Genomic DNA, 115,343 nt, shown 5'->3' on the forward strand with positions numbered 1-115,343 from the left:
TCACGTATTGCCCTGGGGGCAGAGCACTGGATGGGCTAGGGGACCCAAAGTCTTACCAAACCTAACCAAACTCCGAATACCGAGGAGTATGAGCGTGGCAGACAGACAGTGGGTGCTAAGGTCCATTGTCGAGAGGGAAACAGCCCAGACCACCAGCTAAGGCCCCCAAATCGTGGCTAAGTGGGAAAGGATGTGGGGATTCCAAAACAACCAGGAGGTTGGCTTAGAAGCAGCCATCCTTTAAAGAAAGCGTAATAGCTCACTGGTCTAATAGAAACCCTGCGCCGAAAATGTAACGGGGCTCAAGCCACGTGCCGAAGCTGTGGGTGCATATCTTTGATATGCGCGGTAGCGGAGCGTTCCGTAGGTCTGCGAAGGAGACGGGGTGACCCTCTCTGGAGATATCGGAAGTGCGAATGCTGACATGAGTAGCGACAAACAGTGCGAGAAACACTGTCGCCGAAAGTCCAAGGGTTCCTGCGCAAGGTTAATCCACGCAGGGTGAGCCGGCCCCTAAGGCGAGGGCGAAAGCCGTAGTCGATGGGAACCAGTTGAATATTACTGGGCCTGCCAGAAGTGACGAATGCGATATGTTGTCTGGTCTTATTGGATTGACCAGGCTTTTGGAGCATTCCAGGAAATAGCTCTGGCGTATAGACCGTACCCGAAACCGACACAGGTGGACTGGTAGAGAATACCAAGGCGCTTGAGAGAACGATGCTGAAGGAACTAGGCAAATTGCTCGTGTAACTTCGGGATAAGCGAGACCCGTCCGTGGGCAACCACAGGCGGGTGGCACAGACCAGGGGGTAGCGACTGTTTAGTAAAAACACAGGGCTGTGCGAAGTCGAGAGACGACGTATACGGCCTGACGCCTGCCCGGTGCCGGAAGGTTAAGAGGAGATGTGCAAGCATTGAATTGAAGCCCCGGTAAACGGCGGCCGTAACTATAACGGTCCTAAGGTAGCGAAATTCCTTGTCGGGTAAGTTCCGACCTGCACGAATGGCGTAACGACTTCCCACTGTCTCCAGCATCGACTCAGCGAAATTGAATTCCCCGTGAAGATGCGGGGTACCCGCGGTCAGACGGAAAGACCCTATGAACCTTTACTGCAGCTTTGCAGTGGCATCAGAGACATCCTGTGTAGGATAGGTGGGAGGCTACGAACCCGGGACGCCAGTACCGGTGGAGCCGTCCTTGAAATACCACCCTGAATTTTTCTGATGTCTAACCGAGACCAGTCTAGCCTGGTCCGGGACCTGCATGGTGGGCAGTTTGACTGGGGCGGTCGCCTCCCAAAGTGTAACGGAGGCGCGCGATGGTGGGCTCAGGTCGGTCGGAAACCGACTGTCGAGTGCAATGGCATAAGCCCGCCTGACTGTGAGAGTGACAGCTCGAACAGAGACGAAAGTCGGCCATAGTGATCCGGTGGTCCCACGTGGACGGGCCATCGCTCAACGGATAAAAGGTACTCTAGGGATAACAGGCTGATCTCCCCCAAGAGTCCACATCGACGGGGAGGTTTGGCACCTCGATGTCGGCTCATCACATCCTGGGGCTGGAGCAGGTCCCAAGGGTTCGGCTGTTCGCCGATTAAAGTGGTACGTGAGCTGGGTTTAGAACGTCGTGAGACAGTTCGGTCCCTATCTGCCGTGGGTGTATGAGACTTGAGAGGATTTGTCCCTAGTACGAGAGGACCGGGATGAACATACCTCTGGTGTACCGGTTGTCGCGCCAGCGGCACAGCCGGGTAGCTAAGTATGGACGGGATAACCGCTGAAAGCATCTAAGCGGGAAACCCACCTCAAAACTAGGTCTCACAGGGCCGTGAAAGACCATCACGTCAATAGGCCGGGTGTGGAAGCGTGGTAACACGTGAAGCTAACCGGTCCTAATCGCCCATATCGCTCACACAACGCTCTCACAAGAGAGCATACACATGCATAGCAATCATCCACGCAATCACACTCATCATACACAAAACACCAACCTCCACACCGACACACAGTTGTCGGGTGGATCAGAAGACCTGGTGGCTATGGCGGGAGACTTCCACCCGATCCCATCCCGAACTCGGCCGTGAAACGCCCCAGCGCCTATGATACTGCATCTCAAGATGCGGAAAAGTCGGTCGCCGCCAGGTCCCCTGATCCACCCCACAAAACACACCACCACCCCCGCGGGGTGGAGCAGCCCGGTAGCTCGTCAGGCTCATAACCTGAAGGCCGCAGGTTCAAATCCTGCCCCCGCAACCAAAATACCCCCCATACAAATACACCGACATAGCGCAGCTCTCTCACAGAGAACAGGCGTCTATACGCGCGCGTGTGAACCTCAGGCAGGGCACAAAAGCCTATCACTCAGCTCGGGACAGCCTTGCGCCAGTTGCCAAGCCGTGTCTTCTTGTAGTTCATATCAATCACATCAAAAGCTTCTGCAATTGCGTTGTGATGCCTGAACGCAAGCCCACCATGATCATCAGAGACAGACTGATCATTTACAATCCGCGACAGCCAACGCATCGAAGCGATCGTCGTGACGCCGGGCCCCGTTTCAACCCAGATATTCTCGAAATCGCCGACATGGCAGTAGCGTGTAAGGTTTGCGAAGATCCCTTCCAGAATGGCGCCGATCACGGGATGGTTCGGTTGGGTCATGATGAAGTCGTTATCGACACACCAGGGTGATCCAAACGAATAGGTCAGCAGGCAGGAAAAATCTGCCCCTGCCGCAATGCGTGTAACCGGTGCATGCGAACCTGTGTCGACATCCATGTAGATGCCCCCATGTTTGTACAAAGCAGCAATACGCCAGAAATCGGCACGCATGGCTGGATGAAAGCAGCAATCGAAAAGTCTGAGGCCCTCATTGCCATGTTCCTGATACATGAAGGCACGTGCTGAGGCATCGCAAACCAGTTCGTGCTGGCACTCAGGGTTCATGGCAATGGTTGTTGCGATGCTGCGCCGCACATCCTCGGGTGGGTTTGCAGCATGCCAATACTGGATAATCCGGTACGGGATGGATGAAGGTAACCCGTTATCCTGCCCTGGTGGAACGACCTTGAACCAGTGACTGTTGACCCCCTCTGCCAGAAGGTCGAAACAGGCCATACGATCCCCTTTGCTAACGCGACGCAAGGCGGCAGGCGCAGAAATTGCATTACCCGCTTTCATGTCCTGAGCTGTCATCAGCCCCCTGTGCAAGGCATATGGTCCAACCCTGTCTTGCTTCTCGAAACCATGATCGGGGTTACGAACACCCGATTACTTTCATCGTTCTGCTTGCATATAAGGCCGAGTTCAAATCTCTTTTCCGCGCCTTGGTCGGTGGACTTGCATGGTGTGGTCTTGTGAGAGGCCAATCAGATAGTGCTGGTCAGACTATCGGCGGTTTGAAGATCCGTGTGAACGACGCCATCCGTTGTCACCACCAGTAGATGATCGCCAACCCACTCTGCCAGGAAGATCTTTTCGAGATCACCCAGTCCGCGGCGGGAAAGTATTGCCATAAGCCATTCTTTCGAGTGCTTGAGCGCTTCCAGTTCCTTCTCCAGAATTTCACCGCGATGAACCAGGAACTGTGCGGGCTTCTTGCTTTCCTCCTTCATGATGACGCTGACATGGCCTGTCGTCTCGATCTGGGCAAAATCGATATCATCGAAGCTGAAGATGTTCTGCATCCGCAGAGCCGTTGCGACATCCTTGAGGTCGATACGGCTCGCGTTCTCATTGAAGTTCTCGATGAGGAAGACACCATTACGGATCAGGGTGATCGGCTCGCCTATCGTGCGCTTTCTCAGGTCAGGGATTTTGCGTGAGAGGTAGTTGAAAAGCGCCATGAGCAGGATGCACAGGATGAGCAGGGCGATATAATGGAGGATGGGTAGCTTGTCGTTGTAGAGAATACCTCCGACAACGCCGCCCAGTATGAAGTTGCCGACCAGATCGACCGCCGACATCATGGCAATCTGATTGCGCCCGGTGACATTCAGATAGGTGATGATAAGGGAAAACCCGATCACGAGCTTGAGGATAACCCAGAGGTAGACGGTGATCACGTAAGAACTGTCCTCTAGGAAAATATCTCGGTTGCGAGGTTTTCTGATTGCCACACTGTTGCTTCAACAGCGCTCAATTGTATGCATCAACGGTCCGACCGTAATTGAGTTTGACGAAAAGAGTTTTTCCTAGGGAAATACGATAGTCCTATCTTAAGATATAACCAATACCTTAAGATAGGGTTTTTACGCTTCTACCATAGTCTTCTGTGTCTGGCGCATGTCTGCGCCACCCACAAAGGTTGCGGCAATCGCGAACGCAGTCGCATAGTCAGCAACATCTTTTCTCAGAAATGAACTTATTCTCTACATCCGTGTGAATGCAGAATTTTATGTAGTAATTTTGAAAGCTGAGGGCGATTAATTTTGATTGCGAAAGCTTCGAGATCCCCTATCACATTTTCCAACATGGAAGGGTGATCACTTAGATAGGCTGCCATGTCCCATGCGGCTTCATCACCGAAGCCTATATCGGCGAGCGCATTGGAACACATGAAGAGTTCATGCATATTTTCCGGCACCCTGTCACGAAAGCATCGCCGGAAAAGCCGCTCAGCATCATGGAGCTTGTGCATACGAGCTATGTCGAGGATGCGTGTCATGGCCCAGTCACTAGTGCCACGAAGCCAATCCCTGTCGACTTCCTCAGCAATAATTTGAAGGCCTTTCTGTATGTTCCCTTCTTTGCAATCCATCAGCGCACGGATCAAACGGCCCTCTTGATTGGGAAAAACTAGTGAGGCGTTCCGCAAGCTGCGTGCGCTCGCATCTTGTCGTTGTGCCATGCGGTACGACAGGCAGAAAAATCGCGTTTCTGCGTAATGTACACTGTCAGGACGACTTTCACGAAGCAGACGTCGGAATTGAGCTATATCGACGTGCTCTCTTTGGCGTGCCAATTCAAGCAAGCGTCGTGAATAGCGGCTGCCAGCAGAAATAAGCTGAAAAACCGTTCCGTGCCACGTGAAGGGAGCAAGAACACGCTCACAAATTGTATGTGGAGCCTTTTCTGCAGCGTTCATAATTTTGGCTGCGTGATGAATGTCTGGTATTTCATAAGGATCTAGAAAAATTATGCAGCGTCCGTATAGATCATCAGCAATTATTGCCTCCCCACCTTTGAGTATTGGATCGTAATGTTCTGTGTACTGATGAGTATACGTGCCGCACTCATCTGCTTTAATTGACCATTGTGGTGAAAAAGCGAGAGTTGCATGGGCCCGAAGCTTTTTAGAAAACTTGAGAGCTCCATAACCGCCCATACTGCTTCCATAGGTGATGACGCGACGGTCTCCGATGAGATTTCGTATAGCTTGGATGGCCCGATCCATGTCCTCGGGGGGGAACCAATTAGCTGAGGTTGCACAAATCCCGATCGCTGAAATACCAGATTTTTCGAAAAATACGTCTCCCCAAAAACGGTCTCCACCGCACAGATCACCCCTATTGTTGAAGGTGACCACAACGTCATCGCCATCGAATAACTGCGAGATGACATAGAGGGACGGACAAGAGAAAATTACCTTCTTCCCAACTTGCGACGACATTGCATGACCTTATTGAGTGGAGAATATTTTTCCGTTTGATATCTCATATCTTCTAGTAATTGAAAGTCATTCGTCGATTATAATGTGGAAAATAAGGTTTCAAATCATATATCTATCATGCGTATGATTGCGCAAAATCTTGTAGCGGTATGATGGGTAAAAACTCGTAATATTTATTAACAATATTATGTGATTAATTTAGCTTTGTCTTCATTCTAGCGGTGGGATGATGAATTTTAAACAATAAATCTATACGCGCATCGATTTTTTTCAAAATATCTGTGGATGGCAGGCGAACCCAATCATTATTGGAGTTCTCAACCCGAGTAATGTGTCTTTCTTTTTGTTGCACAATGACAGCGCGCTCACTGATTTGTTGTTCATGTTTTGTTCTTATGATATTGCTGCCGTGAAAGGAGGTCTTTCATGGCGAGTATGGCTATGTTGCGCGACAGCATCGTGCAGATTGAGCAGCGTTATCAGCGCGGTTTTGCAGCGCTTTACCTACAGACGGGCATGGCTGCCGTTGACGAGGCGCTCAAGGGTGGGCTGCGTCGAGGGGCTGTGCATGAGTTTCTGGGGGAGGGGCATGATCAGGGGCTTTGCGCCCGCCCGACGCGTTTCATAGCGCAGATTCTGGCGCGAAGTGCGGGGCCTGTCATCTGGCTTGTGCCTGCCCTCTCCGAGAAACATCCCATCGAGCCTCGCGGAGCAGCGCAGGGAAGGGGCGGCAGTTCCGGCTTTACCTCCGTGCCGGTCCTGGCGGGACTGCGTGATGCCGGGCTGGATGGCGCGCGGCTGCTTTGTGTTGAGGTCGAAGCCGCCCGCCTGGTCGGTACGATGGAAGATGTGCTGCGCACCAGAGGGGTAACAGCCGTTGTGGCTGATCTGCCTGAACCATTATCCCTTACAGCCTCGCGTCGCCTCCATCTGGCGGCAGAAAAGACGATGGTCACCGGGTTTGTCGTGCATCGCCACACACAGCCTCTCTCGCCCAATTCCTGCTGGACGCGCTGGCGTATTGGCCCTGCGCGTGCTGATGCGGTCAGGGTGGGGCTGCGCTCTTTTCCCTCTGCTTCGGGGGGGCTGTCCCTTTCCCTTTTGCGACGTCGTGGGGGTGATGCCCTGTTCTGGAGGGTCGGTACAGACCATGATGCGTCGGTTTCTTTCCCTGTGGCTGCCCCACTGGCACACGACACTCTGGCACAAGGGGCATCCCGAAGCCGACCCCGCCAGACCTCTGGCCCTTTATGGTCGTGAGGGCCAGAGCCGGAAGATCATGGCGGTCAATCAACCGGCCCGGGATTGCGGGGTGGAGAAAGGCCAGTTTCTGGCCATGGCACGCAGTCTTGTGCCGGATCTGGCCGCGCATCCCATTACGCCCGCAGCCGATGCGCGCGCCTTGCACAGGCTGGCATCATGGTGCCGGTGCTTCTCCCCCCTTGTCGCGGTCGATCCGCCAGATGGTCTGTGGATCGACAGCACGGGATGCGCCCATCTTTTCGGAGGTGAGGTCGCCATGCTGGAAACCGTAAGGGACAGGCTCATGGCGCAGGGGCATGCCGTTCGTGCGGCCTTGGCGGATACGGCTGGAGCGGCTCATGCTCTGGCACGCTTTGGTGCAAAAGATCTGCTTTGTATCCCCTCTGGCAGCGTGGCTGCAGCACTCGACTCCCTGCCCGTCGCTGCCTTGCGGCTTGATGACGAGGAACAGTCGCGGCTTGGTCTCCTGGGAATTGGTCGTGTGGCGGATCTGCGTGCCGTGCCACGTGCTGCGCTGACGCGCCGCTTCGGCAAGGCGGTGCTGTGTCGTCTTGATCAGGCGCTTGGACACCAGAAAGAAGCTCTGGATTTCGAGCAGCCTGCAACAGCCCTGAGCGTGAAGCGCCATCTGATGGAACCAATCGGCACGGCCGAAAGCATCGCGCAGGTTATGGACGTCCTGTGTCAGGATATCGCGACCCTTTTGCAGAAGAGAGGCCTTGGCGCGCGTCGGGTCGATCTGCTTTGCCATCGCGTGGATGACGTGGTTCAGGCAGTGCGTGTGGGAACGGCCGAGCCTGTTAACGAGGCCATGCGCCTGTCCCGCCTGCTTCAGGAGCGTATCGAGACAATCGATCCAGGGTTTGGCATCGAAGTCATGAGCCTGCATGTCGGTCACGCCCAGCCCCGCCCTCCGGTGACAGAGGGAGCCATGTTACCGGAGTCCTCCACAGGAGCGGGCGGGCTTCTTCAGGCAGGTCGTCCCCCGACAGGAGAGTCGCTGGTGGTTCTGGCAGAACGACTGCGCAACAAGCCGGGTTTGCGGGCGATCTATCATCTGGCGGAAACCGACTCACCCTTCCCCGAGATGGCCCAGACACAGGGCCTTGCGCCTGTTTCATCGTTGGAAGGCGCTTCGCGGCGCTCACATTGGCCGCGACCAACCCGGCTTTTTGCACCGCCACGCGCTATCGCCGCGCCAGAATTGACGGACCACGACGCGCCTCAGGGCTTTGTCTGGCAAGGGCAGAAACTGCGTGTTTGCGGGGCTGATGGGCCGGAGCGGCTACACGGTGCCTGGTGGCAGCATCCCGCACAGGCAGGGGCCATACGCGATTACTGGATTGTGGAAACCGAGCAAGGCGATCGCTTCTGGCTGTTTCGTCGGGGTGACGGTCAGCATCCCTGGTCGGGTGACGGGGCGTGGTTCGTCCACGGGCTGTTCTGATGACACAGGATTTTGCCTCTCCTCCGGTCATGCGTCCTGCCGAGCCCCGCGAGATTGCGGAGGCTCTGACCCATGCCCTGCGTTTTGACGGGCGTCGGCGTGTTCATGATGCTGATGAACTGATGGCGACCCTCGTGGCTGAGCGGCTGGTGGCGCATCTGGCACGCTGCGGTTTCGTGCTCATGAAACGTGCCGATGCCGTGGCGCATGATACGAGCGGGCATCATCATCCCAATGACAGGGCAAGAGGCGAGGGGGCATGACCACGCCGCTTCATGTCACGTCCTATTATTCCTTTCTGCATGGCGTAAGTGCGCCGCATGACCTGTTTTCTGTCGCCCAGGCCCAGGGGCACAGGGCGCTCGCGCTGACCGACCGCCATTCGGTGGCCGGCATGGTGCGTGCCCATGATGCCGCGCGTCAGAGCGGTGTAAGGCTATTGCCCGGCTGTCGGTTTGATCTGCTCGATGGCTCGACCCTTCTGGCCTATCCTGTTGATCGTGCGGGGTGGGGCGCGCTTTGCCGCCTGTTGACGCTTGGGCACCGCCGGGGTGCGCGCGAAGTCTTTTCGCTCGACTGGGGAGATCTGCTTCAGGGGGCACGGGGGCTTGTTCTGGTTCTGCTGCCCGATCAGCCCGATGCTCAGGCTCAGCAGCAGTTTCAGCATCTGGCCCGGATCGGTGCAGCCAATAGCCAGCCAGTTTATTGCGGGCTTTCGCATCGCAATGCGCCGGGTGACCTGCTGCGCCTGCGGGCGCTGGAGGCACTGGCCGCCTCCTGTGGCGTAGCCGCCGTGGTGACGGGCGATGTGCTCTATCACGAGGCACGCTGCCATGTTTTGCAGGATGTCGTGACTGCCATTCGTGAGAACTGCACGCTCGATACGCTGGGGGAGCGGCGTGAAAATCATGGTGACAGGGCCCTCAAGACGCCCGGTGCTGTGGCGCAGCTTTATGAGGCTTTTCCCGAAGCACTGGCTCGCGTGGCCGAGATCGAAGCGCATTGCCGCTTTTCGATGGATGATCTTTGCTACCAGTATCCGCAGGAGACTGACCGGCCGGATGAAACGCCGCAGCAGACCCTTACCCGTCTGGTGCAGGAGGCCCTGCCAAGGCGTTATCCTGCCGGGGTGACGGACGCGGTCAGACAGCAGATCGCCCATGAACTCGCCTTGATCGGCTCGCTTGATTACGCGCCCTATTTTCTGACCGTTCACAGCATCGTGCATCAGGCGCGTGCGCTCGATATTGTCTGTCAGGGGCGCGGCTCTGCCGCCAATTCCGCCATCTGCTATGTGCTGGGTATCACGGCGATCGACCCCGTGCGTTCCGGCCTGCTGTTCGAGCGGTTCATTTCCGCAGAGCGTCGCGAGCCCCCCGATATCGATGTGGATTTCGAAAGCGACCGGCGCGAGGAAATCATTCAGTGGATCTATCGCCGCTACGGCCGTAGCCATGCGGCGCTGTGTGCCACCCTCATGCGCTATCGCCCCAAGGGGGCCTTGCGCGAGACGGGCAAGGTGCTGGGGTTGAGCGAGGATCTGCTGGGTCTGCTCTCGAAATATCTTGCCTCGTCGCTGGGGGATCCGGAACAGCTCAAGGCGCGTGCGGCGGAGCTGAACCTCAATTTGTCAGATCGACGCCTGGCGCTGACCCTGCGTGTGGCTGCCGAGCTGGTGGGCATACCACGCCAGCTTGGCACCCATCCGGGGGGCTTTGTGCTGACTCGCGACCGGTTGGATGAACTCGTACCCATTCAGCCTGCGGCAATGGAGGATCGGCAGATCATCGTCTGGGACAAGGACGATATCGACATTCTCAAATTCATGAAGGTCGATGTATTGGGCCTGGGCATGCTGGGATGTCTGCGCCGGGGGTTCGAGCTTCTGGCTGAGCATCGCATCCGCCAGCTCGATATGGGCTCGGTACCGCCTGAAGATGACGCGACCTATGCCATGATCCGCCGTGCCGACACGCTGGGCACATTCCAGATCGAGAGCCGCGCCCAGATGTCCATGCTGCCGCGCCTCAAGCCCAGGACGTTCTATGATCTGGTCATTCAGGTGGCCATTGTGCGCCCGGGTCCCATCCAGGGTGATATGGTCCATCCCTATCTGCGACGGCGTGAGGGAATCGAACTGCCGGATTACCCGCAGCCGGAACTCAGACAGATTCTTGGCAAGACCCTGGGTGTCCCCCTGTTTCAGGAGCAGGCCATGCAGGTGGCCATCAAATGCGCTGGCTTCACGCCCGGTGAGGCCGATCAGCTGCGCCGCTCCATGGCGACGTTCAAGTTCACTGGTGGGGTCTCGCATTTCAGAACGAAGCTGATCGAGGGCATGGTTGCCAATCATTATGATCGCGCATTTGCCGAACGCACCTTCCGCCAGCTTGAAGGCTTTGGGTCCTATGGCTTTCCCGAAAGCCATGCGGCGAGTTTTGCTCTTGTGGCTTATGTCTCGAATTATCTGAAATGCCACCATCCCGATGTGTTTTGCGCGGCCCTGCTCAATTCACAGCCTATGGGATTTTATGCCCCGGCTCAGGTGGTGCGTGACGCGCGCGAGCATGGCGTGACCGTGCACGCTATCGATATCAATGCCTCGCGTTGGGATTGTGTGCTTGAGCCTGACCGGGGCAAGCGGACACTGGCCGTGCGTCTTGGTTTCCGCTTTGTGAAGGGCCTGTCGAACGATCACGCGGCCAAACTGATCGCCCATCGCTTTCCGGCCTATGAGTCGCTCGATGATGTCTGGCGTCGTGCTACCATTCCTGTCTCGGCGCTTGAGGCGCTGGCGGCTGCAGATGTCTTTCGCAGCCTCGATCTTGATCGGCGTGCAGCACTCTGGGCCATCAAGGGGCTGGCGGATACGGTTCTGCCGCTTTTTGCCGCGGCCGATCGCAAGCTCAATCGCCCCGGCCCCGAAGTGATCGAGCCCGATTACGCCCCCCGCCCCATGAGTGAGGGCCGCGAGGTCGTGGAAGATTACAACACGCTCGGCCTGACCTTGCGCCAGCACCCGCTGGCGTTTCTGCGTCCGCAACTGGCTGAGCGAGGCATGGTGACCTGTGCCGATCTGCGCCGGTTACGCGATGGCAGCCGCGTGGTGGTACCGGGGCTCGTTCTGATGCGTCAGCGCCCGGGCACGGCCCATGGCGTGATGTTCATGACGCTGGAGGATGAAACCGGCACAGCCAATATCATCATCTGGAAAGACCGCGCCGAAGCCCAGCGTCGTATTGTGATTGGTGTCAACGCTGTGGCCTGCCATGGAACGCTCCAGCGTGAAGGAGAGGTCATTCACGTGGTGATGCAGCGTCTGGAGGATATTACGAATATGATGCGTTCTATTGCCGTGTCCGAGGAAGAAGAGGGGTCGGTGGCACCAAGATTGAAGGCGCGGGATTTTCATTGAGATACAGACTTGTTTCTTCCTTTTGGAAAAAACTAAGCAATATTTTGGTATTTCTGTTATCTTCAAGCATAGATTTAGGGACAGGATAAGATAATGAATTATGATCCTGCTGTTTTGCAGAAAATACTGACAATACCGGAGCTGGCGGAATTTGATTTGTCCTTTAAGCCCATGTTCGGCGGTATCATGGGATATGCCGGCGGCAAGGTCTTTGCTTCCCTCTCCAATGTCGGCCTGGCCCTGAAGATGAGCGGCAAGGATCGTGAGGCTCTTCTGGCACTCCCCGGTGCCTGTGCATTGCGTTATGAACCGGAAAGTACGCCCAGCAAGACCTATGTCGTTGTGCCGGAGTCTCTGCATACGCGTCCGGATGAGCTGAAAATCTGGGTAGCGCGCTGTGTTGCGGCGCTTCCTGCAGCAAAGCCACGCCGTTAAGAGAGGCAGGGCGTTCGTGCTGTTGCCGTGAGAGCGGGTGATGCCGTGTCCGGCTCGAGGTAAAAGTTGCTGCTTTTCCGCAGGGGGGGCGAGCCTCTTGGCTGACGGTCGATCACGCTGGGAGGTTGTAGGGCTTACCTATGCTCGCCATGATTATGAACTCTCTGACGCAGCCTTACATCTGGTCCTTGCAGAGTGTGTGTCAGCATTGCAGAAAAGACTGTGCAAGATCGTAACGGATGGGCACTCTTGTCTGATGCGCTGTTTCTTGCCTCTGATTGCTCTTCTTTTCTCCTCTTCGACGATGGCGGCTACTGCGCCCTCCTCTGCGCCGAGTCCTGCTGAGATTGTCGATGCCGCGCCCGCCACAGCGTGGCGTGATGTCGCACCAGAGCGTTTGCTCATCATGAAGCTGGCCGATGGGGACCGCGTGGTGATCGAACTCGCGCCTGAATTTGCCCCTGTGCATGTGGCCAATGTCGTGCGTCTTGCCCGGTCCCATCAGTGGGATGGCGGCGCGATTACCCGAGTGCAGGATAATTATGTCGTACAATGGCGTGTGCATGACGAGGCGTCCCCCTTACCCGAAGGGTTTATGGCTCATCCGCCTGCCGAATATGACCGGCTTCTTGAGGGGCTGGACTACACACCACTCCCTTACCCTGACCCCTATGCAGCAGAGTCCGGCATAGCATCGGGCTGGCTCGTTGGGCGCGAGGGCGCGCAGATCTGGCCAGCGCAATGCTATGGTGTGGTCGGTGTTGGGCGGGACATGCCGCCCGATACGGGGGACGGGCGTGAACTCTATGTAGTGAATGGCGAGGCACCGCGTCAGCTTGATCGCAATCTGGCTGTTGTCGGGCGCGTGCTGGAAGGCATAGAGCATCTGAGCGCCTTGCCACGAGGCCCCGGGAAGCTCGGTTTTCACACAGATCCAAGGCAGGATGTGCTGATTGCGAGCATGACGCTTGCTGCAGATCTTCCTGCGGCCCTGCGTCCTGCCATGCAGGTCATGCGCACCGACAGCCAGAGTTTTCACGATTATCTGGCAGCCCGTGCAGCACGGCGCGATCCTTTTTTCGTGCACCCTGCAGGAGGAGTCTCGCTCTGTAACGTGCCCGTCCCGTCACGTGAGAAAAAGACGAAACACGACTAGCGACAGCGAAAACGCGGGCGGGCTTGCCCATATGCTCTTTCCGCGATGGCGCTGTAACAGGTGACCACCACCCCCGAGAGGCCAGCAAGGTCGTTGCACGCAGTGGCTCAAGCTTAAGAGAATTGGCGGTGTCCGTACGTGTCGTATTGGCCCACAGAGGCAGATTCTCCCGATGAGCTGCGCGGGAACGGCTTTTTCAGGCTGATATACGGATACGGACCGTGGCGGCGACTATCCGCCGAGGAAACCAACCAGGCCGCCTCGCCTGAGGATAACATGCGGTACGATAAATGAATTGTGCCTGATGATCGCATCATGGCTCTCACGTATGGTCAGCCCCGAGAAACGTTTCCCGACAATCCAGGCGCCGATCGAGGCATGAACGCCGCTGATGCGGTGATCGGCATAGGTCTGATAGATTTTCGGGTAGTGGCCATAAGTACCGCTCTCGGCACAAAGCGCGCCATGGGCATTCAGGATGCGGATATTTTCTCCGCCACGCGCATGGATGGGTTTCTCGACAAAGCACCCCTTCGGACCGATGCTCAGCTCTTCCGGGCTGAAGGCGGCCTCGAGCAGGAGAGGATGATCCGGAAAACGCCGCCACAGGGCTGGAAGAAGTGCCTTGTTTGAAAGAAGGGCCGTCCAGGGCGGGTTCAGGAACTGGCATCCGCAGCCACCAAGATGGCGCACCCCGCTATCCCTGAACATCAACTCCCAGGGATACATACGGATCATGCTGCGGATGATTACACCCCGGTGCAGGAGTTCGCCTGCAGTCGTGATGTCGAGGTCTTTGAGATCACAATGGATCGCCTCCAGCCCTGCCTTCCGCGCCCAATGCTCATAGAAACGCGCATGGACCGTGTCTTCAAGATTATCGGGATAGGGCACGATATGAAGCCTCCGGCCGATATGACCCGCCCTGCGCAGGGATTTCAGCCTGCTGACGATGGCGCTGGCCTTCAGCGGGGCGTGACCATGGGGGCCGCCGCATTGCCTGTGCCACAGGTCCTGCATGGCTGTGCTTTCAGGCAGCGTGGCGGGGGTGTCGGCGTTATATTCAATCAGTTTGAGTCGGGAGCCGTTCCAGGCAAGATCGAAGCGCCCGAGCAGAAACGGATCGCCCCGGTGCCACGACTGTCTCACCACATCCTGGGCACTGCGCGGAATGTGAAAATCATCCAGCCCCGAGGGGCGGCGCATGACATCGGTAATCAGATCAAGACACAGCGCATGCAGGGTCTCTGCAGCCTCTGACACAAGGCGCAGCGCAGAACGGGTGATCTCATATCGCACATCCTCACGCCAGGCATAGGTGCCGTCGTCATTGCGATAATAAGTATAGCCAAGTTTGGCAGCCTGCTGCGTCCAGTCTGGACGCGGGCGTGTTTCAACCCGGCCAATGTGCGGCATCCGGGTTATTCGCCGCCCGATGCATGAGCACTGGCACTCTCGCCAAAACCGGCATGACCAGCGGATTCCGTATCCTCGGAGGCGCGCCACCAATGCCCTGACCTGCCGCTGGCGGTAACGGTGCTACCGTGGCTACCCGTTGCGGTATCGTCATCGTCGCAACGCTGCTGGCCAGTCATGGCGCGCCGGCCCGGAGGACAGGGCTTGCTAGCAGGGGAGGAAAAACCTGTTGTGCCAAGACGGGGGAGGATGACCGCCGCGCCCAGAGCAGCCAGTAACAGTCCGACTCCGAAGCGCTTCGTCATTCTGCGTTTCATGATCGGCCTTCACAAGCAAGGATAGGGAGGCATTGTAACGCAGTTGGGGCTGGCAGGGGAAGAACAGTGGATCAGGCACGTTAAAAAGCGGCAGATCTGTGTTTTCGTGCACCCCCCCTGCCTTATTGCGGGGCCGGTCATCCAGGCAGTGGCAGGGGGCGGAGCGGGTGCGTCAATACAGGGCTTGTCATGCCCTGCGCTGGTTATAGACATCGACGCAGACGGCACCCAGAAGCACCAGTCCCTTGAGCACCTGCTGATAATCGATGCCGATACCCAGGATCGACATGCCGTTATTCATGAGACCCATGATCATGGCACCGATCACGGCGCCTCCAACGCGCCCGACACCACCATAAGCCGAGGCCCCGCCGATGAAGCAGGCGGCAATCACGTCAAGCTCGAAGCCAAGTCCGGCCTTGGGTGTGGCGGTGTTCAGCCTTGCAGCAAAAATCAGGCCGCCAAGGGCAGCCAGTACGCCCATATTCACGAAGGTGAGGAAGGTGAGGCGCTCGGTGCGTATGCCCGAAAGCGCTGCGGCGCGTACATTGCCACCCACCGCGTAGATCTGCCGCCCCAGCGTGGTGCGGCTGGTCATGAAGCTGTAGAGCGCAATCAGCATGGCCATGATGATCAGAACATTGGGCAGGCCACGATAGCTGGAAATCAGGGTGGCGAGATAGACAATGATCCCGAAAACGGCGATGTTCTTGCCGATGAAAAGTGGCATGGGCTCGACATCAATGTCGTTGCGCTGATATCGCGCCCGCGCCCGGACCGAGCCAAACACCATGGCCGCCGCCACGATCACGCCCAGAATGAGCGAGGTCGGATTGTAATGCCCGATTTTGGGCAGAAACTCGGGAATGAAGCCGGAAGAAAGCTTCTGGAAAACGGTCGAGAAAGGCCCGAGGGACTGGCCGCCCAGCAGGGCCAGAGCCAGTCCCTTGAACACCAGCATCCCTGCCAGCGTCACGATGAAGGATGGGATCTTGAAATACGCAATCCAGTAGCCCTGTGCCGCGCCAATCAGCGCGCCAGTGGCAAGGCAGGTCAGTGTCGTCACGACGACGTTGCAGTGCCATTGCACCATCAACACCGCTGCCACGGCCCCTGTGAAGCCGGCCACCGAGCCGACCGACAAATCGATATGGCCCGAGATGATCACCAGCAACATGCCCAGCGCCATGATGACGATGTAACTGTTCTGGAGCACCAGATTGGTCAGGTTCAGCGGACGAAGCAGTGTCCCGTTGGTCACGATCTCGAAAAACAGTCCGATCGCGACCAGCGAGATGAACATGCCGTATTCGCGCAGATTATTGCGGATGAACCGCCCCATCGCGCTATTGCCCAGCTTGTGGCCGCCCGGTGCACCACCGGTGGGGCCGGTATCGCCAGCAGGAGAGAGCGGATTGCCGGGGAGGAGAATATGTTCGCTCATGGTTGTTACGTTCCCGCAGCGAGAGAGGAAACAGCGAGATTGGCTGTCTCGCCTGGAATGGTGGCAATCGGCATGGATTCAGATGTGCTGCGCACAATGGCGCGCATGATCTTTTCCTGACTGGCTTCCTCGCGGGTGAACTCACCCACGAAACGCCCTTCATTCATCACGCAGATACGGTCGCATATGCCGAGCAATTCAGGCATTTCGGATGAAATGACCACGCAGCCCCGGCCGCTATCGGCCATCTGCTGGATCAGGGCATAAATTTCGTATTTGGCCCCGACATCGATGCCACGCGTGGGTTCATCCAGAATGAGCACATCAGGATTGGTGAACAGCCATTTGGACAGCACCACTTTCTGCTGATTGCCGCCCGAAAGCTTGCCCGCCATCTGCTGCACATCGGGCGAGCGTATGCGCATCTTGTTGCGATAATCCTGTGCGATACGCAGTTCGGCAATGTCATCAATGACGCCGTGATGAGCGATGCCGCGCAGTTCGGCCAGGGAGATGTTGTGGCGTATCTCGTTGCTCAGATGCAGCCCCAGTTCCTTGCGATCCTCGGTGACATAGGCGAGCCCGGCCGCAATGGCGCGGCTGACAGTAGAAACATCGACCGCCTTGCCGCGCATGGTGACATCGCCCGATATGCGCGTGCCGAAGGAGCGTCCGAACAGGCTCATGGCAAATTCCGTGCGCCCCGCACCCATGAGGCCTGCAATGCCCACAATCTCGCCTGCGCGAACGTGGAAATCGACATGGCGTATCACCTGACGGTCGGGGTGGAGGGGGTGCCAGGCCGACCAGTCGTGAACCTCCATCAGCATTTCGCCAATACGCGGCGTATGCGGTGGGTAGCGATGCTCCAGATCGCGATTGACCATGAGACGGATGATCTCGTCTTCATCTGCAGGGCCGTTGCGGCAGTCGATTGTGCCGACACTGCGCCCGTCGCGCAGCACGGTGATACGATCAGCCACACGTGAGATCTCATTCAGCTTGTGCGAAATGAGAATGGACGACAGCCCCTCTGCCTTGAAGGCAAGGAGCAGATCGAGCAGGGCAGCACTGTCACGTTCGTTCAGGCTGGCTGTTGGCTCATCCAGAATGAGCAGGCGCACCTTTTTCGAGAGCGCCTTGGCAATCTCGACGAGTTGCTGCTTGGCCACGCCCAGATGCGTGACGAGTGTTTCGGGTGCATCCGTCAGCCCGACCTGACGCATCAGATCACGCGCCCGCACACGCGCTACGTCGCGGTCGATCACGCCAAAGCGCCCCGGCGGATGGGTAATGAAGATGTTTTCCTGCACCGAAAGCAGCGGGATAAGCGCCAGTTCCTGATGGATGATGATAATGCCAAGCGCCTCGGAGCCGTTGATATCGGCAAAGCGGCGCTCTTCACCATCGAACATGATCTGCCCGTCATAGCTCCCGGCGGGGTATACCCCGCTCAGGATTTTCATCAGGGTCGATTTGCCTGCGCCATTTTCGCCGCAGAGTGCATGAATCTCGCCAGGCTCGACCGAAAAACTGACATCGCTCAGGGCCTTTACGGGACCGAAACGCTTGGCGATGTTCCGCATTTCAAGAATGGGGCTCATGGCGCTACTCGATCTGGCTTGCGGTGTAATAGCCGCTGTCAATCAGGGTCGGGCGAATATTGGCTTTGGTGACCACGACGGGCGTCAGCAGATAGGCGGGCACGATCTTGACACCGTTGTTATAGCTCTTGGTGTCGTTCACAGGCACAGTCTTGCCGGCCAGCATGGCATCGACCATATCGGCCGTTACGCCGGCGAGCTTGCGCGTATCCTTGAAAATTGAGGAATACTGGTCACCCGCGAGGATGGATTTGACGGAGGGAATTTCGCAATCCTGCCCGCTGACATAGGCGATCTTGGTGTCGCCACTGCCATAGCCTACGCCCTTGAGCGAGGAGATAATGCCGATGGAAATGCCGTCATAGGGCGAGAGCACGGCGTCGAGATGACGGTCGGTGTAATAGGCGCTCAGCAGGTTATCCATGCGCGATTGCGCTGTAGCGCCATCCCAGCGCAGGGTTGAAACCTTGTCCATGGTTTTCTGGCCGGACGGAATGACCAGTTTGCCGCTATCCAGATAGGGCTTGAGCACCGACATGGCGCCATTGAAGAAGAAATAGGCGTTGTTATCGTCCGGTGAGCCGCCGAAGAGTTCGATATTGAACGGTCCCTTGGCGTCGGGCAGCCCGAGGGCCTTTACCAGCGAACTCGCCTGAAGCACGCCTACCTGAAAATTATCAAAAGTGGCGTAGTTGCTCACATCGGGTGAATTACGGATCAGGCGGTCATAGGCAATGACCTTCACACCACGCTGTGCGGCCTTGTGCAGTGTGTCGGATAATGTGGTGCCGTCGATGGCAGCGATCACCAGAACCTTGTCACCCTTGGCGACCATGTTCTCGATCTGCGAGACCTGGTTGGGCACGTCATCATCGGCATATTGCAGATCGGTATGATAGCCGCGCGATTGCAGGGTTTTGACGATGTTGTTGCCATCCGCAATCCAGCGCGCGGACGACTTGGTAGGCATGGCGATGCCGACAGTGGGCTTGTCGTCGGCGTTGGCGCTCCCCAGACCGGCCGGGCCAAAAAGCGCGGTGGTAACGAGGGCAAGAGAGGCAAGACCGGTACTGATTCTGCTCATGACGTGACGTCCAAAATTCCGGTCACAAGCCGCGCTGGGCATGATGCGGGCTGCGACAGAGACAACGGCGGGAGAGAGGTCGAAGCTTGATGAAAGGGTGCGTCGGAAAGCTCCTGAACGGCCCGAAGGCAGATCGAGAGACAGACCGACGCTTGAGAGAAAATCCGGCAGGGAGGGCGATCCCTGTATGCAAAAAGCTTTCTGCAAAGATGGTCATGTCACGCCTCACGAAACGAAAGGTCGTAACATGCAACAAGTTAAACATATCATTTTGACGTTATAAATAACATAATTAACGTTTCACGGTAACGTGACAATGCTGCTGTTTTCTCGGCACAGGGCTGTTTCGATGAGGCGGGGCATGAGCCTGGCAAGATCGGCGCAGGGCATGACAGTTATTTACGTGTCCCGTGCTCACCGACCGTGCTCTCGTGGTATTTCACGATCAAAAGAGATGTTGGTTCAGGGTTATAGTAGAAATATTGCTCAATTAATATAATGAGTATTGGATTTATAGTTGTGAAAATATAAACAAACGAGCGTGTTTATCATAATAAACAATATATATTATAAATAATTCAGAATATAGTATATATTATTTCTGTTTATATTGTTACTTTATGAAAATAAGGAGTCCATTCCTGGTCATCCAATCGACGGCAAGAGCGAGAGATATCCAATTCATGCAGACACCTACCGACAGCCGGTTTGACGGCAGTTCTCACTATGCAATTGACGGGGGTATCTTCTCAATCAGGGCCTCCGACCTGCCGCGCAGCCAGTCTTTTTACCAGTATGAGCTGGATATCGGGGCGAGAGGGGGAACAGTCGATGTGGACATCAACGCTCTTACTGCGCCCGGACAGTACTGGATTATCTACGTCAATCTGCCGTCTGGTAGCACGGGGGTCGATTTCTATTTTCGCGTGATCAACAACGCCAGTGACTCCATCTGGGTCTCGACGAGCTATGACCGTCAGGCGAATACGACGAGCATGTATTTCAGTACCAAGAACATGTCAGGCGAGCCTTCCTACATCGAGCTCGTCCTGCCCGGACGGCCCTTCAGCAACTCCTATGGACCCAATGGCTTTCTGCCTCCCGGCACGGAAATGTATAGTGCGGGCCCGGCCTATTGCTTCCTTGAAGGCGCGCTGATCGAGACCGAGTGCGGTGAAGTCCGTGTTGAAGAACTTGCCCCAGGCCAGAGCGTGATGACCTATGACGCGCAGGGTGCACGGATGGGTTTGCGTGAAATCACATGGGCAGGGCGCGATACGGGCCAGGTCGGGCATACCGGGCATGATGACATTGATCACAGGCCAATATGCATTCTCGAAAATGCGTTTGGCGGGGGCCTGCCGCATAAGACCCTGTCTGTGACACCCGAACATTGTTTCCTGATCGATGGCGTGCTGCTTCCGGCCAGAATGCTGGTCAATCACCGGTCTATTTTCTATCTGACCGATCTGACGCGCTATCCCTATTTTCATTTCAAGACCGAAGGTCATGCCATTGTCAGGGCGAATGGTATCCTGACCGAAACCTTGCGTGATGACGTGCGCCAGTTTGTGCGTCGCAGTGCCGGGGGGAATGCCGAGGGGGCAGGGCTGAACGCTTCGGCCGAGGCGGCGTTTGCGGCACCTCTCTGCACGGATCACGGGTTGGCCCGTACCATTCATACCCGCCTGAATGAGCAGGCTACGGCTATGGGTTTGCAGGCGCAGACCCATATGAGAGTGCTTGAGCATGATGCCGGCCTTCATCTGGTTCTGGCGGATGGACGTCGCCTGAACCCGATCCGCCTCAATCAGCGCTGGGCGGTGTTCTCCCTGCCCGCGGGGCAGAATGCCGTGCAGATCGTTTCACGTCATGCGCGCCCTTGTGACACACATGGCCCCTACCTGGATGACAGACGCGACCTTGGGGTGCGCGTGGGCGAGGTCACCCTGTTCGGGTCTGACGTAACGCGCTCTGTCACAGCCCATCTCGACGGTCATGCTGTTGCAGGCTGGCATGATGAGGGTGCAGTCGCACAGTCGCGCTGGACGAATGGCCGGGCTTTGCTGCCCCTCGGTGAGGCGCTGGGAACACAGGCTCTTATGACGATCGAAGTGCTGGAGACGGCACTGTATTTCCAGGATTATTCGACAGGGACGGTCGCCAGCGAACAGGTCGCAGCCTGACGTGAATCCGGATGGGGCAGAAGGCAGAATCTCCTGCCTTTTGCCTGCCTGTCCTGCACGACATGGGCGACATCAGGTATCATGTTCTCGTGCCGCGTGATCTCGGTGTAAAAGGCAGTCCATCTGTTGCTTCAGGGAGGCTGATCGTTCCCTGTTTCGCCATGGGGCAGAAAGCCGACAGGGCGATCGAGACAGGCGGGATGGCCAGACTGGGCCCCGCGGGACACCATTGAAAATGGCCGACAGGATATGCTCGGTCAGGGTGAGCACGTCCCGGTTGATGATAAGGCCGAGCAGGGGCCAGTGTCGCCTGACGGCAAGGCGTAATGGGTGCATGAGAAAACACTCCTCGTCTCATCGGGACATATGATGGGGGGATGAGGGTGCGCGGGTCTCAATGCCGAACCGCCTCCCCTGCGCTCTGGACGATGGACTTGTGGAAGGCATCGGCAATCAGCCGGAGAGCGGTCGGGTGATGAGGCCCGATCTGTGCATCTCCTCATCCATCAGATTCGCTGCGAGATGGAAGGCGCGCCGGGCATGGGCGTAGGGCAGCCATTGCCCCATCATGTTCCACGGCATGCCGTTATTATAGGTCGCGATGGCCATAAGCGTGCTGCCGTTGCTTGCATCGATGGCCAGAAGTTCCTCGCTGGCGCCCCCTGGGGCTGGCGGGGGAATGGGGGGCAAGCCGCCTCCTGCCGCGCCAGCCGCAAATCCGGCGATGATGGGCAAGGCATTGTAGTACCATTGGCTGCGCCGCAGATTGGTGATGGCCGCTCTGATGCGGATTGTTCCGGGGGGCAGGGTGGCGACGCTGGTCTCGTTCAGGATCACCAAATCCTTGCCCAGTGTCTTGTGCAACTCATCCTCGAAGGCGCGTATCACGCGTTGCTGGGCTTGCGGGGAGAGATGGGCGGCCTTGTTCGTCGGGCGCCATTGCACTGGCTCGATCACTGCATAACGGTAGACGATTCCGGCCGGTGCCTTAGGAGCAAAAACCAGATCATCACCGTGATTGTCAGGATGGGCCATGAGCCCATAGGTCTCAGGCGCAATGAAGCCGGTCTTCGTGGTTCCCTGTCCGGCACAGGCGCTCAGCGCCATCATGCCGGTTATCAGGACGGGATACAGAAATCCGGGGTTGATCCGCCGTGGTGAGGCGGGTTTGCGGGCCAGAGAACGGGTGAGGGAACGAATGGCGTAAGGCAGGCGAAACATGGTCAGGCGCGTCTCCCGGGCAGGAAAGGCGGCGCAATCTCCTGACAGACAGGGGACGGGCCGGGTGATTTCCCTCTTTCTGCCGGTCGCGTCTTTCTGCGTTATGTCCCGTCTGTGGCCATGTGGAAATATTGGCGTCTTTCAGTCGGAAGCTGGCAACAGGACAAGCACACGCAATCCGCCTTCCGCCCGGTTCTCGATGATGATATCGCCGCCCAGACCGCGCATGACGGTGCGGGCCGATGTGAGGCCAAGCCCAACCCCGCCAGTCTGCCGGTTGCGCGATTTGTCCAGCCGGAAATACGGCTCGAACACGGCATCGAGCGCGTCGGGTGGAATACCTGGACCGTGATCGAGAATAGTGACAACCCAGCCCGTTGCCCGAATCCCTGCAGGTGGTGCGTCTGTCATATCGGCTGGCGCGAGGATAATCTGCGGTGGCGTTGCATATTTGATCGCGTTCTCGACCAGATTGGTAAAAACGCGCTTCATGGCATTGACCGGACCGCGATATCCCACCCGACCCGGATTGTCGTACCGCACATCATGACCCTGATCGCAGAAATCATAGGCGACGGTTTCAAGCAGCCCTGAAAGATCGAAAGCCGTCTGTGTTTCATGGGAGGCATCGTCGCGGAAGAACGACAAGGCGCCATCGATCATGGCCTGCATCTCGTCAACATCGCGAAACAGCAGTTTCTGTTGCGTCGGGCAGTCAATGAACTCTCCGCGTAGCCTGATACGCGTGAGCGGCGTGCGCAGATCATGCGAAATGGCAGCGAGCATCGTGGTGCGATCAAGGATGAATTTCGTAATACGCGCCTGCATGGCGTTGATCGTCACCGCCACCTGACGGATCTCTCTGGGCCCCGCTTCACTGACGCGTGCGTAATTTGGCTGCGCGTCGAGCCGGCGGACTTCATGGGCCAGATATTCGATCGGGCGTGACAGCTGGCGCGAGGCGATGAGTGACACCGCGATGATCCAGACAAACAGCATCATGCCTTCCAGCATGAGGCGCTGAAAGGCGTAAAGCCCCCAGAAACGCTGGAGGGCAACGCAAAGCACCCAACTGCCGTCATCGAGCTGGATCCCGACGAAATACGCGTCGTGATACAGCGAACGGTCATAGGGCAGGCCGGGTAGGGTAGAGACAGGGTTATCTTCCTGGAACACTGCGATGGCAGGAGGCCTTTGCCCCAGAAACGGGCTCAGGAAATGCCAGCTCTCCTCAATCTCGCTGCGACGGTAATGCCCCGCGGCCAGAGCCTTCGCGAGCGGCGACGTTTCCGGGTACCACCCGAAATGGATCTGTCTGGTCTGTGCCGCCGCCAGCAGTGTTTCCCTGTCCGTGGCGGGGGCGACCCGCACCATGCGAAGCACAGCCCCAACCTCTCTCACCATACCGGTGGCCTCGATATCAGGCTTGCTCCACTGGCCGCCAAATTCGACAAAGATCGCGAGCAACAGCAGCGTTATCCCGGCGGCAAGGGCCACTGTGACAATCAGGCGGCGGGAGATGGTGTCCTGTGTGAAAGCGCGATCGGGGGGGAGCCTCGCCCATCTCATCGTTTCACCGCAGCGGTGAACATATAGCCGCCATTGCGCACGGTGCGTATCAGGGTTGGATTTCTGGGATCGTCCTCCAGCTTGGCGCGCAGGCGACTGACCTGCACGTCGATACTGCGATCGAAGGCAGCATGATCGGGACCACGAGCCATGTCCATCAGCTGGTCCCGCGTAAGGACGCGCTGCGGATGTTCGACAAAAGTCAGCAGCAGATCGAATTCCCCCCCGAGAGCGGGACGAGTGACTGGTCCTGCGCGCGCAACTCGCGACGGGCAACATCCAGAACCCAGCGACCGAAACGAAGGACAGGGCGCAGCGACGGGGGTGTCTCGCCCGGCGTGGCGGCACGACGCAGCACCGCCTTGACCCGGGCCAGAAGCTCGCGCTGGTCGAATGGCTTTGTCAGGTAATCATCGGCCCCGATCTCGAGCCCCACAATACGGTCAGTCAGATCGGCCATGGCAGAGAGCATGATGACCGGGATGCGGGATCGGGCACGCAGGCGCTGGCACAGGCTGAATCCGTCCTCATTGCGGAGCATGATATCGAGAATCACCAGATCGACCGGCTGCCTGTCCAGAATGGCAAACATGGTCTCGCCCGTTTCGGCCGTGGAGACCTGATAGTGATGCTTTTGCAGAAAACTGCCGAGAAGGGTCAGGATATCCTGGTCGTCATCGACAACAAGAAGATGAGGCATTGGGGTCATCCCTCGGTCGTATCACGCAGGCTCGTCCGTATGATGTCAGCAACGGACATGATGTTTCAAGTTGCAAACAATCGGATGGAGCGATGCTCCGGGTCACAGGGTGAAGGCGCGCGTCGCCCTGTCCTCTCCGGGCTTTGCATCTCCTTTGGCAAAGCTGCTAGGAAATAAGCGACGGTGCCTCGCAAGGGGTGAAAAGGGAAGCAGGTGCGTGCCATGTGCATCAGTCCTGCGCTGCCCCCGCAACTGTAGGTGGTATGTCATTGCCGTCGCAGCCCACTGGTGACCATGCCGGGAAGGGGGCGGCAATGCCGGGCAACCGGGACCATGAGCCAGGAGACCTGCCGTCGCGTCACCGATTTCACGATCCGGCGGGGTGCCCGGAGCGCGACAGACCATGAACCCGCACCCGTCATCGAGGGGCGGCTCATGGCAGGCCGGGATATCCCGGCAATCATCCTTGTGCCCTGTTGCGCCCGTTTTGCGGGCCTGGTCCGGGATTGTTCATGGCCGAACCGATAACATCTTGCGATACGCCTCCCGTCATTCATGTCTGCCTCACCTGCAGGGACGGGGGTGAGGCGCTGCACGAGGCACTCTTGCAGCAGGCGACCACCGCCGGTGTACGTGTCGAGGGGGTCAAATGCCTTGCGGCGTGCCAGCGGGGCTGCACCGCCACCCTGTCCATGCCCGGCAAATGGTCCTGGCTTCTGGGAGGGTTGAGGCCAGAACTGGCGGAGGATCTGATGGTCTATGCCAAGGCCTATGAACACTCGCGCTCAGGAACGGTCATGCCCTCAAAGCGTCCTGAAAGCCTGCGCGATATCATTCTGGGGCGTTTTCCTGGCCAGTTGTCGCCGTCAGGCGAACCTCTTCAACCCGCTGCACCCGCCCAACCTGCCGCATCTGAAAGACTGTCATGAGCAAGATTCCTGTTACCATCATCACCGGCTTCCTTGGTGCGGGTAAAACCACCCTGCTGCGTCACCTGATCGAGAAATCGGATGGCCGCCGCATCGCGATCGTGGTCAATGAATTCGGGTCTCTTGGCATCGATGGCGAGACCCTGCGCGGGTGCAGTATTCCGAACTGCCCTGAGGAAGATATCGTCGAACTGACCAATGGCTGCCTGTGCTGCACCGTGGCGGATGATTTCATCCCCACCATGGAAGCCCTACTCGATCGCCCGACCCCGCCCGATCACATTGTCATCGAGACCTCGGGTCTTGCCTTGCCCAAGCCGCTGCTCAAGGCGTTCGGCTGGCCGAGCGTGCGCACGCGCATGACGGTGGATGGCGTGATTACCGTGGTGGATGCCCCGGCAGTGGCCGATGGCCGCTTTGCCGATGACCCGGAGGCCGTGGCGAAACAGCGCGAGGAAGATGAGTCGCTCGACCATGATAACCCGCTCGAAGAGGTTTACGAGGATCAGCTGGATTCAGCGGATCTGGTCATTCTCAACAAGACGGATCTGCTGGATGACGCCGCCCTCACTGCGGTCGAGGCTGGTCTTGCTGCACGCAAGCGCCGGGTGCGCGTGATTCGTGCCCGTGAAGGGCGTGTCGATCCGGCTGTGCTGCTCGGCCTTGCCGCTGCGGCAGAGGACGATCTGGCAGCACGCCCCTCGCATCATGACGGGGCAGATGAGCATGAGCATGACGATTTTACGAGTTTCGTGCTGAGCCTGCCCGAACAGGCCAGTGCCGAGGCCTTTATCGCCAGACTTGAGAAGGTGGTGCGTGAGCATGATGTGCTGCGTATGAAAGGCTTTGCCCGCGTGGCAGGCAAGAGCCTTCGTCTGGGCGTGCAGGCGGTGGGCGCGCGTATCCGACATGCCTATGAGCAGGGCGAGGCGCCAGAGGGCAGGCTGGTTGTGATCGGTTTGCATGGGCTTGACCCCAAGGCTGTGCAGCGCAGCTTCGACGCAGGCTGAGCCGTGCATATTCTCTTTCGGGAAACGCATGATCTGGATGGGCAGGCCGTGGCCGAGGACCTCGCCCACGCGCCAGCCGATCTTGTCCTGCTGTCGTTTTCCGAAAGTGACCTGCTGGGCCTGCGCGATGTGCACAGGGCTTCAGACCCCAGTTTGCAGGTCGCCACCCTGTCGCGCCTGCGTCATCCCCTGTCGGTCGATCTTTATCTGGAGCAGACGATTACCCATGCACGTTGTGTGGTGGTGCGCTTGCTCGGGGGTACCGAATACTGGCGTTACGGCGTGGATGAACTCAGGCTTGTCTGCCGGGGAAAGGCCATTCCACTGGCCTTCATCACCGGCGAGGCCACGCCGAATACCGCACTCGAAAGCCTTTCGAGCATCGCGCCCGCCCAGTGGGCCCGGCTTGACAGCCTGTTTCGCGAGGGCGGAACACGCAATCTGCGCTGTGCGCTCACCCTCATGGGAGCCATTGCCGGATTAAATGCGGATGACGGGGCAGAGGCCGAAAAGCTGCCTGACGCCGGAATTTACCGTCGCCTGAACACGGACGTCTCCAGTCGGGCTCTGGTCGTGTTCTACCGCGCCCACCTCCTTTCTGCCGATCTCGATGGCATCGATGCGCTGGCAGAGGCGATCGCAGCCGCCGGATGCGGGGTCGATCTGGTGTATGTCTCGTCCCTTCGCGCGGCCAAAGTCGCGCCTTTTCTCGACCGGTGGCTAGTGGACGAGCCTCCCGACATCATTCTGAATGCCACGTTCTTCGCCTCTCGTGGGGATGATGGCGCGGCATCGGTCCTTGAGGCAGCGGGTGTGCCCATCGTCCAGCTGCTCCAGCCGGGCACGACGCTTGAAGGATGGCGCAAGGCCGCCCGGGGGCTGTCACCGTCCGATCTTGCCATGCAGATCGTCCTGCCCGAATTTGACGGTCGTCTTTCAGGGGCACCCATATCGTTTCGCGATGAGGCACCGCCCGGCCTGCCAGCCCGGCGCGTGGCTTATGCCCCCGGTATCGCGCAAATTGTGCGCCAGATGCAGGGCTGGTTGCGTCTGGCAGCCGAAACCCCGGGCGAGCGGCGTCTGGCGCTGGTTCTCTCCGATTATCCCGGCGCTGAAGGGCAGGCTGCCCATGCTGTGGGTCTGGACAGTTTTGCCAGTGTCGAGGCCATCGCCACCATGCTGGCCAGTGCAGGATACGACGTGCCACCTCTCGTCGCGTCAGAACTGCCAGACAGATTGTGCCGCGCCGAACCCACTCTCATCATGAGTGCCGACGCTTATCGGGCGGCTTTCGACACCCTGCCTGAGTCGTTCCGGCAAAAAGTCATTGCGACATGGGGGATGACCTCGCAGCCGGTCAGTGTGCGCTTTCTGCGCGTCGGCGCTCTTATTCTCGCCATTCAGCCCGGTCGGGGTCAGGAGTCTGACCGCAAGGCGCAGTATCACGACCCCGATATTGCACCCTGCCATGCCTATATCGGCTTCTATCTATGGCTGCGTCGCATCGGCAATATCAGTGCGATGGTGCATCTGGGCACGCATGGCACGCTGGAATGGTTACCCGGCAAGGCTGTGGCGCTCTCACCAGAATGTGCCCCCGCTGTGCTGCTGGACGGGGTGCCGGTCATCTACCCTTTCATTGTCAACAACCCCGGTGAAGCCGCTGCGGCCAAGAGGCGCCTCGGTGCGGTGATGATCGGTCACATGACCCCGCCCGTGCAGCGTGCAGGGCTCGACAGCGCCATGGAGTCCCTCGAACGCCTGATCGACGAATATGCCGAGGCAGACGGGCTGGACAAGCGACGCGGCACCATGCTGCGCCGTCAGATTCTCGATCGGGCTGCCGATCTGGGAGTGCTGGCCGAAAGCCATTCATGCGCTACCGGCCAGGAAGGGGCCGACGGGCGCAGTGCACGCGTTAGGACGCCCAGGGATGATCCGGCGGATGAGGCCGAGGCGCTGGCGCGGCTCGATGCCTATCTGTGCGACGTCAAGGACCTCCAGATACGTGATGGCCTGCATGTTTTCGGCTGTACGCCGCCCCGCCATGATGCGCTGGTCGCCATGCTGTCCGAGACAGCCCATGTCCCCCCCGAGGCGGTGAGGGCGCGTCTTGATGCCTGTCCCGAGGCCGAGCGTCTGGCTCTTCTGGCGGCGCTCGATGGTCGTTTCATCTCCCCCGGCCCCTCGGGCGCACCCACACGCGGGCGTCTGGATGTGCTGCCGACGGGTCGCAACCTGACAACGACCGACCCGCGTATGGTGCCCACGCGGGCCGCCCTGCTTCTGGCCCATCGCACGGTCGAGCTTCTGCTGGCACGGCATATCCAGGAGGAAGGCGAAAACCTGCGTCATCTCGTGCTCGATCTGTGGGGCAGCGCCACGCTGCGCACGGGGGGAGAAGATATGGCGCTGGCTTTTCTGCTCATGGGCGTTCAGCCCCGGTGGGATGCCACGAGCGGCAGGCTTTGCGGCTTCGAGATCGTGCCGCTCACCGTGCTTGACCGGCCCCGTGTGGATGTCACCTTGCGTATATCGGGGCTGTTTCGCGATGCCTTTCCGGGGCTGATCGATCTGTTCGACCAGGCCTCACGTGCCGTGGCCGCGCGTGCAGAAGACGCGGAGTGGAACCCGCTCACTCTCGACCCTGACAGTTCGCGCATATTCGGTGCGGCACCGGGGGCCTATGGCACAGGACTCGAGGCGTCACTGAGCAAGGGGGGCTGGAAGGATAGGGACGAGCTTGGCCGTCGCTATCTTGAAGGCTCACAATGGAGCTATGGCGGCGGTCGGGAAGGCGTCAGGGCCGGGTCGGAGCTTGCCAGTCGTCTGGGCCGAGCAGAGGTCGTGCTGCACATGCAGGACCATGCCGAGACGGATCTGCTCGAAAGTGTCGATATGGCAGCGCATGAAGGCGGGCTTGGTGCCGCAGCGTCCAGCCTTGGGAATTCACCGATCCTGCTTCATGGCGATACCAGCCAGCCCGATACGCCCCGGCTGCGCGATGTGGCGCAGGAAGTGGCGCGTGTGACGCGGGGCAGACTGGCCAATCCCCGCTGGATTGCGGGCATGATGCGCCATGGCTATCGGGGTGCTTCGGAAATGGCGCGTGGTGTTGCAGCGCTCCAGGGCTGGGCGGCGACCCTGCCCACACGGCTGGATCGACAGATCGATCTCGCCTTCTCGGCGCTGTTGGAAAACGAGGAATGTGCCGCGTTTCTGGAGGCCCATAACCCGGAGGCGCTGTCAGACATGAAGCATCGTTTTGCTGATCTGCTCGATCGCGATCTGTGGCGACCGCGCAGCAATGCCGTCGCGAGAGTGCTGGCGAGCGACGATGAGCCGGTTTGATCTGCGAAGAGGGCAACCCCGGTCCAGCACGCCCACGGTTCTGAGGCGCAAGACTAGGCCCGTGAATGCATCCATCATGAGAGAGAGTCCATGACCCGTATGCTGATGGTGGCAGCCCCGCGCTCCGGTTCGGGCAAGACCACGCTCACCTTGTCACTCATTGCCGCCTTCCGCCGCAGGGGGCTGAAGGTGCGGGCGCTCAAGACAGGCCCCGACTATATTGATCCCGCGTTTCATCAGGAGGCATCAGGGGCACCCTGCGCCAATCTCGATAGCTGGGCGATGACCCGTGATCAGATGGCCGCAGGGCTGGCTCAGGCGGCGGAAGAGGCGGATCTGGTCATCGTGGAGTCGTCCATGGGGCTGTTCGATGGTCTTCCCCTTGAGGACGGCGCGCGTGGGGCCGCTTCCGATATCGCCTCGCTTTTCGCCATGCCGGTTCTGCTGGTGCTCGATGCGAGCGGGCAGGGACAGACCGTGGGTGCCATTGTACAGGGTATGACGGGGTGGATGCCTGATGTGCGTATTGCTGGCACCGTTCTGAACAATATTGCTTCGGACCGTCATGAGAGGCTCTGTCGCGCCGCCTTGCGGCATCCTCCTATGGGCGTGTTCCGGCGCGACAGGGGTATCGTGCTGCCAGAGCGTCATCTGGGTCTGGTGCAGGCGCGCGAGCGTGGCGATCTGGCTGGTTTTTTCGCCGCTCTGGCAGACAAGGCCGAGGCCGAGCTCGATCTTGACGCCATATTGGCCATGGCAGCGGTGTATCGCCCGGCTGCCCCGCAGGACAGGGCTACGCTCAGGCCCCCGGGGCAGGTTATCGCTCTGGCTGATGATGCTGCCTTTTCCTTCCTTTACGCCCATCACACCCGGACATGGCGTGAGGCCGGGGCGGAAATCCTGACCTTTTCACCCCTGGCTGACGAAGCACCACCGGAGCATGCGAATTGCTGCTGGCTGCCCGGTGGTTATCCGGAATTGCATGCGGCGGCACTGGCAGCAGCCAGCCGCTTCAGGGCAGGCATGACGCGTTTTGCGGAGACACGACCGGTCCATGGCGAGTGCGGCGGGTATATGGTGCTGGGCGCGGGTCTCGAGGATGCATCGGGCGCGACCCATCCCATGCTGGGGCTGTTATCCCACCGGACCTCCTTCGCACGCCGCAGGATGGTGCTCGGCTATCGTGAAGCGCGGCTGTGCCATGACGGCTTGCTCGGCGCGGCCGGACAGGTGCTGCGTGGGCATGAATTCCATTATGCAAGCGTTACGGATCGTGGCTCGGACGAGGCTCTCGTGACGCTGCGTGATGGTGAGGGGCAGGATCTGGGTGAGGCGGGCAGCCGACGTGGTCTGGTTTCAGGCACGTTCTTTCACATGCTGTCTGGTCCCAGACCGTCGTCAGACACGTGACACCGGCTTTTTCCATGCTGCTGGCGCGCCACCCTGCGGTGCAGGTGGTGGCGGGGCTATGCTACGGGCGTCTGGACGTTGATCTGGCCGCGGGTTGGCAGGACTGTGTTGCCGGTTGGCAGCGTATCTGGTGCGAAGGAATGGTCGCGCGATCCTCAGGCACGACGGGGCCTCTCGTGTCCCCTGAAATCCGGGTGTTTCATGCGCCCGCATCACGTTGCGCTCTCTCTGCTCAGTTGCTGGTCGAGGTATCCGGACAGGGTGCTCAGGCAGGACAAAGGCCGATGGCGTGTGAGAGCGATTCCCGTCTGGCCGAGCTGGATTTTGGCACCTGGGAAAACCGTCTCTGGTCACACGTGTCGCGCGCTGCGCTGGATGAATGGGCGGCCAACCCGATGGGCTATGCGCCGGGTGGGGGCGAAACCGTGCAGGCATTGTCGCACCGTGTGACGGGTTTCTGGCAGGAGCGCATGGCAGCGGCTCAGGATTGTTGCATCGTCACACATGGTGGCCCGTTGCGCGTGATGCTGGCGCTGGCGGAGCGCCGCCCTTTCGAGGTGTCAGACCCGGCCCCTGCACAGGGTGCGGCAATTCTGTTGCATTTTTTCAACAATCCCGGTGGGTTTGTTGCGCAAAAGTCGCCGATCCGTTGACAAACTGCAACAGACGAATGAGGAGTGGGGCAATCCTGAATCAACGGTAAGGTTTGTCATGCTGTTACGCTCCCATACCCTCCTGCCATCAGTCGCGCGCAAGGGGGTGTTTTTCCTCATTGCCTCGACGTGTCTGATGTCCTGCGGGGGTGAGGCGCTGGCGCAAACAGCCTCAGCAGACCCCGCAAGCAGCATTGCGGCCCCGGCTAATCCGGCGGCCAGCCATGCCGGCAAGAAAAACGCGCTGCGCACGCGCCAGTCTGCGCCGGTTCACGCTGGCGATGCCGATGGTGGCAGTGAGGCCATCGTGGTGACGGGCACGCGCGAGATCGGCAAGAAGGCGCGTGATTCCATCGCGCCGCTCGATATCGTGTCGCACAAGCAGATTGCCGCCACCGGGCAGGGCACGCTGCGCGATGCGCTCTCGCTTCTTCTGCCGTCGCTTACCACCCCGACCGCCGGTTTCGATGCGGGTGCGATGACGGACACGATCAGCCTTCGTGGTCTGAACCCGAACGAGACGCTCGTACTTGTTGATGGCAAGCGCCGTCACAACACGGCCAATATCTATTCCAACCCTGGCCCGCAGCAGGGCTCGACGGCATCTGACATCGACATGATCCCGATGTCGGCGATCGACCATGTGGAAGTGCTGCGTGATGGTGCCTCCGCCCAGTACGGCTCGGATGCCGTGGCAGGAGTGGTGAATATCATCCTGAAGAAGCAGGCACGCGGCTTTCATGCCCAGAACATTACCGGCATTACGTCAGAGGGCGATGGCTTCCAGCAGGGTGTCTATCTCGATGGCGGGGCCGGTCTGGGCTCGCGCGGCTTTGTGCATGTCAGCGGTGACTTCGTGCATCAGGATCACACCTATCGCAGCGCTGCCGATAACCGCACCGGCACGTATCAGAACAATATCCTGAGCCAGCCGGAGCAGACGCGCGAGAGCGTTTCCGTCAATGCAGGCTATGATCTGACGGACAACATCCAGCTTTACGCGCTCGGCACTTATGCCCATCGCTATGCGCAATCCTACCAGAACTACCGTCTGGCCTCATCGCTGAATGCCTATCCCGCCTACAAGGCGATCTATCCCTGGGGCTATTCGCCGGTCGAGACGCTCAATGAAAACGACTATGAACTCAAGGCCGGCATCAAGGGTGATTTCCGTGGCTGGCACTGGGACGTGTCGAGTGTCTATGGCCGCGATTACGACGATATCGGGCTGATCAACTCGGTCAATCTCTCGACTAACAAGGCGACGGGCGCCACGCCGACCTCATTCAATGTCCAAGGTTTCAACAACCAACAATGGACGAATGATTTCGATTTCAGCCGCAAATTCACGTTCAGTGGCTGGCCGCATAGCGTGAACTTCGCCGGTGGCGCGTCCTATCGCTATGAAGGCTATTCCGTAGGAACGGGATCGCCGGGGTCGCTCTATGGTAACGGCTCCGATGCTCTGGCGGGTACCAATCCGGGCAATGCGGGCAATTACAGCCGCGATGTCGCGGCGGGCTATCTCGATATCTCGACCTATCTCGCCAAGGGGCTGCAACTCGACCTGGCCGGGCGTTACGAGCACTATACCGATGTGGGCAACACCCAGAACGGCAAGGTCTCGCTGCGTTATGACATCACGCGCCGTATCGCCCTGCGCGGCACGATCAGCAATGGCTTTCATGCGCCCACACTGGCCCAGAAATACTACTCAGCCCTCAATATCTCGCCGACTGCAGCGCGTGGCCTGATCGGTGCGGGCTCACCCGGTGCGCTGGCCAATGGCTCGTCTGGCCTGAAGCCGGAGCGTTCGACCAATGCCGAGGGTGGGTTTATCGTCGAGCCGATCCGCAATCTGCATGTCACGACCGATATCTACCAGATCAACATGCGCGACCGGATCATGCCGGGGGGCAATATCTCTGGTGCAACGGCCATCAGCGCCATGCAGATGAACGGCTTTGCGCTGCCTGCCGATATCAGCACATGGAACCAGAGTGCGATCACGGCCAACTGGTTTGCCAATGTGGCCAGCACCCGCACGCAGGGTCTGGATATCACGGTCACCTATCTGACGAAGCTCGGCGCCTATGGTCGTATCGACTGGGATGCCGCGATCAATCTCAACCGCACGCGTCTGTCGCATCAGGCGAGCAACCCCGTCACGGGCGCGCCGCTGCTCAATGCAGCGTCGATTGCCTATCTGACGACGGCCTATCCGCGCAGCAAGATCATCTTTGGTGGCAACTGGACACACGCCAAGTGGATCGTCGGTTTGCACGAGATCCGTTGGGGCCAGACAACCAACCAGCTGACCTATTATGCACCGGGACCTTATCAGTTCAGCACGACGCATTTTCTGGAGTACCAGAACAAGCCGAAATGGACGACCAATCTGGACGTGAGCTACCGGATTACCCCTCGCTGGACGGCCACGATCGGCGGCAACAACATCTTCTCGGCCTATCCCAGCCGCGTGCCTGACGGAAACCGCTATCTTGGTGCCCCGCAATATTACATGAGCACGTCGCAGCTCGGCATTAACGGCGGCTACTACTATTTCCGCGTGAATTACGATCTCTGAATCGGCGATTAACGTGACGGCTCCCCTGCTGCGACCGGCTATGCCGGTCCAGCAATGATTTGTCATGAATACTTTGCATCAGATTTAACGGTGTTTTTTCCCCGTCAGTGGTGGTCTGCTCACGAAACCGGCATAAAATGACGACTCTCAGGGTCCAAAAAACCTGTCAGTTTTCTTAAAAGACGGTCATCTGTTCACAGGGAGCTTGAGCCAGACATTGTCTTCTACCGTCCTGCGCCTCTTTTCCGCCTGCCTTGCCGTTTCCTGCCTGACCCCCGTGGCTCACGCACAGCAGTCGACAACGGCCATAGCATCCGCACAGACCGACCCCGCCGTAGCAGCGAACGCCGTTCCTGCACCCGCCGGGCTCGGTGCGGTCAATGCAGGGCAGCAGCCCTCTGCCCTGACCCAGACATCGCTGTCGGAGTTGCACAAGGACACGACGGTCGCCCCCCTGCCCAAGCCGGAGGCAATCTTCGTCAATCCTCTGGGCATCAATGCCTGGTTGCGTGAACGCGGCATTGCGATCCTGCTCGACAATACGAATGAAATGTCAGGCATGCTCAATGCCCCGACAAAAGGCCTCGGTCTGCGTCAGGGCGCCAGCAATGCCGGTCAGTATTCGATGGAAAACGATATCGACTGGGAGCGTCTGGCAGGCTGGACCGGCTTCTCCACCCATGACGTGATTGTTGGGCGTTACGGTATTCCGGCCAGCCGCATGTTCGGGGACAATCTGAACCCCAGTCAGGAAATCTATGGCGGCGGTGGTAACGTATTCGTCCACCTTGTTTACGCCTATGGCGAAGAGACCATGTTCAACGACCGCTTCGATGTCGCAGCGGGGCGCATGTCCTTCCTGTCAGATTTCTCGGCAAACCCGCTCTACTGCAATTTCATGAACAACGCGTTCTGCGGCAATCCGAAAGCGTCGAGCGATAACACCGCCCATGCCTCTTATCCCGACGCCAACTGGGCAGCCCGCTTCCGCCTGAGACCGACCGACAACACGATCTTCCAGTTCGGTGTCTATTTCACCCAGACACAGGCCATTTACGGCAATGCCCAGATGCGCACGGGTTTCAAGTTCAACGGGGCCACCATCGATGGTGAGGCCATGCCGGTCGAGTTCATCTGGGAGCCGCGTTTCGGCCATGACCATTCCCTGCCGGGCCATTACAAGGCGGGCTTCGCCTATGACACGGCAGACCACAAGGACAATTACTACGACGGCAACGGCAATCCCTTCGCCCTGAGCGGGCTCAAGCCACGCGATGTGCATGGTGCCTGGGCCGCATGGGGGCTGGTTGACCAGATGGTCTATCATCATCCCGGTCAGGCCCCTGATGCCGGTGTGACCCTGATCGGGGCCGCCTATTTCAACAAGGCCCAGACACAGACCCGCGCCGATCAGCTTTCGTTTGGTGTGCTGGATCGCGGTTTCTGGAAGTCGCGCCCGCTCGATGCGGTCGGCGTGAATTTTTCATGGACCCATGTGTCGGACGATCTGACGCGCTCCCAGCGTCTGTACGCAGCGCAGGGCCTGCCTTTGCCCAATGGTTCGCTGTTCCCGCAGACCAGTGCGTATGTGGTGGAAGCGATGTATCAGATCCACGTGCTGCGCGGTGTCACCTTTGCGCCTGACTTCCAGTATTATTTCAATCCGGGTGCCCAGAAACAGCTGCGCGATCAGGCCATGCTGGGCTTCAAGAGCCACATAGAAATCTTCTGAAAAATACCGGGGGGCAACCTTGCCCCTCTCTCGATTGTTGCAATGGCCCGACGAGACTGCATGGCCGTCGCCACGGCCTGTGAGCTCAGCATGATCGAGAGAGAAGCGCCCATGACGCACGACCTTCCCGCACTGGCCAGGGAGCTCTCTCCCGCAGGGCCCCTCGACGGGTTCTGGCCAATCGAGGATTATGCAGCCCTTGGCGACGGCCGTTGTGTGGCGCTGCTGGCGCCGGATGGCAGTGTGGACTGGCTCTGTGTTCCCAATATCGACTCACCGCCGATGTTCGATCGTCTCCTGCATCGTGCGGGCGGCTTCTTCCAGATACGCCCTGTCGGCGCCTACAAGGCCACGCGGCGCTATCGTGAGGACAGCAACGTTCTCGAAACCCTGATCGAAACCGAGACGGGCTCGGCCAGGCTTACAGAATCGCTCAACAGTACCTTCGCCGGGCGTCTGCCCTGGACCGAATTTGCACGGCGTATCGAGGGTTTGACGGGGCGCATGACATTCATCGTGCGTTTCCGGCTCGGCACGCGCTGTGGCACTGTCGCGCCCTGGATCCAGACCACACAGAACGGCAATATCTTCCATGTGGGGTCCGTGCTCGCCCATATGGTGCACACGCCCAACATGCGCATCCTCCGCGAAGAGGATGAGGCCATCGAGGCCGAGATCGTGGTGGGTGAGAAAACCCATGCCCTCGTGGCGCTGGTCGCCACCGAAAACGAGCCTCTTGCCGTGCCGAGTGTTGAGGAGATCGACGGGCGTATCGAGACCAGCGATGAGGCTTGGCGCAGCTGGGCCAATACCCTCCATTATGACGGCCCCTATCGTGAGCAGGTTCGGCGCAGCGCGCTGGCACTTAAGCTGCTGCTTTATTCATCGAGCGGGGCTATTGCGGCGGCAGCCACAACCTCGCTGCCCGAACGGCTGAAGGACGGCAAGAACTGGGATTACCGTTACGCCTGGATACGCGATGCCGCCTATGTGGCGAATGCGTTCCTGCGGCTTGGCGCGGTGGCCGAGGTCAAGGCCGCACTGGCCTGGCTGGTGCATCACCTCGGCGAGTCAGGCCCGATGGTGATGTATGGCCTCTCGGGGCAGAGTGTCGATGACGAGATTGTCTACGACGAGGTCGAGGGCTATCGCGGTATCAAGCCTGTCGTGAGCGGCAACCGCGCGGCGGGTCAGCATCAGCATGGTATTTATGGCGATATTTTCGAGACGGCAGCCTTGTTCGTCTCGCGAGGCAATCTGCTCGACCAGAAGACCGCCGTGCTTCTGGCCGATCTCGCCGATCGCTGCGCCGATCACTGGCGCCAGAAAGACGCCGGGATCTGGGAACTGACTGAAGATCAGCACTATACCATGTCCAAGATCAGCTGCTGGCAGGCATTGGATCGCGCATGCCAGATGGCTGAGCGTGGGCATCTGGCCAAGGACCGCGCGCCGCGCTGGGCGCGTGAGAAAGACCGTATCCTGGAATGGATCGATCGTGAGTGCTGGTGCGACCGGCGCAAGGCTTATCTGTTCTACCCCGGATCGGACGGTCTCGACGCATCGATCGCGCTTGCCGTCCCCTTTGGTCTGGACAGGCGCGATCGTATGCTCTCGACCCTGCGTGCGATACGAGAGGAGCTGGGCCACGGGCCGTTTTTGTTCCGCTATACCGGCATGCGTGAGGAGGAGGGCGCCTTTCTGGCCTGTAGCTGCTGGATGGTCGAGGCGCTGTATCTTCTGGGGGAGAAAGATGAGGCCGAAAGGCTCTACGGCAGTTTCCTCGAACGCCTGCCAAGTAATACCGGCATCATGGCCGAGATGATCAACCCTGAGACGGGAATGTATCTGGGCAACACGCCGCAGGGGCTGAGCCATCTCGGCGTCATCCACGCAGCCTGTGCGCTTGCAGGCAACAGGATGAAGGCATTCGATTTGTCCTGAGGCGGGCACTTCACCGATTGGATGGGCTGTTCACGTCTCGATCAAGGCAGGACGGCTCACGCTCACGGCCTCACATCCTGTCGGTCCGTTACCAGGCATAGTGCAGGCAAATCAGGACTGACCGCGTGCAGGGGAGAATCAGCCGCGCCCCGTAAGCCTCCACGCCTCGCGAGCGAGTGTCAGTGCGTGCAGACGGGCTGCGGGGGCATAGATTGGCGCGCTGATCATCAGTTCATCGGGCGCATGGCGGGCCATGAATCGCTCCATGCCCTCAGCCACCTGCTCGCATGTGCCAATCAGGCTGGTGCCCTGCATCGTATCGAGTTGTGCACTGACCTCTCGCGGCCAGGGGAGATCTTCTGGCAGGACCGGCGGCAGGATGCGTCCGGGTTTCCCCTGACGCAGGGCTGCCACGAACAGGCGCCGTGACGTGGCAAGGTAATCGGATTCTTCTGCTGTGTCGGCGGCAATCACGTTGACCGCAAGCATTACATAGGGTGCGGCCAGGTGGGCCGAAGGCTGGAAGTCGCGACGATAAAGCGCGATCGCCTGCTCCTTCATCTGCGGTGCAAAATGCGATGCAAAGGCGAAAGGCAGCCCCAGCGCCGCCGCAAGCTGCGCCGAGAACAGCGATGACCCCAGCAGCCAGACCGGCACATTTGCTCCGGCGCCCGGCGTGGCCACCACACCATTGGCACTGCCTGCAGGTGCGAGATAGGCCATGAGCTCGAGCACATCATCAGGGAAGCGTTCGGCATGGTCGGTATGACGCCTCAGCGCACGCATGGTGCGCTGATCGGAACCCGGTGCCCGGCCAAGCCCCAGATCGATGCGTCCGGGAAAGAGCGCCTCAAGCGTGCCGAACTGCTCGGCGATGACGAGCGGCGCATGGTTGGGCAGCATGATGCCCCCCGCCCCGATGCGCATTGTCTGCGTGGCTGCGGCCAGATGGCCGATCACAACGCTTGTGGCCGCCGAGGCAATGCCGGGCATGGCGTGATGCTCGGCCACCCAGTAGCGATGAAAGCCAAGGGCCTCCGCATGAACTGCCTGATTGCGGGACTCAAGAAGAGCATCCCGAACCGTGCCGTCTTCGCGAATGAAGGAGAGATCGAGTACTGAGAGCGATGTCATGATCCCGATATGGGATGCTGCCTGGCGCTCTGAAAGCCCCCGGAGCGATCCGGGGGCGTAGCCTCGCGGCGTATCAGATCAATCGCGGGGCACGTAACCGCCGGGCTTTGGCCTCGGATCAGGCCTCGTGGGGCTTGTCGCCCGGTTTCTGGTCGCTTTCCTCGACCAGAGTCTCGATGGCAGGGCTGGGGTTGGGGCTGCTGCGCGTATAGATCGGGGCAGGGGCGGCGCTATGCGCTGCCTCCATGAAGCGGTCGGCCAGCGCGCCATAAAGCGCGTGCTTGCAGATCATGCGCGAGACACCGAAAGCGAGAAAGGACGTGGCCATCAGGGCAAGCGTCACCTGCTGGTTGTCGCACATTTCCATGACAATGACCGTCGCTGTCAGCGGGGCCTGCACCACGGCAGAGAAATAGGCCACCGTACCCAGCAGCACCACGGCGCCGGCTGTTGTATGGGGCAGATATTGCGCGATCCAGCCGCCGATTCCGGCACCAACGGAAAGGGAAGGGGCAAAGAGGCCGCCCGGAATACCCGAGCAATAGGACACGACGGTCGCGATGAATTTCAGCACGAAGAACGACGCCGGATAATGCTCCGAGCCGTCAATGATCGCGCGGGCCTGGGTATAGCCTGTGCCGTAGGTCGCGCCGTGCGATACCAGCCCAAGCAGTGCCAGAACCAGACCGCACAACGCCGCGAAGGCAACTGGTCGTGCCTTGATCAGCGCCCCGATGCGCCCTGGCAGGCCTTTGGAGAAGCGGATGAGCAGGGCCGAGAATGTTCCGCCCGCAATCCCCCCTACGATGCCGCAGGTCAGCACCGCAATCCAGGCTGTGCCAATGGGGACATCGACATCCGTATGCCCGAAATACGAGTAATTGCCGACGAGAGCGATGGCCGTCACACCGGAGAGCACGACACCGGTCAGCATGGTGCCCGATGTTTTCTGCTCGAAGGAGTGCGAGAGTTCCTCAATGGCAAAAACGATTCCGGCCAGAGGCGTATTGAAGGCAGCCGAGACGCCTGCGGCACCGCCAGCAAGAATGGCGCCGCGACGGGCTGCCACGTTCGAGATGCCAAGCAACCGCGAAAAGCCGTGCATGATCGCGGCGCCAACCTGCACCGTAGGGCCCTCGCGGCCGATGGACGCGCCAACGAGCAGGCCAAAACAGGTAAGGATGATCTTGGCGAAGGCGATGCGCAGCGAGAGAACACGATTAACGATCGAGAAATTCTCGATATGCAGTGTGGCGATGGTCTGGGGGATACCACTGCCTTGCGCACCTGCAAAAAAGCGACGGGTGAGCCAGGTTGAAAGGGCCAGACCCGCGGGTACGACCACCAGCATAACATAGGGATCCCAGTGCAGCAGGCGGCCTCGGGCGCGGGCGGCCCAGTCCGCCGTACCTGCGAAAGCGACAGCCACGACGCCGACCAGAACGGCGCCCAGCCAGTAGGTGAGGGTGCGTCGCCATTGCGTGGTGGTTCGGCGCGCAGAGCGGCGCAGATGCAGAATCCGGTTCTTTTGCCGCAAAGCGGTGCTGGGGCGCATAGGTTCTCGCCTGGCTGAGGGTCAGGAAGCCCCGACCGATGAGGAACGCTCCTGCCAGCACCCCGGGCAACTGGTCAAGAAACTCTTGTCACGAAAAAACGTAACGGGCGTCGCCTTTTCCGGTTCGCCCGTTCATCGTTTCAGGCCAGCACCGGGATGCCGGTCTGCTTGGCCTTTTCTTCAGGCTCGACATGGATATGGATAAGGGCGCGTCCGATATGACGGCGCAAGGCGTGTTCGACCCGGTCGCAGATATCATGCGAGTCCGATACCGTCATGGTGCCAGGCACCACCAGATGAAATTCGATGAAGCTGACACTGCCTGCGGTACGTACCCGGATGTCATGGGCCTCGATCGCACCGCTGGCATGTTCAGAGATGACTGCGCGGATCATCTGGAGCGTGTCCGTGTCCGGCGCTTCGTCCATCAGCCCGGCGATGGATTGTTTCATCATGTCGAATCCGACGCGCAGTACGTTCACGGCCACAAGAGCTGAGAGAATGGCATCGAGACGCGTGTAGCCGGTGAGCGGGATGAGCGCGATGCCAATCACCAGAACGACTGTGGTCCAGACATCGGAAATGACATGGCGGCCATTGGCGGTAAGGGCGGGCGAGCGGCGCATGCGGCCCTGACGCACCAGAATGAGCCCCCAGACCAGATTGACCACACCGCCAAGCGCGTTGAACACGATGCCACGCCACGGGGCGAGATCATGATTGGGCGCCCACCAGCTCTGCCACGCGACCCAGGCGATGCCTATGGCAGTGAGCACCACCAGAACAGCCTCGCTCACGGCAGAAAGATATTCGGCCTTGTCATGCCCGTAGGTATGGTTCTCATCCGCTGGACGCTGCGCCACTTTCAGTGCCCACAGAGCCCCTAGAGCGGCAGCGACATTGATGATCGTTTCAAGCGCGTCCGATAGCAGGGCAGAACTGCCACTGACGCGCCAGGCCACGTATTTCAGCCCAAGGGCAACGAGGCTGACGAGCAGCGAAAACCAGCCGAAAACGATCTTTTCCGGCTGCTTCAGCATGAAACGGCACCCTGACAGGCAGGATTGTCGCGGCATGTCGTCCCGTGATTATGAGGGCTACAGGGAAAAGGCGACCCGGCGGCCTCGATCTGGAAGGTTGCATGGCCGATCCTGAAGCGCCTGGCGAGCATGGTGGTCGCCTCCCGCAGGATACCGGCCTGCCTCGTGGCGTCGGCATTGCTGACAAGATGAACGGTCAACGCGGTTTCAGTCGTGCTGAGCGACCAGACATGCAGGTGATGGAGGCCCTCAACATCAGGCAGCTCCAGCAGGCCGGCTTCGACCTGATCCAGACGGATCTGCTCGGGCACGCCATCGAGTGCCATATCGAGTGAGGCGCGCAGAAGGGACCACGTACCGATGATGATGGACACACAGACCAGCAGGCTCACGATGGGGTCGAGAATGGTCCAGCCCGTCATCATGATGACGAAACCCGTAATGACCACAGCAAAGGACATGAGCGCATCGGCGGCCATATGCAGGAAGGCACCGCGCAGATTGAGGTCATCCTTGCCGCCCCGCATGAAAAGCAGGGCTGTCGCGCCATTGACCAGAATCCCCCCGAACGCCACCAGCATGACCACGCGCCCGGCAACCTCCCCCGGCGCGACAAGCCGCGTGATAGCCTCCCAGATAATACCGCCGGTCACCAACAGCAGCAGTACCGCATTGCCAAGGGCCGAGAGAATGGTGGAGCGCTTGAGCCCATAGGTAAAGCGCGTGGTCGGCGCACGCCGGGCCAGACTATGGGCAAGCCATGCCGCCCCGAGCCCGAGCACATCGGATAGATTGTGCCCGGCATCCGAAAGGAGCGAGAGGGAATGAGCCAATAATCCCCAGATGGTCTCGGCAACGATATAGGCAATGTTCAGCGCCATCCCCAGAAGGAATGCTCTGCCGTAACTTGCGGGCTCATGAACATGGTGGTGTCCCCCATGCCCATGCCCATGCCCATGCCCATGCCCATGCCCATGCCCATGCCCATGTGTTTCGTGATCGTCATGACCGTGTTCATGCGTATCTGCGTCATGTCCATGCGGGTCATGATCATGGTGGTGGGCATGGTCGCAGGCGTGTTCGGCCATGAAATTGCTCTCGAAAGAAATTGCCACAGGGATTGTGCTGGTCAGGGATCATATAGGGCATCGACACGATACCCGCCAAGGCGAAGCCGGACTGTGAGCGAGAAATGACGGGCGGCGCACAATATGGGCGATTCTGTCTCAAAAGTTAACGTAATTCTAAAATCGTTACTATGAAACACTTAGTCAAATTGTAATGCATCGATTGTTTAACGACATGTATGTGCCCGGTTTCTGATAAAAGAATAGAATGGAAAGTGAATGATTCGGGTGGTTATTCCGTCCAGAAAGGGTTTGTCATCGAATCATTCAATTTCGTTATTGAATTATCGGCTTTATTGGGGTGGTATGCGTGGCACGGAGTTGGGCTACTGGCCGTTAATGAGCTTTTAACGTTATTGGGTATTTTGGTGAAGGTCTCTCAGCTTTTCCGAGTTTGCGCCTCGGGTCTTCCAGCTTCCGAAAGGACAGTCCCGGCCGTGCGCGGCAAGTTCCGGTCGTCCGTCGGGCAGATGCGCCAAGGGGCTGCGGCGTCACAGTTTCCATGTCCGGCTTCAGCCGGATCTCTTCACTCCCGGAAGGGCGATGCGTCCTCTCTGGCGGAAATAAAACACAGGATCCGGAGCGGAACTGCCGCTCATCCCCCTACCACTACTGTACCGCTTTCAGCGGAACAGCGTGACCGAGACGTTATCGCGTCCCATAAAAGCAAGGAAAACATGATGCGATCGCTACGCCCTTCCGTTGCAGCCCTCATCGTCGGAACGGTTCTGGCCGGAATGCCAGCCCGTGCGGCTGAACCGCTGGTCTATGCGCCGATGGAGCCCGGCCGCATGTCGGATGTGATTCGTACGCTTGCCTCAGATCCATTCGAGGGACGGGCACCCGGCACGATGGGGGCGATCCGGACGGTCAATTACATCGTCTCCCAGTTCCAGGCGATTGGTCTGGAGCCAGCGGGGGATAACGGGAGCTGGACCCAGGAAGTCCCGATGATCCACACGCGGATCGCGCCCGACTCCCTGGTTCATTTTAAGACTGGTGGGGCGGAAGGGCTCGATTTCCATCAATCGGAACAGATTTATCTCACCACCGGGACACCGTCGTCCCAGATACGCATTACGGACGCACCGCTCGTGTTTGTCGGGTATGGCGTCACTACACCGGCCCGCGACTGGGATGATTTCAAGAATGTCGATCTCAAGGGCAAGATTGCGGTCATCCTGATCAACGATCCTGACTTCAAGGCTATGGCGGATGAGCCCGTGCATGGTCGTTTCGGCGGTCGGACCATGACCTATTACGGTCGCTGGACCTACAAATACGAGGAAGCGGCCCGCAGAGGCGCCGTTGGCGCGCTGATCATCCATGATACAGAGGCCGCTTCCTATCCCTGGAGCACAGTCATTGCGGCGGGGGGAGAGGCCTTCGATCTCGAGCGCAAGGGCAAGGCGGAATCGCTGGTCGTCAAAGGCTGGCTGGAGGGGCAGGCGGCCCATGACCTGTTTGCTCGAGCGGGTCTCGATCTGGACAAGCTGAGCGTGCAGGCACGTCGCGCCGATTTCACGCCTGTCACCCTGCCGGGTGTCACCATGACCACGACGCTGGATGTCACCACGTCGCATCTGCAAAGCCGGAATGTTCTGGCCAAGCTTCCGGGTAGCACTCATCCTGACGAGACGATCGTCTACGGGGCCCATTGGGATGCGTTCGGCAAAAGCCGTGGCCCCAATGGCGAGGCCTTGATACGGCGCGGCGCCATTGACGACGCTTCGGGCATTGCGGCGGTCTTGGAAATTGCCCGTGCCTTCAAATCCGGCCCTCAGCCGGAGCGGACGATTCTCTTCAGCGCCTGGACGGCTGAGGAGCGTGGGCTTCTGGGGTCGACCTGGTATGTCGAGCATCCCCTCATCTCTCTGCCCAAGACGGTTGCGAATTTCACGATCGACGTGCTGCAGATGGGAGGTCTCTCGCGCAATGCCTTCCTCGTAGGGGCCGGGCAGGACAGTCTGCAGGATGACTTCGCGACGATCGCTTCCGCGCAGGGGCGTGTGACCGTCAACGAAGCCCTGCCTGAACGCGGGGCTTTCTACCGCGCCGATCATCTGCCTTTTGCCCGTGCCGGTGTGCCGGTGCTGCCGATCATGGATCTGGCCGGATATCCGGACCTCGTAAACGGTGGTGTTCCAGCGGGTCGCAAATGGCTTGAGGGCTATATGGCCTGCTATCATCAGCCCTGCGATGCCTGGAGCGCCAGCTGGGATCTGCGCGGGGCGGCTGAGGACGCCGCGGCACTTTACGAAGTGGGCAGAAGTCTGGCCTTTTCGCGCATGTGGCCAAGCTGGAAGCAGGGTTCGGAATTCAAGGCGATCCGTGAACACACGGAGTCGCAGCGCCCCGCACTCTGACGGGTGTGGGGTGGAGGCCGGGAATGGCCTCAGCCCTGCCTGTCATAGGGCTATCAGCAATGCAGTGGGCACGTATCCCGATGGCGACAGCACAAGGTGACATTGTGCAGAGGAGGCCTCGTCCTGCCGGTGTAGCCTGTCAGATCGAGGCAGATCGCGCTATTCTTCTTGACAAGACACGCCTAGTTCGTGACTTGCAGCCCACATGATCCGGCTAACAGAACTCAGGCTCCCTCTCGACCATTCAGACGATGCCCTGCGCGAGGCCATTCTTCAGCGTCTCGGTGTGCCATCCGAGGCGTTGACAGCGTTCACCATCGCCCGGCGTGGCTATGATGCCCGCAAGCGCGGGCGCATCATGCTGATCTACAGCGTCGATTGCGCGGTCGAGAATGAAGCTGCCGTTCTCGCCGCCCATGAAAACACGGTCTCGGTGATGCCGACACCAGAGATCCGCTACAAGGCACCCTCGGCTGAACCGGGTCCTCTTCGTCCTGTGGTAATCGGCGCCGGGCCCTGCGGTGTGATGGCGGCGCTGGTTCTGGCGCAGGCCGGTCTCAAGCCCATCGTCATCGAGCGCGGAAAGATTGTGCGTGAGCGCACGGTGGATACGTTTGCCCTGTGGCGTCGCTCTGAACTGACACCTGAAAGCAATGTGCAGTTCGGCGAAGGTGGGGCAGGGACCTTCTCGGACGGCAAGCTCTATAGCGGCGTGAGCGATCCTCGCCATCTGGGCCGCAAGGTGATGGAAGAGTTCGTTAAGGCAGGCGCACCGGAGGAAATTCTTTACGTTTCCAAACCTCATATCGGGACATTCAGGCTGGTCTCGATGGTGGAGCATATCCGTGCCGAGATCGAGCGTCTGGGGGGTGAATATCGTTTTGGCGTGCGCGTGGATGGTCTGCGTACCGAGGGCGAGCCAAGGCGTCTGACTGGGCTCGTTCTTTCCGATGGCAGCACGCTCGATACCGACCGCGCCATCCTGGCGGTGGGTCACAGCGCGCGCGATACGTTCGAGATGCTGCGTGATGCGGGCGTGCCCATGGTGCCCAAGCCGTTCTCCATCGGGGTGCGTATCGAGCATCCGCAATCGCTGATCGATTGCGCACGCTTTGGCGACCAGGGTGGCCACCCGCTTCTGGGGGCGGCCGACTACAAGCTTGTGCATCATGCGAAAAACGGGCGGGCGGTTTATTCCTTTTGCATGTGCCCCGGTGGTACGGTTGTCGCCGCTACTTCCGAACCAGGGCAGGTCGTGACAAATGGCATGAGCCAGTATTCACGCGCCGAGCGTAACGCCAATGCCGGTATTGTGGTGGATGTCTCGCCCGAGCGTGACTATCCGGGGGATGTACTGGGCGGCGTTGCGTTCCAGCGCCACTGGGAACGGGCTGCTTTTGTCGCAGGTGGCGGGGATTATCGCGCACCCGCCCAGCGTGTTGAGGATTTTCTGGCCAATCGCCCCTCGACCCATCTGGGTGAGGTCGTACCCTCCTATAAGCCTGGCGTGACACCAACTGATCTGTCGCTCTGCCTGCCGGATTTTGCGGTCGAGGCCATTCGCGAGGCGCTGCCGGCTTTCGAGCGCAAGCTCAAGGGGTTCTCGATGGGCGATGCCGTGCTGACCGGGGTGGAAACACGTACCTCGTCGCCCATCCGGATGCCGCGTGATGAGACGGGGCAGAGCCCCGGGCTGGTCGGCCTTTTCCCGGCTGGTGAGGGCGCAGGCTATGCCGGGGGTATTCTTTCGGCGGGTATAGATGGCATTCGCGCCGCCGAATGGGTGATCGGGGATCATCGGGGCGCTAAGGCCAGTGCCGAGGGCTGAGTCTCGGCGGCGGCATATTCGCTCATACGAAGGGGTAGCATCTGTTCTGCATGGAGCGGGGTAATTTCACTGCGCCCGCGGTCCGGCCCAAGAGTTGCATGGCAGCGCGATAATAAATAGGCAGAACCGCGTCGGTTGGCCGCCGTTGCAGGCTCATCATCTTTCGAGAAGTTGAGCCATCATGACCCTTATCGATCCCCGCACGCGTTATGCCCGCCCTCCTTTCGAGGTGCAACCGCAGGAATTCCCGGGTGTCTCCGCAAGGATGAAGCCCGAGCCCGATTATGGTGATGAGAGCTATCAGGGCAGTAATCGCCTGAGCGGTCTCGTCGCCCTGATCACAGGGGGAGATTCCGGCATCGGACGCGCCGTGGCAGTCGCCTATGCAAAGGAAGGGGCAGACATCGCCCTGTCTTATCTCGAGGCCGAACAGCAGGACGCACAGGATATCGCGCGATCGGTGGAGAAGGCCGGTCGTCGTTGCCTGCTCCTGCCCGGCGATATCCGCGAAAAATCCCATTGCGAGCATCTAGTGAGCCAGACGGTTGAGGCCTTCGGTGGGCTCGATATTCTGGTCAATAACGCTGCTTTCCAGCATCCAAGAGAGAATTTTCTTGATATCGAGGATGAGGAATGGCGTCGCCATTTCGACACGAATATCCATGCGATGTTCTACATCACCAAGGCAGCCCTGCCGCACCTGAAGCCGGGGGCCTCGATCATCAATACCTCATCGGTGAACACACGCACGCCGATGCCCATTCTCATTCCCTATTCGATGACCAAGGCGGCAATTGCCAATTTCACCGTTGGGCTCGCCGGAAGTCTGGTCGAGAAGGGTATTCGCGTAAACGCAGTACTCCCTGGCCCGATCTGGACGCCGTTCATTGCAACCGGGATGCCGCCTGAACAGCATAAGGATTTCGGTTCGCAGGCCCCGATGGGGCGTCCTGGCCAGCCGGCTGAACTGGCGGGAGCCTACGTCTATCTGGCAGACCCGAATAACAGCTACACGACAGGAGCCCTGCTGCCGGTACATGGGGGCATGCCGCAACTCTGAGGCCCGGCATAAGTCCACCGAAGAACTGACACCCGATGTGGCATGATCGCTGCATCGGGTGTTTTTGCTGGTAATCAGGATCGGTCCGGCAGCTCGGACAGGCCGCCCACGCTTAGGGAGACGACCTATCTGGCTGAATACGAAGCTCTTCCCAAATAATGAGTTAATTGAGCTCGATTAACTCGAACATAATCATTCATAAATGCAAGAAATAATAATTTGACGCATTTGACATGATAACTCATACAAACTTGTTTGTCATTATGATCAATGACTGTTAAAATGCAGTCAACGCAAATTCGTTGATGTATGTATGGGGTATAATCTCTACTTCATATTTTATTTCTGCGTCATGATGTTATATACTTTATGTCTGTATTTGTGTAAGTCGTGACGTATTCTCCAATTTCTTGGTGTGGTTGCGTGCGTCATGGTTATCGCAGGCGGCACGGATGCTGAAGGAATGCGAGAGTGGCCACCAACATCACGGGAACCTGGTCCGCAGTTTTGAACGACAAGGGTGAGACGGTCTATCAAAGCGGTACGACGATCCAGGAAGGCCCGGTACAGCTTGTCGGGGGGGCAACACTCTATGTGACAAGTGGTGCAACCGCTGCCGGTGTGTCCAATTCTGGCAATATCCCCAACATCATTGTGTACTCTGGCGGCACATTGCTCAGCTCAACCATCACCAACGGTTATGTCTCCGCGCTTCAGGGGGCTACGACCAGCGGTAATGTTTTCAATTCCGACCCGGCCTATTACTTCAGTGGCGCCCAGTCGATTGGAGACTCATATTACGCTGGTGGCGGTTATGGCGCCGATACCGCTTATTTTAGTGCTGGATCGATTGTAACCAATGCCACGACATCTGCTGGTGGCCCGATGATTTTCTACTCAGGTGCTACGGTCAATGGCGTCACCGTGTCGTCCGGCGGGGTTGTCACGTTCAGTGCGGGTTCGGTGGTCTCAGGGCTGAATATTCAGCCGGGTGGCTCGGCCTTCATCAGTACAATTGTCGGTGCGCCAGTGAACTCGGCGCCTGTCATGCCCACAAGCGGGGTGACAACGGTGACAGGTGTCTGGTCGGCGGTGCTGAGTGGCGGCAAGACCATCTACAAAAACGCTGCCGGTACGGCTGTCGAGGCCCCCCTCCGTTTGAGTGGTGGCACGCTTTATATTGCCAGTGGTGCGACAGTGTCCGGGCTGCTCGTTCTGGGGGGGACGCCTGTCGTCTCGGTGCTCAACGGAGGAACCCTGCTCAATTCCCAGATCAATAACGGGTATGTCTATGTCGATGGGGGCGGGATCAAGAGTGGCAACCTGCTGAATTCGAACCCGGTGCGTTACAGCGCGGGCGCAAGTTCGGTCAATGATATCTTTCTCAACAGCGGCTACACGGCTGATACGGTTTACGCCCTCAATGGGGCGACTCTCATCAACCCGACGATTTCGGCAGGGGCACCTGTTGTTATCAGCAGTGGCGCGACGATCATTGATCCGGTGGTAACGTCCGGCGGCCAGCTCTCGATTTACGGCGGTACCGCCACAACCTGCTTTCTTGCGGGTGCCATGATCGAGACGCCGCAAGGCCCCTGCGCCGTCGAGGCCCTGAGGGCAGGACAGGAAGTCGTGGTCTATCGGGATGATGTGCGTTGTGTCGAGACAGTTTCACGCGTCTGTAAAGCGCGCGCCATCGTCGAGAACCTGCATGATGACGATATGGCCGGTTTCCCGGTCCGGATCAGCGCTCATAGTCTCGGGCAGAACATACCCGACCGGGATCTGCTGGTAACGGCAGAGCATTGCCTTTATTTCGATGGCGGATTCATACCGGCCCGGATGCTCGTCAACGGGCAGTCCACTCGCTATGCGCGCGAATACGAAAGCTATGATTATTACCATGTCGAACTGTCCCGACATGGCATCATCTGCGCCAATAACGTTCTTACCGAGAGCTATCTTGATACCGTCACGCCGCTGCATGATCGCGAAGGCAAGGGTCTGACACGCTATCGCAGCTGGGCGTCTCACGGGGCTGCGCCTTTGCGCGTGGATCGGACTTTCGTCGAGCCGATATATAACGCTGTCCTGGCGCGGTGCGGCAGTGAGCAGACAGCAAGAGATGCTTCTGACCACGATCACGGGTTGTATCTTGTGACTGACGGCGGGCGACGTATCGAGCAGCGGCGACGTGCTGGCGATCAGGTGTTGTTCGCTCTCCCGCCGGGGGTAGAGCGCGTCCGGTTTGTGTCACGCCGTGCGCGACCATTCGATACGCTGGGGCCCTTCGTCGATGACCGTCGCGAACTTGGTGTGCTGGTCGGTGATATCACGCTCTATCGCCCGGATGGCACGCATGACATCCGGACCCATCTGGAACAGGACGCCTTGCCGGGATGGGACGGGGCGCAGGGCGGGGATTGTCGCTGGACGCTGGGTCACGCCACCTTGCCGCTCGACCTGCCCGTGCAGGACGATCCTGCACTGCTCAGCGTACGCATTGTCGCCGCCGGACCGTATTGCGACCGGCAGGTCATTCGTAAGCACGGGCTGCCTGACTGGCGGCCCTAGCCCATCATATGGCGCTGGTTGCCGAGCACCCATAGCGTTCCACCCACCATCAGGATGACGATCAGCAGCGAAAACAGGATCAGCTGCAGGTCGTCACGATGGGAGCGCGACAGGTCGATATGCAGGAAGAACCGGAAATGCACCACGACCTGAGCAAGCCCCAGCAGGGCGATGATCCAGATCAGGCTCGGGCGCGGTAACAACCCCAGCATGACCCCCGCAAAAGGTATGGCGGACAGGAGTAGTGCAAGGGCCAGACCAATGATGTAACCGTGCAGTTCCTGACGGCGCTCCTGCGCATGACGATCGCTCATGACAGGGCTCCCAGCAGATAGACGATCGAAAAAATCCCGATCCAGACAATATCGAGAAAATGCCAGAACAGGGCCAGGCGCATGAAGCGTGTCTGCACCAGCGGATCAAGGCCGAATTTCGCGACCTGCGCAAACATGATCAGCATCCATATGCAGCCACTCGTGACATGCAGACCATGCGTGCCGATCAGCGCCCAGCTTGCCGAGAGCCAGCCGGATCGCGACGGAACACCGCCTTTTTGCGCCATGCTGATAAAGTCATGCAGCTCAAGCGACAGGAACACGATGCCCAGCGCCAGGGTGACTGCAAACCAGAATAATGTCTTGCCCGTCGAGCGGTCATAACGCATGGCCAGCGTCGCAAGACCGCAGGTGAAGCTGCTCAAAAGGAGGGCCACGGTCTCCCACGCTGCGGAGGAGAGATCGAACAGTTCATGCGGGCCGGGCCCACCAGCCAGAGAGTGCCCCATTGTCGCATAGGTGGCGAAGAGCATCGAAAAGATAATGAGGTCGCTCATTAGAAAGACCCAGAACCCGAACAGGGCTTCCTCGGCCTGGGAGCGCACAGCTTCCTGGTGTGATTCCGGTGCTGAATGGCTCAGACGGATACCGATATGGCTCGGCCCCTTGCCGTGAACATCCGCCGCCATCAGACAGGCTCCCTGACCAGACCGCGATTGGCGGTCGTAAACATGGCATCATTGGAAATGGCCGGGCTTTCGCGCAGGGTCAGCAGCCAGCGTTCTTCGGTCGCCCGTATCTCCGCAGCCGGGATCACATAGGACGTCTTGCGATTGAAGCTGCGTACGATAATCGCCCCGAAAAACACCGCTGCGCCAAGAAGGACTGCCCACCAGATGTGCCAGACAAGCGCAAAGCCGAACACGCCGCTGGCCACGCAGCAGACAAACCCGACCGGCGTGCTCGAAGGCAGTTCGATATCGTAATAATGCTCCGGTGCGCGCCACGCCGTGTGCTGCTTCTTCGCCTGATGAAAGGCATCGACACTGTCGATCTGGGGAATAAGCGCAAAGTTGTATTCGGGTGGCGGTGCCGCCACAGACCATTCCAGGGTGCGGCCATTCCAGGGATCGCCTGCCGGCACAGCAAGGAGCTGACGGTCGCGTATGCTGGTCCAGAGCTGAATGACCATGCTGGCCAGCGCACACAGGACGAGCAGCGCTCCACACAGAGCCACCCAGAGATAAGGGCGATAGACCACCTCGAAGAATTCCTGGCTCCGTCGCGGCATGCCAAGCGCACCAACAATATACAGCGGCATGAAAGCCAGAATGAAGCCGCCGACCCAGCAGCCGAAAATCACCCGGCCCCAGCCTTCATGCAGCCGGAACCCGAATGCCTTGGGGAACCAGTAGTGATAGGCGCTCAGCATGCCGAAAAGCAGGCCGGGAATGAGCATGTTATGAAAATGCGCCACGAGAAACAGGGTGTTGTGCACCTGATAATCGAAGCCCGGATTGGCGAGCATGACGCCGGTTGCGCCACCGACCACAAACAGCACCATAAAGGCGCAGGCATAGAGCATCGGGACGCTGGTCCGTATGCGCCCACGCACCATGGTCAGCAGCCAGTCATACACCTTCACCCCGGTGGGGATGGCGATCAGCATGGTGGCAATGCCGAACACCGCATTGACGTTCCCATCCTGCCCCATGGTGAAAAAATGGTGCAGCCACACCGTGAAGGACAGAACGGCAATGGAGATCGTGGCCCAGACCAGCGAGGTGTATCCATACAGGCGCTTGTTCGAAAACGTCGCGATGGTTTCGGAATAGACGCCAAAGGCGGGCAGAATGAGGATATAGACCTCGGGGTGACCGAACAGCCAGAACATGTTGATGTAGTTCATCATGTTGCCGCCAAGCTCGTTCGTGAAAAAATGCATGCCCAGATAGCGATCCATCGCCAGCATGAGTGTCGCAACCGTGAGCGGCGGCATGGCAAAGATCATCAGGATAGAGATGCACAGCGCCGTCCAGGCAAAGAGTGGCATACGGAACAGGGTCATGCCCGGTGCACGCTTCTTGTAGATCGTGACGGCAAAATTGATGCCGGTCATCGTATTGCCAATGGAACTGAGCGTGAGCGCCCATATCCAGTAATCAACCCCCACGCCGGGGCTGAACGACAGCTCCGTATAAGGAGGATAACCGGTCCAGCCTCCTGTTGAGAACTTGCCCACGCAGAGCGAAACCATCATCAGCACCGCACCCGCGCTGGTCAGGCCCAGACTGATGGAATTCATGGCGGGGAAGGAAACATCCCGCGCGCCGATCTGGAGCGGCATGGCGAAGTTGTACACACCAATCAGGAACGGCATGGCCATGAAGAAAATCATGATCGTGCCATGCGTGGTGAAAAGCTGGGCGAAATGTTCCGGCGGAATGAAGCCAGGGTTGTTATAGGCCACCGCCTGCTGTGAACGCATGACAGCGGCCTCGACCACTGCGCGGGCCAGCATGACGAATGAGACCACCACGTACATGATGCCGATGCGCTTGTGGTCCACGCTTGTCAGCCATTCGGTCCAGAGCGCCTTCCAGCCTTTCAGCCAGGTGACAAAAACCAGCACGGCCACAGCCCCCAGCACCACCACCGAGGCAGCAACCGTTGCGATTGCGCTATAAAATGGCAGGGCGTCATAGCCGAGCTCACCAAAAAGAAAATGGCGCAAAAGCAGGTCTCCGGTCATGGGGGCGTTGCACGGACAACGGCGGGATCACGGCAGTTCAGCCGTGATCATGGGGCATGGAGTCGTCGTAGCGGCTGACGATGTCATGAAAGAAGGTATCAGGTACGGCCGAAAAGCTGGCCATGGTGGCATTGGAATCATGCAGCAGTGTCTGCGCTGTCTTGCGGCCATTTTCCTGCTTGCGCACGGCGTCATAGGTCTGAGTATCGAGATGCAGGGTGCTCTGGCCGGCCTGCGTCAGAAACTGCTCGAACTGGTCAGGCGGCACCACATCGACGGCAAATTTCTGATCCTGGAAGCCCATGCCGTTGAACTGGGTGTTTTCGCCCAGATATCGGCCCTGTCGGTCGGCCAACAGATGAAGCCGGGTGACCATGCCCGCCATGGCATAGATCTGGCTGCCCAGAGACGGGATGAGGAACGACTGCATGGTGGCATCAGAGGTGAGGTGAAACACGATTTCGCGTCCTTTGGGCAGCACCAGATGGTCAAGGCTCGCGACATGCGCATCGGGATAGATGAATAGCCATTTCCAGTTCAGGGCCACCACATCCACGCTGAGCGGGGCGCCGTCGGTGATTGGCTGCTCCGGGCTGTAACGACGCTCTGGCCCCCATACGAGCAGGGAGAAAGCAATCACAACAACAGCGGGAAAGCCCCACACGAGAAATTCGAGGGGCAGGGTGAAATCCCAGTCCGGTCGGAAGGTCGCTCGCCTGTTTTCAGCCCGGTAGTGCCACAGGCAAAACGGTACGCCGATCAGCACGGGAAGAATGACCAGAATCAGGCCTGCAACCAGAAGCTCGAACCAGTGTCGCTGCAATGCTGCAATAGGGCCTGCGGGGGCGAGAAACGAGATGTGATCTGTCTGACATCCGCCGAGCAGGAGAAGCGGCAGCGCCATGGCTGTCAGGGCAAGGACACGTCGGCCAGGGCGCAGGGCCGACCTGTTCGGGGCGAGGCGTGGCACGTGGGGCGTGTTCCATGGCAAGGGTTCGGGCTGATAACTCTCAATCGTGATCAGTGTTTCCCTTTTTTCTCCTTAAAATGTCTTTTCATGTCTGATGTTTTTGCCTCCGGAAGCGTTGGCACGCTTACTGGCTGGGCAATAGGCAGGCCGTCCTTTCGGCGCTACACTGGGCCTCAGGCAACTGCGCGGTGGCTGAGGCGTCTGAACAGCAAGCCTGAGCGAACAAAAAAAGGAGGCGAAGGTCATGACCCCACGTTCTTTTGCGGCTTTTGCCGCGTCACTCCCTCTGTGTTTTCTCGCCACAACCGCTCATGCCTTGCCTGGTATGGCAACATCCGCCTTGCCGCAGGAGAAGACAGCCGATGCCGCGACACCTGATTCCACCATCTCCTTCAGCCTGAAGGAAGTCGGGGGTGGTCTGGGATACGAATGGGGCAAGGGATCCCTCCACCACAATGGCAGGGATTATGCCTTTGAAATCGGCGGGGGTGGGATCGCGTCTCTCGGCTATATCACCGTCAAAGGTACCGGCACGGTGAAGGATCTGGCCCGCCTTGATCAGTTCGATGGCACGTACTGGACGGTCAAGGCAGATGCCGCCATCGGCTCCGGTGTCGGGGCAGCTGTGCTCGAAAACCAGTATGGCGTCAAACTCAACCTGACCATGAGCATCAAGGGTGCCCATGTCGGGGCTTCTGTGATGCGTCTGCGTTTCAGGCTCCTGCCGGACAAGACCGAAAAGCTGGCGGCCCAATAAGAACCGCGTCAGTTGCCGAACCGGGGTAGAGGGCGGGCTACCCGGTTCGCTGGACCTGAACCGTTGTCTTGTTCCCTTTTCTTGCCCCCCTCAGCAATCGAGATTTTTGCGGATGGAAATGACCGGCTGGCGCCTGACTGGCGCAGCGTTGAGCTTCATCGTTCAGATGATCTTTATCGGGCGCGCCCTGATGCGCCCGCACCGTCAGCCTGCCTCACGAGTAGCCTGGGTCGCGATCATTGCGGCGCTGCCCATTCTGGGTACGCTCGCCTATCTGATGCTGGGCGAGACCAATATGGGCAGCAGGCTGGTGAGCCGCATCACCGAAGCCCGCAAGACACTCCGTATTCCCGGCAAGACCAGCGAAGCCCTGATCGATGCTGAAGAGAAATATCACCTGCCACCGCGCCTTGCGCCGCTCTTCAGGGTCGGCCAGTCAGCGAGCGGCTACCCGCCCGAGGGAGGAAACAAGGCGCGCCTGCTTCCAGATTCCAACAGTGCCATCGACGCGATGGTACGTGATATCGATGCGGCCCGTGATCATGTTCATATCTGCTTCTATATCTGGCTGACCGATCATAACGGTACCAAGATCATCGATGCGATCTGTCGTGCCGCCTCGCGCGGTGTGACCTGCCGTGTGATGGCTGATGATCTTGGCTCGCGTCGCCTGATCCATAACGAGGCATGGGCACGCATGAAGCAGGCCGGCGCGCATCTGGTGCGTGCCATGCCCCTTGGCAACATCGTGACCTGGCCCCTCCATGGCCGCATGGACATGCGCAATCACCGCAAGATCGTGGTGATTGATAACCGGGTCACCTATTGCGGCAGCCAGAACTGCGCTGATCCGGAATTTCGTGTGAAGGCGAAATTCGCGCCCTGGGTCGATCTGATGACGCGGTTCGAAGGTCCGGTCGTGCTGCAGAACCAGCATCTCTTTGCGACGGACTGGATGGCGCATACGGATGAGGATCTCGGTCCGCTTCTGGCCTCTGCCCCTCTTATCGAGGGTGAGGGGTTTGTGGCGCAGGTGATCGGCACGAGTGCTGCCCTGCGCTATGCGGCCATGCCTGAGATATTCGTCTCGCTCATGAATGCTGCGGCAGATGAATTGACCATCACGACGCCCTATTACGTGCCCGACGAACCCATTCAGGCCGCGCTCTGCGCTTCGGCCCGACGGGGTGTGAAGGTGACCATGACAGTACCGACGCGAAACGATTCATGGATCGTCGCCGGTGCAAGCCGCAGCTATTACAAGGAGTTGCTTGAGGCCGGGGTGCGTATTTTCGAATATCCGCTTGGTCTGCTTCATACCAAGGCCCTGACGCTCGATGGCGCTATGGCGCTCATTGGCTCAGCCAATCTCGACCGACGCAGTTTCGACCTCAATTTCGAGAATAACATCCTGCTTGCCGACCCTGATTTCACCCGCCAGATACGCGAGCGCCAGCAAAGCTATCTGGATACTGCGGTCGAAATCACGCTGGACGATGTATGTGCCTGGCCGTGGTACCGGCAGCTCTGGCACAACACTCTCGCGATGATTGGCCCGGTTCTTTAAGGGAATGCGTCAACCGGGAGGACGCCTCGCTCCGAGGCGTTTGCCCGTCAATCTGTAAATAGCGTCGCGTTAAGTCGCGCTGTCCACTCTGGTCGCAGCGGCAGTGCGTGGCCCTTGATGGATTTCACCTCACGGATGGACAGGCTGCTGACCAGCCATGCCGCTTCGGCGCCCATGAGGGATGCAGTTGTCAGGCGGAATTCGTGGCACAAGCCAGATCCTATCAGAGCCGCGCGTACCGTGCCGGGCAGGGCGCCATCCATCAGGGGCGGCGTGAGCAGGCGCTCGTCTTGCAGGACGATCAGGCTGGCCGCGCTCGCTTCGGCAATGTGCAGATTATCCGCTGACAGGAGGAGGGCATCGTCAGCGCCGGCCTCCTGCGCTTCGATCCGTGAGAGGATCTGCGGCAGGTAGTTGAGATGTTTGACACGCGAGAGCGGCGAGGCCCCGTCGCGCCGATAGCGGCTGATATGAAGGGCGCAGGGCGGCTGCGCCGCCGCACGCGGGGCCTGGGTGATCAGCAGGGTCGGTTGCGGGTTGGCAGGTGGAATGATGCCGCGTGGTCCGGCACCGCGTGTGAGGGTAAGGCGTAGGGCGCCCTCTGTTTCACCATTGGCCGTAATCAGGCTGGTCAGTGCGTGGCGAATTGCGGGTTCACCTGGCATTGGCAGATGAAGTAACGCAGCCCCTTCTGCCAGACGCGACAGATGCGCGTGCAGGCGAAGCACTCGGCCCTGATGCATGTTCATGGTTTCGAACAGCCCGTCACCCAGCGTGAAGCCCCGGTCGGCGGGATCGATCTGGAGCTGCGCCACGGGGCACAAACGCCCGTTCAGCCAGGCCTGTTTCATGCGCCAAAAAGCCCGAGCAGGGGAGCTGCCTTGAGGCAGAGCTCGTCATATTCCCGTTCCGGGTCCGACAGAGTGGTGATGCCGCATCCGGCACCGAGGCTTATGGTGTCGGGTTTGAGTATGAGGCTGCGAATGATCACGTTGCTGTCGAGCGCACCGTCGGCCCCGATGCGAAACAGCGTTCCACAATAGGCACCACGGGCAGCGTGTTCGGTCTGGTCAATCACCTTGAGCGCATGGTGCTTTGGGGCGCCCGTGACCGAACCGGGAGGAAGCGTGGCACGCAGCAGATCGAGCGCCGTCATATGCGGTGCCAGACGTGCCGTGACCGAGGAGACGAGATGATGCACATGGGCAAAGCGCTCGACCTCGCACAGCACGGGCACATCCACCGAACCGATCTGTGACACACGCCCGATATCATTACGCATCAGATCGGTGATCATCAGGTTCTCGGCATATTCCTTTTCGTCACGGGCCAGAGCGTCGGCAATGGCGGCATCTTCTGCCGCATCGCGACCGGGGGCTGCGGTACCCTTGATCGGACGGGTTTCGATATGGCCCTCACGGTCCATGCTCAGAAAGCGCTCGACCGAGGCGCTGAGCAGCGAGAAGCCGGGCAGGGAGAACAGCGCTCCGAATGGCGCGGGAGAGGCCCGCCTTAGCTTGCGATAGACAGCCCCTGCGGCAAGCGGGGAAGCGCATCGTGCGCGAAACTGCGTGGTGAGGTTGGCCTGAAAAAGCTCTCCGCGATTGATGCGCGCGATGATCTGGCGCACGCCCTCGCAATAGGTTTCGCGGTCGGCATCGGCCACGAAATCGAGTTTCGGCAAGGGCACGGGCGGTGTCGAACACTGGGGCAGGGGGATTGGCATGGCCGCATCGCAATAGCTGCTCCACCAGAGTCGTTTTTCCTGACGATCAAAGACGAATGCGCCCTCATAGAGCGCTGCGCTGACACCGGGGATGAACGGTTTATGACGCGAGACAATATTTTCGAGCGCGAGCCCGGCCTCATAGCTCGCCAGACCAACGATACCGCCTGAAAAAGGCAGGGTGCCCAGCGGCGGGACAGAAGGAAGCAGCGCATCGAGCTTCGCCCAGGCTGCGCTGTCATCTGTGGTGAGCGTTGTGACAGGCCGGCAGCAGAAAAAGCTCCAGCGGCTGCGTGCGCCTGCGGGGCCGCCGCTATCGAGCATGACCGCCCAGGCCTCATCGCCATAACGGGCGATAAATGAGTCGGGCGAGCGCCAGGGGAGTTCCTGCTCCAGCATCACACGAATCCCTGCGGATGCCGTCTCGCTGAGGGAGAAGCACCAGAGACACAGGACGGGTAGGTGAAATGCCGCATCAATCGGCCTTACCGCGCCTGAATGGTCCCGTCCAGAAATTGGGCAGAACCATACGGGTGCGGCTGGTTCCTGAAATCCGAGGCTGGCTGACGCCCCAGGCCGATCAGGTGTTTTTCGGGTCGATGGTCCTGAAACCATAGGTGACATAATCGGGGATGACGCGGCCCTTTTCGACACGCACCACCAGATAGCCTTCTGGCGTGCCAAGGCGGGTCCCGTGCCACCAGTTACCCGAGACTGCGCCGCCGGTGATATAGGGGACGCCATGCCATGTGACGGTTTCGAGCACATGGGTGTGACCCTGAAACACGCCGATCACGTTGTAATGGTCGAACAGCTCCAGCACCTGCCACGCATTCTTGACGCGTGTGCCCTGATGGGCCGGGGCTTTGCCCGGTGGCGGCGCGTAATCCTCGACGGCGGTGACGAGCGGAATATGCGTGGACACGATAACCGGCATACCCGCTGGCATGGCCGCGAGATCGCGGCTGAGCCAGTCGATCTGTGCCGGATCGATAAACCCTTCATAGGAACGATCAGCCGTGATGCCGATCGAGTCCAGCACCACAAAATGCACACCCTTGTGGTTGAAGGCGTAGTAGGGCGCGCCAAAATTATCGGTGTAGTATTTCTTGCCATAGAGCGGGTCACTCGGCTCGATGCCGCTCTTGGTATAGATGCCCATCACGTCGTGATTGCCCATCGTATTGTAAACCTGATGGCCCAGTGTGTCGGCCGTCTGCTTGTACAGATCCATCAGGCTCAGGGCGCGTGACTTGGGAACGCCAAGGGCATCGAAAACGTGGTCGCCGCCTTGCAGGGTAAAATCGGCATTGGCGCTGCGCACTTGGCGAAAACAGTCGAGACAACCCTTCGAGGCATCGAGCTCAGGCTGGATATGCGTGTCGGTCAGGAACACGAACGAGAAATCATCATGCCCGAGCATGGCCGGGCGCTGCGGTGCGAGCGCCAGTGCGCGATCTGTCAGGCCGATAGTGCCCGCTGCAAGGCCGGTCAGGGCGGCGGAACGGAGAAACCGGCGTCTGGGTAGCAGCATCGAAAGCCCCTTGCACAATCAGGATGAGGCGCGTGACAGGATGCAGCGAAGCGAAATCTGACGCGCACGGGATAACAGACCGGCAGCCATAGCCCGCCATGGAAGGGGGCAGGGTTAAGTTTTGGTGACAGTGTGGCCGATCCTTGCGTGTTGAACGGGCACGATTTCAGTCAGGTGCCCCCGTCTTTCCGGCGCGTGGCGAAACCTGGTTCGTCTGGGGCGAGGTGTCGATCTGGCGCAGGGCATAGAGCGCCGAGACGGTGCTGGTATCGACGAGTGACAGGAACAGGTTCTGGGCTGATCGGCTGTCGTTTTCGCGTCGATAGAGACGCTGCGCCTCGATGAAGGCTGTCGTCCAGCCCGTGACAAGGAGCGCCGCAGCCAGATGCAATGAAGGGTCATCGGGCGGGCAGGGCAGGGCAGCAGACAATGCCTCGCGCAGGTCATCCGTCATGATATCGCGCAGGGCGCGTGCGCGTGATTTCAGGGTTTCGCTGGCTGTCAGCGTGTCAATGAAGCCCTGGGTCTTGGGGGCAAAGCGCAGAAAAGGCGCGTTTTTAGAGACCATCTCATGAGCCAGCTGGCGCAGCACATCGAGGGGGTGGCCCGAAAGCGGCCCCGTGAGCGCATCGCGTATGATCTGCCTGATTTCGTCTTCACGATCGAAAAACAGATCTTCCTTGCGGGCGAAATGATTGAAAACCGTCATCCGGCCTACATCCGCAGCCTCGGCAATGGCATCGATCGTCACGTGATCAAAGCCATGGGTGGCGAAGAGCGCCGTGGCGATATCGGAGATGCGCTGACGCGTGGCCTGACGTTTTCGGCCTTGCCGATTGATGGATGTTGACATGCCGCTCTCATACCAGAAAAATATACCCGGTACAATTATGGATTCGGTCTATGGAACATGTCGATGTCGTCATTGTGGGCGCTGGGCCCGTCGGGTTGCTCCTGGCCATCGAGCTTTCGATAGCAGGGGTCGACTGTGTGGTGCTCGAGGCCCGTGACACTGCCGAGGACGTGCAGAAGGCCTTGTCCATTGGCCCGCTGGGCGCCGAAGCCCTGATGCGACGAGGGATGGGTCAGGCGCTCGATGCGGCGGAGGCGCAGACGAAGGCCCTGGTTGCCCCTTTCCTTGCCGAAAATCGCGGTGGCTGGGCGCAGGGCGCTTTCTCCCGCGAGGATAAAGATGCGCCTGCGGACATGCGGCCGCGGAAGAAGCGGTTTGCCGGGCATTTTGGCAGCATCCCGCTGCCTGCCCAGCCTGTCGATGCACGTCGCCCGACACGGCTGATTGACCAACGCTATCTGCAACAGGCGCTCGAAACCGAGGCGTATTCCCGCGGCATTGTCATTCGCCGTGGTTGTACAGTGTGTGATGTGCAGAATGACAGCGAGCGCGTCACTCTCGCAGTCCACGGGCGCGACGGGGAACGACCGGCACAGATCGCGGCACGCTATGCCGTTGGGTGCGACGGTGGCCGCAGTACGCTGCGCAAGAAGGGTGGTTTCACCTTCGATGGCACGCCTCCCAGTCTGAAATTCTATCAGGTTTCGGTCACGTTTGCCGCGTCTGACAGCGCGTTTCCCTCTGGCTGGCAGATGCAGCCGGGTGGCGTCACGGCCTATGGCCCCGTTCCCGGCAGGCTCTTCATGATCGATTTTTCCGGCCTTCCGGAGGCGGGACAGGAAATCCCCAACCGTGCCGATGTCGAGGCGGCTCTTGCGCGCATCTGTGGTCGGGCTGTGCCTCTGGCCGCTTATCACGGTGGGCGCTGCTGGGCCGACCATACCCGTCTGGCAGATCGCTACCGCAAGGGTCGGCTGTTTCTGGCCGGTGATGCGGCGCATATCCATGCCCCTTTTGGTGGGCAGGGCCTTGGGCTTGGGCTGGTCGACGCGGCCAATCTGGGCTGGAAACTCGCCGCAGTGGTGCGGGGAATTGTAACGGGCGTCAAGGCCGAAGCCCTGCTTGGAAGCTATGAGACAGAACGGCGCCCGGTGGCAGCATCCGTACTGGCCAACACGCTGGCGCAGGCCGCCCTCATGAGGCCCGATCCACGGTCACGCGCCTTGCGTGATGTCATGGCGACTATGCTGGCCAATGCGGATATCGCCGCTGAATTGAGCGCGGAGATGAAAGGGTTTTCCATTCGCTATGCGCTGGATGAAGACGCACCGGAGAAGGGTATGGCATGTGACGATGATACCCTCGGCGGCCTCGCGGAGGACAGGACTCTGGCCAACGGCGAGACGCTCTATGAACTGATGCAGCATGGGGCTGGGGTATTCGTGCTCTCTCCCGCCATGCGGCAGGGGGCTGATCTATCCATTCTGCCCCCCAATCTGGTCCTTGCAGATACGCCTGAGGAGTACAGCGCGTTGTACCGCCCGGATGGCTGCCTCGCCTGGCGGGGTCGCGAGGCCACCCCCGCTCTGACCCGCGCCTTGTCACGCTGGTTCGGTACGCCATCATCGGCCCAGAGGTGACGCGGGCGGCTTTTTGACAATTCGTGCGCCTGTACGCCGCGCACCCTCCAACTCTTATCGGGGCCGCCGCGCCAGAGGGCGGATGGCAGGGTATCATCTGGTCCTCCGTCGTCTCATGCGTCCGGGAGGCGTTGACGGATGCGGATGATCGGTTCGTTATGCGGGCGAACCGGTTTTTCAGGAGGCATCATGCGCAATCAGAACGGGATCTCGGCAAGGGGCAGGCTGGCCCGGCTCAAGAGTATGGCTCTTGGAAGCGTGGCCCTTGGAAGCATGGTCCTTCTGGGCGTTCCCGGCGCGGCATTGGCCGATGATATTGGTCATATTGTCCGTGATTACGATGCCTTTACCACGACGCTCGACCCTGTTTCTGCTGCCTCGCGCGGTGATCAGGCTGCCGCCGAACTCTGGCCTGATGACAGCCCGAAGGCCGAGCAGACGCGGCTTGCGCAACGTCTGGCGTTCAGGGACCGACTGGCGGCGCTCGATCAGAAGGCGCTGCATGGTGAGGATCTGCTCAATGCCCGCCTGATAATCTGGGAGAATGATCTGGCGATCGAGAGCCAGAAATTCGACCCTTCGCGCATGCCGTTCACCAGTGATGAAGGTTTTTATCAGGAAATCGGCTACGCCGCCGATAACACGCCCCTGCACAGCGAGGCAGATGCGCGCCACTGGCTGGTGCGCATGAACCGTATCCCTGATTTCAATGCGCAGCAGATTGCCAATATGCGGCGCGGCATCCGCACCGGCTTTGTTCAGCCGAGGCTGATTGCGGATATTGCCGCCCATACCGTGCAGGCCCAGGCCGATCTGCCCGAGCGTGAAAACCCGGCCCTGCGGCCTTTCGACTCACTTCCCTCCACGATGCCGGCAGCCACGCGTCACGAACTGCGTGCGCAGGGAGAGCGCATCGTCCATGAGCGTATCAAGCCTTCGGAAAAGGCCCTGGCGGTGTTTTTCGCAAAGGAATATCTGCCTGCCAGCCGATCGACTCTCGGGGCATCGTCCTTGCCTGACGGACGTGCCTATTACGTCTATCTGGTGCAACAGGAGACCACCACCACCCTGAGCCCGGACCAGATCTTTGCGCTTGGGCAATCCGAAATTGCCCGTATCCACCGCGAGATGCAGCGCCAGATGGATGCCGTCGGGTTCAAGGGTGATTTCAAGGCCTTTGTGGCTCACATGAAGGCAGACCCGCAGTTCTATGTCACGACACGGCTTGCCCTGCTGGAAAAAGCGAGTTTTCTGGCCAAGAAGATCGACAACGAACTGCCCCGTCTGATCGGCAAGCTGCCTCGGCTGACGTATGGCGTGCGTGAAGTGCCCCGCGCTATTGAAGAGGGCTATACGACAGGGCGCTACGATCCGGGCAGTCCGGCGCTTGGCATTTCGGGCGGGCTGATGATCAACACCTCCCATCTGGACCAGCGGCCTCTTTACGAATTGCCCTCACTGGTGGCGCATGAGGGGGTGCCCGGCCATCATATCCAGATCGCCCTGGCGCAGGAAATGACCGATCTGCCGGGTTTTCGTCGTGATTATGCCACGACCGCCTTCGTCGAAGGCTGGGCTTTGTATTCCGAACAGATGGTAAGCGAGATCGCGCTTTACCCGACGCCCTATGAGCGTTTTGGGCAGCTTTCCATGGAGATGTGGCGCGCCTGCCGTCTGGTCATGGATGTTGGCATACACTGGAAGAATTGGACGCGAGAGGAGGCGCTTTCCTGCCTGCGTGACAACACGGCCCTTGCCGAGAAGAATATCCAGAACGAGACCAATCGCTATATCTCATGGCCGGGTCAGGCTCTGGGCTACAAGATTGGAGAGATGACCATTCTCGATTTGCGTCATCAGGCAGAGAAGGCACTGGGTACCGGCTTCGATGAACGGCGCTTTCATGATCTGGTGCTGGATGAGGGCGCGATGCCGCTCGATCTGCTGCGCCAGCGCGTGCAGGACTGGATTGCAGAAAACCGCCACGCGAAGCCCTGAACGCGTCACATCGCCTTATCGCAACCGGCCTGACCCGGCCGCGATAAGGCCGTCAGTTCTCTGGCGCAGCACAAAGGCGTGCTGCGCCAGAAGATCCCTCAGTGCAGGCCGCCCGAGGCGAGCAGGATCTCGCCGGTCAGCCAGCGTGAATCATCCGAGGCCAGGAAAACGGCAAGCGGTGCGATATCCTGCACCTCGCCGGTGCGCCCGAGCGGTGTCTGGGCAATGATGGCCTGTTCCATTTCCGAGCCGATGACGCTGGCCGTATTCGTCCCCTCGGTCTTGACCAGACCCGGATTGATGGCGTTCACCCGGATCTGACGCGGGCCAAGTTCCTTGGCGAGCGAGCCGGTAATGGCATCCAGCGCACCCTTGGTGCCGCTATAGACAGAAGCGTGAGCCGGGGTGACGCGCGTCACGATCGAGCTGATATTGATGATGCTGGCCCCTGCCTCCAGATGCGGGCTGGCTGCCTGGGTGACGAAGAGCGGGCCGAGCACATTGATATTGAACAGGCGGTGGAAATGCGTGTCTGTGATCTCCTCGATCCCGGCAAATTCATAGACGCCGGAATTGTTGACCACGATATCGAGACGCCCGTAGCTCTCGATGGCCTTCGCGATAATGGCCGCGGCTTCTTCCTTGTGTGACACATCGCCCTGCACGGCCACGGCCTTGCCGCCCGATGCGGTGATGGCCGCAACCACCTTGTCAGCGCCTTCGCGGCTTGAAGCATAATTGACGACGACCGACGCACCTGCCTCGGCCAGTGCCTTAGCAATGCCAGCACCAATACCCTTTGAGGCGCCGGTCACAACAGCGACTTTTCCTGCAAGTTTACTCATGATCTTCTGACCTGTCCGGTTCGGTCACGGCTGCCAGTGCCCCGTTGGGGGATCGATACGGGCAGCACAGGTGACGGATAAAATGGGAGAGAGTGGAGGCGTTGAAACTTTAATTGTGGAGCAATCGCTCCAACATCATGCATATGATAGGGCGCAGCCCGGTTTCAAGGATTTATGGAGCGATGACACCAAAAAAAAGCGAAGGCCCTTGTCGACCCCGAGGCCGACCCCCTGCCTTTGACCGTGCCACGGCTCTTTCCAAGGCGGTGAAACTGTTCTGGGACCGGGGTTATGAGGGCACGAGCTTTGATGATCTGATCACAGCCATGGGGATCAGCGCGTCGAGCTTCTACAACAGCTTTGCCAGCAAAGAGGCGCTCTATGTCGAGGCGATCGAAGCCTATGCGGAAGAGCAGGGGGCCTGGTTTGTCGAGGCCCTGTCGATAAGGGGGACCAGCCGCCAGGTCTTTGCCGCCATGTTCGATGCGGCAGCGACAGCGTTTACCCGTGAAGATGCACCGGCTGGCTGCATGATTGCCGTGGCCGCGACACAATGTTCACCGGCCCAGCTTCGGCTTCGTGACCTGATGATCAACCAGCGTCATCTGGCCGAACAGGCCATCCGTGCCCGGCTGGAGCAGGGGGTGGAGGAGGGGGATTTGCCTCATTCCATCGATGCCGGTGCGATGGCGGCTTGTTTCGGGGCGGTTCTGGGGGGCATGGGGATTCAGGCCCGCGACGGGGCCTCGCGCGAGAAGCTGCGTCTGGTTGGGAGAATGGCTCTGAATATGCTGCCAAATGGCGCGACCTGAGAAAAATTCTCATCAAGATCAGTCAAGATCGGGATACGTTAAGTGTCCGATACTATTTGAAAGAGAAGAAAGCCAATCCCGCATTGAATGATTGCCTTTCGGGTTTTAAATATCGCTCTATAGCGAGCTCGATAATCTTTACAGAATGTCTCAGGCGTTAGGTTGGGGCTTGTCTTGTCTCTGTTATAGTTCATAGACTGTATTGAAAGGTGACGACGCGGCCCATGTCCACTGAGAGTTCAGCCCCAGCTCCTGACGGTGAAACCGTGCCCGTTCCCCAGCCTCAGCAGGCCTCCGCGCCCAACCCTTATATAATGCCGCCTGATGTGCCGAATAATGATGCGGGTCAGGGCATCCATTTCGATTTTAACTGGGGGGCACGCGTCCTGTTGCCCAAGAGGCCTGATGGACGTTGGCGCGCAACGCTGACGGACCTCGATAATTCGACGATCATATTCCAAGGTGAGTTGGAGGAGGGCCACCTGTCCTCCACCAAAAAATTCTTCATCCGCTTTGCGGTGGATGTGGTGCGCATCGCGACTGATGGCACCGAGACGAAAGTGCTTCGTCATGAATACGATGCGCGTGACAAGCTGATTCTGGTGCAACTGCCGGTTGGTACGCTGGGCGATACGCTGGGGTGGTTTCCCTATGTGGCACGTTTTGCCGAGCAGAGTGGCGCGAGGGTCATCTGCTGCCTGGCGAAGGTGTTTATTCCGCTCTTTGCCGACGCATATCCCAACATCCAGCTGACGACGAAAGAGGATTTCGAGGCAAGTCCGCTGCGCTCGCAGGTTTATGCAACCTATAATATCGGTCTGTTCTTTGATGATACCGACAATATATATCAACCTTGCGATTTCCGGTACGTAGGGCTGCATCGCACCGCAGGCTATATCCTGGGGGTCGATCCCACCGAGGAAGCGCCCAAACTCGTCCTCGAGGACGATACGCGTCCGATCGAAGAGCCTTATGTCTGTATCGCCACGCAGGCTTCGGCCCAGTGCAAATACTGGAACAATCCCGGGGGCTGGCTCGGCGTGATCGCTTTTCTCAAAAAGCGGGGATATCGCGTCATCTGTATTGATCAGAAGCCTTTCAGCGGGGCTGGTATCGTCTGGAATCAGATTCCGAACGGAGCCGAGGACGAGACCGGCAACAGGCCGCTCGCCGAACGGGCGCGCTGGCTCAAGCATGCCGATCTGTTCATCGGCGTGAGCTCGGGTCTGTCCTGGCTTGCCTGGGCAGCAGGGACAAAGACTCTGATGATCTCGGGCTTCACGCATCCGAACAATGAATTCTACACGCCCTGGCGCGTCATCTCATGGCATGCCTGCAACTCATGCTGGAACGACCCCCGGCATCAGTTCAATCACAACGATTTCCTGTGGTGTCCCCGTCACGCCAATACCGATCGGCAGTTCGAATGCTCCAAGCTGATATCGACTGACGTGGTGACCAAGAATATCGCGCTCGCTCTGGACGCCTGAGCATTTCACTTGAACGGGGGAAGGCGCTCCCCCTTTCTCGCCACGATGTGCAGAGGGACACGGATATCGCTGGCGCCCTCGCTGTCACGCCGCACGTCCGAACGCTGGTCGTGCTCAGAACTGTACATCGATAACGAGATTGTCGCTGTAATTCCCCGTCGCGGGGGTCGCCTGATCGGTGAGTATATGCGCTGTGTAGGCAAAACTCTGCACGGCGATGCCGTCCAGCTTGTCGGCATTGGTTTCGGCTGTCGCGCTGCTGCGACGGGCCGATCCAGTGGCACCCCAGACCTCGCTCCCTGACTTTTTGTAAATGTCGTAGCGCAGCAACGCGCCAGCGCTGCTGCTCATGGCCCGGCTTGTGCCGTCTGCGTGATTGCCGGGGCTGATACCTACCGTATAGCTCTGGCCTCTCGTGCACCCCACGCTGAGGGACTGATGCACGTCACCAAAGCTTGCGACGAACGGGCTCGGCGTGAACACCACATCGGGCGCGGTAAGGCGACAATCGGCGGTGACGGTGAACTCGACCGGTATGGTGACCGGGACAGGTGTTCGCTGGATGTCCTGCCCGATGCACAAGCCAAGTACGCCAAGTCCCCAGCAGACATCCCATGTCCAGCCGATAGTTATCGATCCGTGATAGGTACCGGCACTCACGTTATAGGGGCCAGAGGGAATGCGCAGATAGAGCGGCAGCGTTCCGCCCACGCCATTGAACAGACCAAGCAGTCCGATCAGACTGGTGGCGCGCCAGGAAATCACCTGCCCCGCCGCATAGGGGGAGGCGCAACTGGCTGAGTCACAGATCTGCAGGGGTAGGGTATCGCCCTTTTCATTGGTCAATGCCGTGATGGACTGGATACTTGCCGCGACTTCCTGGGTATAGGCCACGGAGAGTAATCCGCCCGTACAGGTAAATCCCGAGGCGACCAGTGTTGTGTTGCCCTGTGTGCTGAGCGAGAGCGATGAAAGTGCCCCCAGAGACGTTGTGCCGGGTTGTGTCACGGCGCAGGCACTTCTGGCGGCGGGGGTGATGAGTCCGCAACACAGGCCGATGGCCAGAATGGCGAGTGCTCTCATGGTTCCTACCCTCATGATTTCTGCCTGCAGAAAAGAGGGGTGGGCCGTCGCATCCCCTTTGTGACAGCAGGCGACGGACTGATCTTGACTGCACAGGTCTTGCCCGAGGCCAGAAACGCTGTCAGGCGATCCACACCCGTCAAGTCAGGCACGTAAGTCAACCCACCCCAGCCAACATAGATCACGTCATGGCCAGCCTTGACGCGCGTACCGACGGGCAAAGGCGTACCCTTTCCGTTATTGAGGCGGAACAGCGCTGCGCTTGTATGCCTGACCGGAAAATGCACCAGATAGCCGCTGCCATATTGTATGGCCACGCGCTGTTCGACCTGGCGTGCCTGCAGATCGGGCGAAAGAGAGAGGGTGTCGATCTCGTATTTGGCGGGATAATAGGAAATTGCATAAGGAACAAGAAGGTGGCCATCCTTGTCGGTCCTGCCGACGATCTGGTTCTCGTAACGCACCGGGATATTGGGCACACCGTCCGTACTGATGACCGCGAAGGCATCCGACACCCGATTGCCAGCGAAAACCGCATGATCCATGACGGCAAGCGATCCCTGCGCCTCGGCCCAGCGTGTGGTGTCGTTCAGCGGGCCATAAAGTCCCCCTTGCAATTGGGTGACGTGGTTGCGCCATGTCAGCGAGGCCTGCATGGACCCCGGTGCGGATGTCTGATTTCCCGGGCCGGCATGCTGATAATTGGCATTCCAGCCGATACCCCCGCCTGGAGAGACAGACCGGCTTGCCGAGAGCTGCGCGATACTGCCACCGCCGGGCTGTCGGCTCCAGCCGGCGCTGGCTGTTCCGTAAGTGCCGAAAGGTATGACCATCTGGGCGTAACCGGCCCATCCACCCTCGTGAGCGTCGTGACCGCCAAGATAACGATTGGCCATGAGCGAGAGACTGACGCTTCGCCAGAGTGGAAGCGTGTCACTCAGCGTAGCGAAGCGGGTACTTGCCCCTGTGGACGGGGTAACATCGAAATATCCGACGCTGAACGAGCCGAAATGTGGGAGGAGGAGGCTGGCATTGGCCTGCAGGCTTTTGCGCGGAAGACGCGTGAAGCCAGGCTCGTAGGTCGAAAGATCGGCAAAGCCCTGACTGCGCCAGATTTTCTGCGCGGAAATCGTGATATGGCCCTGTGTATATTGATACCCGGCGACGAACTGATGCCCTTCTTCAGGCAGGTGCTCTGTATTCGGGGTGTCGGTGTGGCCGGGTCTGTGACTGAGGCTTGCGGCCAGGTCGAGCACACCGAAACGTGGGCCAAGCCGTGCAAGCAGGCCAAGCCCACCCAGTGCAAGATGCGGGGCTCCCTCGATATGGGATTCGAGTGTAAGGTCAGACAGAAGGCCGCGTCGGTACGAGGCGTCGAGGTTCATGGGGCCGTAATCCATGTCGCGCAGCCCGTAGCGTTTGCGCTGGGCACCGAGTGAGACGGTGTAATCGCTGAATCCGGGCCGTAGCAGGGTGCTTGCGACATAGAACGGCACACTGGATTCCGTCTTGCGGCCCAGCGCATCGGTTGTAACGACCGTCGCCTCACCTGCGCCGTTGATATAGGGAATATTGCTCAGGCTGTAGAAGCCGGGCTGGACGTTGTTGTGCATGGTCTGCACGCCGTTGATCAGCAGATCGACGCTTGTTGGCACCGATGCCTGCCCCGAGAACTGCGGCAGGGGATAGGTGATGATATCCGGGCGTACCGCGAAATTGCGTGAGATCTGCAGACCACCCAGCCTCATCGTGTTCGACCATGCAAGCGCCTTGGTCAGAATGTCGCCCACCTGGGCTGTCAGGACATGTGTCTGATCGGAATAGCTCCATGTGGTGTCGTAACGACGATAGGTTACATCGTTGCCTGCACGAAAAAATCCGCCTGAAGCGCCGAACTGCGCCACCCCCGTATTCGACAAGGTGCCAAAATGGCCGAAAACTCTCTGTTCGCTCCGCAGCGAAAAGCTGGAGAGATGGGCAGCTTGGGACACATAGGCGTCGTAGTTGATAATGGCGCCCAGACTGGCCCGTGCCTTTGCCTCGCGTCGTTGTTGGTCTTTACGCGTCAGGATTTGCCGGGGAAGCCATTGTGGCGGCACATTGAGGATCAGGCGCTGTGTCGCGGGTTCGTAGCGGACAGCGAGAGCGCCGATTTTCAACGGATCGGCCGGGTCGGGGGCACGCTGGAGGATATGATCGCCAAGGCCGAGGCGACGCAGGGCCGCGTGGCTGATCAGATAACGCGTCTTCTGCATGGTGACAGGTATCACGAGGCCAGTATCATGCCCGTTGAGAACGGGGGCGAGATATAGAGTCATCTTCGCGGCCAGACCGACTAGATCGGCCGGCTGCGGCGGTGGGGGAAGAGCGGCTCTCGCATTTCTCGGGCACAAGGCCAGTATCAGCATGGCGCACAACCCTGGCCGAGTGGGGAAATGCCTGTCTGAAGTGCCCCTGCCCGGGTGAGCCCTGCGCAGCGAGGGCAGGGGCGGCAGGTATTGTAAAAGCCGGGTTGAAGGCAGAGCATGATGTCGTTGCGCTGGCATTTCACAGGCGAAGCGGGATGGTCTCGCTCATGCGTGAATCATTGATGAAGGCCTGCGAGGTGCCGGACGCGGCGCCCGTCGGAAGGGGCCAAGCCATTTCACAGCCCGGCAGAACATACCCCAGAAGCCCGGTGGCCATTAGGGTGTGGCCGAGCGACACCCGGCTCAGCTTGGCATGGATGCTGCCCGTATTGCTTACCACCAGCATCGTATGGCCATTACGGTGGTCAAGACGCGCGATAAGATGAGGTCTTTTCCTCAGGTCACTCGACATGGACGGGTTGGCAGCATCGGCAGGCGCGTTGGCGCCATAGACGAAAAGCGGAATCGAATACCGCAGCTGGATCGCGATCTGAGAGGCACCCGCAACCGCATTCGGCTGGGCATCCGGTGTTGGAATTTCGTCAATCAGGACACGATAGGCGGCCTCGCTGTCGTGGCCATTCCCGCCGGTGCGCATCAGCCTCATGAGTTGGCGCGTTCCGGGTTGCACCGTCGCCATCGGCGGGCTTGCAATAATGTCTGACTGCTCGTCGTAGCGGTCGTCGCCTTACGCCTGGGTCCAGCGGAACACCCGTATCTGCAGCAGTACCGGCTTGCGGTCGTTATTCTCGAGCCACAAGGCGCTGGCCTCGCTATCACGAGCAAGTACCGGATTGACCGGCCAGATGGTGACGGACGAGGCCGCGAAAGCCGGCGCCTGATGCACTATCAGGGCAGCGAGAAAGCCAAGAGCACAGGTCTTGCGCAGGAGAGTTACCATTGGATCGTTACCGTCACTATGTCCGAATACTGGCCGGGCGGCGTGGTGCCATCCGGGGTGGCGCGCCCGTAGACCGGAAAGTTCAGGGGGGCGGGGGAGTGGCTCGTATCGAGGGTGAAAGGGGTGCCGGGTAGCAGGGCAATGCTGTAGCTGCTGTCACGGTACAGGCTATACGTCACACGTTCCGTTCCGCCATTGCGCATCATGGCGCGACTGCCGTTGAGCGGGTGCTGGCCATCATCGAGACTCATCATGACCGTTATGCCGGGCGTGCAGCTCAGGCTGATGGCCGAGCCGAAATCGAGTGTGCCGAACGAACCGACCGCGCCGCCCGACGCAGGAACAGCACCATTGATGGTGCAGCCGCCGATGATCTGGGCACTGACCGACACGGAGGTTGTTGTCGCTCCGCTGGCGTACGGGATCTGCCCAATAACGATGACAGACAGGCAAAACATGCTGCGAATGCGCATGTCTGTGGGCTCAGAACGAGATGGTTACGTTGATCGTGTCAGCATAGTCACCCGCCTGCAGGGGGGATGTGGCGTCTGCGCCGAAAGCCCGCCCGAATAGTCCAACCGTAAAGGTGGAGTCGTGGGCGGTGAGGGAAAACGGGGTATTGTTCTGCACCACCGTGGCAAAACTGGAATCGGTGTACAGGTCATAGGCAATGTAGGATGAGTCGTTGGCCAACGCATGATTATGGCCGCCACTCTTCTGGGCGTCGTGGGTGCCGCTGATTACAGTGAGCATTGGTGTGATACCGGGCGAGCAGGTGACGGTAATGTCGCCGCCACTATTCGAGCCCGCAGCAAGCACCCGGTTCGCTACCTGCTTGAAAAATGTTGTTTGGGTATCGAAAGCCAAGAGCCCCATTGCGGTATTGCCTGTAGGGGTTGTCCCTCCAATCTGACAGGCAGAGTCCAGGTGAAGCGAGACGCCAATCGTACCGGTGTAGGTCTCGCTTTCTGCCCTACATGGCGATGACAGGCGGAAGCCGAACAAACCCAGAGCAAGGAGCGCGTACCGGGCGGATAATGCGACAGGCCGTGCGGACAGGCTGGAAGATGACCGTGTGGCTGTAATAACCCCGGAATTATTCTGCGTCATATCATCCTCTTTGCCAGTACAGGATGATCAGCGTTGTCACGGATGACCGTTAACAATTGTCCTGCACGTATCAATTACATGGACCTTGAGGATCGTGATTCGCTTTGGTTCAGCGCGACGCCTCAGGTAATGTGTGAGCCTTTTTCCATCTAACCTAATATTCGTCAATAAATCGTTTATCCCGTAAACACGTTATCGACAGATTTGTTAAATTCAGTAAATAAACGAATAATCGTTATTGTTCGTTATCGGCCATAGGGCGGGTGTTCAGGTGTCAATTGTCACGGTGCGTCGTGACTGTTCCGATCATTACGCTATCTGGGGCAGCTTTTTGGGAGGGGTGCGAAGCAGGATAGTGCCGCCGCCCATTTCCGGTTGTCCCGTCGCCTTATGCAGCTCTGGCCCGCTCCGCGACTATCCCTGGCGGAATCATCATGTTCGTGATTTCAGTCTGATTGGGTACGGCATGATGAATTGACGAGGCATTCGCCTGGTCCCGGCAGTAGAGCGGCGATGCGCACAGGCCGTAGCGTTTTGCCCCCACGGCAGGGGTAAACGGAAACGGCCTGTTTTGCCCGGCGACGCCACTTTCCTCGGCTGCTTGGCCTGCAATGAGGCGCGAGGAGTCAGGAAGATCGCCCGTCCCCCTGCGCGGCGTTCAGCTTTCCTTGTCGACTGGCTCAGCGGCGCGAGGGCGATGTGGCCAGGCGGATCTTGACCTCACCCCACAGGGCTTCCTGAGCTGGCAAATCGAGATCGGCCAGTGTGCTGCCTGTTTCAGCCAGTACGGACTCCATTGTCTCGATGCGACGCGTGAATTTGGCATTGCCGTGCCGGAGGCAGGCTTCCGGGTCGAGCCCGAGCTTGCGTGCCAGGCTGGCGACAGTGAACAGTACGTCACCAATCTCGTCCTCAAGGCGGGCCTTGTCACCCCCGTCGAGTTCGGCCCTGACTTCGTCGAGTTCTTCCTCGATTTTTTCGAGAACCTGTTCCGGCCTGTCCCAGTCAAAGCCGACCCGCGCTGCGCGTTTGCCCAGCTTTTCGGCGCGTATCAAAGCAGGCAGGGCAGGGGCGATGCCTGCCAGCAACCCATATTCGGCTTTGGCGGTACGCTCAGCCTGTTTGTTGCGCTCCCACAGATCGGGGTCGAGCGTCTGGTCAGCAAAGACATGGGGATGGCGACGCACCATCTTGTCGCTGATCAGCCGCGCGACATCGGCAAAATCGAAACGCCCGGCCTCCTGGGCGATGCGCGCCTGATAAACCACCTGAAGCAGCAGATCGCCCAGCTCGTCTGGCAGTGCCTCCCAGTCCTCGCGGGCGATCGTGTCCATCACTTCATAGGCTTCTTCTATGGCGAAGGGAGCAATCGTCTCATGAGTCTGGACCCTGTCCCAGGCGCAGCCGGTATGTGGATCGCGCAGCCGTTCCATGATGGCGATCAGTCGATCGAGTTCCGCTGCGGCTGTCTGGCTGGCGACCTGGTGGGGTGGAAGAGGGGTGCTCAAAGGGGAGGCTCCAGTCCGGTGAAATGGCTCACCGGATCATAGGGCCCGGCTGGCTCAGTTTCCATCACCCTTGGGCGAGGGTTTCTGAAAGATCAGCGTGACCTGATCCGTATGTCCACGGATGTTCTTGTCGAACACAGGCAGGGTGTGATCATCGGTCGGGTTGCGCAGGACAGGGCTGCTGGAGACAAGACGGAAACCGGCTGTCTCGACCTGCTTCGTGATCAGGGCGGGATCGATACGGTGCAGTGTGGTCGGCGCCACGATGCCGGTGCCAGCCAAGGCAACATGGTCGATTACGACATAATATCCGCCCGGCTTGAGCGCCAGAAAGATGGCCTGATCCATGCGCAAGGCTGTCTCGGGACCCATGCCGCCATACACATCGTGATAGTTCTGCGATGTCCAGACCAGATCGAGCGGTTGCGAAACGTGGAAATCCACGATCGGCGTAACGACGACCGAGACATTGCTGAAGGCGGGGTTGGTAGCGATGGCTTGCGCTGTTTGGGAAAGCTGGGGATGACGCGCGGCCATTTCAGCAGGGATAACCGCAAACACATGACCCGACGCGCCGATTTCGAGGCTTAGCAGGCGGGTGAAATAGCCGCTGCCGGGCATGAGGTCAGCGACGGCGGCTCCTTTGGGCAATGGCACGAGCGCCAGCAGGTCGAGCGGCTTGCGCAGTGCATCGCGTGCACGATCTGTATCGGGGCGCGCCGGTGAGGCAAGCAGCCCTGCGTCGGACTTCTGCAGGGCGACCTGTCCCCGGCCTGACGATTCAGCGACAAGGGCCATGCCACCCAGCACAGGGGCGCCCAATGACTGGGCGCCTGACGCAAGCACGCTCCCCAGGATAATGATTGATGCCCTGAAGGCACCACGTCGCAGAGGGGAAACCTTCATGGGTATAATCCTGTCAGTGAAGTCCGGGCGCGGGACAGGGGAGTGGAAAATCTGCCAAGTCCACGCCGCGGACATGAAAACCGGAGAGGGTGAAGCTTGTCTTATCTGCCCCGTCTGCACAAGGCATAGAGACCCAGGATCATCACGACACTGGCGAGGCTCGCAAGAATGGTCTGGCGTTGCGCGGCCTGCGCCATCATGGCGAGCACAACCAGCCCGATCGCGCCAAGCGTGCCGAGATTGAGGACCGAGCCGAAAGGCAGGGTGAAAGCCCTGTTGGTCGGGTCCTCAAGGCGCAGGATGCGATGCGACGAAACGATCAGCCCGTAGATAAGCAGCATGACAGCGCCCGTCGCGCCCAGCAGGAAGGCAAAGATCAGCTTGGGCGAGAGGATCGAACAGAAGGCCACGACCAGACCGATAATGCTGGAAAAGGTGACGGCACGCTGGGGAACGTGGCTTTTGGAAAGCGTGGCAAACCAAGCTGGCGCGTCATTCAGCTCCGCAAGGCCGCGCAGAGTGCGCGACGTGATGTAAATGCTTGAATTCAGGCAGGAGAGAATGGCTGTGAAAACCACGATCTGCATCAGGGTCGCCGCACCCGGAACGCCGATGTGACGCATGACAGTCACGAACGGAGAATAACCCGGCTCGATGGCTGTCCAGGGTACAAGTGTCAGGATCAGGATTACCGACAGGATATAGAAAAGGGTGACTCGCACGCCGATGGTGCGCGTTACACGGGCCAGATTTTCTTCGGCGTTTTCCGATTCCGCTGCTGCCACAGTGGCGGACTCTGAACCAATCATGGAGAAAAGCACGGTCGGAACGGTCGCCAGAATGGCGCCCCAGCCATGCGGGAAAAAGCCGTCATGGCTGAACACGTTATGCACGATGCGTGGATGCGGGCCGACAAAGTGGCTCAGGCTGAGCAAACCCAGGGCGCAGAAGGCAATGATGGTCGCGACCTTGATGAGCGAAAGCCAGAATTCGCATTCGCCAAAAACACGCACCGAGACAAGATTGATGAGATTGACCGCTATGATGAGGGCAGGTGCCAGTACCCAGACGGGGAGTGCTACCCAGTCCTGCATGGCAATGGCACCGCCAATGGCTTCGGCGCCAATGGTGACGACCCAGAACAGCCAGTAGAGCCAGCCCGAGAGGAACCCTGCCCAGTTCCCGTGGGCTGTGCGGATGCAGTCGATGAACGTACCGATGCCGGGTCTGGCAAGCAGCATCTCGCCCAGCATGCGGATGACAATGACGACGAGGAGGCCGGTGCCGATATAGGTCAGCAGGATAGCCGGACCTGCCGCTGCGATGGCGGCTGAACTGCCGATAAACAGCCCTGCACCAATCACGCCACCAAGGGCGATCATGGCAATATGTCGGTCTTTCAGCTTGCCGCCATGCAAAAGAGGCGGCTCACCCTCGCGCGAAAATCCATGGTGTGAAAGATTATCTTTTTCCATCATATGTTGGACAAAGCCATGTAAATGCTTACTTCGTCCAGATGGAATATTTTAAAGAAGGAATGAATTGATGACACGGGTCTTCATCGACGGTGAGGCTGGAACGACAGGACTGGGCATCAGGGATCGCCTGCGCGGCCTGCCTGTCGAGGTTCTCTCGATCGATCCTGCCAAACGCAAGGACCCGCAGGCACGACTGGAAATGATGCAGGGTGCCGATCTTGTGATTCTGTGCCTGCCAGATGATGCGGCCCGTGAGGCTGTGTCCCTCGCGGCGACTCTGGATACCGTACGCATCCTCGATGCCAGCACCGCGCACCGTATCGCCCCGCATTGGGAATATGGTTTCCCAGAACTCGATGCCGGGCAGACGGCGCGCATCGCTACGGCGCGTCACGTAGCGAATCCGGGATGCTATCCGACCGGTGCAATCGGATTGCTGCGCCCCCTGATCGATGCAGGCCTGATGCCGGCCGATCACCCCATCACCATCAACGCTGTCAGCGGCTATAGTGGCGGAGGACGCTCCGAGATCGAGGCCCATGAACAGAATGGCGGGCCCGCATTCGAGCTTTACGGGCTGGGACTTGCACACAAGCACGTGCCAGAGATCATGCATTATGCCGGACTGACCCGGCGACCGCTATTCGTGCCGTCCATTGGGCATTTCGCCCAAGGAATGATCGTCTCAATTCCCCTGCAACTGGCTGATTTGCCCGGTTATGTGCGCATTTCCGATATCGAGGCTTGTCTGCGCAATCACTATGCCGGGTCGCGTCAGATTAGTGTCGAATCAGCCGATGTGGCGCGCCTCGACGCCGCTGCGCTTGCTGATCAGGACACGATGGAACTGCGCGTCCATGGCAGCGAAACCTGGCGTCATGTGGTGTTGACGGCGCGTCTCGATAATCTGGGTAAGGGGGCTGCCGGAGCGGCGTTACAAAATATTTCTATCATGTGCGGGCTGGAGTGCTGAACTATCCGCTAATGATCCCAATAATAGGCGTTAAACCCTGGACCGTGGCTGCGCGTTTGATCTCGATTGAGGCATGATATCCCTATGCTCCCACCCCCCATCGAGCGCAGAAATCGTGACCGCATCGTGAGAGAACGATGCCCGGGTGCCGTTGTCCGCGCGGGGTACGTCATGCGAATGACTCTGTGCGGCATGATGGGTGGTGCATGAGCGACACAACGGCAAACACTGTAATCCAACCCGGAGGTCATGTGCTCGACTGGCTGCCGCTTCTGGCGTGTCATGTCGATCCTGATGGGCGTGTGTCCTATCTCAACAGGAACTGGTCACGGTTTTCGGGTTTTGAAGGACGTGTTGCCCCGTTTCTTTGGACCGATCTGATCGACAGTTCGGAGCAATCGCTCCCCTGTCGCTGTCCGGACAAGACGGAATACTGCGTTCAGCGCCATGTCACTCTTCGGCACCATGATGGTGCGCCCGTTCAGACGGATCTGCATTGGCAAAAGCTGGGCATGAATGAGGGAGGTGGCTGGCTTCTTTTTGGTCATCCCGAGGCAGATTTCCCTCTGCTCAATGCTTTCTCACCTCGCACCACCGCGCCGGAAACCGGGGCGGCAGAGAATCCTCGTACCCAGGTTCGTGGCGCTCACCTGCCTGCCGGTCATGCAGGTCTCGCGGCAGCGGGTCTCGCCTCTGACAGCAGTGCTGGCAGCGATCCTGGCGGGCTTACCCTGCCTCTTTCATCCCCCGATATTCTCGACGCTCAGCGGCGGGCGACGGCAACGCACCGGCTGATGCGGTCTCCATCGGATGACGCGGCTGGAGAGGATCGTTCTACTGGCACTGTGACAGGGCTTTCTGCCGAAGGTCGGCACGAGGGGGCCACGCACGATGTGCTGACGGGCCTTCCCACATGGCGTCATTTCGAGCGGGAGGCAGGCAGGCATTTCGAGCACGCGGCCGGTTCCGGAGAGAACCTCGGTTTCCTGCTGGTCGATATCGATTATCTCGGCGATCTCAACGATCTGTACGGGCGTGATATCGGTGACCTCGTTCTCAGGCTGGTCGCTGACCGCCTGACCTTGCTGACGGCTGGCGAGGGGTTGATTACCCGCAGTGGCGATGATGAGTTTTCGGTTCTTGTGACAGGTAGCGTCGATGCAGCCACACTTGCTGCTCATGCTCAGGCGCTCCTGAGTTTCGTTGATCTGCCCGTGCGTATCGGAACGCAACAGATCACCTTCGGGCTTAGCATCGGTGCCTCGCTTTACCCTCGCGACGGCGACTCGCTTGGGCGGCTTCAGCACCACGCCCTGCTGGCGGTCAATGACGTCAAGGCTCGTGGACGCGGCGGATACAGGCTTTTCGATCCATCCATGATCAGGCTTGGCGATGGCGTGACCGCCCAATCAAACCTGATCCGCGGCATGTTGCGCGATGACCTGATCTACCCCGCCTATCAGGCTAAGGTCAGTCTGATTGATGGGCATATTGTCGGGGCCGAGGCCCTGATGCGCTGGTACCGCGACGGTGTGGTGGATTGCGGGCCGGAATCCTTCCCTGAAATCTTCCGCTCCTATGATCTTGCAACGCGTGTGTCGGCCAGGGTGCAGGAGCGGGTATTTCAGGACATCGCCCTGTGGCGCAGGACAGGCCTTGAGCCACCCCATATCTCGATCAATGTCGCCCCGGTCGAGTTCATGCAGGATGACTATGCCGAGAAACTGCTTGCCCGTCTGGACAGGTTCGGTCTCTCGGCCCGGCTGATCGAGCTCGAACTGACCGAACATGTTCTCTATCAGAACAGCGAGCATTATCTGCATCGCGCCCTGACTGTGCTGCGCCGCGCAGGGATGCGCATCACGCTGGATGATTTCGGAACAGGCTATTCCTCGCTCAGTTTTCTGCGTGATTTCCCGATCTCGTCGATCAAGATCGACCGCAGCTTTGTCCGTCAGATCTGCACAGAGCCCTCAATGGAGGTCATTGTGGAAGCGATCATCCGCTTCGGCGAGGCCGTCTCGGTCGAGGTTGTGGCTGAGGGCATCGAGACTGCTGACCAGCTGGCTATTCTCCAGCGCATCGGCTGTCCCATCGGGCAGGGATATCTGTTTTCTCCACCCGTGGCATCAAGCGGCTTTGCGCGACTGCTCTCTGAGGGGCGCTCGCTGATACCGTGACCTTCCTTCGCCACGACGTGTCTTGGGGCTCTGTCGGGTAACGCATGACGAAGGAGGGTATAGATTGCCTTTTGTCCGGATACTCGCTAACAATCCGGCCATCAGGCGAGAGTGACGGAACGGTAGACGTAGTCGGCTCAAAATCGACCGCCGCAAGGCATGGGGGTTCGAATCCCCCCTCTCGTACCAGATTTTTCACCGAAAACAGGCTGAAAACAGGCTATTGACCGGGCCGTGACTTGCGCCTTGCTGTCCGGGTCCGGCATATCTCGCAAACTTTCTTTCAGTTTGCCTGCCTGCCAGTTTACCGGACCGATCATGCCCCAACGCCCTGACAGAAAACCCGCCCGCCCTTTCTTCTCATCGGGCCCCTGCGCGAAACGTCCGGGCTGGACGCTGAACGCGCTTGATGGCGCGCTGCTCGGCCGGTCCCATCGTGCGCCGGAGGGGCGTGCACGGCTCAAGGACGTCATTGATCGCTCGCATGAAGTGCTGGGTGCACCTTCAGACTGGAAGATCGGTATCGTGCCGGCTTCCGATACTGGTGCTGTGGAAATGATCCTCTGGGCGCTGGCGGGTGACAGGCCGATCGAGGTGCTGTCTTTCGAGAGCTTTTCGGGGCTTTGGGCGCAGGACCTGCGCGATGTGCTGAAACTTGATGATCTTGTCGTGCATGAGGCCCCTTACGGGGAACTGCCCGACCTGACGCGCATCGACTGGTCGCATGATGTGGTGCTGACCTGGAACGGCACGACCTCAGGCGTCTGCCTGCCGGGGGGCGAGGCTGTTCCGGCAGTGCATGAGGGGCTGGTCATCTGCGATGCTACCTCGGCGGCGTTTGCGATGGACCTGCCCTGGGATCGGCTGGATGTCGTGACATGGTCGTGGCAGAAGGCCCTTGGCGGTGAGGCCGCGCATGGCATGGTGGCCCTCAGCCCCCGTGCAGTGGCCCGCCTTGAGGCTGCAACGCCCCGTGCGCTGCCCAAGATCTTTCGCCTGACCAACAGCAAGGGGTTGATCGACGCCATTTTCTCGGGCGATACCATCAATACGCCCTCCATGCTTTGCGTCGAGGATGCGCTCGACAGCCTCAAATGGGCTCAGTCCATCGGCGGGCTGCCGGCGCTGAAGGCCCGCTCGCGTGCCAATCTCGATATTGTATCCCAATGGGTCGAGCGAACCGACTGGGTGGCGTTTCTGGCAGCTGATCCGGCGCAGCGTTCAAGCACCTCCATCTGCCTGCGTATTGTCGCGCCCTGGTTTGCCGCACAACCGGTCGAAGCCCAGCATAAGATCGTCAAGGCGCTGACGGGCCTCGTGGCTGAAGCCGGTGCAGGCTTTGACCTCGCTTCCTATCGCGATGCACCGCCGGGGCTGCGCATATGGGGGGGTGCCACGATCGACGCCGCCGATATCGAGGCTCTTCTACCGTGGCTCGACTGGGCCTATGAGACGGTCAGCATGGAATACGCCGCATGAAAATGACTGACGAGCCTGATACCGCTCTTTTGCCCTCGGGGTTTATCGACCTTCTCCAGCACGAGGCCGAGGCTGAGGCGCAGGGTATTGAATCCGTAATGGATGTGTTTGCCGCTCATGGCTATGAGCGCGTCAGACCGCCTTTGCTCGAATTCGAGACGTCCCTGCTCCATGGTGCCGGTCAGGCGCTTGAGGAACAGAGCTTTCGCCTGATGGACCCAGAGTCCCGTCGCATGATGGCCCTGCGCCCTGACATGACGACCCAGATCGCCCGCATTGCGGCCACACGCCTTGCCGGAACGGCGCGCCCGCTGCGTCTGTCCTATGCTGGGGCCTGTATTCTGGTCGGCACGCCCGGGCGAGAGGGTGAGCGTCAGATCAGCCAGGCCGGGATCGAGTTGATCGGGGTCGATTCCGTCGAGGCCGATTGCGAGATCGTGCTGATTGCCGCCGAGGCGCTCGAACGACTGGGTATTGCGGATTACTCCTTCGATCTCTCCTGCCCCGCCCTTGTTCAGGCGCTTGTCCAGCTCTCGGGCTATACCGGCACACGGCGCGCCGCACTCGTTCATGCGCTCGATCGCAAGGATATGGCCGCTGTTGCGGAGCTGGGCGGTCCTGTCGCTGCCGTGCTGACCGCACTGGTCGAAGCCTGCGGCCCATCCGATGCGGCGCTGGCTATTCTGGAAAAGCTCGAATTGCCGCCCGAGATCAGGGTCCATGCCGAGCGTCTGATGGCTGTGGTACGCGCCATTCATGCCCGTGCACCGGGGCTGCGCCTGACCGTCGACCCGGCTGAATTCCGGGGCTGGCAGTATCATACCGGTGTCTGCATGACCGTGTTTGCCCGGAGCCAGCGCGAAGAGCTGGGCCGTGGCGGGCGTTATCAGGCGCAGGGTGAGGAGCCTGCCTGCGGTCTGACATTCCGCCCGGAGGTCCTGCTGCGGGCGGCCCGACCGATCACACTCCGTCCGCGGGTTTATATCGCACCGGAATCGCAGGATTCCGAGGGAGCGGCACGACTGCGCAGGGAGGGCTATGCCACGGTTGCCGGTCTCGACAGCGTCGAGGATCTGGCTGCTGAAGCGCGTCGTCTGAACTGCCCCTTTGTTTTCGTCGCTGACGAACTCATCACGCTGTAAAAGGAAAAGAGCATGTCCAACGTCACCGTCATCGGCACCCAGTGGGGTGACGAAGGCAAGGGAAAGATCGTGGACTGGCTGGCCAGCCGTGCGGATATCGTCGTCCGCTTTCAGGGCGGTCACAATGCCGGTCATACGCTGGTGGTGGGCGATCAGGTCTACAAGCTCTCCCTGTTGCCTTCCGGCCTCGTGCGCGGCAAGACCGGTGTGATCGGCAATGGCGTGGTGGTCGACCCTGAAGCGCTGCTTGCCGAGATTGACCGCGTGTCTGCGCAGGGGCTTGTGGTCAATCCCGAGACACTCTGGGTGGCTGACAACGTGCCGCTCATCCTGCCGCTGCATGTTGCGACCGACCGCGCGCGTGAAGCTGCACGCGGCGACCGCAAAATCGGGACCACGGGGCGTGGCATCGGCCCGGCCTATGAGGACAAGGTAGCCCGTCGTGCCATCCGCCTGTGTGACCTCTCCGAGCCCGAGACGCTGGACTGGAAGCTGGATGAGCTGCTGCTCCATCACAACACGCTTCTTGCTGGTCTCGGCGCGCCGACTTTCACCAAGCAGGAAATCCTGGATCATCTGGCGAAGCTGGCCCCGCGCGTGCTGCCCTTCGCCTGTTCGGTCTGGGAGCGTCTGGACGAGGCCCGTCGTGCGGGCCGTCGTATCCTGTTTGAAGGGGCGCAGGCCGTCATGCTCGATGTCGATCATGGCACCTATCCTTTCGTGACCAGCTCCAACACGGTTGCAGCTGTCGCGGCCAGTGGCAGTGGTGTCGGCCCCGGCACGGTGGGTTTCGTGCTCGGTATTGCCAAGGCTTACACCACCCGCGTGGGAGAGGGGCCGTTCCCGTCCGAGCTGTTCGATCAGGTCGGGCAGGATCTTGGCGAACGCGGTCGTGAATTCGGCACGGTCACCGGGCGTGCCCGTCGTTGCGGCTGGTTCGATGCCGTGCTGGTGCGTCGCGCTGCCCGCGTTGGCGGTGTAAGCGGTATCGCCCTGACCAAGCTCGACGTTCTGGACGGCTTCGAGGAAGTGAAGATCTGTGTGGGTTACGAGCTTGATGGCAAGGTAATCACCTCCTTCCCGTCCAGCCCTGCAGCTCAGGCAAGGCTAAAGCCCGTTCTGGAGTCCATGCCGGGCTGGCAGGAAACGACCTTCGGTGCGCGTAGCTGGGCTGATCTGCCGGCGGCAGCCATCAAGTATATTCGCCGTATCGAGGAACTGATTGAAGCACCGGTGACGCTGCTTTCCACCAGTCCCGAGCGCGATGACACAATCCTGATGCGCGATCCCTTCGAGGATTGAGCCTATCGGCGCGGGCCGAAAGGCCCGTAGCCATCCGGTACAAAGCGGGTCATTGGCTCTGTCGCCATGATGCCGCAGTCAGTTCCTCTCAAAGGAGGGCCGACACTTGAACAGACGCATGACCAGAGCGTCATGGCAATGACGCCCGCCATTATCAGATCCGCACGGGCTTTCGAGACCGTGACGGAGCAAGGCGATAGCCCCGCTGCAATCACCGTGTTGTAATGTGCCTCGCGACATCTGGCACACAGCGTGGCCGTCCTGGTTGGTCCGCCTCCCGCTTCATGTCGGGCCTCGTCATTCCGCCGTGCTGATATGAACCCTCTGTGATTGGGTAAGCGCCGCTCACCGCTTACCGCGTTTTCGCTACGGGACGCACAGGCAGAAGCCGTGCGCATGCACTTCCCCTGCATATCTTGTCGATCTTTCCGGTGAAGTTCATCGAGATTGCTGCATGAGTGGCGATCAGTGATGTCATCGGGAAATCAAAATTCTCCTTCCACCGCTCTGGATAGCGTGAGCATTTTGCATTCAAAGATACATGCATCGACACAGTACGAAATGAATTTGAAGTAGTATTTCTTGATATATTTATTTTAATGAGAACCATCATAATCACATATTATATTACATTTTCGTGATTTTTCTATCAATAGCTTTGATATACATTGGGTGTTTATTAAAGTTTTCAAAAAAATTTAGGTTTTGGCCTTACGGCATTGATCTGTCTCGGGTGCTCCTAACCCAGCGATGCGCATGCATCTCGAGAAATGCCCTTTTTCAGCCCAGGTGCCATTCGGGTTCAGCGATTGGGCGACAAAGCATAAGGAACGCTGTGATGGCGACAACTTTGTCCGGCACGTGGTCGGCGGTGAACATTAGCGGTCAGACAGTTTACCAGAGCGGTACGACAACCGTAGGACAGCCTGCGTCATTCGCCGCCAATGCATCCATTACGGTTACGAACGGCGCAACCGTCACATCGCTCTCGGGAACGTCACTGACGATAACTGTGCAGGCGGGCGGTGTCGTCACGGACGCCACCCTGACAGCCGGTACGCTAAGAGTTGCCAGCGGCGGCATATTGAGCGGGAATATTCTGAGCGGTGTCGCGACCACCCTGAGTTCTGGTGCCCAGTCCATCAACGATACTTATCTGAAGGGTGCGGCAGGGGGTACGTGGTCCTACGCCCTCAACGGTGCGACCGTGACAGGCGCAACCGTAGGAAGCGGCGGATATCTGCAATTGCAGGCAGGCGCCACCGGATCGAACATCACCGCCGCCGATGGCGGATCCGCCTCTCTTGCCGCGGGGACAACCAACGGATTTCATGCAGTCAATGGGGGCTATCTTCAGTCAGGGACGATGGTCTTCTCCGGCTATGCTGGCAATGGAACCACGGTTTCGACTGGCGCAATCCTGAACGGGGTATGGTCGGCGGTCAACGTTAACGGCAAGACGGTTTACCAAAACGCCACGACGACAGTCAGTGATCCTGTGATCCTCAACGGGGCCACGCTTTATGTTGCGAGCGGGGCTGTAGTTTCTGGTCTCACCTGTATCTCCAATACCATCCCGACAATCAGCATATACTCGGGCGGAACCGTGCTCGATTCCCACATTACCCGTACCTATGTGCGTGTGGATAATGGAGGTGTTCTCAGCGATAACCAGCTTGACGGTTGCGACGTCACGCTGAGCACGGGCGCGCGTTCAACCGACGATACCTATTCCTGGTATGGTTTCGCCGTGCAGAGCGTCAAGGTGGCCAGCGGCGCCACCATCACTAATGTGATGTCACCAGCAACACGACCATCAGCGCAGCCACCGGAGCAACCCTAAACGGCGTTCATGTGGCTTCTGGCGGGTCTGCCGTCATCGCGGCAGATGTCGATCTTTCGGGATTTCATTCCGATGCCGGGACCTACCTTGCCACATACACGTCAATCGGCGGTACGGTTACTGTGCCATCAACGCCCGCAACGCCTCCAGGGACGGTCCTGACCGGTACCTGGAGTGCCGTCAGCTCCGGCGGAGTCACAGTCTATAAGAGCGGTGCGACGTTCGTGCAGGCTCCTGCCACGCTCGGAAACGGGGCGGTGCTCTGGGTTACGAGCGGTGCGACGGCCAGCGGCCTCTCGGGCTATGCCACCACAGTCTATGTTCAAAGCGGTGGAACGCTCGCTGGATCCTATCTCGCCAATGGCTCTGTCTTTGTTTCGTCGGGTGGTATCACGAGCGGTAACCAGTTCAACTCGGACCCTGTGACGATTGCCGGAGGGGGTAGCTCCGTCAACGATATTTTTTATAACAGTGGCTATGACAAGAACATCACGCTTGTTCAGGCCGGTGGCACGCTGATTGGCGGTCAGGTCGGGTCAGGGGGTATCCTCTCCGCTGTGTCGGGCTCCGTCGTTCAGGATCCTTCGGTGGGAAGCGGTGGCTATCTCGTGGCTGACAAGGCTGCGACTGAAGTCTGCTTCCTCAAGGGAACGCATATCCTGACAGCCCGTGGCGAAATCCCTGTCGAGGCGCTCCAGCTTGGTGAGGCTGTTGCGTGTCTGGTGAACGGTCAGACGGTCTTTCGTCCGATTATCTGGATTGGTAGCCGGTTCAACCGCCTCGAACCCTGGCAGCCTGTCGATCTGGCGGGCTATCCGGTGCGGATCGAGGCTAATGCCTTCGAGCCCGGCATACCCTCGCGCGATCTTCTCGTGACCCCGGAACACTGTTTTGCATTTGAAGGGCGGATGCTGCCGATCCGTATGCTCGTGAACGGCAGGAGCATACGCTATGACATCGCGATCCAGAGCTACGAATATTTCCATATCGAACTTTCGGAGCACTCGATCATCCTCGCTGAGAACACCCCGACCGAAAGCTATCTCGACACCGGAAACCGGCATATTTTCAGGGAGTCTGGCAATGTTGTCGCGCTGCGTCCTGAGCCGGCGCTGCGTTATGCCCTGCCGCTATGCGTTGATCGTGCCTATGCACAGCCGCTTTATGAGCGTTTTGCCCGTAAGACGGCGGACGTCGAAACACCGATTGTCACCGGCGAGCCTGACTTGCGCCTTGTCGATGCGGCAGGGCGCGAGATCCGTCCCGTGCGCCGCGACGGTGCGAAATATGTGTTCCAGGTTCCGCCCGGCACGACCGGGGTTCATATCGCCTCACGGGCATCGCGCCCCTGCGACAGCATCGGACCCTATGTTGATGATCGCCGTCGCCTCGGCGTGTTGATTGGCGCGATCACAGGCTTTTCCTGCGATGGCCAGAAGGCCGTGACCTCTCATCTGACCGCTGAGACCCTCTCGGGATGGTATCCGGGAGAGGGAGGCTATCGCTGGACAGATGGGTTCGGCTGGCTGCCACTGACGGATGAGGGTGGAGTAACGAATTCGGTTATCCTGTGCGTTGAGGTGATCGCGGCAGGTCCGTATGTGTCCGAGCCCTATGAGGCTGGGATAGCCTCAATCGCGGGCTGAAAAAAGGCTGAAGTCGGGAGGCTCGCTTATCGAGCATCCTGATCTCAGCGCTTCAGACTTAGAAAGATGCTTCTGGGTATGGCGCGGCGGTCTTTGCGCAAAAACCTGTCTTTGCACGGCCTCCTCATTCATCGCCCTCACGCAGCGTCCCATCCCCGTACCGTTCGGGGCGGTTTCAGCGAGGACCTCTTGGAGGGGCCTCGCCTCTGACGCCTGACGGAAGCACGCCGGTAAGACGGGTGAAGGCTTTCGAGAAGGCAGCGAAGCTCTCATAACCTGCACTCATCGCTGCGCTGGCGACGCTTTCTCCCTGGGCCAGCTTCTCATAGGCATGCGCGATGCGCAGGCGTTGCCGCCATGCTGAGAAGCTCAGGCCTGTATCATCTGCAAAATGACGGACGAAAGAGCGTTGCGACATATTGGCCAGTCGTGCCCATTCTGGCTGGCTTCGACGGTCCGACGGGTTGTCTGTCAAAGCCTGCGCCACACGCCTGAGCCGTGCATCCTGCGGGAAAGGAAGGGCTCCCGTGTCTTGCGGCAGGGAGAGGAATTCATCCCAGAAACTCTCCGCCAGTCGTGCCACCACCGGTGTCCATAGCGGATTGCGGGCCTGACGGGCGAGGCGCACGGCCTGTGCATTGAGCAGATCGCTCCCGCGCGACAAAAATGGATAGGCTGGCAGGGCCTGACATCGCTCAGGATGGATATAAAGGCTCCAGCCCATGACCGCGCCGTGGGAGCGGGCTTCGTGAGTCAGGGATGGCGGCAGCCATAGAAGCTGCCCAGGGCCGATCAACCACTGGGCTGCCTGCGTGCGCAGCGCCATAACGCCATTCGCAATCCCGAAAATCTGCCCGCGTTCATGGACATGCGGACGGGCCTCACGGCGCTCGCCCTGTTCCATATGGCCCCCGAGAATCCAGGGGGCGTCATGCGCTGTGACTTCGTGCGGGACCATGCTGCATTTGGCGTCCATGCACTGATTTATGGCGCACAGGCGCGGGAACGCCAGCAAATAAGCCGCTAGGCTCAGCTCATTCGCCTTTGGGTGTCATGAGGTGATCATTCGGGAGACACGCTTATGAAGACAGGTTTCATCGGCCTTGGTGCCATGGGGCACGCTATGGCCATGAGATTGCTCGAGGCCGGGCATGATCTGGTGGTCTATAACCGCACCCGCTCAAAGGCCGACGCCCTCGTCGCGCACGGCGCCGTGGTGGCCGACACACCTGCCGAGGTGTCCAGGCAGGCAGATGTCGTATTTTCCATGCTTTTTGACGATGCCACAACTCAGGAAGCCAGTTTTGGACCAGATGGACTTGCGCAAGCCATGCGTGGAGGCGCCGTTCATGTCTGTTGCAGCACGCTCTCACTCGATCAGGCGCGCCGGCTGCGCGATGGTCATGAGGCGCGTGGTCAGCATTATGTCAGCGCCAATGTGCTGGGTCGGCCGCCCGCCGCCGAGGCTGGAAAACTCTATGCCATGATTGCCGGTGAACAGGCTGTGCTGGATCGCGTCGCCCCGGTCATGGAAGCGTTCAGCCAGCGGATTTTCCGGGTGGGGAATGACCCGGTGCAGGCCAATCTCGTCAAGCTCAGTCTCAACTTCATGATCTACTCGACTATTGAGCAGATGGCGGAAGTCTTTGCACTCAACGAGCAGATGGGGACAGACCCGGCACTGGTGTTCGAGATCATGACCAACAGCTTCTGCAATGCCCCGGTGCACAGAAATTACGGTCAGCTCATGGTTGACCGCGCCTATGATTATCCGGGGGCACCTGTCACATTGGGCCTCAAAGACGTGAAAATGTTCCTACAAGCCGGGCATGAACTCGGCTTGGACCTGCCTTATGCCGATATCGTGCATGACCGTATGGCGGCCTCCATCGAAGCGGGAAACGGGGAGCGGGACTTTGTGGTTCTGCAGGAGCAGGTCAAGGCAGGGCTCAAATAAGGCTGAGCCGGTATGTGAAGGGGGAGGCGATCCCGCAACAGGATTTCCTCCCTGCCGGTCCGCCATGCGCAGCCCTGTCATTCAGCCGTGATGCCAGGCCGCGCCCGTGTAGAAAAATCGCCCCATACCAATGGTGAAGATCAGACAGCCATAAAGGGAATGTTCCAGACAGGCGAGGCGCAACGAGCGGTGACGCTCGTAATCGCGGGCAAACAGAAAGCCGCCGGCAAAGGTGAGGGCTATGGCAATCCAGTTGAGGAAGATGACATGAGCAAAAGCAAAGGTGATCGCGCTGGCCAGTATCCGACGCGTTGGGGTCACGAACAGTGACTGATAGCGATGAAACAGGAAGCCCCGGTAGAGCATTTCCTGTGGCCAGACGGAAAGCAGGGGATAGAGGCCCATGATGACCAGCCAGAAGCCCGGGCGATGTCGGGGGAGGTCGAGGAAATGGGTGGGCCAGAGGAAATAGGCCAGAACTGTCAGCGCGCTCCCTAAAATCCCGAAGCGTACAAGGATAGCCCGTATCTCCCTGCGCACGTCATGCGACACAGGGAGACGCCCACGTATGGAAAGCCACGCGATGATCGCGCCAACCCATAGCCCAGCGAACAGTATTCCCGGCTGACGCAGGGCCAGCACAAGAAGCGGGCCACCGCTGTAGAGTGCGAAAAATTCACCCAGACGCAGCGCCCGAGGCAGGAGACGCTTTGAGGGGGCAGGGTGGACGGGCGTCATGGCTTTACCCCTCTTCGGGACAGATTGTCACCGGCGTGATGATAACGCCCGGTCGGAGGGGAGCAGGCCGCGCCAAGTGGCGTTGGAAATGCTGCGACCAATGCGGGTGCGGTGAACGGCACCGGTTATGCGGCATTTTTCGCAACTGATGTGCCATCGTCGGGAGAGGAACGACAAAGCAGCGGAGTGCTCTAGACGTTGGGGCAACCTGATACTCAGGTGATGCGTAGCGCTGAGCAGGTTGGACAGGAGTAGATAGCCCTGTCGCCGGGGCTGCAGAGTAACTGCAAACCCGGCTGAATCAGATCAGGCCTGCACACGATGGTGCAAGGAGATGCCTTCATCCTGTTTGCGGCGCAGTTCGACTTCGACGGCCATCGCCTTCTGAAGCTTTTCGAACGCACGCGCCTCGATCTGGCGGATACGCTCACGCGACACGCCATATTCGTGTGAGAGCTCCTCGAGTGTCGACGGATCGTCCTTGAGGCGTCTTTCGGTCAGAATATGCCGCTCACGGTCGTTCAGCGATTTCATGGCCTCGGTCAGCAGGGCCTGACGTCCGCTCATTTCCTCCGCCTCACCCAGCGTCGTCTCCTGGCTTTCCTGATCGTCAACCAGCCAGTCCTGCCACTCGCCTTCGCTGTCGCTACGGAGAGGGGCATTGAGGCTGTGATCCGGCGCCGAGAGGCGCTGGTTCATCGACACTACATCCTGCTCAGGCACACCAAGCGTCGTAGCAATCTTATCGACCTGCTCCGGTTTCAGGTCACCATCATCGATGGCCTGCATCTGGCCTTTCAGACGACGCAGGTTGAAGAACAGCTTCTTCTGCGACGCGGTGGTGCCCATTTTCACGAGCGACCATGAGTGCAGGATGTACTCTTGCATCGCTGCGCGGATCCACCACATGGCGTAAGTAGCTAGGCGGAAGCCGCGATCGGGATCGAAGCGTTTGACGGCCTGCATCATGCCGATATTGCCCTCGCTGATCAGTTCGTTCAGCGGCAGGCCATAGCCACGATAGCCCATGGCAATCTTGGCAACGAGGCGCAGATGGGAGGTAACGAGCTTGTGGGCAGCAGCGTCGTCTTCCTTGTCACGCCAGCGGCGGGCAAGTTCGACTTCTTCCTGCGGCGACAGGATGGGGAATTTACGGATCTCCTGAAGGTACCGTGTGAGGTTGTTTTCAGGGCCGATTGACATGACGGCGGAAGAGGCCATTGGGCTGCAACTCCTTTCGCCCGGACAGAGAAGGAACCAGATATACGGGTATTCACCCCGTTGGTTCCCGCTGGCGGGTGACGCATGGATAAGGAAGGACTTACGTCACCGCGCGATACCCTCCCATTGAGCGATATCAGGCGGCACGTCCGTTCCGGCGGCGCGTCAGCTCGTCGGATTGGCTATGAGTGGATCATACAGCCTTTTCCGAGTCAAGAAAACGTACCACATTACTCCTATTTAACCCGACCGATAGTCCACGGGGTGCGCAAGTCCTTATCCAGCCTGAAGCAGGATGAAAGCGCGCTTTGATTAGCGCCCTCGCAGCGCACGCAGGAGTGACTGAAAATCCTCTGGCGGCTCTGAGGTGAATAGGAGGCTCTCTCCTGTCCGGGGATGGGTGAAACCGAGCCGCGCCGCGTGCAGAGCCTGACGAGGGAAGTCGAGCGCTGTCCTTCTTGCTGCCTCGGGCAACCCACGTGCGGCCGCGGGGATGCGGCGCAGATAGACCGGATCGCCAAGCAGCGGATGGCCAGCCTGAGAGAGATGCACGCGTATCTGGTGAGTACGACCCGTCGCGAGCTTGCACTCGATCAGGCTTACGGAAGCGTCGAAGGCTTCGAGGCAGCGCACATGGGTCAGGGCGTGCTTGCCCCCCTGGGTGACGACTGTCATGCGTTTGCGGTCGCGCTTGTCCCGTCCAATCGCACCGTCATAACTGATGGTGGCCGGCAGAAGTCCCCAGGCCAGCGCCTTGTACGCTCGATCGATATCACGGGCGGCGAAGGCATCGGAAAGCGCATTATGCGCGAGCGGCGTCTTGGCGACGACCATCAGCCCCGACGTATCCTTGTCGAGACGATGCACGATACCGGGGCGCTTTTCGCCGCCGATTCCCTCCAGATCCTCACCGCAATGACCCAGCAGGGCGTTGACCAGTGTACCTGTCTCATTACCCGGCGCCGGATGCACCACCAGACCGGCGGGCTTGTCGAGCACGATCAGGTCGCGATCCTCGAACAGGATCGGCAGGGCGTGATCCTCGGCCTGCGGGCGGGCAGGGGTGGCTGGCGGCACGATCAGCACTAGGCGTCGCCCGGCTCTGGTGGTTTCCGAAGGCTCGCGTATGATGGCGCCGTCGCAGAAAACCTGCCCGGCCTCGATCAGGGATTTGACGCGTGAACGGGAGAGCGTGCCGATGGAATCGGCCAGAAAGCGGTCGAGCCGCTGCCCTGCCTGCTCTGGCGTGACAACAAACTCGAATCGGTTTTCATCGGGGACATGGGCATCGGTCATGCGCCCCTTTAGCAATTAGGATCACTTGCCGCCATGACTACGCCGCCGCCCCCTGTTTCACGTGTTCTGATGGCTGCGGTTATCGGCATGGGCGTGATGATCGTCATCGGCACGGCCGGGCTGATTGGCGTTGTGGTCCATCGTGCCATGCATCCCCATCAGGCAACCCTGCAAGAGAGACGGGTTCCTGCTTCCCCAATGCCGGGGCAAGGCAACATCGTGGAATCCGGGGGCAGTCAGAAACGGGGGGATGGGGCCGCAGTGTTCACCCTTCACGGTGGCGGGCATGTGCTCTCACAGATCGTACGCCCCGATGGGAGTTTGTCATTGCTGATCGCCACCCCCGAAGGCGAGCAGATTGTCATCTGGAGCCCTGAGTCCAATCGTGTGATGGCGCGCTTCGCGCTAAGTCCCTGAGATGATCTTCCTCCCGCGCCGGGAGCCTGGGGGAGACACCATAATGGATGCTCCGGAGTGTGGTCTCGCACGCGATACGACGCGCCCCAAACGTCCCGCCGGTTCTAGTCAGGTCAGTACGACGAGAGCTTCGGCACGCCCCGCCTCGAGGCCAAGGCGCTCATAGACCGGCCCCATCTCGACAAGTCCCGTCCACTCGCTGAAGCTTTTCTTGTCCATGCCCAGATGGTGCGGCATCATCACGAGCGGTGGCGGATCATCCATGAACTTGATGCGTAATGTTGCCCAACGCGGCGCGATATGCCGGTGATAGACGGCCGAGAGCGCACATTGCTCGATGCACCAGTTGGTTGGATTGGCGCCATGATAGGCACTGATGATGTAGTCGCTCAGCGCCTGTGCGATGACGGGCAAAAGAGGCTTCTCGCCAAAATAGGATACGCCAGCGCCGAACCCCCACGGCTCACCACCGCACTGTCGGCCGTCGCGATCATAGGCATAAAGTCTGAAGCCGTAGTCATAAGTCTTCAGCATGTCGCGTGCGAAAGACAGGAAATCGACCGGGATCATGGCATCCATGTCGATTGTCATGATCGGTCCATCAGCGAGACGGGCGATCCGCGGCATTATCAGATAGCGGATGCAGGAAAAGCTTGCGCCATCGGAATGCGACAGGCTGCCATAGGCAAAGACCAGCGAGACCATGCTTTTTTCTCTGCGCAGGGCCGAAGCGACGTCTTTCAGGAACGCAACCTGCTCGTCCGAGGCATGGGCGACGCCGAGAACCAGTCTCACATGTCCTGGCGCCTCAGCGCCATCGCAGGCCTGGACCAGTGAGGCGATCAGTCCAGGAATGAAGGCAAAATAGCGCCTGTCTCCAGCTGCGATCAGGGTGAGTACCGGCCTCGAACCGCCTGTATCCTGTTCTTCGTCGGGTAGTCCCGCCCAGCGCCATGAGTCGATGCTGAGTGGGTGCGGGTCAGCCGGACGCGTGGCGTGGCCTTGCCATGTATAGACCCCACCGTTGAAGTGAATGAAATAGCGCTGGTTCTGCAACGAGAGGCTGCGTGCCGTGTCATACAGGGCATTGGCTTCCTCCTGCTCGCCATCGAGCCAGTGTTTGTGGCCTTCCAGTATGGCGAGGGCATGAGAAGGACCATTGAGGCGTCGCTCCTCGTTGAGGAAGATCTGTCGCCGTTCTGCCGGACATTGTGTCCATTTTTCCTCGAGGCGATGGTAATAAGGCGTCTGTTCGGCAAAGCCTCCGTCAGCAGGAAGCCAGCCCGGGACGAGCAGATCCTCGTATGACGGATAGAGCGGCCGTCCTATCGCACGCTCAAGCGTGGGCCAAAGCGTGAGAAAGGTTTCGGGCTCGGCAAGGCGCGCCCGAAACCGGTCGATCACGACAGGGGTCTGAGCATCCTCTGGCAGTGCACAGGTGATAGCCGCAATCAGGGCTTCCTGGCAGGCGGGCTCGTCATGCTGCAGGCGTGCGAGGATGGCCCGCAGGATAAGCGCGTCTGTCCGGAGGGCGCTGTTTTCGAGCACATCAAGGCAGAGCAGGGCGACGTCATCCAACCCGATGAGGAGGCAGAGCCGCGCCAGAAACATCATATGACGGGGTTCGTTATAGTCTGTGATGGTCAGAAGAAGCTGCCGGGGCAAATCGTCAGGCTCGCCCCAGGGTGAGCGACCCCTGACAGCATTCGCCTGCAGATCCTGCATGGCCTGTGTCGCAGCCTCTATGGCGCGATGAAAGGCAGCATCAGGCCAGGCAGTGGCAACTCGCTTATCGGCTGCGCAGAGGGTTTGTCCGTCTTCCGTCAGGGAGAGGTCACTCAGGCCCAAACGGGTTTGACCAAGGATCAGGCTGAAGCCGTCTCGTCCGGGACGTATCGTCTCGCCGTTATCGAGTTTCCAGTCCCGTGAAAGCGCGGCATGCAGGACGCTCAGATGCCTGGCGTCCAGGGCGAGAAAATGCTCCCATTGCGCGCAGTGGCCGACGGCACGGAATGTCTCTCCCTCGCGACAGCTGATTGTGAGCGCACCTCCCCGCAGGGCAACAATGCTGCCATGACCGGGCGTATTGTCCATGGTCATGCCCGGTGCAGGGGCTATGATTACAACTTCAAACGGAAGGGGCGCGGATTCAGAACGCGCCCGGTATCCGGGATCGACGGGCAAGGCATTCCCGGACAGCACGTCCGCGATGGGAGCGGGAAACAGGCGGCCGCCTCCAGAACATACAACGGCGCCATGCCAGGCGAGCAGGATCATGGCCATAGGTGAAAGATCTCCTGGCGCCGGGTTGTGCAGCAGCCTGTTCTGTTCTTCGTGTTGCAGCGTTGTCGCACAGCGCGTTTGACATCAAGGCCCTCAAGAGTTCCGGGCGATCTACTCCGCGAGGACGGCCTGCATCAATCCGGGAAAACGCGCATCGAGATCGTCTCTGCGGAGTGAGTTGAAATGCTGCACGCCCTGTATGCGCGTATGGAGCAGCCCGCTCTCACGCAGTACCTGAAAATGGTGAGACATACTTGAGCGTGGCCGATCACCAAGCAGTGCGGCGCAACTCGCTTCGGGAACCGAACCGAGGTGCTGAACGATTTCAAGACGGATCGGATCTGCCAATCCCCGCAGGACTCCCAGCAGGGTGAGGCTCTCCACAGGGGGGTGATCGTAGTCAGGCATCTGGGCTGTCCGGTTCCAAAAAACAGGAGGGGAGGGGTTGTCGTCACGACGACGCATTCCCATTCCTGATATTGTTCGACAAAAATCGAATTAAACCCCCACGGGTTCATGAGGACTTAGCATTATGACAACTCTGTTCGATCCGATCCAGCTTGGCGCCATCGACGCGAAGAACCGGATCCTGATGTCACCGCTCACACGTGGCCGTGGCACACGTGAGCATGTGCCGACGCCGGTCATGGCAGAATACTATGCCCAGCGCGCCAGCGCCGGACTGATCATCTCTGAGGCAACCGGTATCAGCCGCGAGGGACTGGGCTGGCCCTACGCACCCGGTATCTGGTCGCAGGAACAGGTCGAGGCCTGGAAGCCGATCACCAGGGCGGTGCATGACAAGGGTGGCAAGATCGTTGTCCAGCTCTGGCATATGGGGCGCATGGTGCATTCCAGCGTAACGGGTCAGCAGCCGGTTTCCAGCTCGCCCACCTCTGCGCCCGCACCTCTGCACACTTATGATGGCAAGCAGGAGCCAGAGCAGGCACGCGCACTCACCAAGGCCGATATCACGCGTATTCTGGGCGAGTACGAGGTTGCTGCCCGCAATGCAATCGCAGCCGGGTTCGATGGCGTGCAGATCCACGCCGCCAATGGCTATCTGATTGATGAATTCCTGCGTGACGGCACCAATCATCGCGAGGATGAGTATGGCGGATCGCCTGAAAACCGCATCCGCTTCCTGCGTGAAGTGACAGAACGCGTCATCGCCACCATCGGGGCAGAACGGACATCCGTGCGTCTTTCACCCAATGGCGATACGCAGGGTTGCATCGATAGCGCGCCCGAAACCGTGTTCGTTCCGGCGGCAAAGCTGCTCAACGATCTCGGCATCGGCTTCCTCGAGCTGCGTGAACCCGGCACGAACGGTACATTTGGCAAGACTGACCAGCCCAAGCTGCATGGCCCGATTCGTGAAGTATTCCGGAACCCTCTGGTTCTGAATCAGGACTACACACGTGAGGAGGCTCTTGAAACCGTTGCCAACGGGACGGCCGATGCCATTGCATTTGGCCGTAAATTCATCGCCAACCCTGATCTTCCGCGCCGTTTGTCTGAGGATCTTGCGCTTCAGTCAGACGACATCAAGACGTGGTACAGTCGTGGGGACGAGGGATACATCGATTACCCTTTTTATAACGAATCGTGACTTTGCCATAAAGCCTGCCGAGGTGTGTTGACCTCGTAACTTGCTCGGGTTTCAGGAAGATACATTTCGTTTCTTTCTGGAACCCCGATGCGCACAAAGCAATGGTTTCACCTGTTCGTTTTGCTTGCAGAGCCTGTTAAACTCTTGCTGATTCCGGCTGTGGTCATGCTGTTATGCGACAGTGTCTCTGTTGGCTATTCGGTCCGAAATTTACTACGGGCGGCAGTGGCGTTGGCGCATCATGGTACGTCTTATTGGACGTACCATAAGTCTATGCCGAATGCGGACGCTGCCCGCCGTAAGAAGTGCCATGAAGCGAGCCCAGCCTGTAGTCCCAAAACAGATTTGCTGGTAAGAAGCCAGGTTTCTTCGATGTTGAAGAGCGGCTTGCGCGGTTAAGCGGGCTTGGTGATCAGCTCGAAGCGTTTTCCCGGACTGTGGATTTCGAGGCGTTCCGCCCTGATCTGGAGAAGGCTCTGGCTTACTCAGGCGGGAGCAAAGGCGGGCGTCCGCCGTTCGATCCGGTACTGACGTTTAAGATCCTCGTGATCCAGACACTGAACAATCTCTCCGGTGAACGGACAGAGTATCTGATCAACGACCGTCTGTCCTTCATGCGTTTCCTGGGGCTAACGTTATCGGATCGGGTACCCGATGCCAAAAAGGTCTGGTTGTTTCGCGAGCGTCTGACCGAGGCGGGCGCCATCCAGAATTTGTTCGCGCGCTTTGACGCCACATTGCGCAAGGCCGGTTATCTTCCAGTGTCCGGCCAGATCTTGGATGCCACGCTGGTGGCAGCGCCCAAGCAGCGCAATACCAATGCGGAGAAGGCCGATCTTCGGGGGGGGGGGGGGCTCCTCGAAGGCTGGGCAGACAAGCCGACAAAGCTGTCCCACAAGGCTAGGCATGCGCGCTGGGTGCTGAAGTTCACGAAAGCAAAACGACAGGAAGATGGGACTATGTCGTCCACAGATCTCGCTATTCCATTGTTTGGCTATAAATTACATATTTCCATCGACCGGAAGTTCCGGTTTATCCGAAAATGGAGAGCGACGGATGCCGCCGCCAGTGATGGTGCGCGATTAAGAGAGGGGCTGCTGGATAAAGCCAATACCGCCTCAAGCGTCTGGGCGGATACGGCCGATCGTTCAAAAGCCAATGAGGACTTCATGGAAAAGGAGGGTTTCATCGCGAAGGTCCACAGGAAAAAGCCGCATTCTAAGCCCATGCCCCGTCACATCCAGCGGTCCAACGCAGGGAAGTCAGTAATCCGGTCGCGTGTCGAGTATATCTTTGCTGATCAGAAGTCACAGATGGGATTGTTCACCCGAACAGTCGGCATCCCCCGAGCCACCATGAGGATCGGGCTGGCCAATATTGTCTACAACATGCGCCGCGTCCTTTTCCTCGAAAGACTGAACGCGAGCGCGTAGTCATCCCGGAGGAAACAGCGTCTGGTCTGCTCAAAACGCAGATCAAAAGCTACTCAAAGAACCGGCAATCAAATCTGCAAAAGCCAGAAATTATGGGCCAAGCGCATCAACCAACGGTTCTTCGATCCCTCCACCTGTGGCTGGATGGGGTATGCGGCGAAGGCAGCCGCCTTGGTGACGATGCCGCCTACCGAAGGGTAGACAAGTGAGCGAGAGGAGTCGCGCTGATTCCGGTATATTTCCTATGTCCTTTAGGCGATCAGTGAACGAGGTGCTGATCGCTCTTCAAACGTCTACTCATCGGATCTCTGCCTCGCCATCGCTGTCACATACCTGCTGCAGTGCCTAACACCGCGTCAGGCGCCGTTTGTGCTGCGCGTCATTCCGCTCCCCGACACTTAAGGTACACGGTGTTTTCGCGCCAGATCATTGAGGAGTATCGGGTTATATTCGATATGTTTATCCCGACCGGAGATGATGCTATTTCCGAAAACGTTTTGTTCTCGAACGTCACGATGGTGATAATTGGAGAGAGTTTCTCTGATATATCCAATATCATATTTGTATAAGAAATTTATATTGAAGTCCCAATCGCCTAAAACCGGATATTTTTCATTATAGCCGCCCACCTCGTCATAGCATGTGCGTCGAAATACGAACGAGATCGGAGCGAAGGTATTACACCGCCGTATCTCTTCGAGGTTGGGGGCAAAAAAATCGTCTCTGTACAATTTAGTGCTATGAGTTTGGATTCCATCGGGATGGACGCTTTCTGACACGTGAAGTGCTTGTGTGACGACGCCACCGTATTTGCGACCCTCTGCAGAGCGGAGGTAATCGATTGTCTTTTTGAGAAAATCGGGATGCCAAGAATCGTCATCATCGTGGATAACAATAAATTCGGATGTAGATTTAGAAATCGCTAGGTTTGATGCCGCTTCCATTCCTATGTTGATCGGAGACTCAACAAAAATGATTTTGCTATGGTCGATGTTGGCTTCGACGATCGTTTTCTTTATTAATTCCGCATCGCCCCCATCACATACAACCACGTGCACGTAATCTCTGAAGCTTTGGCTTGATACGCTCAATAGAGCCCGTCGTAGAAACAACGACCGATCCATTGTTCGCGTGATGACTGCGACTGTCGGTAGGGTGGCATTCAGCACGTCCGGGCGAGGACGTTTATGTGTGGACGGATATCTGAGGCCTGCCGACGAACGTTGCACAGGCGCGGCCATGTCCGCTGGGTACTCCAAAGCAATCTGACCGTTCTTCCACAATGCGCGGCTGATGCGTTCCTCGGATTTTTCTGGTCCATCCGGGCTGATCAGCACCGGAACCGAAAAAGACCTTCCGAGATCGGCTGAGCGCCGTTGCTTCAGCAACACTTCGGCCTCACTCTTGGTGGGCACGAGAAGAAACTGCTGTAATCGCTTCATGGCGTGCTCAGCATTGATCCTGAGCGTCAGTAGGTCTACAGGCGCTCTCGCAAGATGATATAACACCCCGGAATATATATGATCAGCGCCATTATTGTTGAGTGAGGCGAGGTTCTCCTTCTCACCAACAGCTAATATTGTGCCTAAATCATCACGATAATAGGATTCAATGCTCGGCGCTCGGGTTTCGAAAAGATCCTCAATCAGATGTCGATGAGAAATAATACATGTTTCGGGTCGGTTCCAATCGACACGGTTCGCTTCGAATACAAGACCTTCGGCTTGCGCAATTTTACCCCCATCTTCGTCGGGAATTAGCCCAAAATAGAGACCCCACCAGTCGATATCGGGCAGGCCTGCTTGCAACATTTTCTGGCTCGTCCCTGCCCAGCCTGAGTCGACAAGTACAGCGGTGTCATGTTTGCCAAGGGAGGCTCGTACGCGGGATAGGAACAGATTCGACTGTTCTTCGAGATGTGCGCGTATGGGAGCTGTCTGCGGAGCATTGCGGAGAATCATTCCTCCCAAGTCGAGACGATCGCTAGTCCAGTGCCACTGTTCCAAATCAATGTTACGAGGATTTCCAGTGTGTTCCCCGACAATGCATCTTCTGGCGATGTCGATGTCTGTATAAGCGTATGCGTCATCGAAAAGCGCACAAGATTCGAGCGGTGTTCTAGTCCATAGACCCTTCGCGATCATCATTCGTGAAGCCCAAAGATAATCCCAACCTGATGGGACTTCTCGACCGACACGTGAGAGATACACTTCTAAAGCCTGCCGGATCCTTAAGCCGGCTCGCGCCATGAAGAAAATCTTCGCGTTCTGCGCTCCCTCGAAATATAGTAGAGATTGATGAAGATTTTGTATGTATTGAGCAACAACGGGTCCAATAATGTCTCTTCCCAAACGAAACATATCGGTGTCGCTAATCGCGCTTTTGCGTGTTTTCATGACTTAGATCTTCGCCCACTCTCGTGCATCAATGCCAATATTGTCGAATCTATCGATGACAGTGTTTAGCGACAATTGGCGCATAATCGTCTCACTGCGCGTTATAGGGAAATGCAGGCTATTGATCCCCGCCTCACGTGCTTTCTGGACGTCAGAAAAGAAAGAGTCGCCTATATGAAGCGTCCGCGAAGGCGAAATGCCGCTACGTCCGATGATGTAGGGAAAGAGTTGTCCACTACGTTTGGACAGTATCGTGTCAGCAGAGCTGTAAATCTCGTCGACGTAATTAACTGAGCCGGGCGATACTTTTTCCATCAATGTGTGGATATGATCCCTATGGAGATACATATCACTCACCAGAATTACCCGGCCGCCGCTTTCACAGAATCGACGCAACGTCTCAATCAATGGTTGATTTGCCTCAAGGCAAAACTTGCTCTCATACTCTAGTTCACAATGCAGAAATGCTTCAGCTAGTGTATCGCCACCGCCAAGGGTTCGGGCCATGTTCTCAACGACTTCGAGTATGGAGCCTTCGCGACATCCTTTGACTGCCCTACGGCTGCCGTAAGAGCGGCTCATTGCCGTGTTGCGCATCAATAGTAATGCCATAGGGTCGATGTGCGACACATGGGAAGAGAGGGGGCCGGTACTCAAAGTGTTGATGATATATTCGCATATATCGAGATTTCGTTCGGCTTCGGATTTGTTATGCCTCAACAGGACAGTATCGAATACGTCGCAGGATACAACATCCATACCCTCGATCACGCTAGAAAACCATAGCGCGGCGGCTTGATAATTCTCATTAAGCCACTCGGCACGAGAGGCCCCGTTTGGAATAGAGCTTTGGAAGGGTTGAAAGCCGAAGACTTTCGGAAGGCTATCAGCGTCGCTGGCTGCTGGGTCTACAAGTTGGAGTTCGAGAAACTCACGGCACCCTGTCGGGGCAAGAAAGCTCTTCCGCTCGTTCTCCAAGCGTTCAGGTGCGCATGTGTTGACGTTTGCTGTCTCGATATTTGTGCATTCGGTCGAAATTAGGCTGGGCGGCATACCGGTGAAGTGAGGGCCCGCAGGCAGGGCCTGCGCAGTGTTTCTCAACAAAATTTTTCTAAGAGCTTTGCGCCTGAGGCTGGCGCGATCGCCTAGGGCACTTCTCGTAATTGTACGAAGGATGGAGGTAAATTTCCAACTGCGTGAAGCATGAATGGAGGCCAATTCTAGCCGTAAGCGATTGATTTCGTTTTCCAATTTGGGCCACCAGTTAAAGTGTCGTATATGGGAGTTTGATGTTTTAGTCTGAGGTATCGTTCATGGCGGCAAACTCACTGCATATTTATGTACCAGTCATCCCAACGTGTTAGTTCAGGATACCATCGTTGAAATCCGCGAGATTCAAGAGTTTCGCGTATGGCCTCCCGCTTTGACTCGTCTCCCGCATGTTCGACAGATATCAAGCGCACGTCGTAACGATCGAAACGGAAGCTTTGCAATATCTCAAGCTCAGACCCCTCGGTATCGATAGATAGATAATCAATGATATGAGGAGCGTTGTATTTTCGCAGCAGATCTTCCAACGAGATAGTGTTGACCTGTTCGACTGTTATGTTCTCACGGTTGCCTTCGCGCTGATGGATATCGGAAGGTACGATATCAGCCACGTGTGATAATTCCGGTGCCTGCGTCACGCATCGCATTTCAACGACATCTCCCGTCGATCGATAGACGCAAGAATGGTCAATGTGCGCTTCGCGATTTAAGAGAAGACTATCAGCCCAATGAGGATTTGGTTCCGCTAATATACCACTCCACTTATATTTTTTTTCGAGGAGCCATGTATTGCTCATGAAAATACCGTCGCAAGCTCCAAATTCCACAAAGAATCCACTGGTTTTTTCTTTGGTCATGAAGAGTACCCAAAGATCCTGGTAGATCTGGGCCTTGCTTTGTGCAAGATTATTTCTACAGAATAGGTAGAAATCGATGATATCTTTGTGAGTTTCCTCAAGGTCTCGTTCTCGATCGAGCAGGTTCAAGAAGACGCCTGCGAGGGTCTCCCTTTCCCACTGAGGCAGAATTTCGTCCTCGCCGCAGTTAGCGATGTCTTGGCCTTGTCTGACACGCCAGGTAAACCAAAGCTGTTCGAAGAGCGTCTGATGTTTCATCTCGCCTATGCTCTTTCAATCAGTGAGATAGCTCTCCACCGACTTTGCCAGATGCGCCTGGCGATTACGTCCTGGGTCTCACCAAGAATGGCGTTACGGAACTTTTCCGAAGTTTATCAGTAAGTGTCTAGGTATGTCTAGGCTTTGCCTTGGCGTGCTCCGAGCGTAAATGAGATAGACTATAATTCCCGCATACGCTCAACTCCGGCCAGCTTTTTGGATGTGAATGCTATTAGGGTGCTTTTGGCATTTACCATGGTAATCTACCTACGCCTCATATCGAGGAAGGCACGGTCTAGCTTATGATGCACTTCTATAACTGCCTCAGGCACATCGATATGCCCGATAAATCCTCTCCCCGCAGGGCCATAACCCGTGGCCGTATCCTGTAGCCGGGGAATTTCCCCGAGAAGCAGGGACAGATAGCGCTCCTCCGTCCAGGACTCTGACGTTACCGCCTCTCCGAGGCGGGGCGTGAAAGGCGGGGACGAAAAGAACAGGGTCGGTTGATCGCGCCAGACATGGTGGAACGTCGCATCTGTGCGGCGTTGCAAAAGCGGGTCCTGAACCAGAACAATATGATGCGGCTTCAGTCCAAGCTCGTCGAGTGCCTCGCGTGTAAAAGCCGCGTTCTCGCCCGTATTTGTCGAGCGAGTCTCCAGAATGATCTGGTCACGTGCGATCAGGGAATCTGCTGCAATCAGGCGAGAGATCAATTCGGCTTCCGAAAGATCGGCGAGGGCAGAGGGCGCGCAGTCGAGGCGCGAGGCAAGAGCCGCCACAAGCGGCGGGGTCGAATGCCCGATACCACCTGTGATCAGCAACAGGCAGTCGTGCTGGCGCGCCAGGCTCGTGGCATGATCAACACAGGCAAGCACGCCATTGCCCGCAAGACAGACGAGGTCGATCCGGTTTGGCGCATCATCGACACTTGTCAGAGCCAGATAGCCAGCGATGCGATCGGCGGCTTCTCTGATCTCGGGTTGTTCTAAAGCGGAAAAATCCGGATGTGTCATCTCTGTCCCAACGCCTTCTCTCTCCCTTCACCGGTCAAGGGAGTGGCCGGCCAGGGTAGCGCCGCAGCTCCTGAAGAGATGCGGGGCCAATTTCAATTCCCGGTAAGTATGCTCTCGCGCTTGGGAAAACGCGGCATCACACTCGGGTCAGACCGTGAAATACTTGGCCCGCGGGTTGAGCATGACGAGCGCAGACGTCGATTGCTCGGGGTGAAGCTGATAGCCATCCGATAGCGAAACCCCGATGCGCTCGGCATCGAGCAGCTTCAGAATGGGTTCCTGATCTTCCAGACGCGGGCAGGCCGGGTAGCCGAAGGAGTAGCGTGAGCCGCGATAGGATTGCGCCAGCATCTTTTCCATGTCGCGATCATCCTCACCTGCAAAACCGAGTTCGGCACGGATGCGCTTGTGCGTGTATTCTGCCATGGCTTCGGCCATTTCGACCGAAAGCCCGTGCAGATACAGGTAGTCCTGATAGCGATTGGCCTCGAACCATTCCCGCGCCAGATCGGACGCTTTCTGGCCCACTGTCACGACCTGAAGGCCCACCACGTCGCGCTCGGCATCATCGATATCCCGCACGAAGTCAGCGATACACTCGCCATCTTCACGGGGCTGGCGGGGAAGGGCGAAGCGTGCGGCCTCGGTCACGCCATCTTCATGGAAGAGCACGAGGTCATTCCCTTCGCCCGCGGCCTTCCAGTAACCATAGATGGCCTGAGGCTTGAGAATGGCTTCTTCCGCACAAAGTGCCAGCATACGCTTGAGCACCGGGCGCAGCTCCTGCTTGGCGTAGGTCATGAACTCGTCAAGCGAGCGTCCCTGCTTACGGAAGCCCCACTGGAACTGATAGAGCGAGCGTTCATTCAGGAAGGGCAGCACAGCGGCGGGTGCGGCCTCGACCACACGGGCGCCCCAGAAAGGCGGCACTGGTACAGGCTGCGTTCCGGCTACGCGGGCCCGACGGGCGCGCGCCGCTTCCTTGTCGATGGGCGCGAAGCCGCGTGTCTCGGCCAGCTCGGGCGCCCGCTCGACCTTGCGCTGCTTGCCCGCCCGACGAGTCTGGATGGCGCTTAGGTAGTCGTCAAACTGGTTGTTCACCACCTTGTCCATGAGCGACAGCCCGTCAAAGGCATCGCGTGCATAGGCGACGCGCCCTGCGGTCTCGATCCCGTAGGAGCGGGCACATTCATCTTCCACATAGTTGCGCGTCAGTGCCGCGCCACCGAGGAAGACAGGAATATCGATACCCTGACGCGCCATCTCCTCTAGGTTTTCGCGCATGATTACGGTGGATTTTACGAGCAGGCCCGACATGCCGATAGCCTGAGCGTTATGCTCTCGTGCTGCGGTGATCATGTCAGCCAGGGGCACCTTGATGCCCAGATTGATGACCCGATAGCCATTATTGGTCAGGATGATATCGACAAGATTCTTGCCGATATCGTGGACGTCGCCCTTGACGGTGGCGAGGACCATCGTGCCACGCGCCTGCCCTTCGACACGCTCCATATAGGGTTCGAGCCAGGCCACGGCGGTCTTCATGGTTTCGGCTGATTGCAGCACGAAAGGAAGCTGCATCTTGCCCGCGCCGAACAGCTCCCCCACCACTTTCATACCATCCAGGAGCACGGTGTTGATGATGTCGAGCGGTGGCATTTCTTCCATTGCCGCGGCGAGATCGTCCTCGATGCCCTTGCGGTCGCCATCGACGATACGATCCTTCAGACGTTCGGCCGGGGTCTCGGCGCGACGCTTCTGCACGGCATCGGCAGCTTTTCGGCCCGCGAAGAGCTCCAGCAGCTTCTGGAGCGGATCGTAGTCCTCGCTGCGACGGTCGAAGATCAGATCCTCGGCGACCTTCACCTCCTCGGCGGCGATCAGATGCAGCGGGCGGATCTTGCTGACATGCACGATGGCGCCCGTCATGCCGGCTCTCACCGCATGATCAAGAAAGACCGAGTTCAGCACGGCGCGCGCCGCCGGGTTGAGGCCAAAGGAGATGTTCGACAGGCCCAGAATGATCTGGATCTCGGGGAAGCGCTCGCGGATCATCCGGATGCCTTCCAGCGTCCAGACACCCAGCTTGCGATCGTCTTCCACGCCCGTGGCAATGGTGAAGGTGAGCGGGTCGATCATCAGATCGGATTGAGGCAGACCGTGCTTCGTGCAGGCGAAATCGACCAGACGCTCGGCAATACGCAGCTTGTCTTCCGGCGTCTTGGCCATGCCCACTTCGTCGATGGTGAGCGCAATCACCGCGGCGCCGAATTTGCGCGCCAGGATCATGCGGTCCTGGGCATGGCCTTCGCCATCCTCGAAATTGATCGAGTTGATGATGGGTTTGCCGCCATGCAGCTTGAGCGCGGCCTCGATGACCGGGGTCTCGGTTGAGTCGATTACCAGAGGCGCATTCACCGAAGACGTGAAGCGCGTGACGACCTCATTCATCTCGGCAATTTCGTTGCGTCCGACAAAGGCGGTGCAGAGATCGAGCGCATTGGAGCCCTCGGCGGCCTGCTCGCGCCCAACGGCAACGCAGCCATCCCAGTCGCCTGCTTCCTGCAATTCACGCCACTTCTTGGAGCCATTGGCGTTGCAGCGTTCGCCAATGGAGAAATAGGAGTTCTCCTGACGCAGCGGTGTCTGGGTATAGAGGCTTGCGACAGACGGCACCCAGTGATGGATGCGCTTGACCGGGGCGGGGCGATGACTGGTCCCGACGCGCTTGCGAAGCATCCCGTCCAGCGCCTGGATATGCGGGGTGGAGGTGCCGCAGCATCCGCCCACCAGATTGAGCCCGTCTTCCACAATGAAGCGCTCGACCCAGCTTGCCATCTCACCAGGGGTAAGGGGGTAATGCGTCGTGCCATTTACCAGTTCGGGAAGGCCTGCATTGGGCTGGATGGAAATCAGGCCGGGCCAGTTCTCGGACAGCCATTTCACATGCTCCGCCATTTCCTGCGGGCCGGTGGCGCAATTCATGCCGATAAGAGGCACGTCCAGCGCATGAATGGTGGTGGCTGCCGCGGCGATATCGGGGCCAACAAGAAGTGTGCCAGTGGTCTCGACCGTCACCTGCACGAAAATCGGGGCATCCGAGCCCAGTTCTCGCTTTGCTGCCTTGGCGGCGTTGACGGCGGCCTTGATCTGGAGCGTGTCCTGGCAGGTCTCGATCAGGAAGGCATCGACCCTGCCATCGATCAGGCCGCGGCATTGTTCGATGATCCCGGCCTCTAGGGTGTCGTAATCGATATTGGCGAGGCTGGGCAGCTTGGTGCCTGGGCCGATGGAGCCCACAACATAACGGTGACGCCCGTCGCTGAAGGTCTCGGCGGCCTCGCGCGCCAACTCGGCCGATTGGCGGTTGATCTCGCGGGCACGGTCCTGCAAGCCGAATTCGGCAAGGGTGACGATCGAGCCACCGAACGTATTGGTCTCGACCATATCCGCGCCGACTTCAAAATACCCGCGGTGAATTTCACGGATCAGTTCGGGCCGGGAGAGGGTCAGGATCTCGGTGCAGTTTTCCTGCCCCCAGTAATCGCGTTCCACTTCCAGATCGAGCATCTGGATGCGTGACCCCATCCCGCCGTCGCAAAGCAGGACATGGTCACGCAGGGCGTCGAGAAGATGAGGACGTGTCATGATGGCGGTCAGTCTCGCTGTATGGGTCGGGCGGCAGGGGCGCAGCTGCGACTGGGCGCTACGGCTGCCTGCCTTTTTTCAGAGGCTACGGCGTCTGTCCAGTATGATGCGAGGCTTGATCCTCATGCGGCCGTGACGAAACGGGAGGAGACAGAATGAGCCTGAGGCCGATTAGCGCCTCAAGGAGCAGCCCTTCGGAGCTTGTTCGGCGTACTCGAAAGGGGCTTCATAGTCGCCGGGCCGCCCCAGCAAAGGAAGAGACAGCCATGTCAGGTGATGGACGCATCCCTCTCTATATACTGAGTGAGCGCGATGCGATGCCGCAGGAACTGGTCCGGGTTCAGGGTGAAGGTGCTTGCCTGGCCGTTGATACTGAGCGGCCTGGCGGCTGGGCAGTCTATCGGCGCATCGCCGCAAACGCATTGCCGGGGCGGGTTCATGCCCGGTTTTGCGCATGCTGTGCCGGGCGCAGCCCTGTTGCCTCTGCCCTCGATCAGCTCTTTCTCGACAGGATACGCGGGACGTCCGCGCACTTTGTCTTCGTAGTCATCATCTGCGGAGCGGGTCGCTTGGCGGGTCTGATGGAGTTGCTGCAACAAGATGCAATGGTCAGATCACGTTACCGAATTTAAATTCTATGTATTTTTTGGTCGGTTGGTTTGGAATTTACATAGTAACTTTGACAGAATATGTAGAGACCTCACGCCAAGTTCAGTGATTTCTATGACTTATGGTAAAAATCGAAGATTCTCGCTCGACAGGGGGAGGGGTATTCGCGCTATTCGGGCAGCCTGAAGTCTGAGCGGCTTAGTGAAACACAAGAGGAAGCTTCGTGAAGCATCGTGATGGCGTCGCTGCGGACAGCGAAAACCAGAATCCCGTCTATATCCGACTACGCGCCGCCATGGCTGCAGCCAAGTACCATGGGCTGGACCTCGACATGCGTGATTTCGCTGCTGAGCCGGGTGAGGACTCGCCCTCACCAGCGGCGTTGGCACGATGGTTGAACGAAAACGGTGCCGTGGCGAAGGGAATGCGCATCAAGTGGCGCTATCTCGTCCGCATGCAGAACACGCCGCCCATCGTACTGATGTTTCGCGATGGCTCTGCCGCGCTTATGGTGCGCGCTGATCCAGAAAAAAATATCGTTTGGCTCCGTGATCCATTGGGTGACGAGGGAAGCATTCCCGTTGCAGTGGATGAGCTCAGACTGACACAAGTCTGGACAGGTGACATCCTGCTGGTCAAGCGTCGTCGGGACCTGTCGGAGGCTGATGCGCCCTTCGATCTGATGTGGTTTGTCCGCATCGTGATGCGTGAGAAGCAGTCACTCCGTGATATTCTCTTCGCCTCGATGGTGCTGGCAATTCTGCAGATTTTCCCGGCCATGATCGTCATGCAGGTCATTGATCGTGTGGTGAATTACCATTCGATGTCGACCTTGGTATCGATCACGGCAATTGTGCTGATCCTTAGCTTCTATGAAACCTTGTTGACCTATGGGCGTCGCGAGCTCACACTCGTCATGAGTACGCGAGTAGACACGCGAATTTCGCTTCATGCGTTCAATCGTCTGCTGGCTTTGCCGCTCGAATTCTATGAGCGTGAACAAACAGGACGCATTCTGGGCCGCTATATGGCCATCTACAGGGTGCGTGACTTCCTGACAGGTAAGCTCATGTCCACCTTCCTGGATATGTTTACTCTATTTGTAATCTTGCCGATCCTGTTCTGGATGAGCTCGACGCTTGCCTGGATGACCGTGGCGTGCGCAGGCTTGATTGGTCTTATCATCGTGATTTTCCTCGGCCCGATGACACGCGTCTATAACAAGATGATCCGAGCCGAGATGGATCGTAGCTCGATCCTCTATGAGACGGTGGCCGGTATTCGTACAGTCAAAACGCTGGCCTTGGAGCCTACGCGCCGCGAAAAGTGGGACGAAACCACGGCCGAAGTCATTCGATGGAAGCTCGCTGCGGGGCGTATGCAGAATTGGCCCACTACTCTCGTCATGCCACTCGACATGTTCATCAACCGCGGTATCATCCTGGTAGGAGCTTATCTGATCCTGACCGGATCGAGTAGCATCCAGCCAGGCGCCCTGATGGCGTTCATGATGCTTGGTGGGCGTGTCGCGGCACCGCTCGTTGGTCTGGCAAAAATTCTCGAAGATGTGAATGAGGTTATGACCTCCCTCAATGAGGCGGGTATGGTCTTGAATCAGCCGACTGAAACCAAGGCCCTTACATCCGGGCTGCGTCCGCCGATCAAGGGCGCTCTCTCTTTTACGCAGGTTGATTTCAGTTATCCAGGGACCACGATCAAGGCGCTTAACAACGTCAACTTTGAAATTCCTGCTGGCACTATGCTGGGACTTGTCGGGCGCTCAGGTTCGGGTAAATCGACCGTTACCCGTCTGCTTCAAGGCGTGAGTCGAAGCTATACAGGTTATCTGCGTCTCGATGGCGTGGAACTGCGCGAGATCAATCTCAGCCATTTGCGCCGCTCGTTTGGTGTCGTGCTGCAGGATAACTTCCTGTTCCGTGGCACAGTGCGTGACAATATCACCGCCGGACGTCCCGGCTACACAATGGACGATGTGATCCGTGCCGCGCGTCTGGCAGGGGCAGAGGAATTCATTGATCGCATGCCCGCCGGCTATGACACCCCGATCGAGGAAGGTTCTACCAACATCTCGGGTGGTCAGAGGCAGCGTCTGGCCATCGCACGCGCCGTGATCAGCGACCCGAAACTGATGATCCTTGATGAGGCCACCTCGGCGCTCGACCCTGAGAGTGAAGCGCTGGTGAATGCCAATCTGCAGCGTATCGGCAAGGGCCGTACGATGGTGATCGTCTCCCACCGTCTGTCCTCCCTGGTCGATTGCCATCAGATCTGTGTCATGGACAAGGGCAAGGTGGTCGATGTGGCGCCCCATAGTGTGCTGCTTGAACGCTGCGAGATCTATCGCATGCTTTGGATGCAGCAGAATCGTCACGAGCATTCCGCCCATAACAAGAACACCGATCAGAATGATGATCCCATGCTGATGGATGAGGAATAAGCCATGAGCAATAAGGATATTGTTCCCGAAGACGGGAACCAGGAAATCACTGAAGTCCAGCAGCACGTCCCGCGGGCGGCTGATGATCCGTTCTCTCCCCAGGGGCTGCCTCTGGCGCTGCTGGAGTTTCACTCCCCGAGTGCGGCTCTTGTCAATTTGCCGCCTACAGCGTCAGCACGCTACATCATATGGCTCGTCGGGGCATTGTTCCTCTCGGGGTTAGTGGCTGCTGCGGTATTTCCGCTTAATAAAGTTGTCAGCACGCCCGGTAAGCTGATTGCGGTCAGCAATAATCTGGTGATTCAGCCTATGGAGATCTCCATCATCCGATCGATTGATGTCGAGCTGGGTGAGTATGTGAAGAAGGGTCAGGTGCTCGCGCATCTTGACCCTACGATCACCAAGGCAGATATCGTCAACCTCAAGGCGCAGCGTGATTCTTATCATGCCACCATCTCACGGCTTCATGCCGAGGCTGATGGTACAACCTATGTTCCTGACCTGAATGATAGCTACGCTGCGCGTGAGGCGGCATCCTATGCGCGGCGCAAGGCCGAATACACTGCTAAGGTTAGTCAGTTTGACCAGGAGATTGCAGCCTTGCAGAGCCAGATCAATGGCTCTCTTGCCAGCGCGGCCATGCATCAGAGTCGTGGTCGTGTTGCGAATGAAGTGCTGCAGATGCGTCGTCGCCTGCAGGCGGATCAGGTGGGCAGTAAATTGTCGACGCTTGCTGCGCAAAGTGAGCTGATGGAAGCCGAGAGAGCGCAGATTGAGGCGCAACAGGCTGCAGCCTCCACGAAGTCGAAGCTGGCTGCCATTCAGGCAGAACGCGACGGTTACATCCAGAACTGGAAGGCGCAGGTCTACACCCAGATTGCAGAAGTGCAGCATCACCTTGATGAAGCAATCGGCGATTACGACAAAGCCGCCATGCGTAATAGACTGGTACTACTGAAAGCCCCTGACGATGGCGTAGTGTTGAACATTGCGAAGCTATCGGTTGGCTCGGTGATCTCACCTGCTCAGGTTTTGATGTCGATTGTGCCAACTGGAGCTGCGCTTGAAGTTGAGGCGGTTCTCAAAGGAAATGACGCCGGTTTCGTAAAGCTCGGTGACCATGCCTTGCTGAAGTTCTCGACCTTCCCCTATACGCAGTATGGTGGCGCTGAGGGTACGGTTCGTCTGATCAGTGCCGACGCATTCACAGCGGCCGACGCCAAGAGCGCTGCGACCGGACAGGCCCCCTCCGGGGATGCAGATCCTTCCGAGAGTGGGTTCTATCGCGTTCGATTGCGTATCGACCGCTATACACTGCACGGTGTTCCAAGCTTCTTCCATCCTACGCCGGGTATGTCGGTTTCGGCAGATATCCAGGTCGGTAAGCGCACGCTGCTTCAATATATGTTCAGCAGGGTTATCCCCGCCGTGTCGACCGGCTTGCGCGAGCCAAACTAACCGAAGACGATTTCTCCAGAGGAGAGCAGGGTGGCTTTAAAATCACGTCTCGCATCAATGGTCTCGCGTGATGCGCGACTCAATTATGCGATCACCCAGATCGAGTCTGGCGAAAACGCCGTTCAGGGTTTTGCTCTGCTCGGCCCGCTCGCGACGCAGGGGAGCGTCGAGGCACAGTATCGCATTGGCAAGGCGTATCTGGAGGGCTGGGGAACCCCCCCCAGTCTTGAGGATGGCACGAAATGGATGCGCAAGGCTGCCCAAGACGGTCATGTGCAGGCCCGGCTCATGCTGGGCACACTCTATCTCATGGGCTTTCCCGAAGGTTTTGACGAAAACCGCCCGGCAATCCTGATCGACAACCGTGAACGCAAACGGATTCCTGACTTTCATCAGGCGGCGCATTGGAGCCGTCTGGCAGCCAATGAGGGCCAGCCCGATGCTCAGGCGCTACTTGGCTATATACTGACAAACGGCCCCGAAGATCTGCGCGATCCTGCACAGGCGCGGGAGTGGTATGAAAAAGCTGCGGCTGCGGGTTCGGCCCAGGGGCATCTTGGTCTGGGTATGGCTCTTCATACCAACCCGACCGCAGACAATGATCTGGCACGAGGCACCGCCGAGCTCAAACTCGCCGCTCAGGCAGGGCTTGCGACGGCTTTTTATTTCCTTGCCTGGATCAACGAGCAAGGCATCGGGCAGGAGGCTGACTTCACCGCAGCCGCCGGCTATTTCGAAAAGGCTGCTGAACGCGGTGTCGCTCAGGCACAAACGCGCTATGCGCTCTATCTTCTGCAAGGCAAGGGCGTTCGACGCAGGCTGGACCGGGCGGAGACCTGGCTTCGCCGCGCTGCGATGGGGGGGGACGCCGAAGCTGCGGCGCTTTTGGGCGATCTGCATATTCGGGGTGAGGAAATGGCCCCGAATTATCTGGAGGCAGCAACCTGGTACCAGATTGCTGCCGAACTGGGTCATGGGGCTGCTGCACGAGGGCTGGGGCTGCTCTATCTGACTGGCACAGGGGTGCAGCGGGACCCGGATGAAGCTGCAAAGTGGTTTCGTGTCTCTGCCGAGTGCGGCGACCGGGTGGCCGATGCCGATCTTGGCAATCTTGCACTGACCGGTGTTGGTTCCGAGCAGGACCGTGACGCCATGCGCAAACGCTTCCTTCAGGCGGCCGAGAAGGGCGACCTCGTGGGCGCGTTCAATCTCGGCGTATGCTACGCCGAGGGGGTCGGGATCGACCGCGATGACACTCAGGCTGCATACTGGATGCAGCGTGCAGCCGATGGCGTTGTGAATGCGCAATACTGGCTGGGGCGCATGTATCTGGAGGGGCGGGGTGTCCCGCATGACATGGATCTCGCCTTGCGATGGCTTGATCGGGCTGCGCAGGCGCGCATGTCTGAAGCCATGACTCTGCTCGCGCAGATCCTGGTTTCGGGTCGGGCGCCTGAGGGGAAAGATCATCAGCGCGCGCTTGCTCTGTATCGACAGGCTGCCGAGCAGGGATATGTCGATGCCATGTTCTCTGCCGGTGCCATGCTGGGTGGCGGCCACGATGTCGCGGTTGACCGCCGCGAGGCGCAGCGCTGGTTCAGGTGCGCGGCCGAACGTGGCCATGCGCTTGGTCAACTGATGTTGGGCCGTTATCTGAAGCGGGGTCTTGCTGGTGAGGTCAATCCGGTAGAGGCCCGTATATGGCTTGAGCGTGCCCAGGCTCAGGGCGTGAATGATGCTGCGGTAGAACTTGCGAAGCTCGAACGCCGTCTGGGTAGACATGGCTGAAGGGCGCAAGCCCTCAACCCGCCGGCCACCTCCGGTCCAGTCGGGCTATGGCCATGTGGTGACAGCCAAAGACCGGGCCGACTGGCAAAGGTGGCACGACGCCCGGGCGCAGGATGCTTATCGCCGCGGCACGGATGCTTCGAATAACGGCGACGCACAGGCGGCTCTTTATTGGCTCGGGCGCGCAGCCCGCATGGCGCATCATGATCCTAATGTGATCTTTGCCTATGGCATGGCGCTGCTTTCGGCCTCTCGGTGGGAAGAGGCGGTCACGCGTTTCGCGTGGATCGCCAAGCGCTTTGTCATGCGCAAGGCGCTGGTGGGCCAGGCCATCGCCTTGTCTCATCTCGGCCGCATGGATGAAGCCGTCGGTATCTTCGGCCGTATGTTGGCGCATTATGCCCCCGCCGATGAGGTGCTGCCCTGGACGCGGCATTTTGCTGCCCGGTCGGGCTGCCCTGGCTGGTGCGCGACGAGCAATGAGGGGGTCATGCGCGGCGAAGCG

General features: G+C 59.0%; 83 protein-coding genes, 2 tRNA genes, 2 rRNA genes, 3 pseudogenes and 1 riboswitch (2 of these 91 only partly in view). Of the genes and pseudogenes, 45 read left to right on the top strand and 45 right to left on the bottom strand.

Annotated features, from left to right (window positions below):
• The 3 genes from P5689_RS10465 to P5689_RS10475 all read left to right on the top strand — a co-directional run.
• Positions 1 to 1,917, top strand: a 23S ribosomal RNA gene (locus tag P5689_RS10465); it begins 821 nt to the left of the window's first position.
• Between the two features lie 112 nt (positions 1,918 to 2,029).
• Positions 2,030 to 2,144: ribosomal RNA gene (gene rrf, locus P5689_RS10470) — 5S ribosomal RNA — on the top strand.
• 35 nt (positions 2,145 to 2,179) lie between these two features.
• Positions 2,180 to 2,256 (top strand) — tRNA-Met (locus P5689_RS10475).
• Positions 2,257 to 2,361: 105 nt separating this feature from the next.
• On the opposite strand, the gene P5689_RS10480 is transcribed toward P5689_RS10475, so the two are convergent.
• From P5689_RS10480 to P5689_RS10490, 3 genes are all read right to left on the bottom strand, one after another.
• Entirely contained in the window at positions 2,362 to 3,192 is an 831-nt protein-coding gene (locus tag P5689_RS10480) for a glycosyltransferase family 32 protein (RefSeq protein ID WP_285533096.1), read from the bottom strand.
• A gap of 173 nt (positions 3,193 to 3,365) precedes the next feature.
• Positions 3,366 to 4,061: a YetF domain-containing protein gene (locus tag P5689_RS10485; protein WP_285533097.1), complete on the bottom strand. Its 696-nt coding sequence runs from the start codon at positions 4,059 to 4,061 to the stop codon at positions 3,366 to 3,368.
• A gap of 299 nt (positions 4,062 to 4,360) precedes the next feature.
• Positions 4,361 to 5,608 carry a hypothetical protein gene (locus tag P5689_RS10490; protein WP_152530221.1) on the bottom strand — a complete coding sequence of 416 codons (1,248 nt, stop codon included), beginning with the start codon at positions 5,606 to 5,608 and terminating at the stop codon, positions 4,361 to 4,363.
• 426 nt (positions 5,609 to 6,034) lie between these two features.
• On the opposite strand from P5689_RS10490, the gene P5689_RS10495 reads away from it, so the two are divergent.
• From P5689_RS10495 to P5689_RS10520, 6 genes are all read left to right on the top strand, one after another.
• Positions 6,035 to 6,868 (top strand): hypothetical protein, encoded by an 834-nt coding sequence (locus tag P5689_RS10495; protein ID WP_285533098.1) that lies wholly within the window; start codon positions 6,035 to 6,037, stop codon positions 6,866 to 6,868.
• Complete coding sequence (locus tag P5689_RS10500) at positions 6,759 to 8,318, top strand: DNA polymerase Y family protein (RefSeq protein WP_285533099.1); 1,560 nt, start codon at positions 6,759 to 6,761, stop codon at positions 8,316 to 8,318. The genes P5689_RS10495 and P5689_RS10500 overlap by 110 nt, the downstream gene beginning before the upstream one ends.
• Positions 8,318 to 8,581: a hypothetical protein gene (locus P5689_RS10505; RefSeq protein ID WP_166929562.1), complete on the top strand. Its 264-nt coding sequence runs from the start codon at positions 8,318 to 8,320 to the stop codon at positions 8,579 to 8,581. The genes P5689_RS10500 and P5689_RS10505 overlap by 1 nt, the downstream gene beginning before the upstream one ends.
• Positions 8,578 to 11,733 carry an error-prone DNA polymerase gene (locus P5689_RS10510; RefSeq protein ID WP_285533100.1) on the top strand — a complete coding sequence of 1,052 codons (3,156 nt, stop codon included), beginning with the start codon at positions 8,578 to 8,580 and terminating at the stop codon, positions 11,731 to 11,733. The genes P5689_RS10505 and P5689_RS10510 overlap by 4 nt, the downstream gene beginning before the upstream one ends.
• A 93-nt stretch (positions 11,734 to 11,826) precedes the next feature.
• Entirely contained in the window at positions 11,827 to 12,168 is a 342-nt protein-coding gene (locus P5689_RS10515; protein ID WP_285533101.1) for a TfoX/Sxy family protein, read from the top strand.
• A gap of 268 nt (positions 12,169 to 12,436) precedes the next feature.
• Positions 12,437 to 13,324, top strand: coding sequence for a peptidylprolyl isomerase (locus P5689_RS10520; protein ID WP_285533102.1), 888 nt, complete (start codon positions 12,437 to 12,439; stop codon positions 13,322 to 13,324).
• Between the two features lie 231 nt (positions 13,325 to 13,555).
• Here P5689_RS10520 and P5689_RS10525 read toward each other — a convergent pair whose 3' ends face one another.
• From P5689_RS10525 to chvE, 5 genes are all read right to left on the bottom strand, one after another.
• Positions 13,556 to 14,740: a glutathionylspermidine synthase family protein gene (locus tag P5689_RS10525; protein WP_285533103.1), complete on the bottom strand. Its 1,185-nt coding sequence runs from the start codon at positions 14,738 to 14,740 to the stop codon at positions 13,556 to 13,558.
• Between the two features lie 5 nt (positions 14,741 to 14,745).
• On the bottom strand, positions 14,746 to 15,045 hold the full coding sequence (locus P5689_RS10530; RefSeq protein ID WP_023979187.1) for a hypothetical protein: 300 nt from the start codon (positions 15,043 to 15,045) through the stop codon (positions 14,746 to 14,748).
• 199 nt (positions 15,046 to 15,244) lie between these two features.
• Positions 15,245 to 16,501 carry a multiple monosaccharide ABC transporter permease gene (mmsB, locus tag P5689_RS10535; RefSeq protein ID WP_083510674.1) on the bottom strand — a complete coding sequence of 419 codons (1,257 nt, stop codon included), beginning with the start codon at positions 16,499 to 16,501 and terminating at the stop codon, positions 15,245 to 15,247.
• 5 nt (positions 16,502 to 16,506) lie between these two features.
• Positions 16,507 to 18,105: a multiple monosaccharide ABC transporter ATP-binding protein gene (mmsA, locus tag P5689_RS10540; RefSeq protein WP_023979185.1), complete on the bottom strand. Its 1,599-nt coding sequence runs from the start codon at positions 18,103 to 18,105 to the stop codon at positions 16,507 to 16,509.
• Between the two features lie 4 nt (positions 18,106 to 18,109).
• A complete protein-coding gene (gene chvE / locus P5689_RS10545; RefSeq protein ID WP_023979184.1) occupies positions 18,110 to 19,189 on the bottom strand; it encodes a multiple monosaccharide ABC transporter substrate-binding protein in 1,080 nt (359 codons plus the stop codon).
• A gap of 683 nt (positions 19,190 to 19,872) precedes the next feature.
• Between chvE and P5689_RS10550 the strand changes: the two genes are divergently transcribed.
• Entirely contained in the window at positions 19,873 to 21,375 is a 1,503-nt protein-coding gene (locus P5689_RS10550) for a Hint domain-containing protein (RefSeq protein ID WP_285533104.1), read from the top strand.
• Positions 21,376 to 21,828: 453 nt separating this feature from the next.
• Here the strand turns inward: P5689_RS10550 and P5689_RS10555 are convergent, their stop codons facing one another.
• The 3 genes and pseudogenes from P5689_RS10555 to P5689_RS10565 form a co-directional block, all read right to left on the bottom strand.
• Entirely contained in the window at positions 21,829 to 22,596 is a 768-nt protein-coding gene (locus P5689_RS10555; protein WP_023979180.1) for a DUF3313 family protein, read from the bottom strand.
• A gap of 141 nt (positions 22,597 to 22,737) precedes the next feature.
• Positions 22,738 to 24,165 carry a HAMP domain-containing sensor histidine kinase gene (locus tag P5689_RS10560; RefSeq protein ID WP_285533105.1) on the bottom strand — a complete coding sequence of 476 codons (1,428 nt, stop codon included), beginning with the start codon at positions 24,163 to 24,165 and terminating at the stop codon, positions 22,738 to 22,740.
• A pseudogene (locus P5689_RS10565) lies at positions 24,162 to 24,874 on the bottom strand (response regulator). Before P5689_RS10565 ends, P5689_RS10560 begins: the two are co-directional and overlap by 4 nt.
• Before the next feature lie 155 nt (positions 24,875 to 25,029).
• Positions 25,030 to 25,235, top strand: a riboswitch (cobalamin riboswitch).
• A 142-nt stretch (positions 25,236 to 25,377) separates the two neighbouring features.
• Here P5689_RS10565 and P5689_RS10570 point away from each other — a divergent pair.
• From P5689_RS10570 to P5689_RS10605, 8 genes are all read left to right on the top strand, one after another.
• The gene (locus P5689_RS10570) at positions 25,378 to 25,794 is read left to right on the top strand and encodes a DUF1636 domain-containing protein (RefSeq protein ID WP_285533107.1); all 417 of its coding nucleotides are present in this window, start codon (positions 25,378 to 25,380) and stop codon (positions 25,792 to 25,794) included.
• On the top strand, positions 25,791 to 26,804 hold the full coding sequence (gene cobW, locus P5689_RS10575; protein ID WP_285533108.1) for a cobalamin biosynthesis protein CobW: 1,014 nt from the start codon (positions 25,791 to 25,793) through the stop codon (positions 26,802 to 26,804). The genes P5689_RS10570 and cobW overlap by 4 nt, the downstream gene beginning before the upstream one ends.
• Positions 26,805 to 26,807: 3 nt before the next feature.
• On the top strand, positions 26,808 to 30,155 hold the full coding sequence (gene cobN / locus P5689_RS10580; RefSeq protein ID WP_285533109.1) for a cobaltochelatase subunit CobN: 3,348 nt from the start codon (positions 26,808 to 26,810) through the stop codon (positions 30,153 to 30,155).
• 90 nt (positions 30,156 to 30,245) lie between these two features.
• Positions 30,246 to 31,565 (top strand): cobyrinate a,c-diamide synthase, encoded by a 1,320-nt coding sequence (locus P5689_RS10585; protein ID WP_285533111.1) that lies wholly within the window; start codon positions 30,246 to 30,248, stop codon positions 31,563 to 31,565.
• A 14-nt stretch (positions 31,566 to 31,579) separates the two neighbouring features.
• A complete protein-coding gene (locus P5689_RS10590) occupies positions 31,580 to 32,218 on the top strand; it encodes a histidine phosphatase family protein (protein ID WP_285533113.1) in 639 nt (212 codons plus the stop codon).
• Positions 32,219 to 32,354: 136 nt separating this feature from the next.
• Positions 32,355 to 34,805, top strand: a complete 2,451-nt coding sequence (locus P5689_RS10595; protein WP_408868574.1) for a TonB-dependent receptor plug domain-containing protein — start codon at positions 32,355 to 32,357, stop codon at positions 34,803 to 34,805.
• 217 nt (positions 34,806 to 35,022) lie between these two features.
• Positions 35,023 to 36,537 carry a carbohydrate porin gene (locus P5689_RS10600; RefSeq protein ID WP_285533117.1) on the top strand — a complete coding sequence of 505 codons (1,515 nt, stop codon included), beginning with the start codon at positions 35,023 to 35,025 and terminating at the stop codon, positions 36,535 to 36,537.
• Between the two features lie 60 nt (positions 36,538 to 36,597).
• Entirely contained in the window at positions 36,598 to 38,481 is a 1,884-nt protein-coding gene (locus tag P5689_RS10605) for a glycoside hydrolase family 15 protein (protein WP_285533118.1), read from the top strand.
• A gap of 138 nt (positions 38,482 to 38,619) precedes the next feature.
• Here the strand turns inward: P5689_RS10605 and P5689_RS10610 are convergent, their stop codons facing one another.
• The 5 genes from P5689_RS10610 to P5689_RS15620 all read right to left on the bottom strand — a co-directional run bounded on the left by P5689_RS10610 (position 38,620) and on the right by P5689_RS15620 (position 43,276).
• Positions 38,620 to 39,615 carry an LLM class flavin-dependent oxidoreductase gene (locus P5689_RS10610; protein ID WP_285533119.1) on the bottom strand — a complete coding sequence of 332 codons (996 nt, stop codon included), beginning with the start codon at positions 39,613 to 39,615 and terminating at the stop codon, positions 38,620 to 38,622.
• A gap of 118 nt (positions 39,616 to 39,733) precedes the next feature.
• Entirely contained in the window at positions 39,734 to 41,170 is a 1,437-nt protein-coding gene (locus tag P5689_RS10615) for a chloride channel protein (protein ID WP_285533120.1), read from the bottom strand.
• 140 nt (positions 41,171 to 41,310) lie between these two features.
• Complete coding sequence (locus P5689_RS10620; RefSeq protein ID WP_285533121.1) at positions 41,311 to 42,210, bottom strand: cation diffusion facilitator family transporter; 900 nt, start codon at positions 42,208 to 42,210, stop codon at positions 41,311 to 41,313.
• The gene (locus tag P5689_RS10625; RefSeq protein ID WP_408868541.1) at positions 42,204 to 43,091 is read right to left on the bottom strand and encodes a cation diffusion facilitator family transporter; all 888 of its coding nucleotides are present in this window, start codon (positions 43,089 to 43,091) and stop codon (positions 42,204 to 42,206) included. Before P5689_RS10625 ends, P5689_RS10620 begins: the two co-directional genes overlap by 7 nt.
• The gene (locus P5689_RS15620) at positions 43,082 to 43,276 is read right to left on the bottom strand and encodes a hypothetical protein (RefSeq protein WP_408868542.1); all 195 of its coding nucleotides are present in this window, start codon (positions 43,274 to 43,276) and stop codon (positions 43,082 to 43,084) included. The genes P5689_RS10625 and P5689_RS15620 overlap by 10 nt, the downstream gene beginning before the upstream one ends.
• Before the next feature lie 738 nt (positions 43,277 to 44,014).
• Between P5689_RS15620 and P5689_RS10630 the strand changes: the two genes are divergently transcribed.
• From P5689_RS10630 to P5689_RS10645, 4 genes are all read left to right on the top strand, one after another.
• Positions 44,015 to 45,703, top strand: coding sequence for a M28 family metallopeptidase (locus P5689_RS10630; protein WP_408868543.1), 1,689 nt, complete (start codon positions 44,015 to 44,017; stop codon positions 45,701 to 45,703).
• A 205-nt stretch (positions 45,704 to 45,908) separates the two neighbouring features.
• The gene (locus P5689_RS10635) at positions 45,909 to 47,531 is read left to right on the top strand and encodes an NAD(P)/FAD-dependent oxidoreductase (protein WP_285533124.1); all 1,623 of its coding nucleotides are present in this window, start codon (positions 45,909 to 45,911) and stop codon (positions 47,529 to 47,531) included.
• A 181-nt stretch (positions 47,532 to 47,712) separates the two neighbouring features.
• Positions 47,713 to 48,591: an SDR family oxidoreductase gene (locus tag P5689_RS10640; RefSeq protein ID WP_285533125.1), complete on the top strand. Its 879-nt coding sequence runs from the start codon at positions 47,713 to 47,715 to the stop codon at positions 48,589 to 48,591.
• 471 nt (positions 48,592 to 49,062) lie between these two features.
• The gene (locus tag P5689_RS10645) at positions 49,063 to 51,165 is read left to right on the top strand and encodes a Hint domain-containing protein (RefSeq protein ID WP_285533126.1); all 2,103 of its coding nucleotides are present in this window, start codon (positions 49,063 to 49,065) and stop codon (positions 51,163 to 51,165) included.
• Here P5689_RS10645 and cyoD read toward each other — a convergent pair.
• The 4 genes from cyoD to P5689_RS10665 are packed head-to-tail and all read right to left on the bottom strand — an operon-like array spanning position 51,162 to position 55,162.
• Positions 51,162 to 51,479 carry a cytochrome o ubiquinol oxidase subunit IV gene (gene cyoD / locus P5689_RS10650; RefSeq protein ID WP_122049077.1) on the bottom strand — a complete coding sequence of 106 codons (318 nt, stop codon included), beginning with the start codon at positions 51,477 to 51,479 and terminating at the stop codon, positions 51,162 to 51,164. The two genes, P5689_RS10645 and cyoD, sit on opposite strands and share 4 nt — an antisense overlap.
• On the bottom strand, positions 51,476 to 52,129 hold the full coding sequence (locus P5689_RS10655) for a cytochrome (ubi)quinol oxidase subunit III (protein WP_023979159.1): 654 nt from the start codon (positions 52,127 to 52,129) through the stop codon (positions 51,476 to 51,478). The genes cyoD and P5689_RS10655 overlap by 4 nt, the downstream gene beginning before the upstream one ends.
• Positions 52,129 to 54,192 carry a cbb3-type cytochrome c oxidase subunit I gene (locus P5689_RS10660; RefSeq protein ID WP_285533127.1) on the bottom strand — a complete coding sequence of 688 codons (2,064 nt, stop codon included), beginning with the start codon at positions 54,190 to 54,192 and terminating at the stop codon, positions 52,129 to 52,131. The genes P5689_RS10655 and P5689_RS10660 overlap by 1 nt, the downstream gene beginning before the upstream one ends.
• Before the next feature lie 37 nt (positions 54,193 to 54,229).
• Positions 54,230 to 55,162, bottom strand: a complete 933-nt coding sequence (locus P5689_RS10665) for a cytochrome ubiquinol oxidase subunit II (protein ID WP_285533128.1) — start codon at positions 55,160 to 55,162, stop codon at positions 54,230 to 54,232.
• A gap of 244 nt (positions 55,163 to 55,406) precedes the next feature.
• Between P5689_RS10665 and P5689_RS10670 the strand changes: the two genes are divergently transcribed.
• Together P5689_RS10670 and cls are read left to right on the top strand one after the other, a co-directional pair.
• Positions 55,407 to 55,919, top strand: a complete 513-nt coding sequence (locus tag P5689_RS10670) for a hypothetical protein (protein WP_285533129.1) — start codon at positions 55,407 to 55,409, stop codon at positions 55,917 to 55,919.
• Positions 55,920 to 56,037: 118 nt separating this feature from the next.
• Entirely contained in the window at positions 56,038 to 57,486 is a 1,449-nt protein-coding gene (gene cls / locus P5689_RS10675) for a cardiolipin synthase (RefSeq protein ID WP_285533130.1), read from the top strand.
• Between the two features lie 47 nt (positions 57,487 to 57,533).
• Here cls and P5689_RS10680 read toward each other — a convergent pair whose 3' ends face one another.
• The 4 genes from P5689_RS10680 to P5689_RS10695 all read right to left on the bottom strand — a co-directional run bounded on the left by P5689_RS10680 (position 57,534) and on the right by P5689_RS10695 (position 61,599).
• Complete coding sequence (locus tag P5689_RS10680; protein WP_285533131.1) at positions 57,534 to 58,337, bottom strand: aminotransferase class IV; 804 nt, start codon at positions 58,335 to 58,337, stop codon at positions 57,534 to 57,536.
• The gene (locus P5689_RS10685) at positions 58,334 to 59,611 is read right to left on the bottom strand and encodes an anthranilate synthase component I family protein (protein ID WP_285533132.1); all 1,278 of its coding nucleotides are present in this window, start codon (positions 59,609 to 59,611) and stop codon (positions 58,334 to 58,336) included. Before P5689_RS10685 ends, P5689_RS10680 begins: the two co-directional genes overlap by 4 nt.
• Before the next feature lie 181 nt (positions 59,612 to 59,792).
• Positions 59,793 to 60,746, bottom strand: coding sequence for a metallophosphoesterase (locus tag P5689_RS10690; protein WP_285533133.1), 954 nt, complete (start codon positions 60,744 to 60,746; stop codon positions 59,793 to 59,795).
• A gap of 166 nt (positions 60,747 to 60,912) precedes the next feature.
• Positions 60,913 to 61,599, bottom strand: coding sequence for a TetR/AcrR family transcriptional regulator (locus P5689_RS10695; protein WP_285533134.1), 687 nt, complete (start codon positions 61,597 to 61,599; stop codon positions 60,913 to 60,915).
• Positions 61,600 to 61,649: 50 nt separating this feature from the next.
• Between P5689_RS10695 and P5689_RS10700 the strand changes: the two genes are divergently transcribed.
• Positions 61,650 to 63,239, top strand: a complete 1,590-nt coding sequence (locus P5689_RS10700) for an FAD-dependent monooxygenase (protein ID WP_285533135.1) — start codon at positions 61,650 to 61,652, stop codon at positions 63,237 to 63,239.
• Positions 63,240 to 63,428: 189 nt separating this feature from the next.
• Positions 63,429 to 65,237, top strand: a complete 1,809-nt coding sequence (locus P5689_RS10705; RefSeq protein WP_285533136.1) for a DUF885 family protein — start codon at positions 63,429 to 63,431, stop codon at positions 65,235 to 65,237.
• Between the two features lie 98 nt (positions 65,238 to 65,335).
• Here the strand turns inward: P5689_RS10705 and P5689_RS10710 are convergent, their stop codons facing one another.
• Entirely contained in the window at positions 65,336 to 66,082 is a 747-nt protein-coding gene (locus P5689_RS10710; protein ID WP_023979148.1) for a glucose 1-dehydrogenase, read from the bottom strand.
• A 266-nt stretch (positions 66,083 to 66,348) separates the two neighbouring features.
• Here P5689_RS10710 and P5689_RS10715 point away from each other — a divergent pair, with 266 nt between their 5' ends.
• Positions 66,349 to 66,894 (top strand): TetR/AcrR family transcriptional regulator, encoded by a 546-nt coding sequence (locus P5689_RS10715; protein ID WP_285533137.1) that lies wholly within the window; start codon positions 66,349 to 66,351, stop codon positions 66,892 to 66,894.
• A 224-nt stretch (positions 66,895 to 67,118) separates the two neighbouring features.
• Positions 67,119 to 68,384 carry an autotransporter strand-loop-strand O-heptosyltransferase gene (locus P5689_RS10720; protein WP_081866741.1) on the top strand — a complete coding sequence of 422 codons (1,266 nt, stop codon included), beginning with the start codon at positions 67,119 to 67,121 and terminating at the stop codon, positions 68,382 to 68,384.
• Positions 68,385 to 68,498: 114 nt separating this feature from the next.
• Here P5689_RS10720 and P5689_RS10725 read toward each other — a convergent pair whose 3' ends face one another.
• The 9 genes and pseudogenes from P5689_RS10725 to P5689_RS10765 form a co-directional block, all read right to left on the bottom strand.
• Entirely contained in the window at positions 68,499 to 69,467 is a 969-nt protein-coding gene (locus P5689_RS10725) for a spore coat U domain-containing protein (RefSeq protein ID WP_285533138.1), read from the bottom strand.
• Between the two features lie 11 nt (positions 69,468 to 69,478).
• Positions 69,479 to 71,785, bottom strand: coding sequence for a fimbria/pilus outer membrane usher protein (locus tag P5689_RS10730; protein WP_285533139.1), 2,307 nt, complete (start codon positions 71,783 to 71,785; stop codon positions 69,479 to 69,481).
• A 229-nt stretch (positions 71,786 to 72,014) separates the two neighbouring features.
• A pseudogene (locus tag P5689_RS10735) lies at positions 72,015 to 72,542 on the bottom strand (molecular chaperone); the annotation flags it as partial.
• Between the two features lie 21 nt (positions 72,543 to 72,563).
• Positions 72,564 to 72,776, bottom strand: coding sequence for a hypothetical protein (locus P5689_RS10740; RefSeq protein ID WP_285533140.1), 213 nt, complete (start codon positions 72,774 to 72,776; stop codon positions 72,564 to 72,566).
• Positions 72,770 to 73,249: a spore coat U domain-containing protein gene (locus tag P5689_RS10745; protein ID WP_285533141.1), complete on the bottom strand. Its 480-nt coding sequence runs from the start codon at positions 73,247 to 73,249 to the stop codon at positions 72,770 to 72,772. Before P5689_RS10745 ends, P5689_RS10740 begins: the two co-directional genes overlap by 7 nt.
• A gap of 10 nt (positions 73,250 to 73,259) precedes the next feature.
• Positions 73,260 to 73,886, bottom strand: a complete 627-nt coding sequence (locus P5689_RS10750) for a spore coat protein U domain-containing protein (protein WP_023979142.1) — start codon at positions 73,884 to 73,886, stop codon at positions 73,260 to 73,262.
• Between the two features lie 680 nt (positions 73,887 to 74,566).
• On the bottom strand, positions 74,567 to 75,394 hold the full coding sequence (gene mazG / locus P5689_RS10755) for a nucleoside triphosphate pyrophosphohydrolase (protein ID WP_023979140.1): 828 nt from the start codon (positions 75,392 to 75,394) through the stop codon (positions 74,567 to 74,569).
• Between the two features lie 54 nt (positions 75,395 to 75,448).
• Positions 75,449 to 76,300, bottom strand: a complete 852-nt coding sequence (locus tag P5689_RS10760) for a class I SAM-dependent methyltransferase (RefSeq protein ID WP_023979139.1) — start codon at positions 76,298 to 76,300, stop codon at positions 75,449 to 75,451.
• Between the two features lie 101 nt (positions 76,301 to 76,401).
• On the bottom strand, positions 76,402 to 77,778 hold the full coding sequence (locus P5689_RS10765; RefSeq protein WP_285533143.1) for an amino acid permease: 1,377 nt from the start codon (positions 77,776 to 77,778) through the stop codon (positions 76,402 to 76,404).
• 67 nt (positions 77,779 to 77,845) lie between these two features.
• Here P5689_RS10765 and argC point away from each other — a divergent pair, with 67 nt between their 5' ends.
• From argC to P5689_RS10805, 8 genes are all read left to right on the top strand, one after another.
• Positions 77,846 to 78,751: an N-acetyl-gamma-glutamyl-phosphate reductase gene (gene argC, locus P5689_RS10770; RefSeq protein WP_285533144.1), complete on the top strand. Its 906-nt coding sequence runs from the start codon at positions 77,846 to 77,848 to the stop codon at positions 78,749 to 78,751.
• 206 nt (positions 78,752 to 78,957) lie between these two features.
• Entirely contained in the window at positions 78,958 to 80,931 is a 1,974-nt protein-coding gene (locus P5689_RS10775) for a bifunctional diguanylate cyclase/phosphodiesterase (RefSeq protein WP_285533145.1), read from the top strand.
• 105 nt (positions 80,932 to 81,036) lie between these two features.
• Positions 81,037 to 81,120: transfer RNA gene (locus P5689_RS10780), tRNA-Leu, on the top strand.
• Between the two features lie 129 nt (positions 81,121 to 81,249).
• Positions 81,250 to 82,410, top strand: coding sequence for a phosphoserine transaminase (locus P5689_RS10785; RefSeq protein WP_023979135.1), 1,161 nt, complete (start codon positions 81,250 to 81,252; stop codon positions 82,408 to 82,410).
• Between the two features lie 2 nt (positions 82,411 to 82,412).
• A complete protein-coding gene (locus P5689_RS10790; RefSeq protein WP_023979134.1) occupies positions 82,413 to 83,552 on the top strand; it encodes an ATP phosphoribosyltransferase regulatory subunit in 1,140 nt (379 codons plus the stop codon).
• Positions 83,553 to 83,564: 12 nt separating this feature from the next.
• Complete coding sequence (locus tag P5689_RS10795) at positions 83,565 to 84,854, top strand: adenylosuccinate synthase (protein WP_023979133.1); 1,290 nt, start codon at positions 83,565 to 83,567, stop codon at positions 84,852 to 84,854.
• Between the two features lie 838 nt (positions 84,855 to 85,692).
• Positions 85,693 to 86,697 carry a hypothetical protein gene (locus P5689_RS10800; RefSeq protein WP_023979130.1) on the top strand — a complete coding sequence of 335 codons (1,005 nt, stop codon included), beginning with the start codon at positions 85,693 to 85,695 and terminating at the stop codon, positions 86,695 to 86,697.
• Positions 86,698 to 86,708: 11 nt separating this feature from the next.
• Positions 86,709 to 88,343 (top strand): Hint domain-containing protein, encoded by a 1,635-nt coding sequence (locus P5689_RS10805; protein WP_285533146.1) that lies wholly within the window; start codon positions 86,709 to 86,711, stop codon positions 88,341 to 88,343.
• Positions 88,344 to 88,518: 175 nt separating this feature from the next.
• Here the strand turns inward: P5689_RS10805 and P5689_RS10810 are convergent, their stop codons facing one another.
• A complete protein-coding gene (locus P5689_RS10810) occupies positions 88,519 to 89,301 on the bottom strand; it encodes a helix-turn-helix domain-containing protein (protein ID WP_023979128.1) in 783 nt (260 codons plus the stop codon).
• Positions 89,302 to 89,424: 123 nt separating this feature from the next.
• Between P5689_RS10810 and P5689_RS10815 the strand changes: the two genes are divergently transcribed.
• Positions 89,425 to 90,300 carry an NAD(P)-dependent oxidoreductase gene (locus P5689_RS10815; RefSeq protein ID WP_023979127.1) on the top strand — a complete coding sequence of 292 codons (876 nt, stop codon included), beginning with the start codon at positions 89,425 to 89,427 and terminating at the stop codon, positions 90,298 to 90,300.
• 81 nt (positions 90,301 to 90,381) lie between these two features.
• Here the strand turns inward: P5689_RS10815 and P5689_RS10820 are convergent, their stop codons facing one another.
• The 3 genes from P5689_RS10820 to P5689_RS10830 form a co-directional block, all read right to left on the bottom strand.
• On the bottom strand, positions 90,382 to 91,038 hold the full coding sequence (locus P5689_RS10820; protein WP_285533160.1) for a CPBP family intramembrane metalloprotease: 657 nt from the start codon (positions 91,036 to 91,038) through the stop codon (positions 90,382 to 90,384).
• 306 nt (positions 91,039 to 91,344) lie between these two features.
• Complete coding sequence (gene rpoH, locus P5689_RS10825) at positions 91,345 to 92,259, bottom strand: RNA polymerase sigma factor RpoH (protein WP_023979125.1); 915 nt, start codon at positions 92,257 to 92,259, stop codon at positions 91,345 to 91,347.
• 312 nt (positions 92,260 to 92,571) lie between these two features.
• On the bottom strand, positions 92,572 to 93,555 hold the full coding sequence (locus P5689_RS10830; RefSeq protein ID WP_023979124.1) for an RluA family pseudouridine synthase: 984 nt from the start codon (positions 93,553 to 93,555) through the stop codon (positions 92,572 to 92,574).
• Between the two features lie 33 nt (positions 93,556 to 93,588).
• Between P5689_RS10830 and P5689_RS10835 the strand changes: the two genes are divergently transcribed.
• Positions 93,589 to 93,972, top strand: coding sequence for a hypothetical protein (locus P5689_RS10835; protein WP_023979123.1), 384 nt, complete (start codon positions 93,589 to 93,591; stop codon positions 93,970 to 93,972).
• A gap of 108 nt (positions 93,973 to 94,080) precedes the next feature.
• Here the strand turns inward: P5689_RS10835 and P5689_RS10840 are convergent, their stop codons facing one another.
• The gene (locus tag P5689_RS10840) at positions 94,081 to 96,255 is read right to left on the bottom strand and encodes a hypothetical protein (protein WP_285533162.1); all 2,175 of its coding nucleotides are present in this window, start codon (positions 96,253 to 96,255) and stop codon (positions 94,081 to 94,083) included.
• Between the two features lie 111 nt (positions 96,256 to 96,366).
• Positions 96,367 to 96,663 carry a helix-turn-helix transcriptional regulator gene (locus P5689_RS10845; protein WP_023979121.1) on the bottom strand — a complete coding sequence of 99 codons (297 nt, stop codon included), beginning with the start codon at positions 96,661 to 96,663 and terminating at the stop codon, positions 96,367 to 96,369.
• Positions 96,664 to 96,787: 124 nt separating this feature from the next.
• Here P5689_RS10845 and P5689_RS10850 point away from each other — a divergent pair, with 124 nt between their 5' ends.
• Both P5689_RS10850 and P5689_RS10855 read left to right on the top strand, forming a co-directional pair.
• On the top strand, positions 96,788 to 97,867 hold the full coding sequence (locus P5689_RS10850) for an alkene reductase (protein WP_285533163.1): 1,080 nt from the start codon (positions 96,788 to 96,790) through the stop codon (positions 97,865 to 97,867).
• A 356-nt stretch (positions 97,868 to 98,223) separates the two neighbouring features.
• Positions 98,224 to 99,300 (top strand): annotated as a pseudogene (locus P5689_RS10855) (IS5 family transposase); the annotation flags it as partial.
• 398 nt (positions 99,301 to 99,698) lie between these two features.
• Here P5689_RS10855 and P5689_RS10860 read toward each other — a convergent pair.
• The 5 genes from P5689_RS10860 to metH form a co-directional block, all read right to left on the bottom strand.
• Positions 99,699 to 101,696: a glycosyltransferase gene (locus P5689_RS10860; protein ID WP_285533164.1), complete on the bottom strand. Its 1,998-nt coding sequence runs from the start codon at positions 101,694 to 101,696 to the stop codon at positions 99,699 to 99,701.
• 3 nt (positions 101,697 to 101,699) lie between these two features.
• On the bottom strand, positions 101,700 to 102,947 hold the full coding sequence (locus tag P5689_RS10865; RefSeq protein WP_285533165.1) for a hypothetical protein: 1,248 nt from the start codon (positions 102,945 to 102,947) through the stop codon (positions 101,700 to 101,702).
• 74 nt (positions 102,948 to 103,021) lie between these two features.
• Entirely contained in the window at positions 103,022 to 103,861 is an 840-nt protein-coding gene (locus tag P5689_RS10870) for an FkbM family methyltransferase (RefSeq protein ID WP_285533166.1), read from the bottom strand.
• Positions 103,862 to 104,124: 263 nt separating this feature from the next.
• Positions 104,125 to 104,877, bottom strand: coding sequence for a YdcF family protein (locus P5689_RS10875; protein WP_285533167.1), 753 nt, complete (start codon positions 104,875 to 104,877; stop codon positions 104,125 to 104,127).
• Between the two features lie 147 nt (positions 104,878 to 105,024).
• Positions 105,025 to 108,525 carry a methionine synthase gene (gene metH / locus P5689_RS10880; RefSeq protein WP_408868544.1) on the bottom strand — a complete coding sequence of 1,167 codons (3,501 nt, stop codon included), beginning with the start codon at positions 108,523 to 108,525 and terminating at the stop codon, positions 105,025 to 105,027.
• 266 nt (positions 108,526 to 108,791) lie between these two features.
• On the opposite strand from metH, the gene P5689_RS10885 reads away from it, so the two are divergent.
• From P5689_RS10885 to P5689_RS10905, 5 genes are all read left to right on the top strand, one after another.
• Positions 108,792 to 109,157, top strand: coding sequence for a hypothetical protein (locus tag P5689_RS10885; RefSeq protein ID WP_285533168.1), 366 nt, complete (start codon positions 108,792 to 108,794; stop codon positions 109,155 to 109,157).
• A gap of 272 nt (positions 109,158 to 109,429) precedes the next feature.
• Complete coding sequence (locus P5689_RS10890) at positions 109,430 to 111,592, top strand: peptidase domain-containing ABC transporter (protein ID WP_081866848.1); 2,163 nt, start codon at positions 109,430 to 109,432, stop codon at positions 111,590 to 111,592.
• A 3-nt stretch (positions 111,593 to 111,595) separates the two neighbouring features.
• Positions 111,596 to 113,050 (top strand): HlyD family type I secretion periplasmic adaptor subunit, encoded by a 1,455-nt coding sequence (locus P5689_RS10895; protein ID WP_023979110.1) that lies wholly within the window; start codon positions 111,596 to 111,598, stop codon positions 113,048 to 113,050.
• Positions 113,051 to 113,080: 30 nt separating this feature from the next.
• Positions 113,081 to 114,838, top strand: a complete 1,758-nt coding sequence (locus P5689_RS10900) for a tetratricopeptide repeat protein (protein ID WP_023979109.1) — start codon at positions 113,081 to 113,083, stop codon at positions 114,836 to 114,838.
• Positions 114,831 to 115,343, top strand: partial view of a glycosyltransferase gene (locus P5689_RS10905; protein ID WP_285533169.1) — the start only. It continues 2,427 nt past the right edge of the window; only the first 513 of its 2,940 coding nucleotides appear in the window; the start codon lies at positions 114,831 to 114,833; its stop codon lies off the right edge, out of view. The genes P5689_RS10900 and P5689_RS10905 overlap by 8 nt, the downstream gene beginning before the upstream one ends.

This window comes from Asaia sp. HumB, from assembly GCF_030263835.1.
Lineage (GTDB): Bacteria > Pseudomonadota > Alphaproteobacteria > Acetobacterales > Acetobacteraceae > Asaia > Asaia bogorensis.

Coding starts and splice junctions, on each gene's coding strand:
- P5689_RS10820 (WP_285533160.1), bottom strand. CDS start 91,038: ATGACGCCCGTCCACCCTGCCCCCTCAAAGCGTCTCCTGCCTCGGGCG.
- chvE (WP_023979184.1), bottom strand. CDS start 19,189: ATGAGCAGAATCAGTACCGGTCTTGCCTCTCTTGCCCTCGTTACCACC.
- P5689_RS10790 (WP_023979134.1), top strand. CDS start 82,413: ATGACTGACGAGCCTGATACCGCTCTTTTGCCCTCGGGGTTTATCGAC.
- P5689_RS10685 (WP_285533132.1), bottom strand. CDS start 59,611: ATGCTGGAGCAGGAACTCCCCTGGCGCTCGCCCGACTCATTTATCGCC.
- P5689_RS10680 (WP_285533131.1), bottom strand. CDS start 58,337: ATGAAACAGGCCTGGCTGAACGGGCGTTTGTGCCCCGTGGCGCAGCTC.
- mmsA (WP_023979185.1), bottom strand. CDS start 18,105: ATGAGCCCCATTCTTGAAATGCGGAACATCGCCAAGCGTTTCGGTCCC.
- P5689_RS10700 (WP_285533135.1), top strand. CDS start 61,650: ATGGAACATGTCGATGTCGTCATTGTGGGCGCTGGGCCCGTCGGGTTG.
- P5689_RS10690 (WP_285533133.1), bottom strand. CDS start 60,746: ATGCTGCTACCCAGACGCCGGTTTCTCCGTTCCGCCGCCCTGACCGGC.
- P5689_RS10710 (WP_023979148.1), bottom strand. CDS start 66,082: ATGAGTAAACTTGCAGGAAAAGTCGCTGTTGTGACCGGCGCCTCAAAG.
- P5689_RS10895 (WP_023979110.1), top strand. CDS start 111,596: ATGAGCAATAAGGATATTGTTCCCGAAGACGGGAACCAGGAAATCACT.
- P5689_RS10530 (WP_023979187.1), bottom strand. CDS start 15,045: ATGACGAAGCGCTTCGGAGTCGGACTGTTACTGGCTGCTCTGGGCGCG.
- P5689_RS10885 (WP_285533168.1), top strand. CDS start 108,792: ATGTCAGGTGATGGACGCATCCCTCTCTATATACTGAGTGAGCGCGAT.
- P5689_RS10490 (WP_152530221.1), bottom strand. CDS start 5,608: ATGTCGTCGCAAGTTGGGAAGAAGGTAATTTTCTCTTGTCCGTCCCTC.
- P5689_RS10725 (WP_285533138.1), bottom strand. CDS start 69,467: ATGAGAGCACTCGCCATTCTGGCCATCGGCCTGTGTTGCGGACTCATC.
- P5689_RS10890 (WP_081866848.1), top strand. CDS start 109,430: ATGGCTGCAGCCAAGTACCATGGGCTGGACCTCGACATGCGTGATTTC.
- P5689_RS10810 (WP_023979128.1), bottom strand. CDS start 89,301: ATGGTCCCGCACGAAGTCACAGCGCATGACGCCCCCTGGATTCTCGGG.
- P5689_RS10625 (WP_408868541.1), bottom strand. CDS start 43,091: ATGGCGCTGAACATTGCCTATATCGTTGCCGAGACCATCTGGGGATTA.
- P5689_RS10870 (WP_285533166.1), bottom strand. CDS start 103,861: ATGAAACATCAGACGCTCTTCGAACAGCTTTGGTTTACCTGGCGTGTC.
- metH (WP_408868544.1), bottom strand. CDS start 108,525: ATGACACGTCCTCATCTTCTCGACGCCCTGCGTGACCATGTCCTGCTT.
- P5689_RS10800 (WP_023979130.1), top strand. CDS start 85,693: ATGGCGACAACTTTGTCCGGCACGTGGTCGGCGGTGAACATTAGCGGT.
- P5689_RS10585 (WP_285533111.1), top strand. CDS start 30,246: ATGACCCGTATGCTGATGGTGGCAGCCCCGCGCTCCGGTTCGGGCAAG.
- P5689_RS10660 (WP_285533127.1), bottom strand. CDS start 54,192: ATGACCGGAGACCTGCTTTTGCGCCATTTTCTTTTTGGTGAGCTCGGC.
- P5689_RS10515 (WP_285533101.1), top strand. CDS start 11,827: ATGAATTATGATCCTGCTGTTTTGCAGAAAATACTGACAATACCGGAG.
- P5689_RS10610 (WP_285533119.1), bottom strand. CDS start 39,615: ATGACATCGCTCTCAGTACTCGATCTCTCCTTCATTCGCGAAGACGGC.
- P5689_RS10480 (WP_285533096.1), bottom strand. CDS start 3,192: ATGACAGCTCAGGACATGAAAGCGGGTAATGCAATTTCTGCGCCTGCC.
- P5689_RS10740 (WP_285533140.1), bottom strand. CDS start 72,776: ATGGTAACTCTCCTGCGCAAGACCTGTGCTCTTGGCTTTCTCGCTGCC.
- P5689_RS10875 (WP_285533167.1), bottom strand. CDS start 104,877: ATGACACATCCGGATTTTTCCGCTTTAGAACAACCCGAGATCAGAGAA.
- argC (WP_285533144.1), top strand. CDS start 77,846: ATGACACGGGTCTTCATCGACGGTGAGGCTGGAACGACAGGACTGGGC.
- P5689_RS10750 (WP_023979142.1), bottom strand. CDS start 73,886: ATGACGCAGAATAATTCCGGGGTTATTACAGCCACACGGTCATCTTCC.
- P5689_RS10795 (WP_023979133.1), top strand. CDS start 83,565: ATGTCCAACGTCACCGTCATCGGCACCCAGTGGGGTGACGAAGGCAAG.
- cyoD (WP_122049077.1), bottom strand. CDS start 51,479: ATGAGCGATCGTCATGCGCAGGAGCGCCGTCAGGAACTGCACGGTTAC.
- P5689_RS10510 (WP_285533100.1), top strand. CDS start 8,578: ATGACCACGCCGCTTCATGTCACGTCCTATTATTCCTTTCTGCATGGC.
- P5689_RS10525 (WP_285533103.1), bottom strand. CDS start 14,740: ATGCCGCACATTGGCCGGGTTGAAACACGCCCGCGTCCAGACTGGACG.
- P5689_RS10785 (WP_023979135.1), top strand. CDS start 81,250: ATGCCCCAACGCCCTGACAGAAAACCCGCCCGCCCTTTCTTCTCATCG.
- cobW (WP_285533108.1), top strand. CDS start 25,791: ATGAGCAAGATTCCTGTTACCATCATCACCGGCTTCCTTGGTGCGGGT.
- P5689_RS10495 (WP_285533098.1), top strand. CDS start 6,035: ATGGCGAGTATGGCTATGTTGCGCGACAGCATCGTGCAGATTGAGCAG.
- P5689_RS10550 (WP_285533104.1), top strand. CDS start 19,873: ATGCAGACACCTACCGACAGCCGGTTTGACGGCAGTTCTCACTATGCA.
- P5689_RS10760 (WP_023979139.1), bottom strand. CDS start 76,300: ATGAAGGTTTCCCCTCTGCGACGTGGTGCCTTCAGGGCATCAATCATT.
- P5689_RS10605 (WP_285533118.1), top strand. CDS start 36,598: ATGGCCGTCGCCACGGCCTGTGAGCTCAGCATGATCGAGAGAGAAGCG.
- P5689_RS10590 (WP_285533113.1), top strand. CDS start 31,580: ATGCTGCTGGCGCGCCACCCTGCGGTGCAGGTGGTGGCGGGGCTATGC.
- P5689_RS10655 (WP_023979159.1), bottom strand. CDS start 52,129: ATGGCGGCGGATGTTCACGGCAAGGGGCCGAGCCATATCGGTATCCGT.
- P5689_RS10635 (WP_285533124.1), top strand. CDS start 45,909: ATGATCCGGCTAACAGAACTCAGGCTCCCTCTCGACCATTCAGACGAT.
- rpoH (WP_023979125.1), bottom strand. CDS start 92,259: ATGGCCTCTTCCGCCGTCATGTCAATCGGCCCTGAAAACAACCTCACA.
- P5689_RS10670 (WP_285533129.1), top strand. CDS start 55,407: ATGACCCCACGTTCTTTTGCGGCTTTTGCCGCGTCACTCCCTCTGTGT.
- mmsB (WP_083510674.1), bottom strand. CDS start 16,501: ATGAGCGAACATATTCTCCTCCCCGGCAATCCGCTCTCTCCTGCTGGC.
- P5689_RS10570 (WP_285533107.1), top strand. CDS start 25,378: ATGGCCGAACCGATAACATCTTGCGATACGCCTCCCGTCATTCATGTC.
- P5689_RS10615 (WP_285533120.1), bottom strand. CDS start 41,170: ATGCGCCCCAGCACCGCTTTGCGGCAAAAGAACCGGATTCTGCATCTG.
- cls (WP_285533130.1), top strand. CDS start 56,038: ATGACCGGCTGGCGCCTGACTGGCGCAGCGTTGAGCTTCATCGTTCAG.
- P5689_RS10695 (WP_285533134.1), bottom strand. CDS start 61,599: ATGTCAACATCCATCAATCGGCAAGGCCGAAAACGTCAGGCCACGCGT.
- P5689_RS10720 (WP_081866741.1), top strand. CDS start 67,119: ATGTCCACTGAGAGTTCAGCCCCAGCTCCTGACGGTGAAACCGTGCCC.
- P5689_RS10815 (WP_023979127.1), top strand. CDS start 89,425: ATGAAGACAGGTTTCATCGGCCTTGGTGCCATGGGGCACGCTATGGCC.
- P5689_RS10705 (WP_285533136.1), top strand. CDS start 63,429: ATGCGCAATCAGAACGGGATCTCGGCAAGGGGCAGGCTGGCCCGGCTC.
- P5689_RS10560 (WP_285533105.1), bottom strand. CDS start 24,165: ATGAGATGGGCGAGGCTCCCCCCCGATCGCGCTTTCACACAGGACACC.
- P5689_RS10500 (WP_285533099.1), top strand. CDS start 6,759: ATGATGCGTCGGTTTCTTTCCCTGTGGCTGCCCCACTGGCACACGACA.
- P5689_RS10835 (WP_023979123.1), top strand. CDS start 93,589: ATGACTACGCCGCCGCCCCCTGTTTCACGTGTTCTGATGGCTGCGGTT.
- P5689_RS10730 (WP_285533139.1), bottom strand. CDS start 71,785: ATGACTCTATATCTCGCCCCCGTTCTCAACGGGCATGATACTGGCCTC.
- P5689_RS10745 (WP_285533141.1), bottom strand. CDS start 73,249: ATGCGCATTCGCAGCATGTTTTGCCTGTCTGTCATCGTTATTGGGCAG.
- P5689_RS10630 (WP_408868543.1), top strand. CDS start 44,015: ATGATGCGATCGCTACGCCCTTCCGTTGCAGCCCTCATCGTCGGAACG.
- P5689_RS10765 (WP_285533143.1), bottom strand. CDS start 77,778: ATGATGGAAAAAGATAATCTTTCACACCATGGATTTTCGCGCGAGGGT.
- P5689_RS10845 (WP_023979121.1), bottom strand. CDS start 96,663: ATGCCTGACTACGATCACCCCCCTGTGGAGAGCCTCACCCTGCTGGGA.
- P5689_RS10595 (WP_408868574.1), top strand. CDS start 32,355: ATGTCCTGCGGGGGTGAGGCGCTGGCGCAAACAGCCTCAGCAGACCCC.
- P5689_RS10505 (WP_166929562.1), top strand. CDS start 8,318: ATGACACAGGATTTTGCCTCTCCTCCGGTCATGCGTCCTGCCGAGCCC.
- P5689_RS10850 (WP_285533163.1), top strand. CDS start 96,788: ATGACAACTCTGTTCGATCCGATCCAGCTTGGCGCCATCGACGCGAAG.
- P5689_RS10830 (WP_023979124.1), bottom strand. CDS start 93,555: ATGACCGATGCCCATGTCCCCGATGAAAACCGATTCGAGTTTGTTGTC.
- P5689_RS10555 (WP_023979180.1), bottom strand. CDS start 22,596: ATGTTTCGCCTGCCTTACGCCATTCGTTCCCTCACCCGTTCTCTGGCC.
- P5689_RS10860 (WP_285533164.1), bottom strand. CDS start 101,696: ATGAAAACACGCAAAAGCGCGATTAGCGACACCGATATGTTTCGTTTG.
- P5689_RS10640 (WP_285533125.1), top strand. CDS start 47,713: ATGACCCTTATCGATCCCCGCACGCGTTATGCCCGCCCTCCTTTCGAG.
- P5689_RS10840 (WP_285533162.1), bottom strand. CDS start 96,255: ATGGCCATGATCCTGCTCGCCTGGCATGGCGCCGTTGTATGTTCTGGA.
- P5689_RS15620 (WP_408868542.1), bottom strand. CDS start 43,276: ATGCCCACCACCATGATCATGACCCGCATGGACATGACGCAGATACGC.
- P5689_RS10620 (WP_285533121.1), bottom strand. CDS start 42,210: ATGCTGAAGCAGCCGGAAAAGATCGTTTTCGGCTGGTTTTCGCTGCTC.
- P5689_RS10775 (WP_285533145.1), top strand. CDS start 78,958: ATGAGCGACACAACGGCAAACACTGTAATCCAACCCGGAGGTCATGTG.